At 40.3% G+C, this 115,343-nt stretch carries 84 protein-coding genes (2 of these 84 cut by a window edge); 29 read left to right on the top strand and 55 right to left on the bottom strand.

The window, feature by feature from the left end; translation table 11 throughout:
• A protein-coding gene (locus PL_RS17105) for a hypothetical protein (protein WP_235324419.1) crosses the window boundary here: on the bottom strand, positions 1-369 show its 5' portion. The gene continues 306 nt to the left of window position 1, outside the view; 369 of the gene's 675 nt are visible here — the first part of the coding sequence; the start codon lies at positions 367-369; its stop codon lies off the left edge, out of view.
• A gap of 1,021 nt (positions 370-1,390) precedes the next feature.
• Here PL_RS17105 and PL_RS17100 point away from each other — a divergent pair.
• On the top strand, positions 1,391-1,729 hold the full coding sequence (locus PL_RS17100; protein ID WP_041878036.1) for a helix-turn-helix domain-containing protein: 339 nt from the start codon (positions 1,391-1,393) through the stop codon (positions 1,727-1,729).
• 200 nt (positions 1,730-1,929) lie between these two features.
• Here the strand turns inward: PL_RS17100 and PL_RS17095 are convergent, their stop codons facing one another.
• The 8 genes from PL_RS17095 to PL_RS17060 all read right to left on the bottom strand — a co-directional run bounded on the left by PL_RS17095 (position 1,930) and on the right by PL_RS17060 (position 15,984).
• A complete protein-coding gene (locus PL_RS17095) occupies positions 1,930-3,246 on the bottom strand; it encodes a DUF4302 domain-containing protein (protein WP_160292056.1) in 1,317 nt (438 codons plus the stop codon).
• Between the two features lie 16 nt (positions 3,247-3,262).
• Positions 3,263-4,609: a zinc-binding metallopeptidase gene (locus tag PL_RS17090; RefSeq protein WP_082035789.1), complete on the bottom strand. Its 1,347-nt coding sequence runs from the start codon at positions 4,607-4,609 to the stop codon at positions 3,263-3,265.
• A 6-nt stretch (positions 4,610-4,615) separates the two neighbouring features.
• Entirely contained in the window at positions 4,616-6,079 is a 1,464-nt protein-coding gene (locus PL_RS17085) for a RagB/SusD family nutrient uptake outer membrane protein (protein ID WP_041878034.1), read from the bottom strand.
• A 10-nt stretch (positions 6,080-6,089) separates the two neighbouring features.
• Positions 6,090-9,725: a SusC/RagA family TonB-linked outer membrane protein gene (locus PL_RS17080; RefSeq protein ID WP_041878032.1), complete on the bottom strand. Its 3,636-nt coding sequence runs from the start codon at positions 9,723-9,725 to the stop codon at positions 6,090-6,092.
• Between the two features lie 35 nt (positions 9,726-9,760).
• Complete coding sequence (locus PL_RS17075; RefSeq protein ID WP_052496019.1) at positions 9,761-10,726, bottom strand: FecR family protein; 966 nt, start codon at positions 10,724-10,726, stop codon at positions 9,761-9,763.
• A gap of 99 nt (positions 10,727-10,825) precedes the next feature.
• Complete coding sequence (locus tag PL_RS17070; protein WP_348619968.1) at positions 10,826-11,401, bottom strand: RNA polymerase sigma-70 factor; 576 nt, start codon at positions 11,399-11,401, stop codon at positions 10,826-10,828.
• Between the two features lie 466 nt (positions 11,402-11,867).
• Positions 11,868-12,758, bottom strand: a complete 891-nt coding sequence (locus PL_RS17065; RefSeq protein ID WP_041878031.1) for a glycerophosphodiester phosphodiesterase family protein — start codon at positions 12,756-12,758, stop codon at positions 11,868-11,870.
• Positions 12,759-12,768: 10 nt separating this feature from the next.
• On the bottom strand, positions 12,769-15,984 hold the full coding sequence (locus tag PL_RS17060; protein ID WP_041878127.1) for a TonB-dependent receptor: 3,216 nt from the start codon (positions 15,982-15,984) through the stop codon (positions 12,769-12,771).
• Positions 15,985-16,210: 226 nt separating this feature from the next.
• On the opposite strand from PL_RS17060, the gene PL_RS17055 reads away from it, so the two are divergent.
• Both PL_RS17055 and PL_RS17050 read left to right on the top strand, forming a co-directional pair.
• The gene (locus tag PL_RS17055; protein WP_052496017.1) at positions 16,211-17,995 is read left to right on the top strand and encodes an ATP-binding protein; all 1,785 of its coding nucleotides are present in this window, start codon (positions 16,211-16,213) and stop codon (positions 17,993-17,995) included.
• A gap of 41 nt (positions 17,996-18,036) precedes the next feature.
• On the top strand, positions 18,037-19,470 hold the full coding sequence (locus PL_RS17050) for a sensor histidine kinase (protein WP_041878030.1): 1,434 nt from the start codon (positions 18,037-18,039) through the stop codon (positions 19,468-19,470).
• A gap of 1 nt (position 19,471) precedes the next feature.
• Here the strand turns inward: PL_RS17050 and PL_RS17045 are convergent, their stop codons facing one another.
• From PL_RS17045 to PL_RS17005, 9 genes are all read right to left on the bottom strand, one after another.
• The gene (locus PL_RS17045; protein WP_082035788.1) at positions 19,472-20,383 is read right to left on the bottom strand and encodes a PorP/SprF family type IX secretion system membrane protein; all 912 of its coding nucleotides are present in this window, start codon (positions 20,381-20,383) and stop codon (positions 19,472-19,474) included.
• A gap of 19 nt (positions 20,384-20,402) precedes the next feature.
• A complete protein-coding gene (locus tag PL_RS17040; RefSeq protein WP_160292055.1) occupies positions 20,403-21,161 on the bottom strand; it encodes a gliding motility-associated C-terminal domain-containing protein in 759 nt (252 codons plus the stop codon).
• Between the two features lie 15 nt (positions 21,162-21,176).
• Positions 21,177-22,616 (bottom strand): redoxin domain-containing protein, encoded by a 1,440-nt coding sequence (locus tag PL_RS17035; RefSeq protein ID WP_052496016.1) that lies wholly within the window; start codon positions 22,614-22,616, stop codon positions 21,177-21,179.
• Positions 22,617-22,673: 57 nt separating this feature from the next.
• Positions 22,674-34,793 (bottom strand): hypothetical protein, encoded by a 12,120-nt coding sequence (locus PL_RS17030; protein WP_152620252.1) that lies wholly within the window; start codon positions 34,791-34,793, stop codon positions 22,674-22,676.
• 35 nt (positions 34,794-34,828) lie between these two features.
• Positions 34,829-38,407, bottom strand: coding sequence for a tail fiber domain-containing protein (locus PL_RS17025; protein ID WP_052496015.1), 3,579 nt, complete (start codon positions 38,405-38,407; stop codon positions 34,829-34,831).
• 3 nt (positions 38,408-38,410) lie between these two features.
• The gene (locus PL_RS17020; protein ID WP_041878025.1) at positions 38,411-43,852 is read right to left on the bottom strand and encodes a beta strand repeat-containing protein; all 5,442 of its coding nucleotides are present in this window, start codon (positions 43,850-43,852) and stop codon (positions 38,411-38,413) included.
• Positions 43,853-44,411: 559 nt separating this feature from the next.
• Positions 44,412-45,152, bottom strand: coding sequence for a hypothetical protein (locus PL_RS17015; RefSeq protein WP_041878024.1), 741 nt, complete (start codon positions 45,150-45,152; stop codon positions 44,412-44,414).
• A gap of 21 nt (positions 45,153-45,173) precedes the next feature.
• The gene (locus tag PL_RS17010; RefSeq protein ID WP_041878022.1) at positions 45,174-45,914 is read right to left on the bottom strand and encodes a LytR/AlgR family response regulator transcription factor; all 741 of its coding nucleotides are present in this window, start codon (positions 45,912-45,914) and stop codon (positions 45,174-45,176) included.
• Entirely contained in the window at positions 45,883-46,980 is a 1,098-nt protein-coding gene (locus tag PL_RS17005) for a sensor histidine kinase (RefSeq protein ID WP_041878021.1), read from the bottom strand. Before PL_RS17005 ends, PL_RS17010 begins: the two co-directional genes overlap by 32 nt.
• 185 nt (positions 46,981-47,165) lie before the next feature.
• On the opposite strand from PL_RS17005, the gene PL_RS17000 reads away from it, so the two are divergent.
• The 4 genes from PL_RS17000 to PL_RS16985 are packed head-to-tail and all read left to right on the top strand — an operon-like array spanning position 47,166 to position 51,729.
• A complete protein-coding gene (locus tag PL_RS17000) occupies positions 47,166-48,500 on the top strand; it encodes a TolC family protein (protein ID WP_041878019.1) in 1,335 nt (444 codons plus the stop codon).
• 3 nt (positions 48,501-48,503) lie between these two features.
• The gene (locus tag PL_RS16995) at positions 48,504-49,757 is read left to right on the top strand and encodes an efflux RND transporter periplasmic adaptor subunit (protein ID WP_041878018.1); all 1,254 of its coding nucleotides are present in this window, start codon (positions 48,504-48,506) and stop codon (positions 49,755-49,757) included.
• Positions 49,754-50,500 carry an ABC transporter ATP-binding protein gene (locus tag PL_RS16990; protein ID WP_041878017.1) on the top strand — a complete coding sequence of 249 codons (747 nt, stop codon included), beginning with the start codon at positions 49,754-49,756 and terminating at the stop codon, positions 50,498-50,500. Before PL_RS16995 ends, PL_RS16990 begins: the two co-directional genes overlap by 4 nt.
• A gap of 8 nt (positions 50,501-50,508) precedes the next feature.
• The gene (locus PL_RS16985) at positions 50,509-51,729 is read left to right on the top strand and encodes an ABC transporter permease (RefSeq protein WP_041878015.1); all 1,221 of its coding nucleotides are present in this window, start codon (positions 50,509-50,511) and stop codon (positions 51,727-51,729) included.
• Between the two features lie 5 nt (positions 51,730-51,734).
• Here the strand turns inward: PL_RS16985 and moaCB are convergent, their stop codons facing one another.
• The 7 genes from moaCB to PL_RS16950 form a co-directional block, all read right to left on the bottom strand.
• On the bottom strand, positions 51,735-52,646 hold the full coding sequence (gene moaCB, locus PL_RS16980) for a bifunctional molybdenum cofactor biosynthesis protein MoaC/MoaB (RefSeq protein ID WP_348619963.1): 912 nt from the start codon (positions 52,644-52,646) through the stop codon (positions 51,735-51,737).
• Positions 52,647-53,090, bottom strand: a complete 444-nt coding sequence (locus PL_RS16975; RefSeq protein ID WP_348619962.1) for a molybdenum cofactor biosynthesis protein MoaE — start codon at positions 53,088-53,090, stop codon at positions 52,647-52,649.
• Positions 53,091-53,094: 4 nt separating this feature from the next.
• The gene (locus tag PL_RS16970) at positions 53,095-54,204 is read right to left on the bottom strand and encodes a HesA/MoeB/ThiF family protein (RefSeq protein ID WP_041878012.1); all 1,110 of its coding nucleotides are present in this window, start codon (positions 54,202-54,204) and stop codon (positions 53,095-53,097) included.
• 1 nt (position 54,205) lies between these two features.
• A complete protein-coding gene (locus PL_RS16965) occupies positions 54,206-54,439 on the bottom strand; it encodes a MoaD/ThiS family protein (protein ID WP_041878010.1) in 234 nt (77 codons plus the stop codon).
• A gap of 27 nt (positions 54,440-54,466) precedes the next feature.
• Positions 54,467-55,666: a molybdopterin molybdotransferase MoeA gene (locus PL_RS16960; RefSeq protein WP_041878008.1), complete on the bottom strand. Its 1,200-nt coding sequence runs from the start codon at positions 55,664-55,666 to the stop codon at positions 54,467-54,469.
• A 17-nt stretch (positions 55,667-55,683) separates the two neighbouring features.
• Entirely contained in the window at positions 55,684-56,664 is a 981-nt protein-coding gene (gene moaA, locus PL_RS16955) for a GTP 3',8-cyclase MoaA (protein ID WP_041878006.1), read from the bottom strand.
• A gap of 174 nt (positions 56,665-56,838) precedes the next feature.
• Complete coding sequence (locus PL_RS16950; RefSeq protein WP_235324418.1) at positions 56,839-57,060, bottom strand: hypothetical protein; 222 nt, start codon at positions 57,058-57,060, stop codon at positions 56,839-56,841.
• Between the two features lie 229 nt (positions 57,061-57,289).
• Here PL_RS16950 and PL_RS16945 point away from each other — a divergent pair, with 229 nt between their 5' ends.
• The gene (locus PL_RS16945; protein WP_041878004.1) at positions 57,290-59,065 is read left to right on the top strand and encodes an aminopeptidase P family protein; all 1,776 of its coding nucleotides are present in this window, start codon (positions 57,290-57,292) and stop codon (positions 59,063-59,065) included.
• Between the two features lie 89 nt (positions 59,066-59,154).
• On the opposite strand, the gene PL_RS16940 is transcribed toward PL_RS16945, so the two are convergent.
• The 19 genes from PL_RS16940 to uvrB all read right to left on the bottom strand — a co-directional run bounded on the left by PL_RS16940 (position 59,155) and on the right by uvrB (position 84,700).
• Positions 59,155-60,027, bottom strand: a complete 873-nt coding sequence (locus tag PL_RS16940) for an ROK family protein (RefSeq protein ID WP_348619958.1) — start codon at positions 60,025-60,027, stop codon at positions 59,155-59,157.
• A gap of 25 nt (positions 60,028-60,052) precedes the next feature.
• Complete coding sequence (gene rfbA, locus PL_RS16935) at positions 60,053-60,913, bottom strand: glucose-1-phosphate thymidylyltransferase RfbA (protein ID WP_041882268.1); 861 nt, start codon at positions 60,911-60,913, stop codon at positions 60,053-60,055.
• An 18-nt stretch (positions 60,914-60,931) separates the two neighbouring features.
• A complete protein-coding gene (locus tag PL_RS16930; RefSeq protein ID WP_041882265.1) occupies positions 60,932-61,498 on the bottom strand; it encodes a DUF3109 family protein in 567 nt (188 codons plus the stop codon).
• A 4-nt stretch (positions 61,499-61,502) separates the two neighbouring features.
• Positions 61,503-62,279, bottom strand: a complete 777-nt coding sequence (locus PL_RS16925; protein ID WP_041882264.1) for a DUF3108 domain-containing protein — start codon at positions 62,277-62,279, stop codon at positions 61,503-61,505.
• A gap of 31 nt (positions 62,280-62,310) precedes the next feature.
• Positions 62,311-62,826 carry a DUF2480 family protein gene (locus tag PL_RS16920; RefSeq protein ID WP_041882260.1) on the bottom strand — a complete coding sequence of 172 codons (516 nt, stop codon included), beginning with the start codon at positions 62,824-62,826 and terminating at the stop codon, positions 62,311-62,313.
• A gap of 64 nt (positions 62,827-62,890) precedes the next feature.
• Positions 62,891-64,978: a peptidylprolyl isomerase gene (locus PL_RS16915; RefSeq protein ID WP_316933267.1), complete on the bottom strand. Its 2,088-nt coding sequence runs from the start codon at positions 64,976-64,978 to the stop codon at positions 62,891-62,893.
• A 160-nt stretch (positions 64,979-65,138) separates the two neighbouring features.
• On the bottom strand, positions 65,139-67,907 hold the full coding sequence (locus tag PL_RS16910; protein ID WP_041882255.1) for a TonB-dependent receptor: 2,769 nt from the start codon (positions 67,905-67,907) through the stop codon (positions 65,139-65,141).
• 291 nt (positions 67,908-68,198) lie between these two features.
• Positions 68,199-69,626 carry a SusD/RagB family nutrient-binding outer membrane lipoprotein gene (locus PL_RS16905; RefSeq protein WP_348619955.1) on the bottom strand — a complete coding sequence of 476 codons (1,428 nt, stop codon included), beginning with the start codon at positions 69,624-69,626 and terminating at the stop codon, positions 68,199-68,201.
• A 17-nt stretch (positions 69,627-69,643) separates the two neighbouring features.
• Positions 69,644-72,859, bottom strand: a complete 3,216-nt coding sequence (locus tag PL_RS16900) for a SusC/RagA family TonB-linked outer membrane protein (RefSeq protein WP_041882253.1) — start codon at positions 72,857-72,859, stop codon at positions 69,644-69,646.
• A gap of 558 nt (positions 72,860-73,417) precedes the next feature.
• Positions 73,418-73,990, bottom strand: a complete 573-nt coding sequence (locus PL_RS16895) for a hypothetical protein (RefSeq protein WP_052496281.1) — start codon at positions 73,988-73,990, stop codon at positions 73,418-73,420.
• A complete protein-coding gene (locus PL_RS16890) occupies positions 73,990-75,330 on the bottom strand; it encodes a hypothetical protein (protein ID WP_348619952.1) in 1,341 nt (446 codons plus the stop codon). Before PL_RS16890 ends, PL_RS16895 begins: the two co-directional genes overlap by 1 nt.
• A complete protein-coding gene (locus PL_RS16885; RefSeq protein WP_041882250.1) occupies positions 75,293-76,048 on the bottom strand; it encodes a type III pantothenate kinase in 756 nt (251 codons plus the stop codon). The genes PL_RS16890 and PL_RS16885 overlap by 38 nt, the downstream gene beginning before the upstream one ends.
• Before the next feature lie 74 nt (positions 76,049-76,122).
• A complete protein-coding gene (locus PL_RS16880; protein WP_041882248.1) occupies positions 76,123-77,103 on the bottom strand; it encodes a DUF6427 family protein in 981 nt (326 codons plus the stop codon).
• Between the two features lie 30 nt (positions 77,104-77,133).
• Positions 77,134-78,120, bottom strand: coding sequence for a glycosyltransferase family protein (locus tag PL_RS16875; protein ID WP_348619950.1), 987 nt, complete (start codon positions 78,118-78,120; stop codon positions 77,134-77,136).
• A gap of 28 nt (positions 78,121-78,148) precedes the next feature.
• Positions 78,149-79,000 (bottom strand): UDP-2,3-diacylglucosamine diphosphatase, encoded by an 852-nt coding sequence (locus PL_RS16870; protein ID WP_041882245.1) that lies wholly within the window; start codon positions 78,998-79,000, stop codon positions 78,149-78,151.
• A 495-nt stretch (positions 79,001-79,495) separates the two neighbouring features.
• Complete coding sequence (locus PL_RS16865) at positions 79,496-81,961, bottom strand: hypothetical protein (RefSeq protein WP_041882243.1); 2,466 nt, start codon at positions 81,959-81,961, stop codon at positions 79,496-79,498.
• Positions 81,962-82,045: 84 nt separating this feature from the next.
• Positions 82,046-82,315, bottom strand: a complete 270-nt coding sequence (locus tag PL_RS16860; protein ID WP_041882240.1) for a DUF4834 family protein — start codon at positions 82,313-82,315, stop codon at positions 82,046-82,048.
• Between the two features lie 136 nt (positions 82,316-82,451).
• Positions 82,452-82,652 carry a YwbE family protein gene (locus tag PL_RS16855; RefSeq protein WP_041882238.1) on the bottom strand — a complete coding sequence of 67 codons (201 nt, stop codon included), beginning with the start codon at positions 82,650-82,652 and terminating at the stop codon, positions 82,452-82,454.
• Positions 82,652-84,700 (bottom strand): excinuclease ABC subunit UvrB, encoded by a 2,049-nt coding sequence (gene uvrB, locus PL_RS16850; RefSeq protein WP_041882235.1) that lies wholly within the window; start codon positions 84,698-84,700, stop codon positions 82,652-82,654. Before uvrB ends, PL_RS16855 begins: the two co-directional genes overlap by 1 nt.
• A gap of 68 nt (positions 84,701-84,768) precedes the next feature.
• On the opposite strand from uvrB, the gene PL_RS16845 reads away from it, so the two are divergent.
• The 7 genes from PL_RS16845 to PL_RS16815 all read left to right on the top strand — a co-directional run bounded on the left by PL_RS16845 (position 84,769) and on the right by PL_RS16815 (position 90,901).
• Positions 84,769-85,890, top strand: coding sequence for a DUF7033 domain-containing protein (locus PL_RS16845; RefSeq protein WP_041882234.1), 1,122 nt, complete (start codon positions 84,769-84,771; stop codon positions 85,888-85,890).
• Positions 85,880-86,524, top strand: coding sequence for a uracil phosphoribosyltransferase (gene upp, locus PL_RS16840; protein ID WP_041882233.1), 645 nt, complete (start codon positions 85,880-85,882; stop codon positions 86,522-86,524). The genes PL_RS16845 and upp overlap by 11 nt, the downstream gene beginning before the upstream one ends.
• 7 nt (positions 86,525-86,531) lie before the next feature.
• Entirely contained in the window at positions 86,532-87,221 is a 690-nt protein-coding gene (locus PL_RS16835; protein WP_348619948.1) for a YjjG family noncanonical pyrimidine nucleotidase, read from the top strand.
• 80 nt (positions 87,222-87,301) lie between these two features.
• Positions 87,302-87,814 (top strand): DinB family protein, encoded by a 513-nt coding sequence (locus PL_RS16830; RefSeq protein WP_041887205.1) that lies wholly within the window; start codon positions 87,302-87,304, stop codon positions 87,812-87,814.
• A gap of 18 nt (positions 87,815-87,832) precedes the next feature.
• Complete coding sequence (locus PL_RS16825) at positions 87,833-89,173, top strand: flippase (protein ID WP_041887206.1); 1,341 nt, start codon at positions 87,833-87,835, stop codon at positions 89,171-89,173.
• Between the two features lie 57 nt (positions 89,174-89,230).
• Complete coding sequence (locus PL_RS16820) at positions 89,231-89,992, top strand: class I SAM-dependent methyltransferase (RefSeq protein ID WP_041887207.1); 762 nt, start codon at positions 89,231-89,233, stop codon at positions 89,990-89,992.
• 3 nt (positions 89,993-89,995) lie between these two features.
• Positions 89,996-90,901, top strand: coding sequence for a glycosyltransferase (locus tag PL_RS16815; protein ID WP_041887209.1), 906 nt, complete (start codon positions 89,996-89,998; stop codon positions 90,899-90,901).
• A 613-nt stretch (positions 90,902-91,514) separates the two neighbouring features.
• Here the strand turns inward: PL_RS16815 and PL_RS16810 are convergent.
• Complete coding sequence (locus PL_RS16810) at positions 91,515-92,267, bottom strand: class I SAM-dependent methyltransferase (RefSeq protein WP_041883820.1); 753 nt, start codon at positions 92,265-92,267, stop codon at positions 91,515-91,517.
• A gap of 244 nt (positions 92,268-92,511) precedes the next feature.
• Here PL_RS16810 and PL_RS16805 point away from each other — a divergent pair, with 244 nt between their 5' ends.
• Genes PL_RS16805 through PL_RS16795 form a run of 3 tightly spaced genes read left to right on the top strand, consistent with a single transcriptional unit; the run spans position 92,512 to position 95,314 of the window.
• Positions 92,512-93,783 carry a glycosyltransferase gene (locus PL_RS16805; RefSeq protein WP_041883821.1) on the top strand — a complete coding sequence of 424 codons (1,272 nt, stop codon included), beginning with the start codon at positions 92,512-92,514 and terminating at the stop codon, positions 93,781-93,783.
• Between the two features lie 19 nt (positions 93,784-93,802).
• Positions 93,803-94,555 (top strand): glycosyltransferase family 2 protein, encoded by a 753-nt coding sequence (locus tag PL_RS16800; RefSeq protein WP_041883823.1) that lies wholly within the window; start codon positions 93,803-93,805, stop codon positions 94,553-94,555.
• A gap of 27 nt (positions 94,556-94,582) precedes the next feature.
• Entirely contained in the window at positions 94,583-95,314 is a 732-nt protein-coding gene (locus PL_RS16795) for an AAA family ATPase (protein WP_041883825.1), read from the top strand.
• 62 nt (positions 95,315-95,376) lie between these two features.
• Here the strand turns inward: PL_RS16795 and PL_RS16790 are convergent, their stop codons facing one another.
• From PL_RS16790 to typA, 3 genes are all read right to left on the bottom strand, one after another.
• A complete protein-coding gene (locus tag PL_RS16790) occupies positions 95,377-96,594 on the bottom strand; it encodes a serine hydrolase domain-containing protein (protein WP_041883828.1) in 1,218 nt (405 codons plus the stop codon).
• Between the two features lies 1 nt (position 96,595).
• The gene (locus PL_RS16785; protein ID WP_041883831.1) at positions 96,596-97,312 is read right to left on the bottom strand and encodes a 3-ketoacyl-ACP reductase; all 717 of its coding nucleotides are present in this window, start codon (positions 97,310-97,312) and stop codon (positions 96,596-96,598) included.
• A 226-nt stretch (positions 97,313-97,538) separates the two neighbouring features.
• Positions 97,539-99,341 (bottom strand): translational GTPase TypA, encoded by a 1,803-nt coding sequence (typA, locus tag PL_RS16780; RefSeq protein WP_041883833.1) that lies wholly within the window; start codon positions 99,339-99,341, stop codon positions 97,539-97,541.
• Positions 99,342-99,583: 242 nt separating this feature from the next.
• On the opposite strand from typA, the gene PL_RS16775 reads away from it, so the two are divergent.
• On the top strand, positions 99,584-100,264 hold the full coding sequence (locus PL_RS16775) for an oxidoreductase (protein ID WP_041883836.1): 681 nt from the start codon (positions 99,584-99,586) through the stop codon (positions 100,262-100,264).
• A 15-nt stretch (positions 100,265-100,279) separates the two neighbouring features.
• Here the strand turns inward: PL_RS16775 and PL_RS16770 are convergent, their stop codons facing one another.
• Entirely contained in the window at positions 100,280-101,101 is an 822-nt protein-coding gene (locus PL_RS16770) for an alpha/beta hydrolase (protein ID WP_348619944.1), read from the bottom strand.
• Between the two features lie 226 nt (positions 101,102-101,327).
• On the opposite strand from PL_RS16770, the gene PL_RS16765 reads away from it, so the two are divergent.
• The 9 genes from PL_RS16765 (at position 101,328) to PL_RS16725 (ending at position 108,636) form a co-directional block, all read left to right on the top strand.
• Positions 101,328-102,032 (top strand): esterase family protein, encoded by a 705-nt coding sequence (locus tag PL_RS16765; RefSeq protein ID WP_041883839.1) that lies wholly within the window; start codon positions 101,328-101,330, stop codon positions 102,030-102,032.
• A 40-nt stretch (positions 102,033-102,072) separates the two neighbouring features.
• Positions 102,073-103,158, top strand: coding sequence for an ATP-grasp domain-containing protein (locus PL_RS16760; RefSeq protein WP_041883842.1), 1,086 nt, complete (start codon positions 102,073-102,075; stop codon positions 103,156-103,158).
• A 21-nt stretch (positions 103,159-103,179) separates the two neighbouring features.
• Positions 103,180-104,286, top strand: a complete 1,107-nt coding sequence (locus PL_RS16755) for a carboxylate-amine ligase (protein WP_041883846.1) — start codon at positions 103,180-103,182, stop codon at positions 104,284-104,286.
• Positions 104,283-105,113, top strand: a complete 831-nt coding sequence (locus tag PL_RS16750; protein WP_348619942.1) for a type 1 glutamine amidotransferase — start codon at positions 104,283-104,285, stop codon at positions 105,111-105,113. Before PL_RS16755 ends, PL_RS16750 begins: the two co-directional genes overlap by 4 nt.
• Before the next feature lies 1 nt (position 105,114).
• Positions 105,115-106,320 (top strand): hypothetical protein, encoded by a 1,206-nt coding sequence (locus tag PL_RS16745; RefSeq protein WP_041883855.1) that lies wholly within the window; start codon positions 105,115-105,117, stop codon positions 106,318-106,320.
• A 38-nt stretch (positions 106,321-106,358) separates the two neighbouring features.
• Positions 106,359-106,517 (top strand): FeoB-associated Cys-rich membrane protein, encoded by a 159-nt coding sequence (locus PL_RS16740; protein WP_082035986.1) that lies wholly within the window; start codon positions 106,359-106,361, stop codon positions 106,515-106,517.
• 17 nt (positions 106,518-106,534) lie between these two features.
• Positions 106,535-107,122 (top strand): Crp/Fnr family transcriptional regulator, encoded by a 588-nt coding sequence (locus tag PL_RS16735; protein ID WP_041883858.1) that lies wholly within the window; start codon positions 106,535-106,537, stop codon positions 107,120-107,122.
• Between the two features lie 84 nt (positions 107,123-107,206).
• Complete coding sequence (locus tag PL_RS16730; RefSeq protein WP_041883860.1) at positions 107,207-107,737, top strand: YceI family protein; 531 nt, start codon at positions 107,207-107,209, stop codon at positions 107,735-107,737.
• A 26-nt stretch (positions 107,738-107,763) separates the two neighbouring features.
• Complete coding sequence (locus tag PL_RS16725) at positions 107,764-108,636, top strand: pirin family protein (protein WP_041883861.1); 873 nt, start codon at positions 107,764-107,766, stop codon at positions 108,634-108,636.
• Positions 108,637-108,709: 73 nt separating this feature from the next.
• Here the strand turns inward: PL_RS16725 and ispF are convergent, their stop codons facing one another.
• Positions 108,710-109,186, bottom strand: a complete 477-nt coding sequence (gene ispF, locus PL_RS16720; RefSeq protein ID WP_041883865.1) for a 2-C-methyl-D-erythritol 2,4-cyclodiphosphate synthase — start codon at positions 109,184-109,186, stop codon at positions 108,710-108,712.
• Positions 109,187-109,238: 52 nt separating this feature from the next.
• Positions 109,239-110,429, bottom strand: a complete 1,191-nt coding sequence (gene porV, locus PL_RS16715) for a type IX secretion system outer membrane channel protein PorV (protein WP_152620348.1) — start codon at positions 110,427-110,429, stop codon at positions 109,239-109,241.
• A 221-nt stretch (positions 110,430-110,650) separates the two neighbouring features.
• Here porV and PL_RS16710 point away from each other — a divergent pair, with 221 nt between their 5' ends.
• The gene (locus PL_RS16710) at positions 110,651-112,255 is read left to right on the top strand and encodes an SUMF1/EgtB/PvdO family nonheme iron enzyme (protein ID WP_041883868.1); all 1,605 of its coding nucleotides are present in this window, start codon (positions 110,651-110,653) and stop codon (positions 112,253-112,255) included.
• Positions 112,256-112,302: 47 nt separating this feature from the next.
• Here PL_RS16710 and PL_RS16705 read toward each other — a convergent pair whose 3' ends face one another.
• The 4 genes in view from PL_RS16705 to PL_RS16690 are tightly spaced (at most 11 nt apart) and all read right to left on the bottom strand, a layout consistent with a single transcriptional unit that may run on beyond the window.
• Positions 112,303-112,806, bottom strand: a complete 504-nt coding sequence (locus PL_RS16705; RefSeq protein ID WP_041883871.1) for a biotin/lipoyl-containing protein — start codon at positions 112,804-112,806, stop codon at positions 112,303-112,305.
• A 1-nt stretch (position 112,807) separates the two neighbouring features.
• Positions 112,808-113,467: a DUF4159 domain-containing protein gene (locus tag PL_RS16700; protein ID WP_041883876.1), complete on the bottom strand. Its 660-nt coding sequence runs from the start codon at positions 113,465-113,467 to the stop codon at positions 112,808-112,810.
• On the bottom strand, positions 113,464-114,168 hold the full coding sequence (locus tag PL_RS16695) for a 16S rRNA (uracil(1498)-N(3))-methyltransferase (RefSeq protein ID WP_041883879.1): 705 nt from the start codon (positions 114,166-114,168) through the stop codon (positions 113,464-113,466). The genes PL_RS16700 and PL_RS16695 overlap by 4 nt, the downstream gene beginning before the upstream one ends.
• Before the next feature lie 11 nt (positions 114,169-114,179).
• Positions 114,180-115,343 carry the 3' portion of a hemolysin family protein gene (locus PL_RS16690; protein WP_348619937.1) on the bottom strand. 162 nt of this gene lie beyond the right edge of the window, so the window shows 1,164 of its 1,326 coding nt (coding positions 163-1,326); the start codon falls outside the window, past its right edge — the gene reads right to left on this strand; it ends in the stop codon at positions 114,180-114,182.

The following is a 115,343-nucleotide window of genomic DNA, read 5'->3' as shown; positions in this document are numbered from 1 at the left end:
TGAGGTTCCGTCAAACTTATTTGACCTGTATCCCAGATCTAAGGCAAAGTAAGGCTGAAATCTGGAATAAGTAAGGTTCTTTTCAAAACCGAGTTTAAAAGAATAATCGGTCATCTTACCAATAACCAGTTCACAATTATCACAATTATTTCGAAAGTTTTCATTTCTGCTCAAATAGCTTCCATTTAATCTGTAACTGAACAGATTATCATTAAATTTCAAAATAAAACTATTAAAATAACTATTCAGATAAGTATTTCCAGCCGTCTGATTCAGAATTTTCGGCATCTGCATATAACTGTAACCTCTGACACCAACACTATAGAGATAATCACCATTACTTTGTGAATATGCAAATGTTGAAAGCATTACAAAAAAAATAATCAAGTATGTTTTTACCATATGTATGTGGGATTTCAGTTAAAAGTACTTAATAAAATACATTTTAGCTTCAAATCATATAAAATGCACCATGTGCAATAACTCTACCAAAATGCATAATTTAAGTACTATCATTCTAAATTAACCTGACCAACACAACTCTAAATTTACAGACAATTTTTTTATACAATTCTTCTTATTATTCCCTGATCATGCAAATCAGACTAAGAGATATTATAAAAATATAAAGGACAAAAATTTAAGCTAAAACCAGTTTCCAGATGACCCGACATCTTTACAAAAACATGTAATTCAATATAAATACATCAGACTAAATCTGCGATATATGTCCGGCCTCTCCTCATTAAAAAAATCAATGAGCAAATCCTGATCAGGATCACAGCCGGATATATTTTTAAAAACAAAATCCATCAAAGGATTTATATATTTTGTGATTTATCATTTATATCCGAAAAGAAACCATTTCACTTCTTTCAGACAACTTAATCCAATTAATCTGATACCGGTAATAATTTTAACACGAAATTCAGAGCTATTCCGCAGAGAACCCAAAAGACAAATCAACAGGCAGCATACAACAAAATACCATAACCATACACAAAAGCTCCTTTTCTTCCCAAAATCTCCTGAATACAACCAGCGGCCCACAGCAACAATATCAGTTCGCAACCATCCGTTAAACTGCGTTCAACCCTCCAAATTATTCTTAAGGTTAATAAAATACCTGTTGCATCAATATTTCTCCTTCAAATCTGCCTATTTTAATTATGATTAACCAGAAATCAGCCCGCACGCCAAATCAGGAATAAACAATTTCCCAAATCTGTAATTCCCCCTAACTGTACTGCTTCGGGACAATCCGGCACCTTTCTTAACAAATTTGATACAAACAAAACTTCTCCTTGGCCTCCCTTTTGCAACATTTAACATAACAAAAATATTTTTTTGAAAAACATTATTTTCTTATCCCCGTTAAAATCTATAACACATGATTCAAAATATTGGAAAAAAGCTTAGAGCAATTCGTAACACACATTGCATTAGCCAGAAAATTGTAGCCGATCAGTTGGGTATATCTGTTACAGCCTACTCTAAAATAGAGACTGGAATAACAGACGTGTCTTTCTATAAAGTTCAGCAAATAGCTGATATATACGGTGTTTCAATAATTGATATGCTGCGTATCGGAGAAAAAGATGCCCAGGATGAACAATATCCGGATGTAAAAAAACAGCTGGATGAACTGAGTGAAAAATATAACGATCAGCAGAAAAAAATAATTCAGTTATATGAAATCATAAGGACTCAAAAGTCTGCTGCTCATTAAATCAAAGCGATATACCGATTTCCAGGTAGATCTAAATACATCGTATAAGGGGAAAAAAGTGCTCAATTGGGGAATTATTTTCCCCACTCATTAAATAAATCCCCAATAGTGTCGCGTAAAGTAAAGAGGTAAATAAAAAAGCTTCCCTTCTAATTAAAGAAGAGAAGCTTAGCTATTTGTTTTTCAAGGTGTGACAGAATTTATTGTAGCGTACCCGTAAATGCAAAATCAGGGTGTTCAACACTTTTAAACTGACCCAATACCTGTTTGTTAGTTAGATTCGTAAAGTAATCCAGGGTAAAGGTATCAGCACCTAATCTTTCACTGAGCAGCGGTGCCATCGCAGTAGCAATTACCGAAGCATTACCATTCATTGCCCCTAAAGTAAACTTATACACTCCTGCCGGAGTTTTGGTATAACTATAAGGATAGATAGCCAGAAATTTGTTTGCAGTCTGATATACGTCTGCGGTTAATGTCAGCATGCTTTGGTTCACATTAAATACTAAAGCCATCTTATCCAGTCTCAGGTTGTACCCACTCGTTAGCGTACCTGATGCTGCCTTAGCTCTTCTGGCTATAAAATCTGCAGACCATCCCGGATAAGTAGTTCCATTAGGGACTGTTACCGAAGTATAGTTGATCCCTATCAGTGCATTTAATGGTAATAATGGTGAAGGAGATGATTTCAGATCAAATCTTTTCCCATCAACAGTAGTATAAAATCCCTGCGTTGCTGCATCCCATATAAACTCCCTCAGCAGTTTACCTTTATAGGAAACAGGATCCTGCAGTAATATGCCGTTTAGTGTAAAAACAAAAGGGCTGATCGCAGAACTGATCGTTCCCTTATCATCCCATACCAGGGTCATTTTCTTCTGAAAATAATCAAAGATAGTCTGTAAGTTAACCGCCCCGTCAATATTGGTATACAATGTACTGTTCGCAGCGATATAATCTGTTGAAGTCACTAATGAAGTCAGCAGACCTTTATTGTTATAAGCATCCTGCTCAGCTTTGGTTGCTCTCACCATAACCAGTTTACTGTCCAGCAATTTACCGGTTAGCTTTAAAGTATCACCAGTCTGTACTCCAAAGTTAAATTCAAAATCAGAATACAAACCCCATCCCGGTGTTCCTCCAAATACCCTTGCATCCGGATCAGCGAGTATATGCATGTAATTATAAGTATCAAATACCAAAGAAGGATTCATACTTGCTCTTAAGCGATATGAGCTTTCTTTAGCAGTCGTTGCCGGGCCATTATCCAAATCTGAATACATCGTTACCCTGTTCTTTTTGGTAAAGTTCAGATAGAATGAAAACCCGCCGCCCCCTGCCGGGTATAAATAGGCCTTCCAACCGTAAGGGCTATCTGTTAATTGGTCACTGTATTTGGTGAGTGCCTCAGCTACTCTGTCTTCTGGTCTTTCTCCATCCACCAGTATCTCGTTGTTCTTTTTACAGCCAGAAAATACTCCTATGGATAGCAAAGCATATATGATGATTCTTTTCATTTGTTTATCTTTTAAATTATTGTCCCATAACACCATAGAAATACGACTTTGGGTCAGTCTGCTTATAAAACGCACCCAAAGACCCTAAACCACCAATATTACCCGGTATAATTGTATTGATCCAGTCAATTTTGAATTTATTATTTTTGAAATAGTTGTTAACTCCGGCCATTTGCGTAGCTACAAAAGTCATATTACCATAAGTAGTCGTCGTTGGCTGAGGAGTCACCAAAGCAAGGGTGGCTACACCCGCAGCATCTATCTTGATTGTATAATCAGCATCAGCAAAAAATACTGTAGTACCCCGGGTAAAACTATAAGTTAACGTCATCGTACCTGCTGCCTTGAAAGTCATCTTTACATCCTGCAAACTAAATCCGGCACCAGTCATATTTGTCGCAGCCGTTTTCCACAAGTCTGCAAATTCAGCTGACTGATTGGCGTCTTTACCCGGATTAGAATACATGGTAGTATAGCCAATACCCGGTCCGATCAGCTTAGCTAATACCGGAGTACTTATATTATATAATGCATTTTGCACCTCAGTCTGTAAAGCATAAAAATCAATATTAAAGGCAGACTTAAAGTAATCTACTACATATTGTTCTTTCTTTTTCAACTTTACCTGCGCATCAGCAGGAGCTGTACTTACAGCTGCATTATAAGCCACACGACCCATCATAAGCATATTGGACGACATTTCAGCATAATCTTCCTCAGGAGCCGCTCTTGCATACTGTGTAATAAAGCCCAGTGCTCTTGCTTCTGCCAGAGTTCCTAAAAGCCAGTTACCCATATATCCACCTTTCGAAATAGTCTGAAAATCTGTCTGATAATCTACAGTCTGATTCAAAATATGGGTGTATTCATGCTGGATAACCTGAATAGCTTGTTTTACAGAAGCCAGGTTAGTTTTATCAAAAGTATTAACTACATACAATACGATTTTACGACCACCTTCAGCAGTTCCCAGTGTGATACTTCCGTCCTGATTATAAGCAGCACTACCTGCCAGAACAAATTGTTTTGGAGAAATTCTTTTAATAAAATCAGCTCCTCCGATCTTCTCAAAAGGCTTAATCCATACATCCCTCACAGTTTCCATCATAGGAATAACCTGCGACTCATCCGGAGGAGTAATATTCTTTCCATTGTCCAGCTCAAAACGGTCAAATCTATATTTCGTTTCTATGTTATAAGGAATCAAATAATTGTTTTCCAGCCACAAATCCCGGGCGGTTTTATCAATAATATTTTTATCTATGATATTCAGATTCGCATTTAATTTTTCTTCCTTTTTGCAGGAAGCCAGTGCCATTAAAATGATGAGTGTAAAAACACCTGTATTAAATATATTTTTCATAATTAATTATCTAGGGTTCAGTGATATACCAGACAGTTCAACTTGTGATGGCATTTGGAACAGCCTGCGCGGATCGTCAGCTTTCAATTCTATAGTAGTAGAACTTCCATTCGCTGCTACAACATTATGCTTAACCGGCAGATTATATCTCAAAATATCAAACCACCTCAAACCTTCCATTACAAATTCGGCTTTCTTAAAGTCAAGCACAGTATAAATCAGTCCTTGTTTAACATCCGAAGTACCGTAATAACTGGCAATCTTAGTTAATGTAAGTCCATCAGACACTACATTATAATTAGCAAGTCTTGTGCTCGCAAAAGTATTCAGATCCTGAATGGCCAGTTCATTTTGTCCGGTAGCAGCATAAGCTTCCGCTCTGTTGATTAAGGCTTCATCAGTAGTCAATACCGGAACGATTGTATAAGGCTCCCCAATAGTTGCATTCTGACTTGTTTTAACAAAATACTCGTTCCATTTTAAAAGTGAATAATTTGGCACACTGTAATTATACACTGAATGCACCCATCGCTTACCGGTAACATTGGCAATGCCAAACATTGCATTATTCAGTGTCTGGCCAAATCCATAACGGTTAGTTCTTGTTCTTGCCCACGAAGAAGCTGTTTCTATCAGGAGCAAAGTAGAAGGCTCTGTTGCCATGGTGAAATTGGTATACATCTCAGCTCCTGAATAATTCAGGTAGCGGGTACTCCATGGTCTGATAATCCCTGCAAAGGCATTACCTGATGAAATTGCACTTACATGCTCTATTACTTTAGCATAATCTTTTTTGAACAAATAGAATCTTGCTGCAAAAGCATGTGCTGCTGCTATATTGAAATGATATTTTGGAGTTCCATAAGCACTGTTTTTAATTAATGGTAAGCCTTCAACCAGATCCTTTTCAATCTGCGCGTATACTGAAGCTACTGTTCCGCGGGTATACTGTCCGTTCACCACTTTTTCGGGCGTGGTAACATAAGGAATCCCCGGAGAAGTATTATCACCTCCCGGGTTATAAACTTTTGAATACAACGTAACCAGCATGAAATGTGCATAAGCACGCGCCAGTAAAGCTTCCCCTTTATAGGGCTGATATGCAGTTTTATCTTCAGCTTTTTCAATAGCCGCCAATGCTTCATTTGCAGCAGCAATAGCCGCATAACTTCCATTCCAGTAATCAGTAGGTGTATCCTGAGAATTATCCGGATTGTCCTGCCAGAAATAAGGCAGTGTAACAAATCTCTCCTGATTTGTTACCTGAGGTCCTTTATCTTCCATATTATCTGATGCTGCCTCAGCAAAAGCAATAAAGTTAGACTCCGGATAAGCACTGGTTAATAGTTGTGCAACTTTATCTACAGAATTTATTTGTGTTCTCTGATCTGGTGAATGTTCCAGAAATTTTTTACAGCCTCCGGTAGAGACCAGAGCCAATGCAAGAAACGGTATATATATTTTTTTCATGTTGTTCTCTTTAGAATCCTACTTTTAATGATAATGTAAACTGACGTGGGATTGGCAGGGCTACTCCTCCTGTGCCAAAAAACTCAGGATCCTGACCATTTAGCTTTTTATCTGAATAAATCAGGAATAAGTTGTTTCCAACAAAACTCAGCGACGAATTAGTAAAACCTAATTTTTTCGAGAATGCTGCCGGAACTGCATAACTTAATATGATTTGTTTCATTCTCACAAAACCACCATCTGCAACTCTTTCTGTAGAATAATTATAGTTACTATAAGCATATATTCTTTCAAAAGCCGCAGCCTGTTGTTTATCAAGAATAGAAGGCCAGTTCGTTTTCAATTCATCACCTGGTAATACCCATCTGTCTAAAAAGCCGCGGGGCATGGCATCCAGGTCACTGTATGAGGTTTTGAAAGCAGGGTTTAATCTTACTTTATTTCCTGCAGCAAACGTGATTAAAGTCGATAAGGTAAACTCTTTATATTTGAAAGTATTAGAGAAACCTCCTGTATAAGTAGGATCTACCGGACCTTCATATTTTAAATATTGAACCTGATTACTTTGTAAGTTAATATCATTTCCAACTTGTCCATATTCATTGATAAAACTTGGTGAACCATTTTTCGGATCCAGCCCTTTAAAATCCAGGGAGAATAATCCTCTTTGAGCATATCCCTCCAGAGCACCACCATCAGCACCAGTTAGCCCAAAAATCAGCGGCTGGCTTTTCAGGTTGGTAATTTTATTCGTGTTATGTGCAAAGATGATCTGTGTTTTCCAGTTAAAATCACCTGCTTTAAGAACTGTTCCGCCAAGTGCAACCTCAATACCCTGAGATTTCATATCAGCATAATTAGCTTTTTTCACTGCTTCACCACCAATTCCACCTGTTCTGAATTCACCGATCAGGTCAAAACTTTTTCTTTTGTAGGCATCTACAGTTAATGAAAGGCGTTCATCAAATAAACCCAGATCAAGACCTATGTTGAATTCATTCAATTTTTCAAAAGTCAGCTCAGAGTTTTCCAAACCTGAAATATAAAGTTTGGTTTCCTTTTCAGTCAGATAAGGACGTTTGGTCGCCATACTCTTTACGACAAGACTTGAGTTTGTCGCATCTCCCATACTTGCAACCAAACCATAAGTCGCACGTAAAGTCGCACGGTTAACTATCTTTTTAATCGCTGCATTCTGCATGAAGTTTTCAGTATCGATATTCCATGAACCCGACACATTCCATGTAGGCAACCATCTGGCAGTAGTAGATTCGCCTAAAAGGTTTGAACCATCATATCTTCCTGTCGCATTAAAAGCATACTTTCCTTTATAAGAATAGGCACCTCTTAACGAGTAGTTCAGATACCTTTCGTAACGGTATCCCATACTGTAATAATTGAAACCACCTTCAACATTTGATTTTACGATAGCAGGATCAATAAACGGTACTCCCCCCTTGTCATACTGATAACCATAACCATCAAAAGTTTTATTCTGACGATCGATATAGCGTAATTCCTGTGTACCAAAAATATTTACGGTATGATCTGTATTAAATACCTTATTATACTCTAAACTATTACGCACATAGTAATTGGTAATGTTATCATCATTGGTATTATAGAATCCACCAAAAGGCAATACAGAAACCGGCAATGCATTAGGATCATCCGGATTCTTGTACAAGAATCTGTTTCTCCTTTTAATGGTCGCATCCAGCGGACTAATACCTGCACGGTAAGCTTCAGCCATATTAGAATGTTCAGTTATCTTGTGCTCCTGACTGGTTCTGGCAAAACGATATGCCCCATCAAAAGAGTATTTCAGGTTATCAGTTATTTTATATTTTAACCCTCCCTGCACTTTTAAATCTAAAACATTAAGTTCTAATGTATTATTCTCCAGTTCATTGAGGATATTAAAAGGAGCAAAATTCTGGGTGAAATACTCACGGTTACCATTTTCATCATAAGGAGTCAGTGTACGACTGGTATTTAAAGCATAACTGAAAGGGTTAATATCAAAATCGCGGTCATATGTTCCATATACGGGATTTCCTTTTCTGCCTAAAGTACCCGGAGCTTTCTGATCACGGATAGATCCCTGGGTGATTAATTCAACGCTTAATCTGTCATTGATCTCAAAATTTCCACGGATATTACCTGTAAAACGTTTGACATTATCACCAATAGACCAGCCATTATCCTTTAGAAAACTGGTTGAAGCATAGATTTTTGAACGCTGAGTACCTGAAGAAATACTTACAGAATGCTCCTGCATAAATGATTGTTTGAATAATACATCAAACCAATCCGTATTTGCATTTGCATAACGCTGTAAAAACTGTTTCTGACTTGGTGCATCATTTCTCAATGCATAAGAATCCGTTGAAGGATTATAGATATACATCTGATTATACATTTTAGTAAAAACGCCACCATTTTCAGCGCGTGAAGCATCAGCATGATTTAACAACCCTTTGTTTTGCATTTCCAGATAAACATTCATCTGATCTGCAGAATTCAGGATATCAAAATTGTTATAAGAAGGCTTCATATAACTTGAAAAGTTACCTGTATAGGAAATAACAGGTTTACCATCTGTATTTTTACCTTTTTTGGTCGTAATAATAACCACACCGTTCATCGCTCTTGCACCATACTGAGCAGTTGCCGCAGCATCTTTCAGAATGTTGAAGCTTTCAATATCATCAGGGTTTAAACCTGCTACAGACGAACCCACCAAAGTAGAAGGATCTCCGGTAGAAAGCTGCTCGTTGGAAATATTTACCACATCTTCCAGGATAATCCCGTCAACAACCCATAATGGCTTGTTATCACCTGTAATAGAAGTTGCACCACGGACACGGATCTTAGGGGCAGCACCAAAGGTACCAGATACGTTTTGTACAGATACACCGGCAACCCGGCCTTCCAGCATTCTGCTCACATCAGTAATACCATCACGTTTTACATCAGAAGCCTTTAGCACAGTAGATGAGCCGGTAAACAGTTTTTTGTTAATATCCTGATATCCATTAGAAACAATGCTTACTTCATTTAGCTGGCCGGCATCCTCATCCATGGTAATATCAATCTTAGTTCTGCCATTTACTTCCGCAACTACAGTTTTATAACCGATAAAACTGAACGTAAGCACTGCATTATCCTGAACTTTAATCGCGTATTCACCCTGAGCACTACTGGAAACCGCATTTCTGGCCCCTTTTTCTCTGATACTTACTCCCGGAAGGTATCCGCCATCTTTTTTAGAGGTGATACGGCCGGTAACAGTAATCATTTGTTTTATAACCTGGAGCGGGACTTTTACTAGAATCACCTGTTTCCCTACAATGTTATAATTGATCCCTTTTTCCTTCAGGGGCTCCAGGTCAGCCCTAATTGAAACCAGCTTTGCCGGAACTTCAAGATTTGTGGCTTTATTAATCTGAGCAGCATCGTAAACGAAACTTACCTGGTAAGCCTGCTCAATTTTTTTCAGATAACTATCTAATCTTTCGATTTTAAGTGCTTCACGCTGCGCTTCTTCTGCCATTGCAGAAGAGGTGCAAAAAATAATGCACATCAGCATAGCCATGAGGCCATACTTTAGTTTACGCATTTTTTTTGAGTAGTTTTTCTCCATAATTGGTTGTTAGTTATTAGGTTTAAGTTGATTTGTTATAGGTTATTTATAGTAATTTGATGTTCATTGGAGTCGATTCTGATTTTATAGGTCTGTTTCAGTACGGTTAGAATTTCTTTAAGACTGCTGTCCTTAAAATTGGCGTTGAACTTTTTGGCACTGCGCATCTGATCATGAACTACCAGGTTCACGTTATAATAAGCGCTAACCTGCTTGCAAACTTCTTCAAGTGGCATATCCACAAAGACAAGCTCTTTCGTGATCCATGAAGTCGAATTCGAGCCGTTTTCCCATTCCATTCTATGCTGAGACTCACTGTAATTGATTGCCTGTCCCGCTATCAGAATAGCAGAAGAGCTAATCGCATTTGGGGTAAACATGACTTTACCTGTACTCACCGCCAGTTTGATAGAAGCATGATGATAGTTAATATTGAAGGATGTTCCCAGTACGGTAACTTTCGACTGCCCCACCCGGACATTAAAAGCCCGCTTTACTTCATGATGTACTTTGAAAAAAGCCTGACCTTTGACTAAAATCACCTCACGTGCAGTATCTGCTAATACTTTAGGATACTTAATCCGGCTGTTCTCAGCCAGAATGACTTTAGTACCGTCACTCAAAAAAACCGAATCTATCTGCTGTTTGGTTTCCCTGACTAAGAAAGGCACTTCCGGAGTTTTTTTGGGATAGAAGAAAATACCGGCACTGGCAGTTACTGCAATGACAGCCGCAATTTTAAGCCAGCCAAAAGACCTCGTCTTCTGATGACCTTTATCAGTTAAACGTGCATTGAAATTTCTGGCCGAGCTGACAGGATCTATTTCATACAGTCTTTTAGTTAAAACAGCAGATTCCCAAATAGTTCTGGTCTCCTGAAAAATTCTTTCATTTTCTTCTGACAGTTTTCTGAGGTCAGCAACCTGCCGGGCCAGAACTTCATCTTCAGGGGCATTAAAATGGTTCAGAATAATATTCTGAAAGGTTAAATTGTCTTTCAAGTTAGTTGGTTTTGTAAGGATGACAAATAACCACCCAAAAACCCCTAGTCTATTTTACAAAAAAATGATATTTATTTAAAACAATTAGAAAAACAGTCTTTAATACAGAAACAGCGACAGTAAAGAGAAATATTTAGCCTTACTTTTTGGATCTTCTTCATGTATATTATGAATCACGCGCAATCTGAGTAACCTCAGGGCATTACTCATATGATTTTCAACTGTTTTCTCAGAAATCGATAATTCAGCAGCTATATCCCTGTATTTTAGGCCTTCCAGGCGGCTTAATTTAAAAACCTTCTGACATTTTTCGGGTAATTGCTCTATTTCATTATAAAGAAGTACGATTAACTCATTTTGTTCATTAATGATGTCAATATCGTCATCTGTTAAATGCTCAGCTATTTTAAGATGATGTTTTTCTATGTTTTTTTGTCTGTTGATATAATTGATAGAAGCATTAACAACGCTTCTGTACAGATAAGCTTTAACGGAGTTCACATAAAGCAACAGCTCCTTATCTTCCCATATCTTTAGAAACATGTCCTGAACGATCTCTTCAGCAACATGCATATTTTTCACATACCTATCCGATACCAGTATTAGTTTTTGAAAATTATTAGAATAAAAAACAGTAAATGCACTCTTGTCATCATCTTCTATAAGATTAAGCAAATCCTCCCCTGTAGTTATATTTTCTGTTATCTCATTAAACGCCATTATACTCCTTAACCCCCTAAATATTCCCGGAAAATAATACCAGCTTACGCTTCTGAAATCTAAAATAGCATTTAGCAATCACTCTTGGGCAATAAATATTAATAATATGAGTTATTAAAAGCTTTTATTTAAAAAGACCGGCAAACCGGCAAAAAATTACAACCGTTCGGGTCCATATGACAACTGATCAACATTTGTATGAGTCCACCGCGAGTCCACAGTGAGTCCACGTTGAGTCCACCTTTTCCTGTAAAAACGTGGACTCATGGTGGACCTGCGACAGACCTGATGCAGACTCACAGAGATGTTGACCGCAGCTGAACAGATTCCACAAAAAAGCCATGCTGTTTTCAGAACCGGATTCTTCAGAGAAGAGATCAGGCAGAAAAACAGCATGGCCGTATTAAAAATTGTTTAAAATCTATCGCTGATAATTTCCGAACAGGGTAACAGCCAGATCCGGATAATCCGAAATGATACCGTCAACCTGCAGTTCGGCCATTTTTTTCAGTGAAGACTCCTCATTCACCGTCCAGGGCAATACCTTTACCTTTAGCTGATGTGCATCTTTTACAAATGCAGCATCTATCATTAAATAATAAGGGCTGATCGTATCAGGAGTAAAACCTAATTTGTTCAGATTAGTGCTGAAATTATCTTTATTGGCTACCAGATAAGAAAGTTTTTGCTTTGGATACTTTTGATGTAATACAACAAGCGGCCGGGTATCAAATGATTGTATAATCACCCTTTTAGTAATTCCTTTAGCTTTAAGTACGCCCATAACCAATCCTGAAAACAATTCAGGATCCGGATGCGCAGTGCCATCACCGTCTGCAGAACTTTTGATTTCAATATTATAAGACACAGGTTTCAACCGGTGAAGTTTAACATAAGATTCAACACTATCGATCAATACCGATAATAATGGTTTTACAGTTTTAATCTTCAGCTGTTTAGGGAACGCTGCATTTCCCTTTGTTCCGCCATCATAACTTTTAATCAGCTCGTAAGGCATCTTGTATAACAGCAATGATTTTTCTTCTGCTTTACTAATCTCCGTTCCATCTGGTTTAAGCATAAAATCAGCAGACATATACAGGTCATGGGAAACTACGACCTGCTGGTCCTGAGAAATCACACAATCCAGCTCCAGGGTTCTTACCCCCAGATCTATCGCATGCAGCATAGCTGCAATAGAATTTTCCGGCATAATTCCTCTTCCGCCGCGATGGGCTTCCACATCAATCTTTTGCTGAGCATTTGCTGCGGTAATAGCCAGGCAGCTGATGATTAAAAATATATATTTCATATCCAAATGATTAAAAACTATAACGAAGTCCGATCTGACACTGATAAGGATTACCTGAAGGTTTCACTACTCCGGCACCGTTTACACTGTAAACAAAGTTATTGGTTGTTTTATCAAATCCATCAACAGGAGGAGTTGTTGCAGTTTTAGGAATACCTAAAGAATACAATGCCTGGGTACCCAGCGATTCATTCACACCCCATTTCTTGTTCAGCAGGTTACCTACGTTAAAAATATCACCTGATAATTCTAAACTATGCGTTTTATAAATTTTAAACTTCTTGGTAATTCTTAAATCGAAGATGCCATAAAAACTATTAACACCACCATTTCTTTCCGCAATTTGTCCCGAGTATTTCAGAATATAATCTTTTACACTCTGACTTGCATTTGGATTATCTAAAACAGCCTGCAAACCAGCACGTACATTCTGAGGCACTGAAGGGTTGTTTCTGTCAAAGATATAGGCCAGGTCATTGCTACCCACAAAATCACCGTTGGTATTACCTCCGGATAATAGCGTATAACGCGTACCACCAATTCCCGAGTAACGGATACCAATACCAATACCATAAAAAGTAGGTAGTGTTCCATAAACTACAATCTTGTGGCGGAACTGGTTATCAGACGCAGTCATTTTACTTAAATCACGCGGATCATCTTTAACTGGTAAAGATAAAGTTGCACTGTTAGCCACGTTACCATTGTAAGAAGTATTATCTCTGGTATCATTCCAGGTATAGCTGAATGAAATCGCTCCATCCTTAAAATATTGATAACTACCATCAATAACCACTGCAAACTGGTTTACCTTACCTTTACTGTTCAGCTCCAGCACACGGCCCAGCTTATTGCTGATACGACCTTGCTGCCAGTCCGGAGAGCTGTTCTGGATACTTGCTGCAGGCACATAAACACCGCGGTCACCCTCATTTGATAAACGGAAGTAAGGATCTGCAACCATGTTACGGTCTACATACATATAGTTATGCCTTCCTAAAGTCATATAACCGGTAATACCAACTTTTAAACGATCCGTAATGAAACGGTTATAAGATACGTTTGCTTTATAAATTACAGGAACCTGCGCGTCACTTGCATTTGCATTGATTGTTGTTAATCTGTTCACACCCGGCAGACCAAAAAGTTCCTGTCCTGGTGCTGTTGCCGGATTTGCACGGTAACCAGGAAAATCCGGTGTAGGTACACTCGCACCCCTGACATCAATTGAAGCCAGATGGTTTCCATCAAACACCATATTGTTAATCGTTGCATAGTTATTAATGTCTGAAGCAAAAATACCCGCACCAAAACGAACAAAATCCTGATGTCTGTCATTAATATCCCAGTTAAACTGAACACGTGGCTGGATTTGAAGTGTGGAAAGAGAATTATCAGTTCTTAAACCCAGTTCATCAAAAACCAGCTGATTAAATTTCCCTTTAGGATAGCTGCTATAATCCAGACGTAAACCCGCAATTACATCAAGACCTAAAGCAAGTTTGGTCTGCATCTGACCATAGATTGCTGTATTGTAAATTCCCTGTCGCACACTTGGATCTGCAACCAGAGGTACCTCTCTGGTATAACGGTAAGGTTTTCTCGCTTCAAAATTATCCAGTGCACTGGTTTTGGTGGCCGCGTCATCTCTGAAATAGAAACGTCCGTTTAACTCACTTCCATAAGTGGAATGTGCATTGGTATACATGAAGTCAACACCAAAAGTATACTTCACCTTATCTGTGTTGAAATACAGGTTATCTACTAACTGGAATACATTATTGGTAAATCCTTCCTGGGCAAACCTGTGACCACCCATCTGAATATCAGTAGTCAGTGACTTGCCGCCAATTGTAGAGGCAACACCTTCCACAACTGACCGCGGAATATTTGCACCCGGCAACTGATTACCAGGACTGCTTAACTGATAAGTATATAAATGTTGTGCTTTTAATTCGTTGGTTAAACGCGGATTGATAGATGTACGTAAAGACGCCAGAAAACTATTATCCACATTCTTATCATTACCATATGACTCATATAAATTGATAGCCGTATTATCTTCCAGTCCCAGTGGATTTCTGTCATTGGTATAATTATCACGTACTGTCAGTAAATTTTTCTCATTGATCTGCCAGTCAATACGGGCAAATGCAGCATCAGATCCTCTTTTTTTATCAAATGATCCAAATTGCGGCGTATTGGCAACACCATATACCCTGCGGGCAATATCAACATACCTGTCCAGCGTAGGCTGGTTAACTTTTAATCTGGTTTCATCCGCAGGTGATAAAATATTGGCGATCTGTAAAGGGCGGGCTTCCTTCTGATGATCCCAAACCATGTAAAAGTGTAATTTATCTTTAATAATCGGGCCGCTCAATGAGAAACCATACTGATAAGTAGAGAAGTCTGATTTACGTTTGTTCCCATTGATATCATAAGGGCTGGATAACCAGTCAGCGCGTCCGTAAGTAAATGCACTACCACTTATGGTGTTGGTTCCTGATTTGGTTACAGCACTGATTGTACCTCCGCCATTTCTACCCTGAGTTACATCGTATTGATTGGTAACCACTTTAAACTCGCGGACTGCCTCTATCGAGATAGAATAAGGTGCACCGCTTCTGCTGGTTGTTGAACCCGCTGATGTAGGGTTTTTAGCCGTCATACCATCAATAGTAAATCCTGTGGAAGATCCTAGCTGGCCTGAAATATTATTGCCTTTACTTAATGGAGAAAGATCCATCAGTGTAGTAAAATTACGCCCCAGTACCGGCAGCCTGGTAATATCTCTGGCAGAAACAGTAGTAGCAGCTCCAAGAGTTTCCGTCTTGTTCTTCATCCCTGATCCTACAATTTCTACTACAGCAAGATCGTTCACCGCGTCCTGCATAGTTACATCAATTCTTAAGGCATCACCCTGATTCAGGGAATAACCAGTTCTTTTTTGTTCTCCAAAACCGATATAGGTTATCGTAACGGTATAAGGTGTACCCAAAGGAAGTTCTTTAAAAGTATACTCACCTTTTGCATTGGTTGTTGTTCTGGTTGTGAATCCTGTAGACTCATTCCGGATTTGTACGGATGCACCAGGTATAGTTTTTTTAAGATTGTCGGTTACGATTCCGGAAATAGATGCCTGTGTTGTCTGCGCTGCTAATTCGTTTTTATATAAAGAACAAAATAACAACAGCAATACTGTGCAGAGTAAATTTTTCATCATGTGGCTGAGGTTTATTTTTTCCGCAAATTTAAAGCCCCCCATATTAGCCACAGAATATGTTTGTATTAAGGAATTATACCTGCATCAGGAACAATCCTGAGCGTGCAATCCATATAACTATTGCAATCAGGCGGTTTAAGATTTATCCTCATAGCTAAACATATAATAGCTTTTACCCATAAAAACGAACTCTTTTTTTTGTAATATTGATGCTAAGATCAGGCATATGAATATTATTATCAGACTCAGAGAAAAATATGCGACCTTATTAAGTGATAAGCAAATTCCGTTAATTCATTCCAGAATCCGGATTTTAACCTTTGGATTACTGCTGATGCTTGCCCTGATCACTGTTATCACAATCAACTCTCTGGTAAAATCCGATTTTAAAACCGCCCTGAGATTAAGCATTTCCATTGCAGCTATGTCAGCAGGTCTGTATTTTCTGTTTGAAAAAAGCAGATGGAGGCTGGCCGGACACCTTTTTATGCTGTCTCTCTGCAGTATTATCTGGACTAATATTCTCTTTTATTCCTTTGGCATCAACCTGGTCACTTTACAGCTTTCGCTGATCATAATTTCTGCCAGTTTCTATATACTGGGAAAAAACTGGGGAATTGTTTATTCACTGATTAATGTACTCCCCATCATCCTGCATCTGCTGTTTACCCATAGTCAGAATGGAAAAATTACAGTAACACCATTACAGCTTAACAATAGTTCATTTATGCTGGCACTGGTAGTCAACTTCGGCATTTTGATTGCTATGCATCATGAGTTTTTCAAATCATTTTTCAAAAGCAACTCAAAAGAAAGGGAATTAAATATCAAATTGCAGTCAGCACTAAAAGAGGCCCAGGAAGCCACCAGACTAAGATCAGATTTTCTATCTTCCATGTCTCATGAATTACGCACTCCACTGCATGCAGTGATAGGCCTGATTAATGTCCTGAGTGTAGAAAACCCAAGAAAAGATCAGGAAGAGAATCTTGCCGTTTTACGCTTCTCGGCCGAAAATTTACTCGCTCTGATTAATGATACGCTTGATTTCAGCAAGATGAATGCAGAACAGATTGTGCTGAACAAGTCTCCTTTTAACCTGACTGTGCTCCTCAATAATATACTGGCATCTTTCAGACCAAAAGCTGAACAGAAAAATATTGACATCAGACTGAACCTGGATTTCGGAAATCTGCCACTGCATATTACCGGTGATCAGACCCGTCTGGCCCAGATTTTAAACAACCTGGTTTCCAACGCGGTAAAATTTACCGATAATGGTGGCAGAGTGGAAATTTCGGTGAGCATAAAAAACCGGTCACAAGACCATATCAGTTTACTTTTTGCAGTTAAAGATTCAGGAATAGGTATTCCCAGAAATAAACAGGAAATCATTTTTGAGCCATTTTTACAAGCCAATAATAATATTACCAAACGTTATGGCGGAACTGGTTTAGGCCTGGCAATTGTCAAAAGACTAATCGGATTACACCAGAGTGAACTTAACCTGGTTAGTGAAGAAAATACAGGATCTGTGTTCTCTTTTGAAATCAGCTATGAACTCGCAGCTCCCATCGTCTCCCAGGAGCCTGAACCGGTAAACAGTCCGGTCATTTCTACAATCAGTAATCTGAACATTCTGATTGCAGAAGATAATATTATCAATATCATGCTGCTTAAAAAGATACTGGATCAGTGGAACTGCAACTATTCTCTTTCCAAAGACGGAAAAGAAGCCCTCGACATGGTCAAGACCGGTGTCTTTGATGTAGTCCTGATGGATATTCATATGCCGGTAATGGATGGGTTTGAAGCCTCCAGACAAATCAGGGAATTACCTGATGTTAACATTTCTAAAATTAAGATAATTGCACTAACCGCTTCAAGCGACGTAGATATTCAACAGTCATTCAGCTACACCTATCTTGATGATTATCTGACCAAACCATTTTCTTCTCAATTGCTCAAAGAAAAGCTGGAAGGTGTGGTACAACAACTATCCGGAAAATGAAAACAGCTTATTGTTGATAACAAATAATAGTTTAAAATCATATGAAGTTTGACACCCGGCATCAACTCCAGCATATATATAGCAAAAGAACAGTACAGCTTTTGATCCTGGTTATTTTCAGTTCAGTGCTGATCAATGGTATATTCTTTTTTCATCTCATCCGCCAGAATAATGATAGTCTGATTAAAAGGGAGCAGAATGAAAAAGCAATGCTGCTTACCCGCAGAATTCTTGGCAACATGAAAGATGCTGAAATCGGGGAACGGGGTTATATTCTGACAGGCAGAAAAAAATATATGCTGCCTTATACCAGGGCAATTGAAGTTGTATATATAAATCAGCAAAGATTAACCAACCACATCCGGAGAAATTTCAATACGGATAGCATTGATGATATTAACCTGTTAAATAAAGCAATTGCGTCAAAACGCAAGGAGCTGGAAAGAACTATCGAATTGAAAAATCAGCATAAAGATGCTGAGGTTCTGGAAGAGATCAACTCTGATATCGGGGAAAATCAAATGAATAAAATCAGGGAGATCTGTAATGCCTTGTTAAAAGATTTTTATGATAATATAAAAACAGAAGATGATAAGGTAACCCGAACACTGACCAGAACAAAAATAAGTCTGCTCTTCTTTAGTACGATAGTGATCCTGGTTATCGGGATCATGAGTTTTAAACTGAGAAACCGCCAGAAAAGGATTACCAGTTTATTTGATGTGCTGGAACAACAGAATTCCAGATTGATTACCCATCAGCAGGAATTACGAAGTTTAAGTGAAAATTTTTCTTCCAGAAACTCTGAGCTGGAACATTTCACCCATATCATTTCACATGACCTCAGAGGTCCGCTGAACAACATTCTGGCATTGACAAGAATTCTGGAAGATCAGGATGACCCTAAGGCAAATGACCCCGCTTTCAAAATGTTAAAAAATGTCTCCTCCGGATTATTTCATAAACTGGATGACCTGATTATTTTATTAAAAGAGAAAAAAAACGGGTTCTTACTTAAAGAAACCATCGTATTTTCTGAATTGCTGGAAGAGGTTGAGATTAATCATAAAGTACAGATAGAAAATTCGGGGACAGTTATAGAAGCAGATTTCGGGGAGTCGGATCAGGTACCCTTTGTTAAAGTATACATGCAGAGTATTCTCCAGAACCTGATCACCAACGCCATCAAATACCGTGATCCGCAGCGCGAAAATCATATTAAACTGAAAACCTATAAAAAAGAAAACAATGTGGAACTGGTCATTTCAGATAATGGCAAGGGAATAGATCTGAATAAATATGGAACTGAAATCTTTGGTTTGTTCAAGACTTTTCATAGCGGGCATGACAGTCATGGAATTGGTCTGTATCTGGTAAAAAAACAGACTATAGAAATGGGAGGAGATATCCAGGTCAAAAGTGAACCCGGTGCGGGAACAACTTTTACGATTATTATTCCCACCAGGCCTGCTTAATTTATCTTCTCTGATCCTTTAACAGGTTTATCTTAAGATTGATTTCAAAATCACCTCCCGTGCGCTGACGTTCGCCGGCCAGCTGACTGGTATAAAAACCCTGTATAAAAAAGTTCTCATAATTTATCCCTACGCCAAAAGTAGAACTCTTGTCACTGTGGTACATTCCAAGAAAAGAAACCAGGTTATTTTCCAGTTTAAGATTTGTTCCGATATCCCAGATGTTGTCTATATCTTTCGCCCCTCTGAAACTGATCTTTGGTTCTATAGATACTACATCCAGTGTCGTTCCTATTTTATAAGACACCGCAGCGAGATAGGTTGACCCCATTACCGCGTTCATCTCATCTTTCTTAAAGAATTTTTTCAGGTTCGGTAAAGCTGCCTGTAAAGTCAGTCTGTCTGTAGTATAAGCAATCCCGAAATCTCCGTCTACATAACTCTTGCGCTGATTGTACCTGGCTGCTGCAATATCATCAGGAGTAGCAATAATGCTTTGTTCATCCAGTCTTTCTTTCATCATTCCCAGAGATATTCCAAAATGCAGCTCCCGGTTATCAATATTTAAAGGTAAATGATAAGCATAGGTTCCCATGACCCGGGTACGGCCTATCAGACCCGCCTTATCATTATATACATTAAACCCGACTCCTACTTTATCTACTACCCGGTAATCTCCGCTCACCGCCATAGTCACCGGTGAACCTGGTATTGATCTCCACTGATTCCGGTAACTTATATTAATATTCATCCCCTGGTCCATACCGGCAAAAGCAGGATTACTGATATACTGATTCTCGTAATACTGAGTTCCCAATGGTCTTATCTGTGCTGAAGCTTTTTGCAGACCAGCAAATAAGCTGATTGTCAATAATGCGGCAAACACAAATTGCTGGTGTAGAAATTTTATCATTATTATTTTATATTAAATATTATTCTTTCACTATAGTAATAAACCCTGTCTTTTTTGCTTTTCCTGAATCGATGTAAAGGATATAGTAATAGGTATCTTCTGGTAAAGGACTTCCGTTATACTGTCCGTCCCAGGTATTGTCATAGCCAATTTTGGAAAACACCACGCGCCCTTCTCTGTCAAAGATCTTCAGCTCGTTATTTGGATATTGGAGGATGTTTTTCACAATCCAGGTATCATTGACTCCATCTCCGTTAGGGGTAATCATATTATTGGCTTCCAAATCCTTATACAGCACAGCACTTGTAGAGATCATACTCACAGCGTTCAGATCTGAAAAGGTGATGGGTTTGGTAAACAACTGACCAACATAATGTTCCTTTTCAGAAGCAACACTCTCCTTAACCAGGGTATAATCCTTATAGTTGGTACTGGTTACTTTAGCATGAGCAAGTACCAGGTCTTTTGCTTCATTCCCGTTGAGCTCTATATCCTGGAAACTCAGCGCCATTTCTCCTTCAAAGGTGACTGGTCTGCTAAATCTGTACATCCGCTGAATACTGTTATATCTTGGCCAGATCACAACAGCGGGACTCATGATTACTTTCAGGTTATTCAGGCCCCAGTTATTAGTCGGGACCAGCGTTAATCCATCCGTACTGAATACTGTTCCATTTTGAATAAACAAACCATCAGAGCCTACGCTTAACTGCGCCTTTAAAGCCTGATTACTCAACAACAGCAGTCCTATGGCAATTGATACAATTATTCTTTTCATCTTATCTGTCATTTATTATTTCATAGCTGCCTGTAATTGCTCAACGGTTTCTGGCTGGGCAACAATTTTATTGGTTTTTGCATCTACCAGAATCAGGGTTGGAGTGGACAATACAAAATATGCATTAGCCTCAGGGCTTCTGATCCCCTGTTCTGCTCTTTTGTGCCTGAAAGCCGGCAGGTTAATTTTTGCTTTTTCCCATGCAGGAATTTCAGTTTCAGTTTCATCCAGACTAATCGCAAATACATCCATCAGCTCCCTGTTTGCTGCCTGCTGATACCAGGGATGAAGCTTATCCAGCAGTTCTTTGCAATGCTGGCACTCTGCCGACCAAAACAGGACTAATTTGTATTTAGCCTCAGTTTTGTACTGATGAAACGGCACAGACTTACCAGAACTCAGTGTCCAGCTAAAATCAGGCGCAACAGAACCGGTTACCAAAGTCTCCATCCCTTTGAGTCTTTGTTCAATAGCTTTTCTTTTAGCCGTTAAACAAAGTGGATCATTCAGGTAAGGCTCCAGCATTTTAATCCCGGCGGTCATATTGAAACTCTCGAAACCGTTATAGAAATAATCCACCATCCAGCCGTAAACCAGCGGGTGACCTTTACGTGCCTGCTCAATTGCTCTTTTTCCTGCCAGCGTAAAAAGGGAATCCCGGAGCTGAACGGTAGTAGACATTGCTCCATAAATATTTACGTATTTATCCATCCAGTCTTTGATATCGGTGGTTTTCAGTACCAGTGGGTTCTTAAAATCCATTCCATCAAAATAGTGCGCAATGACACTGTTCATTCTGTCAGTCTCTGTTCCTTTCCATAAAATGGGAGAGATATACTGGAAGGCAAAACTATTGCTGATGAAAGCAGATTTATGCTGTTCAATCTGTGTCTTTATCCACTGGTTATAACTCAGTCTTCTTTGTTCATATTCTTTGGTTCCCAAAGTGAAAAACTCAGACTCAGGACGGTCATAGTTCATCAAAAAATTCTGCAGTAAACCCAGCTGCGCTCTCCTGCTTCCATTATCTTTTGAAAAAGAGACAAACAAAGTATTCTCGGTTTCTCCCTTTTGAAAATAGGTGCTGTCCGGATGATTCAATGCTTTGGGACGCGCCCACAGTTCCAGGTTCTGCTGATTAATGAAAATATGTTTTTCTGCCGGATAAGGACTACTGGCTTCCTTTTCTTTGTAATCAAACCGGAGGATAAACTCTCCGGGTAATTGTGCTTTAGCAATTTGAAGTATTGCCGTTTCTCCATTTTTTATCCCCGGATTTTCGGCTATAGTTTTCAGGGAAGATCCTGCCGTGGATTGTAAAGTAATTTTACTTCCGGCTACTCCTGATAAATGTATTTTCAGACTAATCTCCTGTCCGTTCGCACGTATCCCCAGCAGGCATAAAAATGCAATGGATAATGGCCGCACTGCGTTTTTAAATTGGTTCTTGATCATTTCTGTATGTATTATTTAATTTGATTTCTATTCAATCTTTTTAATGGGTATTCCTGTTTAATCTTTCAGACAGCGGATAGTTAGTCCGGATGCCTTATATTCTCTGTTAACCTGTGACCCTCTGTACAAATCCTGTCCGAATTCTGAACTTGTGTTTTGCGTATTACTCCAGTAAAGGCCGAGGCTGCCACGGGAGCTGACACCTGATGCTGCACCATTATAAGGCACATATCCGGCGGCATGAATTTTTAGTTCTGATGCAAAAATATCCGCTTCGGTTTTCCAGTTTTGAGGAGGCAATACTGCCGTTGCCCACTCAGCAGGAGTTGGCAAACGCCAGCCACCACCCAGCAACTGGATGCAGGGATCGTTTGCGGCAGCCCAGCTGGTATTCTCACTGATACTTGTTACCCATACCGTATTGGGTGTGCGTGTTGTTCCCTCAACTTTATATCCCTGCAAGCGGTTAAATTGCCAGAACCAGCCCGAAGCTGCTTCAGCTATCTCATTATTAGCCACAGCTTGCCTGTCCGCACCCAGGTTCTGGGTAATCCAGCATTTAGCCGTACCGGTTACCGTACTGGTAATAGCCCCATAATTCACCGTTTTATCTACCGGTGCTCCATTTACTCCTGCTTTATGCACTACAGTAAAAGGATTGCAGATTTTAAAACTACTTACAGCAGGGCTATAGGCTGTACCTATTGCATTGGTCGCAAAAGCACGTACATAATAGGTTGGACCTTCTACCAGATCTGTTATGGTTCCGGTAATATTTCCTGTTCCGTTTCCAGACTTGATAACCTGATCTGCCAGTGTTGGCAGCCCGGTAGTATTCCAGACCAGACCCCGCGAGATTACCGGAGCACTTCCGTCTATGGCAATAGTAGCAGAAGCTTCTGCCGAATTCAGCGTCATAGCACTAACTGGTAAAACCACATTACTTACCGCAGGAACAGTTTTCACGATAGCATCACGCAGACATCTTACAGTTAATCCTGATGCTTTATATTCTCTGTTAACCTGGGATCCCCTGTACAAATCCTGTCCGAATTCTGAACTTGTGTTTTGCGTGTTACTCCAGTAAAGTCCGAGGCTGCCACGGGAGCTGACACCTGATGCTGCACCATTATACGGTACATATCCGGCGGCATGAATTTTTAGTTCTGATGCAAAAATATCCGCTTCGGTTTTCCAGTTTTGAGGAGGTGATGCTGCCGCAGCCCATTCTGCCGGAGTCGGTAAACGCCAGCCACCACCCAAAAGCTGAATACAAGGATCATTCGCTGCAAGCCAGTCAGAATTCTCACTTATAGAGGCAGCCCAGGGTGCCCAGGCCAGATTTGGGGTACGCGTTGTGCCTTCAAACTTATACCCCTGCAAACGGTTAAACTGCCAGAACCATCCTGAAGCTGCCTCTGTCACATCATTTACTGCGGCAGCTTCTTTATCAGCTCCAAGATTCTGGGTTATCCAGCATTTGGCAGAACCCGAAACATTACTGTTTACGGTTTTATAAATTACAGTCTTATCTACTGGGGCACCATTTAAACCTGCTTTATGAATTACGGTAAAAGGATTACAAATTTTAAAACTGGTGACTTCCGGACTGTAAGCGGTTCCTTCACTATTGGTTGCAAAAGCGCGCACATAATAAGTGGGGCCTTCTACCAGATTATTTAATGTACCGGTTATCTCTCCTGTACCTTTGCCAATTGCAATTACCTGATCAGCCGTTGTCGGTGCAAGCCCGGTAGTATTCCAGACCAGTCCTCTGATCGTGACAGGAACAATACCATCAGTGGTCACTGTAGCAGAACCGCTGGCCGTACTTGCTGTCATGCCTGCAACCGGAACAGCCACATTACTTACTGAAGGAATAGTTTTTATAACCTCATCACGCAGGCATCTTACAGTCAGACCCGATGCTTTATATTCTCTGTTAACCTGAGATCCTCTGTACAAATCCTGCCCGAATTCTGAACTTGTGTTTTGAGTGTTACTCCAGTAAAGTCCTAAAGCACCTCTGGAAGCCACACCTGAAGCTGATCCATTATAGGGAACGTAACCTGCTGCATGTAATTTGAGTTCCGAAGCAAAAGCATCAGCTTCGGTTTTCCAGTTTTGAGGAGGTGATGCTGCCGCAGCCCATTCTGCCGGAGTCGGTAAACGCCAGCCACCACCCAAAAGCTGAATACAAGGATCATTCGCTGCAAGCCAGTTAGAATTCTCACTTATAGAGGCTGCCCAGGGTTTCCATTCCAGATTTGGGGTACGGACGGTTCCTTCAAATTTATAGCCCTGTAAACGATTAAACTGCCAGAACCATCCTGAAGCTGCCTCAGCCACGTCATTTACTGCGGCAGCTTCTCTATCGGAACCCAGGTTCTGGGTAATCCAGCATTTAGCAGATCCTGAAATATTACTGCTTACTGTTTTATAGGTAACTGTTTTATCAACCGGTGCCCCGTTCAGACCTGCTTTATGGATAACAGTAAAAGGATTACAGATCTTGAAACTGCTGATCACCGGGCTGTATCCCGTTCCTTCACTATTGGTTGCAAAAGCGCGTACATAATAAGTTGGGCCTTCTGCAAGATTTTTAAGCACAGCTGTAAAATCACCTGTTCCTGTTCCTGATGAGCTCACTCCGTCATTCAGTACAGGAGCAGTACCGGTAGTATTCCAAACCAAACCTCTTGCAGTTACCGGCGCACCTCCATCACTAACCACTGTAGATAGTCCGTCCGCAGTATTAACCGTCATCGCTGCAACAGGAACAATCACCTTACTTACTGAAGGAACACTTTTAATCACCGCATCCCGCAGACAGCGAACAGGTAATGCAGAAGCTTTATATTCTCTGTTAACTGCGCCTTTATAAAGATCCTGACCATATTCTGTACTGACATTTTGCGTACTGCTCCAGTAAAAAGCAGCAGAGCCTTTATAGGTAACTCCTGTTTGCGGGGAATTATAAGCGATATAACCTGCCTGATGAAGTTTCAGTTCAGAAGCGTAGGCCATAGCTTCAGTTGTCCAGTTTTGCGGCGGACCGACAGCCTTTGTCCATTCGGCCAGGGTTGGTAAACGCCAGCCATTTCCCAGCAGCCGGGTACAGGGATCATTGGCAGCGGTCCAGTTAGAATTATCACTGATCGAAGCAGCCCAGGGGTTCCATTCCACATTTGGTGTACGTACTGTACCTGTAAAACTATATCCCTGTAAACGGTTAAACTGCCAGTACCAGCCTGCAGCTGCTTCATTAGTATCATTTATGGCTGCCGCCTGTTTATCCGCACCCAGATTCTGCGTAATCCAGCATTTCGGTTCTCCTGTTACACTCGAATTTACTGTACCATAAGTAATCGTTTTATCTGCAGGTGCCCCGTTAAAACCAGCTCTATGGATAATAGTAACTGGTTTACAGATGGTGAAAGAAGCGTCAGTCATACTGTAATTTGTTCCTGCACTATTTGTTCCGAATGCCCTTACATAATAGGTAAGTCCTTCTTCAAGATCAGTTAACACACCGTTGATGGCACCAATACCGGCACCATCCGGAATAACATGGTCATTTATTGTCGGGTTTCCTGTTGTATTCCATACCAGACCTTTTGCAGTAACCGGCGCACCTCCATCAATAATAATCTGTGCAGAACCCACGGCGGTCTCAGCAGTCATGGTAGCAGCGGGTATAGTGACATTGGTAACCGGAGGGGGCGAAATCACAATCTGGTCGCGAATACAACGGATCGGCATGGCATATGCCTTTAATGAAGAAAACATACCTGCTGCACCATTGATATAAGGGTAGCGGGCATTAGCTCCATCCTGAGCATTAGACCAGTAATTGATCTGTGTACCGGCAGCATATTTCTCTGCTGTATAATAGATCAGGTATCCGCCGGCATGAAGTTTTAATTCTGTAGCATATCCACTATTTAACGAAGCCAGTCCGTTAGCCGGTACAACCAGGTTAGTATATTCTGCTGCTGTTGGAATTCTCCAGCCCCCACCCAGCAGTAATACGCAAGGATCATTTGCCGGTGTCCAGTCTGAGTTTTCAGTAATAGATCCGATCCACGGTGTATTAGGGGTACGGACTCCTTTTACAGATTTAAATCCTTGCGTTTTATTGAATTGCCAGTACCAGCCTGAGGCACCATCGCTGGCATCAGCAGCCGAAGCCGCTTCATTATCCGCGCCTAAATCCTGGGTAAGCCAGCATCTGGCTGCACCTGAAAGCGTAGAATTCACAGCATGATAAGTTACTGTTTTAGTCTCTGGTGCACCATTGATTCCGGCTACGTGAGTAACGACAAATGATGGCGGGCAGATTCTAAAGTTCAGAGTTTCCTTACTATAACCAGTACCAACACTATTGGTTGCAAAAGCTCTGATATAATAAGACGGGGTTTCTGTTAAGCCTGTTAATTGTGCAGTTACAGCTCCTATTCCTGCTCCCGTATGAATCACCTGATCTGCAAAAGTCGGGTTGCCGGTAGTGTTCCAGACAAAACCTCTGTCGGTAACTTCCTTCCCTCCGTCAGTCGTGATGGTTGCCTGCGCAACGGCCGAACTGGCGGTCATCGTAGCAGCTGGTACCACAACCTTACTTACCGAAGGGACACTGAATATAATCTCATCCCGAAGACAACGCAGCGGAAATCCATAGGTTTTCTGGATGATGGTTGTTACAGGTGCTCCACCGGTAAAATAAGTAAAATTCACATAGTTTGCATCTTTCGAAGTACTGGAATAATAATTACCCTGGCTACCCGGATTGACCAATGCACCGGTACTTAAATTAAGTAATCCTGCAGCATGCAGTTTAAGTACCGAACCATAAATATCGGCCATGCTCTTCCAGCCCTTATAAGTGTTATTCCACTCCGTCTCTGTTGGTAATCTCCAGCCTGTTGACAATAACTGAACACAAGGGTCATTATCTGAACTCCAGTCAACCGTTTCGCTGGTCGCGACCGGCCATGATCCGGCAGGAGTACGGCCTGTAGCTGCATCAGATTTATAACCCTGCAAACGGTTAAACTGCCAGTACCAGCCAGCCGAGGGTTCTGTGCCATCTGTTGCTGATAATGCCTGCCTGTCGGCACCCAGATTCTGTGTGATCCAGCATCTTGCCGCACCGGAAATATCAGTACTTACGGAATGATAGGTTATGGTTTTTGTTACCGGCGCACCACCCAGACCTGCAGTATGTGTTACTGTAAATTCAGCCGGACAGATTTTAAAACTGGTTGGTTTTGGACTGTAGGCTGTTCCGACACTGTTTGTTGCATAGGCAGTGATATAATAAGTCGGTCCTTCAATCAGGTTTTTCAACAGATCGGTAAAACTGCCGGTTCCTGTTCCTTTGGGAATAACTGTTCCGTTTTCCAGGGTTGGATTACCGGTCGTATTCCAGACTAATCCACGGGCAGTAATTTCAGCCCCTCCGTCAAAAGTGATTTCGGCAGTTCCCTTTGTAGTGGTCTGCGTCATTTCTGAAAGCGTAACCACACTGACTACAGGAAGAACCTGCGGGGTCTTAAAAGTTTCCAGATTACCATAGCCTGTACCAATACTATTGGTTGCATAAGCTCTGACATAGTATTGAGTTGCTACGGTTAAAGGAGTCAGATTACTTGCAAAGACTCCGGTACCTGTACCGTTTGCGGTTTTACTGGTCAGACTCACTACCGGGTCAGTTTGTGTATCCCAGATCACTCCTCTGGCAGTTACCGGCGCACCATTATCCGCGGTAACCTCTCCTCCACTGACAGCCGAAGTGGTCAGGATAGCTGTTACAGCCATAGTTTTCAGTGAAGGTACATCAAAGGTGGTAAAGCTCTCCTGATTACCGTAACTGGTGCCTACGCTATTGGTTGCATAGGCTCTGACATAATATTTTGTGCCTTTGGTTAAACCGGTCATACTACTGGTAAAAGCACCACTGCCCTGTCCGTTGACTGTCTTTAACAAACCATCTGCAGTTGGATTTTCGGCAGTACTCCAGCATATCCCTCTTGCGGTTACCGGTACTCCGCCATCACTACTGATTGTACCTCCTGAATTCGCAGAATTCTGGGTAATTGTGCCCGGTTTAGTTGTGATCAGGGTAGCTAAGGCAGGTGTGGTGAAAACGGCTGATTTGGCACTGTATCCTGTTCCTATACTATTTTTACCATAAGCCCAGACAAAATATTTTGTTGCAGGCAGTAAATTGGTCAGCGTTCCTGAGATTGAAGTTCCCATAGCACCAACAGACAGGCTGTTGGTAAAATCTGCGGGGATCACATCTTCTGTATTCCAGATCAGCCCGAGATCAGTAACTGCCGCACCACCATCAGAAACCAGGTTCGCTACCCCGTCGGCACTATTCACTTTGGTATTGGAAAGCACCACTGTACTTAAAGCTGGTACAATGGCCGATGTGGTAAAAGTCAGCTCATTACCATAAGCTGTGCCAACACTGTTGGTTGCAAATGCGCGTATATAATAAGTTGTGCCCGGAATTAAACCTGCAAATACGTTATTGAATGTTCCGGTACCTGCAGTGCCATTGATAATCTTAGTTGGCAGGGCGATGGTTGGTGAACTGGTTAAGCTCCATACAATTCCTCTGGTTACCACCGGCATTCCTCCATCGTCTGTGACATTTCCACCGCCCATTGCAGAGAATCCTTCAATGGCAGTAACCGGCGCAGTAGTCAACGTAGGCAGGGCAACTGAATTCGTCGTTATCATGACCGGACTTCCGTAAGTAATTCCAACACTATTTGTCGCGTAAGCTCTTACATAATAAGTGGTCTTTGGTTTTAAACCGGAAAGATTTGCTGTGAAACTACCTATTCCTTCTGTAACCCGGTCTATAGTTTTGGTAGGCAGGTCTACGGTCGGATTATCATAAGTACTCCAAACAATTCCACGACTGGTTATTGGTGTTCGGCCGTCATCTGTAATTTTACCTCCGCTGACTGCTGTAGTAGCCAGAACATTTGTAGCCGGAGTAGTTGCAGTTAAAGTTGGAACGGTGAGTGTGGTAAATGATTTTTCCAAACCATAGGCCACACCTATCCCGTTAACGGCATAGGCTCTGACATAGTAAGTTGTATTTTGCTGCAAACCGGTCAGATAACTGGTAAAGTTTCCATCACCGTAATCCACATCACTGGTTTTGGTAGTTAAAGACAGGGTTGGATTTTGTGCAGTACTCCAGACTATACCCCGCCTGGTAATTAATGCTCCCCCATCTTTAACTATTTCTCCTCCACTTGCTGCCGACGAACCTGTTATTGCCGTTACGACTTTTGTATTCAGGACAGGTGAAGTAGGAAAAATAGAAACGGTAAGCTGGTTTCCGTAAGCTGTTCCCGCACTATTGGTTGCATAAGCACGAATATAATAAGTCGCACTTCTTTCCATCTGGTTAATGTCACTGATAAAATTTCCGATCCCACTTCCATTAACTGTCTTATTGTTAACTACAGTATCTGGTTTGAAATTGGCTCTTCTGCTCCACAACAGACCGCGGGCAGTAACCGGGTTTCCTCCATCTTTAGTGATAGTCCCCCCGCTACTGATCGAGTTCTCTGAAGTAATTACAGGATCGCTCGTGGTTATGCTGGCTAATAATGGTCCTGTAGTAAAACTGATTTCATTGCCGTAAGCTGTACCAATTTGGTTAGTTGCGTATGCGCGTACATAGTATTTGGTAACCGGTTTAAGGGCATTTAATGAGCTGGTAAAAACACCTGCCCCGGCATCACTTGTTCGGGTAGCCAGACCTATAGTCGGGCCGGAACTGGTACTCCAGCAAACTCCTTGTGCAGTTACTGGTGTGCCATTGGTTGCAGTTATAATACCACCGCTTAAGGCACTGGTTCCGGTTACTGATGAGGCTTCAATGGTGGTCAGCGTAGCAAGATTTGGCGTGGTAAAACTGATTTCATTACCATAAGCTGTACCAACCCTGTTGGAAGCATAGGCACGTATATAATAAGTGACACCCGGAGATAAACCGGTTATTTTAGTGATAAATTGTCCGTTGCCTGCCCCTGACTGAGCAGTTTTATTAACGGTTACTGTCGCCGGATTAAAACCAGACTGGGTACTCCAGACTACGCCGCGGGTATCTGCAACAACCCCACCTTCATCTGTAATACTTCCACCACTGGAAGCGGTTGTTCCTGTAATTTGTGAGGGATTAAGTGTAGTTAATAAACTCAGTCCCGGGGGATAGGTGGTAAAACTGACCTGCTGCCCGTAAGCCACACCAGCCAGCGTAACCGCATAAGCTCTGACATAGTATTTGGTATCTGGCTTAAGGTCTTTGAGTTTGCTGTCAAAACTTCCTGTGCCGGCTCCATTACTGGTCACATTTCCGGATGTCATATCAGGTATAAAGTTAGCTGTGGTACTCCACACTATTCCTCTTTCGGTAACCGGAGAGCCTCCGGAGCTGGTCACTGTTCCGCCGGTAGTTGCTGAAGTATTGGCAACCAGCGAAGGGGAATTAGTTGTCAGGCTTGCAAAATCGGGGGTGGTAAAGCTAATCACTTCTCCATAAGAGGTTCCTGCAATACTCACTGCATAGGCACGTACATAATAGGTAGTTCCGGGAACCAGTTTTTTCAGATAACTGATAAAAACCCCTTTCTCATAACCTGTATCTGCAGTTTTATTTTTAGAAACTGTATCTGGTTTAAAATCGGGATGTATACTCCAGACAACACCTCTGGTACTGACCAGCGCACCACCATTACTGGTAATTTCACCACCTGAAGTAGCAGTAGTTGCCGTGATATCAGTTCCTTTGGCCGTAATGATCGTAACCGGTACAGGTGGTCTGGTAGTCAGACTATCCAGATTTCCATAGCCTGTACCCGCAAAATTAGTTGCAAAAGCACGTACATAATATTTAGTCGATCCCATCAGATCTTTCAGCGCTGTGGTAAAATTACCGGAGCCCGAACCTGCAATTACATTTTGATCAGCTAATGTCGGATTTCTTGAAGTGCTCCAGCAAATTCCATTACTGGTGATATAATTACCACCATTGGTTATAATACTGCCACCACTGGTCGCAGAGGTACTGGTGATGGTTGCCGGAATTGGTGTAAGGGTCATCAAAGTGGGTACACTTGGTGTTCTGAGCACAATCTCGTTACCAAAAATCAGCCCCACAGAATTGACTGCATATGCCCGTACGTAATAGGTTGTACCAGGTAACAGTTCTTTGAGTTCACTGGCAAAATCACCAGCGCTTTTCTGAATCGTTTTTTGTTTTGTAGCCGTGTCGGGCCGGAAACCTGAAACTGTACTCCAGACAATTCCATTTACAGTAAATAATGCACCGCCATTGCTGATCACCTTCGCGCCACTGGAAGCACTGGTTCCGGTAATTTCTGTAGCTTCCAGAGTCCTGATCACCGGAATTACCGGAGGACCGGTGGTAAAACTGATTTCATTGCCATAGGCTGTACCGGCATTGTTAGTCGCATAGGCACGGACATAATAAGTGGTATTACCCATTAATTTAGGCAGGGTATGAATAAAGGTTCCCACACCTGTTCCGCTTTGGGTTTTGGTTGGTAAATCTGTTGCCGGATTAGGTGCTGTACTCCATACAATCCCGCTTTTAGTTACTTTATCACCTCCGTCACTAAAAATATCTCCCCCGCTAACTGCTTCTGTACTGGTAATACTGCTTGCTGCTGTAGTAATCAGTGAAGGGATAGTAAAGGTTTTAAAAACCTGCTGCTCTCCAAAAACCACTCCCACACTATTGACCGCATAAGCTCTGACATAATAGGTTTTATTAGGCACCAGACCTGTGATTGTACTGTTGAATTTTCCGGCTCCTCCGGCTTCCCGGGTCCTGGTTGACATAGACAGGCTGGGGCTAAAATCAGCTGTCAGACTCCAGACCAGACCTCTTGATGTAATTTCTGCTCCTCCGGTTTCAGTCACTTCTCCTCCGCCGGCAGCTGTAGCACCCAGGGTTGCCAGAACCGGTGAGGTTACCACAGCCGGTTTTTCTGGCAGACCGGTCACAAAGGAGCTCATATTTCCATAACTTATTCCAACATTATTGATTGCATAAGCTCTGATATAATAGGTGGTATTCCCCATTAATCCTTTAATATCACTGACAAAAGTTCCATTACCACTTCCGTTACTGGTATGCGGATCATCTATGGAAGGATTGTTTGTTGTACTCCAGCAAACACCGCGTGTGTTTACGGGTACGCGGCCATCATCTGTAATTTCTCCGCCACTGACAGCACTGGTATTTTTAATTAATGCGGCAGAGGTTGTTTTCAGCTGTGGAAGCTGAGGGGTTGTAAATAGCTGTTCTTCTCCATAAGCAGTTCCCATTGCATTAATCGCATAAGCCCTTACATAATAAGTTGTACCTGGTGTAAGCGAAGTCATATAATTACGGAATACTCCTTTAGCATTGCCTGTTATGTTTTGCTCTGCTTTGGTAGCCAGTGCTGTAGTCGGACCAGGAACTGTACTCCAGCAAATGCCCCTTTTGGTTATCGGTGCAACGCCATTACTGGTAATATCTCCGCCACCTGTGGCCACTCTTCCGTTATAACTTTCAAAGGACCCGTCAATATGACTAACTGCATCATAATTAAAAGGGATTAAGGTGGTCAGCGTAGGTAAAGAAGTGGTGATAAAACTGGATTCACTGCTAAAACTAGTTCCGACACTATTTTTTGCATAGGCTCTGACATAGTACAGCGTGCCGGGTTTAAGATCAGTGATATTACAAATAAATGTCCCGATATCTGTGGTATTGACCGTGGCTGACGGACCATAAACTATATTCACACGATCTGTGCTCCAGCTCATCCCGCGTTCGGTCACGACCTCTCCGCCATTATTAATAATCGTAACTTCACTGACTGCCGAAACATCTGTAATGTCCACAATTTTGATATTCGGAGAGCTTAATACAGGTGCTGTAGCTGCGGGTGTAGTAAACTGGAGCAGGTTGCCATAAGCTTTACCGATAATATTTACAGCATAGGCACGGACATAATAGGTTGTGTTTTTTAACAGGTTAACCAAACGGCTGGGAAAGGTTCCAACACCAGAACCGTCCAGGGTAATCTCTGCATGCTCATCATCTTTTGGATCGCCGGTTGTATTCCAGGTTACTCCGCGGGCAGTAACCGGTGCACCACCGTCACTACTAATTATCCCGCCGCTATTGGCCATAACCGGAAAAATATTATCGATTTCGAGTGTAATAATTGATGGCAGGGAAGCCATCGCTGAGGTAAAGGTTAAATCCTCTCCATATACTATACCTGAACTATTGACAGCATAGGCACGAACATGGTAAACTGTATTCGCCTGTAAACCGGATATAATACCTGGAAAAAGACCAGTATCAGCACCAAAAATAAAGTTCCTGGTTTTGGTATTCAACGTGGTATCGGGATAGATACTGGTCCCCCAGCAGATTCCCTGCAAGGTTACTGCAGACCCGCCGTTGTTCATTATATTTGCTCCGCTAAGGGCTGAGATATTGGTGATTTTTGTCGGTTGTATGGTCGAGATTACAGGTAAACAACTTATATCTCTCCATTTAGCCCCATCGTAAAAACGGATAGCTTTTGATACGGTATTGATGTAGACAGCACCAGCAGATAAACCTAAAGGTGCCGGGTTAACTGGCAGTACGGGTAATTTGGAGATCTTTAAGCCGCTGTTGGTGGAGAAACCATTGTGTGGTTTAAAATTTCCTTTTGCCAGTAATTCAGCTACGGCATACCATGAATTTCCATCATTGACCATCATGGTCTTTGCGGTTTTAGAGAAATAAACTCCTCCGGAAGATATGGTTCCTGCAGGCTCCTCATTCAAAGAAGGTAAATATGGAATTCCTGTTTTTACTTCGAGGTAATCTTTTACAGTAGCCGTATTGATATTACTGCTGCACAAAGTTTCCCAGGTTGCCCCGTTATAGATCATCGGTTGTTTATCGGGCGTACTGTAAATCAGCATTCCCGGTAAAGGCGAAGCAACGGTAACAGGATCTATTGCCGGAAGATGAGGAACACCACCAATGACCCTAAAAAATGTCTGTGCCGAAACTGAAACAGCTCCGGCAAGCAATAGGAAAAGAATAATAATATGTAGTAATTTCTTCAAAATGATTCGCTTCTCTTGGTTTCCTGACCTGGTTGTTATTGTATTTTTTTAAGGATACTGTTGATCTGTTCCTGCTGATTGTTCATCCGGATCTGCAGTTCAGCAATTTGTTTCTGCTGTTCTCTGACTGCCTGAATAAGCATTCCGGTTAACTGGGTATAGTCCACTTTCAGAAACCCGTCTTTCCCTTTGGTAACCATTTCAGGATATACTTTTTGCAATTCCTGGGCGATCACACCGATCTTATGCCCTGAGGCATATTTATGCTGATCTTTGTACTCAAACTTTACTCCTCTCAGCTGATCAATTTTTTGCAGCACATGACTTAAAGTTTCAATATTGATTTTCAATCTCCTGTCTGATGGGGTATAAAGGTTACCGTTGATAGTTACATCCTGGCCGAAACTCGCATTACCCTGTGTATCGAAAGTGAGCCCTTTACCATCTGCACCATCATTACTGATCGCATAAACAGAGAGCTTAATACTTTCTGTAGCTTTATGATTACCCAGATTATCTTTAGCATTGGCACCTGCAGTCAGTAAGCCTGCATCCACATATTTTTTTGTGGCGGCTTCCTGATCATTTTTCGGGTCATCAAGATTGGTGATTTTAAAATTCCCCATTGATACATCTCCTTCAGCAGAACCGAATCCACTTATAGGAACCGATTTTTTTGGTGTGGACACAGCAATACCTGCTGAGTTACCAACATATAGTTCTCTGTCTGCAAGTTTATTATCCAGTGGAACCCACTTAATACCATCATAAACATACAAACGGTTATCTGCGGTATTGTAATAGGTATCGCCGGCAACGGCTTTACCCGGAGCAGTCGGACCAGTCGGAGTTTTGGAAGATTTTGAATCCACGTACTTTTTGGTAGCAGCTTCCTGATCATTTTCGGGATCAGCAAGATTGATAAGCTTAAAGTTCGTCGTTCCGTCTCCAATAGAAATATTAGCTTTTGCATTATCGAAACCACTTAAAGGGATAGTGTTTTTTGGGGTAGAAACGGCTATTCCTTTGGCATCACCTACATATAATTCTGTTTCTTTTAATTTATTATCTACCGGAACCCAGTCTTTTCCGTTATAGACATAAAGACGGTTATCTGCGGTATTGTAATAGGTATCACCGGCTACCGGTTTATCCGGAGCAGTCGGGCCTACAGGAGTTTTTGAACTTTTAGCATCTACATATTTCTTAGTAGCTGCTTCCTGATCGGTCTGCGGATCGGCAAGGTTAGTAATTTTATAGTTTTTTGTTCCGTTACCCAGAGAAATATCAGCCGTGGCAATACCAAAATCACTCAATGGAACTGCATTTTTTGCTACTGGTACTGCTTTATTTGCAGCGTCCCCTACCAGGATATGATCTGTTGGCAGAATTAAGGAACCAGGCATAGCCAGCTGATCATCCACATAACCTTTGGTAGCCGCATCTGATGCAAGCATCGGATATTTCAAAAAGCTGATACCAAATTGTGTCGTGGCATCTCCCATATAGATATTATCGGTTGCTTTTGCAAAACCACTAACAGGAATTAACTTTTTTGCTGTTGCTTCTGCATTACCTGCTGCATTACCAACAAAGAAATTTCCGGTTGGCAAAGCGAGATGAGAAGCAGGTGTTTTAAAAAGATCATCTACATATTTTTTTGTAGACGCATCTCCGTCAACCAATGGAATACCCAGATTGCTTAACACGAATCCGCCCATCGAAACATCGGCCGATGCTGCTCCAAAACCACTCAGAGCTATAGTGTTTTTTGACACATCTGCTGCTTTTCCTGCTGCATCTCCTACAAAAAGGTTTCCTTTAGTCAGCGTGATACTGGCCGGACTGATCACTTTTTTATCTACATAGTTTTTCGTAGCCGCTTCCTGATCAGCTACTGGATCAGCCAGTGCTGTAATTTTGAAATTACCCATAGAAACATGGGCTGCTGCCGCTCCGAACTCACTCAAAGGAATGGTGTTTTTAGCTACTGCTTCTGCTGTGCTGATATCATTTCCAACAAACATATTCCCTTTTGGAAGACTTAAATTTCCAGGCGCAAGAACGCGGCTATCCACATAGTTTTTAGTGGCTGCATCCTGAGCTAAAGAGGGATCTGCCAGATTAATGATTTTGAAATTGGGACCAGTAGTTCCGGTTCCCATTGATATGTTCGCATATGCTCTGTCAAATCCACTAAGCGGGATCAGATTCTTTGCTGTCGGAACTGCTTTATTAGAAGAGTTTCCAATAAAAAAATAATTTAAGGGTAAAGCTAAAATACCTGGTTTTGTGATCAATGCATTGACATAACCCATCGTTGCAGCATCAGAATCTTTAGTCGGGTCTTTGAGGTTCGTGATTTTGAAGTTTGAAATCCCGTCACCTAAGGCAATATCATCGGTTGGAATAGCAAAACCACTTAAAGGAATATTTACTTTATCTAATTTTTCTTCTGTTACCGCATGGTCTTTAATAATCAATCTGCCTGCAGAGCTTAATGTGGCATCTCCTGAAACAGTAACTCCACTTGCAATATTGGAACTGTTCCCCATAAAGATCTGTCCACTGCGCAGCGTAAGATCAAGAGGCAACCAGGTGGTACCATTATAAACATAGAGCTTATGCTCTGAGGTATTATAAAACAGATTTCCTTCTTTCACATTAACAGCGGAAGGATCTGGATTAGTTGCACCGGAAGGTGTGGATCCGTTAGCAGAAATTTCCAGCCATTTTTTAGAGTTGTCTAAGACATAAAGTGCATTATTATCAGTATTGAAATAAAGATCTCCTGGTTTTGTATTGCCCGGAAACTCGGTACCGGGTCCACCTGGAATTGAAGCGCCGCTAATATTCGCCCACTTATTATTTGCATCAAACATGAAAAGTTTCTGCTGACTCGTATCATAGAATACGTCCCCATATTTAGACTGGGCAGGTAATGCGGCTAATACTTTAGGCAAGATCCATGCACTCCCGTCATAGGTGTAATTTTTGTCATCAAGGGCATTATAAACAACATCTCCTTTAACAGCATTTTCAGGAAGGGCAAATACAAAAGGAATATTAGTAACCATTTTCCAGCCACCTGATTCCATCTTATATATTTTTGAATTACCTGAAAGCAACACGACTTCTCCTAATTTTGCTGATGCTGCAGGAAGCGCAGTTCCAGAGCCATAGTTTGGTATACTGTAATCAATTGATAAGGTTGCTGTATTATTGGCACTGGTCAGAATTGCAGCACCTGCATTACTGGTAATCAATGGAAATCCTTTATTTGAAGGCCGATAGATCAACCCGTCTCCAATAGTTGGAGCAGCACCGTCCATTCCCTTTGATAAAGCATTGATGATAGAACCTTCAGTAGTGAGAGAAATGATTTGAAACATCTTTCCACCACCATCAATGATTCTGTCTGCCGGCAGTACATCGGTTGCCTGAAATACACTTGACTGATCGCTGAAAACCCCGCGAATCTGATATTCATCAGATCCCAGAGATTCAATTTTCTGAATAAGGAACTGACCGTTGAACTGTGATATGGATTGTGCTTTACTACTGCAGACTGAAAAAATCAGAATAATAAATATGCAGAACCTTGATATTTTCATCTGTTAAAAATTAATCATTACATAAAACCCGTTACTGCTTGTAAGATTGTTCACTCCGAATAACATAAGATTTACAGTTCCTCCGCTGTATCCTGCAGTCTGAACACTGACATTATTGGTACCTGCAGGTAAGTAACTGTCCATTGAGCTTAAACTTGCTGCAGGAGCTGTTCTCTGACCAAAACTTATAAATGGGATCACTGCATCGGTAGCATCATTGTTAACCAATCCTGACTCGTCTTTAATGGAAAGATTGATAAATGTTTTACTACCAATCTCCAGCAGAGTTGTATTGGCTCTGATATAATAAACCAATACTCCTGCAGGGATAGTAATATTCATCACATTACCCGTTAAAGTATAAGTAACGCCCGGACCAGATGCTTTAACAAGGACCTTTCCGCCATTCAGTTTATAAACCTGATAACCTGAACTGCCGCCACCTGCTGCCGGAGTAACCCATTTTGCAGTTTTACCATCGTCACTGACTGTCAGCACCTTTTTTGCATCGGTAGCGGTGACTATATCGTCAATTTTATCAAGCTTAATTTTATCAGTGTTTGGCATCAGACCTGCTGCTGCTGCTGTTGCAGCGGGAATAACTGCTGGTTTTCCCGGAGCAGTTGGTGTAATTGTTCCCTGAAGCGGAGCTGAAGTATAAGCTAAATCAGTTGTACCGCCGCCACCACCGGCTGCTGGCGTAGTCCAGGTAAAGCCACCACTTCCATTGGAAGAAAGGACTTGTCCTGTAGTTCCGTTGGCTGTAATATTATTTAGTTTTGTAGCTGTAATGGTTTGATTTGCAATATCTGCTGCGACAATTGTTCCATCCAGAATATGGGTAGAAGTCACTTTATTGGTACCGATAGCTGTTGTAATCGCCCCGGTACCACTACCGCTAACATCACCAGAAAGTATAATGGTCTGATCTCCGGTATTAATTCCGGTAAGATTGGTCCCGGTAATTGTTCCCGTGGCATTGACAGAATTTGGCCTGATATCGCCTAATGTCAGTGAAATGGCTGGGGTAGTAGTTGGATTTGAAACTAAACCACTGATCCCATTTGCAGTAACTACCGATACACTGCTTACTGATCCGCTGCCACCACCACTTGCTGCGTTGAGCGTATTACCGGTGAAGCTTAATCCTGTTCCTAAATTAATTTCACTTACTGCTGTTCCTGATGCACCGGACCCTAATAATTTATTAGGATTCATCGTTTGCATCTTTGCATAAGTAACTACATTGGGCTGAATAACTACGGTGTTTTTACTTGTGGTCTTAACATCTCCGGTTATAATCGCATTGGTTTCCACAGTCTGGGATTTACCTGGAATATCTGTCTGGTCACCAGTATTGATGCCGCTCAGATTACTTCCGGTTATAGTTCCGGTTGCATTAACTGATAATGGTGTAATAGCGCCCAGAGTCAGTGTAATGGCCGGTGTAGTCGTTGGTGTTGCCACTGTTCCACTAATACCGTTTGCAGAAACAACGGATGCGGAAGTTACGGTTCCGCTGCCACCACCGCCAGCGGCCGACCATAATGCTGCAGTGCCACCACTGTTTACGGTTAAGACTTTATTGGCATCGGCAGCAGTAAAGGCGGGCACTTTTTTATCAATGTATGTTTTTGTTGCTTTCTCTGATGGAAATTTAACATCTGAATTAGCAGCAAATGTCCCGTCGGTACTTTTATTAATCGCATCTTCCTTACCTGCTAACGCAGCTGTATGCCCCGCAACTGTAGGGTTTGCACTTACTCTTGCTTCTGTATAATATTTATTTCCCGCTTCTGTTACCTGATCAGTATTGTAATCACCAGGTGCCGCAGCGACTGCTCCGGTTCTGCCAAATACAGTTGAAATGGTGCTGCTGCTGCTCACTTTATCCCAGGCTGTACCATTTGAAATCACCCAGTCTCCTAAACCCAAAGTCAGCCCCTGCTGAGTTCCTGCAGCAGTCACCACAAAATAATATCCTTTATTCGCTGCTCCTGGGGCTGCAAGTGCCGGTGAATTGGTCACCGCATTATAAACTCCCTGATAAGTAACCGCTCCTGTTAAGGAATTGGGTAAATACTTACTGTCAATTTTTCCCGAACCATCTAATGGCGTAACTCCTGATGGCTGTCCTTTTTCGGTAAGATTGATCTTTCCGTCCAGGGCTGCTTTAGTCAGATCACTTATGATTTTATCTTTATCTGCTGTATTCTGAATATTACCCAATCCCAGATTTGTTCTTGCTCCCGCTGCATCTGTAGCTCCGGTACCTCCGTTGGCAATTGCCACAACTCCGGTTACATTTACTGCTGTAGTTGCCGATCCTGCTGTGGTTGCTGTAGCCGCATTTCCGATCAGGTCTGCTTTAATTTTACCAGCAGAAAAATCACCGTTGTTATCTCTTTTAACGATTGTATTCGGCGTATTATTCGGAGTAGCTGCGTTGGCAAGATTTACTCCGTCTTTAATGACATCAGCGGTTAAGCCTCCAACAGATTTCACCAATGGCAAGTCAGCTGTACCACCCAGATCTGAGGTTAACTTCAATTTACCTTTAGTAGTTGCATCTGCATCAGGTACTGCGCCAGCTCCTATTTCAGCTGCTTTTACTGCTGCCGCAACGGTTTTATCCACATAGGTTTTTGTCGCTTTTTCTGTTGGAAATTTATCGTCTGATGCACTGGCCAGGGTTACATCTGTACTTTTATTGGCTGCATCTTCTTTTAAACTCAAGCCAAGCTCTGTTTTAAGATCAGCTGGTGTAACTTCTATCAATGTAGTTGCATTACCTGATTTTATATAATTTCCAGGAGTATAAGAACCTATACCAGTTCCTCCATTCGCTACCGGAAGTATACCGGTTAAAGAACCTGCAGTGATCTGTCCCCATGTACCATCTCCATGAAGAACCTTTGTTCCGTCAGGAGTTCCTGTAGTTTTCAATGCACCTACGGGAATAGATCCATTGCCAAAAAGTTTTTCTTTGATCGTTCCGGTAGTCAGGTTATCCGCATTGGTCTGATCAACATTCTGAACTTTATCCAAAAGCAATACAGACTTTACTTCCAGTGCATTTAATGGAACTGGTACCGCAGTTACCGATCCGAGGTTCCCCAGAATTGTATTTGCAGGAACAGGAGCAAGTCCTAACGTAGCATTACCGCTGGTAGCACCACCTTCTAATCCTGTTCCGGCTGTTACTCCGGTTATTCCGCTACCGCCTGAAGCGCTTGCAGATAATACGCCATTATTATCAATACTCAGATTTGCACCAACTTTAATCCCTCCTAAAGCAGCTGCAGAAGCGATGGGTAAGGTATAATTGGTTAACCCATCCAGTTTTGTTTTATCTGAAGGATTCATCAAACCTGATTTGGATGCAGTAGCATCCGGTATATTAACCGATAATGTGCCGCCATTCAGAGAAATGCCAGAACCGGCAGTAATATATTCTGGTTTTCCTGCTGATGCGGAACTGTTTCCGATTAATGAATTCGGTACGGCATCAGCCATTTTAGCCAGCGTAACTGCTTTATCTGCCAAAGCCAGGTCTATCGTATTGCCGTCTCCGGTTAATGTTCCGTCATGTTTAACACCTGTCATTCCGCCGCCGGTAGAAGTCGTTATCTTTCCCTGCAATTCTTCCAGTGCAGCCTGCACATTAGTTGAAAGTAAAGCACCTTTTGGCGTAACCGGTACGGTAAGTGCAATCTGATCGCCACTATTGGTGTTGGTGATATTATTAATCAGTGTCAGCTGGGCATCGGTAACATATTTTTTATTTGTTGTTTCTGCAATATCAGCAGTTGTTGCATCCTCTCCTCTTATAATTAAGCCCTTTGTATCATAAGTGATCTTTGTTTTTGTAGCAGCAGTTACCGGAGCATTGCTATCAATCTTTTTTGCCAGTTCATTTTTAGTTGCATCACTTACCGGTTTATTGAGATCTGAAGTGTTGTCAACATTACCTAAACCCAGATTTGTTCTTGCCTCCGGTGCATTATTCGCGCCGGTTCCTCCATTGATTATAGCAACAATCCCGGTCACATTACGTGCGGTACCATCAATATTACCCGTTGCGTTTCCAATATTGGGCGTAGTTAATACCGGAGAATCGCCTAAAACAACCGGACCGGAACCTGTTGTAACAGCGGCAGTAACTGCACCACCCATCCCCTTCAGAAGTCCTTCAACAGAAGTACCCAGCGTAATATTTGGTGTCGTTGAAGGATTAACCACTGAACCTGTTAACCCGTTTGCTGAGGTTACAGATACAGAAGTTACAGTTCCCTGTCCTATATTACCGCCAGCGCCTGCTGTTGCAGCAGTAATTCTGCCTTTTGCATCTACTGTAATATTTGCAGATTTATATTCACCAGGAATAACACCGGTATTGGATAGTCCCAAAGGTTTGCTCAGGTTTCCAAGCCCGGTGAGGGTGGCATCATGAACTATCGGCCCGCCGCTACTCCCGTCACTTAACAGAGAATAAAGGTCTACCTGACTATTTCTTGGACCGGATATAGATAATACGGTCCCCACAAGACTCAGTGACTGGTTAAGATTTTCCAGACTTACTGTATTTCCTCCCTTGATAGATAAGTTACTGGCTCCGTCATAACTCAGCACAGGTGCCTGTCCGCCGCCAGGTATACCTGGTCCGGTACCTATCTTTTCATCCACATATTTTTTTGTTGCCGCATCCTGATCTTTCGTTGGTGCAGCCAGGTTAGTAATTCTGTATCCTCCAAAGGACACATTTTTATCAGGCACGCCAAAACCACTCAGCGGAATATTCTTTTTATCTAAATCAATATCACCAATTGCACCGTCAGCAATCTTGGCCGAGGTAACAGCATTATCTGCAAGATCCAACGTAAGGTCTTTTAAAACAGCCTCCTGACCATTTCCAATTGCTATTGTCCCTTTTGATGTGACGGTTTTCCCTACTCCGGGTAAAGAATTCCCCGGAATACCCGGATCCCCCTTAGGACCAACCAGCAAAATTCCATTTGCAGGCCAGTTTCCCGCTGTTTTAGGGCCATATAACGTATTATTGCTTGTATTCAGATAGAAATCCCCATTTGTACCTACGCTCTGGGCAGGAACAATATTTCCATTTAAGATAGTATTTCCATTGGATCCACTACCACCAGAAGTTAACTCTGAGTTATTTACCAGCCTCTGCCACTGACCGTTATTATAAAAATAAAAGCCGGGAGAACTATTAGTCTGATAAATTAACAAACCATTGGCAGGATTATTGATGTCATTACGTTGTAAAAGTGACATCCTTGGGATAAGAAGACCTTTTGAAGTAGAAAGTACTTCAAGCTGGGCACTTGCATCAGGAACATTTGTTCCTATTCCAACTTGAGCTTTAGCACCGAATGCAGAGAGCAGTCCGATAAGCACGGCGAAATGCTTAACTTTTTTATTCATGAGCGTATTGAATTTAAAATAGTAGATTATATTTTATACCAAAAGAGGGAAACAAGCATAAAAAAAAGCCACTCCAAACAGAGTTAAGCCGTTTTTATTCATTTCCTTATATTGGCTGGTTTCTTCTTTTAAAAAATTGAAAATCAGGAATCTTCTAATATTCCGTACCACTCAGATGGCATGAAGAGCATTGGAGAGAGACCGTTTTTGTTGTACTTTAGATAGTTTTTCATTTCTGGAAATATATTTACAGGAACAATCATTAAGCATCGAACATTTGCATTTCAGACCCATAGGTAAGCCTGCTTCTACAAAAATTTATCAATTTGGGAGCTAATCTACCAATCCGGAACGGAATTTTATTGCACAATAAGCAATTTCACAGACAAAACAAGCAACTTAATTAATTAATTATCTGAGTTTCAATTAATTAATTTTATTATTTGTTTCGATGCGTAAAATGAAAATGATCCCTAAAACAGAATAAACACCCTGTTTTTTAGACAAAAAAGCCGGTAAGTTGAATAGATTTCCCTAAAAGAGAATAAGAAACTACTGATTAATTTTTGCTTTTTAAGCCGCCAACATTGATAACGGCACCCACACTAAAAATAGAGTTTCCCGCTGTCATGTATTTCCGGTTTTTCAAGCCCAGATTATAACTGGTCGTATATTGAAGCTGCACCGCCCTGCTTAAACGCATTCGGGTAAAAAACACAGGTTCCAGGAAGATATTGTCTTCTTTAGGCTGTCCGGAACCGTTAATTAAAAAGGTACCCATACTTACATGGCTGATTCGTAATGCTGTACCATAATTTATTGGATAATTATTTCCGAAAAGATGGAAGTTTCTATTCTTCCTGGAGCTGTAGTTAACCTGTAAAAATGTTTTACTGTAATTTACCTCCTGAAGTTCTGTACTGATTAAGACATCTTTGTCATACACCCGGTAAGTACGGTGAGTAGAACCTGTACCTATTCCTGCATAGACTTCCAGAATTCTGGTATGATCAGGCCCGAAGGTATCAAAATACCCTATACCACCTTCCAGCTGCTTACGACGGATATCTCTGGTCCTCCGTTCATCTTTCATCAGCGCTCCGCCAAGCAAAAGACCGATATGATTGCTCACGGCATAAGCACCGTTAAAATTAGCATCGCCCTTCAGATTAATGTGTGCCCCACCACTAAATTCTCCCTGTGCACTTAACATTGGTGTATTCGGTACTGTTGGGACATATACTGAAGAGCAGGAAGCAAAAAAAAGAAGTACAAAAACTAACTTTAACAGTTTAAACATAGACGGATTAATTGGTTCACCTCACATCCACCTACTTAAATAGGTATTGAATGCTTCTTTATATTGTTCTCCTACAGTAATACTCAATGAGCCAATATTCAGACTATTTTTTGTTACCGAATTCACTTTTTCAAGGGATACTATATAGGAACGGTGAACCCGCATAAATATTTTAGGAGACAACTTCTGCTCCAGCACTTTAAGGCTGGTTAAGGTCAGTATTGCCTTATCCGCGTTCTCCAGATAGACCTTTACATAGTCCTTAAGACCTTCAATATACAGAATATCCTTAATTGCTACCCGGACCATATGATACTCAACCTTTAGGAATATATACTCTTCTTCCTGATCATTATTTTGGATTACTCCCTGCACGGATGGTTTCACCAGTTCTGCATAGGCCCTGCCTTTATTCGCTGCGATCAGAAATTCCTCATAATTGAAAGGCTTTAGCAAATAATCCAATGCATCAACTTTATAGCCCTCCAATGCAAAATTGTTAAAAGCAGTTGTAAATATTATTCTGGGGCCGCTGGTTCCCGGCTGCCTGTCTAAAATTCTGGCCAGCTGAATTCCGGTAAGATCAGGCATCTGTATGTCCAGAAAAACAAGATCAATCTGCTGTTCATGAAGTGCAGCCAATGCTGTTACTCCACTTGAAAAGCTCCCTGCAAGATGCAAAAACGGAGTTTGTTCAATAAAACTGCAAACCAGCCCTAAAGCCAATGGTTCATCGTCTACCGCTATGCAATTCAGTATCATCAAGTATTAAGGTTAAGTGAACAATAAATTCATTGGTGTCTTCAGTCTTACCCGCTGAAAAGGTATGTTTTCCAGGATATAACAAATCCAGTCGTCTTTTGGTATTACTCAGACCAATTCCCCTGTAATTATCAGCAATTGCTGCATTTTCGTTAAAAACCGTATTTCTTACATTCATTCCAAGAACGTTATCTGCCATACTCAGATCAATGGAAATTACAGAAGGTGAGGTAGAACTCACCCCATGTTTAAAGGCATTTTCAATGTATGGCAGAAACAACATAGGAGCAATCTGTATATCATTGTTTATCAGTGGTCCTTCAAAAGTTACCTGAGTTGTATCATTCAGACGAAGTTTCATCAGTTCAATATAGTCTACAATAAAAGAAACTTCTTTACTTAAAGGGGTACTTCCTGCCTGGGTATCATATAAAAGATAACGCATCATCCTGGATAATTTATGCAATGCATTACGTGACTTTTCGACGTCTACATGAGTTAATGCATAAATATTATTCAGTGTATTAAAAAAGAAATGCGGATTGATCTGTGCTTTTAAAAAAGACAACTCTGATCCGATTTTATCTTTTTCCAATGCCTCACGCAATTGCTTATCTGCCTGCCACTTCTGAATCAGCGTTACGCTGGTACTGATACCGGTAATCAGAAGAATCAGCATGATCATAAAAATATCCAGCTTATCGTTATGTTTTGGAAGCTTGTTAACTCCTATTTTCTGAAAAGCCTCTACAATGAGCAACGGCAGATTCAGCACGTCATCCAGATATCTGACCATAAAAGTCCCGACTATTGCAAAACCAACAATAGCCAGTAAATAACCCAGTGATTTATTCTTCAGTAATAATTTCGGCACCAGAATATGGCTGTTCAGATAAAATATAATAATCAGGAAAACCAGTTCACAGCTCTGCTTAATCCAAAGTTGATATGGAACCTCGATATTCCATGTCAGAGGCATATAAAAAAGCAATATAGAGGCAAAAAGCATCCATAATAAAATATGGAGCAGAACGGTGATATAGGAACGGCTTTTTACTGCATTCATCTATTCAAAATTTTAATTATATTTAGTTAGGCAAGGTAGTCAACCTACGTCAATAGGTGCAAATCTTTCCATCGTTTACAATCAGTTCTTTGTCGGTATGTTTAAGTCACCAGTCGATTATGCTTTTTTAACATCCTGAATAAGCGTTAATTAGATCTATTAATTTGGTTTTTGATCATCATTATATGTCACAACTAACCATAAAGAGCCTCCTCTTTCTATTTCTTGGACTATCCTGTATAAAGGGTTTTAGTCAGGACAAGACAAATGAGAATATTCCGGCAGTATGGGATCTGGCCACCTGTCTGCAATATGCCAGGAAAAACAATATCCAGCTAAAAACGCTGAGACTAACCACAGCAAGTACGAAACAAGATAAGTTACTGGCAAAATCAGCACTACTCCCCGACCTGTACGGATCTGCCTCCCAATCTTTTAATCATTATAATCTGAATACAAATGGCTCAACCAATGCTATTAATTCTTCAGGCGCCTATGGTTTAAGTTCAGCATGGACACTATACAAGGGAGGTTATCTGCAAACTGATATCAAACAAAAGGGTCTGGCCGTTCAGTCCGCAAACTATGCAGTACTAACCAGTGAAAATGATATTACTTTACAAATTACGCAGGCATATCTGAATATCCTGGTTGATAAAGAAAGTATTATTTATAACCAGGATCTCGTTAAAACTTCCATAGCACAACTTGGTCAGACACAAAACCGCTTTAACGCCGGCTCTGCAGCAAAAAAAGACGTTGCACAGTTCCAGGCTCAACTGGCAGGAGACCGGTATAATTTAACCGCAGCAGAAAATGCGGAACGCCAGGACAAAATAGCACTGAAACAATTGCTTCAATTACCTGCTACAAATGATTTTGATGTAGTTAAGCCAGATACTGTAATCTCTGATCAACCTATCCCGAACCTTCAGACTGTGCAGCAATACGCTTTACAGAACCGCCCTGAGATTAAAAATGCGGAACTGGGTGTACGTATTTCCGGTTACGACCTGGACAAAGCAAAGTCGGGTTACCTGCCTACATTAACACTGGGTGCGGGGATAGGAACAAGTTATGCGCATGATCCAACTTATAATGCTTTCAGACAATTTGATAATAACTTTTATCAGCAGGCAGGACTGACGCTTTCGGTTCCTGTGTTTACCAAGAGACAAAATAAAACCAATGTCGCAAAAGCAAAAATAGAAATTGAACAGGCTGAGCTGGCTCTGGAAAACAGTAAAACGACACTGGCACTCACTACTGAAAAAGCTTATATCACGGCTCAGAATTCACAGAATCAATTCATTTCTGCTATTGAACAGTTAAAATACAATACAGAAGTGTACCGTATAGCCAGCCAGGAACTCAAAATCGGCGCAGTCAATCTGGTTAATTTTTATCAGCAAAGAAATCTTTATGTACAGGCGATGCAGTCCTATATCCAGGCAAAATACAATGCTGCACTTGCTGCAAGAATCTACGAATTTTATCTGGGCATCCCCATTAAATTATAAATCATGAACTCCAAGAAAACTAGTTTAATTATAGCCTCAGTAATTGTTTTAGCAGGCCTGGTTTGGTTTTTATTTATGAGAAGCAAGGATAAACCTGTGGTTTTAACTACTGAAACTTTAAGCAAAGGGGCCATTTCTACCAGTGTTACAGCAACCGGAACAGTTCAGCCTGTTGATACAGTAACAGTAGGAACCCAGGTTTCCGGAACGGTATCAGCTTTATATGCAGACTTCAATTCTACAGTAAAGAAAGGACAACTGGTTGCAGAGCTCGATAAAACACTGATTATGGCTACAGTCGATCAGGCTAAGGCTGGCCTGGCACAGGCAAAGAGTAATGAAAGTTATCAGGCTGCCAACTTTAACCGCCAAAAACAGCTATTTGAAACAGGTTCAATCAGCAAGGCTGATTATGATATTGCACTCAATACCTATCAGGTAGCTAAAGCCAATGTAAATAGCGCTGCAGCACAGTTACGGGCCGCAGAAAGAAACTTATCTTTTACACAGATCTATTCCCCTATTGATGGAGTGGTATTAGGCAGAAGCGTAAATATAGGACAGACTCTGGCTGCCAGTTTCAACACACCTACAATTTTCACCATTGCAAAAGATATTACAAAAATGCAGGTGCAGGCCAAGGTAGACGAGGCCGATATCGGTAACGTAGTTAAAGGTCTCAGAGCAACTTTTACAGTAGATGCTTTTATTGACGATACTTTTAACGGCACAGTCAAAGAAGTTCGTCTGCAGCCATCCATATCAGCTAACGTGGTAACTTATTCTACCTTAATCGACGCACCTAATGATGACAAGAAGCTTAAACCTGGCATGACTGCCAATATTATCATTTATACCAAAGAAGTTAAAGACGCCTCTTTAATTTCAGTACAGGCATTAAAATTCAATCCGGATTCGACATTGAAAAAGCAATATGAGCTGATACCTGCAACCGGAAAAAGAAAAGGAGACAGACCAGGAGGCAGGAAAAGTTCAAATTCAGTTACTCCTGGTCCAAATCAGGCAAAATCTGAAACGATAACTATTCCTGACAGCTATGTCTGGATCTTACAGGACAATAAACTGATTCAGAAAAAGATTCAAACCGGTTTGAATGACAATACGCATGTACAGGTACTGAATGGGCTAAATGGAAATGAAGTTATAGTTACCGGTATGGAATCTACAGCCGCAGCCAGTGCTGCTGCAGTTAAAAGTCCATTTATGCCACAAAGACCAGGAGGACGAAAACGATGAGCAACAAGATTCTTGAAATCCAGCATGTGAAACGTGAGTTCACTATGGGTACTGAAATTGTAAGAGCTTTAAAAGGGGTTTCTTTCGAGGTAACTACCGGAGAGTTTGTAACTATTATGGGAAGTAGCGGGTCGGGAAAAACCACTTTACTCAATATGCTGGGTTGTCTGGATAAACCAACGGATGGAATTTATATGCTTGACAAGGTCAATGTTAAGGAACTCTCCAGAGATGAGCTGGCTAAACTTCGCAATACAAAAATTGGCTTCGTTTTCCAGGCTTATAACCTGCTGCCCCGCACTTCTGCTTTAGAGAACGTAGAATTACCATTGCTCTATAATCCTTCTATCGGAACAAAAGAGCGCAAAGAAAGAGCTATAGCGGCTCTTCAGGCTGTAAAATTAGATGGCAGATTTGATCATACACCAAACCAGCTTTCCGGCGGACAACAGCAACGTGTAGCTATCGCAAGGGCGTTGGTAAATGAACCGGTTATGATTCTAGCTGATGAAGCAACGGGAAATCTGGACACCCGAACTTCCTACGAAATTATGTCGCTCATGCAGGATCTGAATCAAAATGGCAAAACGATCGTATTTGTGACGCATGAACCAGATATAGCCGGATTTAGCAGCAGAACCATTATGTTAAGGGACGGAAAAGTTCAGAAGGATTCTATAAATGAAAATCGTCGTTCAGCAAGAGAGGCACTGGCTTCATTGCCCGAAGCGGATGACTATTAAAGATTATTATGAAACTCATCAATCTCATCAGACTAGCGATAAGAGCTCTTCAACGCAATAAACTACGTGCATTGCTGACTATGCTTGGTATTATTATAGGGGTAGCTTCTGTAATTACAATGATGTCTATAGGGGAAGGCTCAAAACAAAGCATTAATGCATCTTTAGCTAGTATGGGTTCCAATATGATCACTATTACGCCTTACAGTAATGAGCCTGGAGGGGCAAGGCTGGGAGGCAGCAGTTTTAAAACTTTAACGATTAAAGATGTAGATGCCATGCGGGAAAGTGCCCCGGATATCGCCATGATCTCACCTCTGGCTTCATCAGGCGGGCAAGCTATTAACGGGGCAAATAACTGGCCTACTACGATTCAGGGAGTAAGTCCGGAATATATGGATATCCGGAAACTGGTTATCAAAGAAGGGATCTTATTTTCAGCGCAGGACGTCAGAGCTTCTGCTAAAGTATGTTTACTGGGGAAAACTGTAGTAGATAATCTTTTTCCCAACGGAGAAAATCCAATAGGAAAGATTATACGCTTTGGAAAAATCCCCTTTCAGGTCATAGGTGTACTGGTACCCAAAGGATATAGTAATTTCGGGCAGGATCAGGATGACCTGATTATCGCTCCCTATACCACAATTCAAAAAAGAATAACATCTTCTATATACTTTGGCAGTATCTATGCTTCCGCTATTAACGAAGGAGCTTCTGATGCCGCAGTAACTGAAATCAGTTCCGTGCTAAGAGAAACCCACCGCCTGAGACAAAATCAGGATAACGATTTCCAGGTAAGAACACAGGCAGAGCTGATGACTATGATGAATTCTACCAGCAGTATGATGACTGCTTTGTTAACAGCTGTAGCAAGTATTTCTTTAGTGATCGGCGGGATTGGTATTATGAATATTATGTATGTTTCAGTAACTGAAAGAACCCGTGAAATAGGCCTGAGGATGTCCATAGGTGCAAGAGGGATTGACATTCTGCTTCAGTTTTTAATCGAAGCAGTCATGATCAGTATCACAGGTGGGGTAATCGGTGTAATTATTGGTGTTTCAGCAGCGATCATTGTCCCAAAAATGCTGAACTGGCCTACTGTGATCTCCGAATTTTCTATAGTAATTTCATTTCTTGTCTGCGCAGTAACCGGAATATTTTTCGGGTATTACCCAGCTTTAAAAGCTTCTCGTCTGGATCCTATTGAAGCACTCCGTTACGAATAAAAAAATTAGTCGTGACCTGCTCCTTTCTGAATTTTAAACACATGTAACACTGCAGGAAAAAGTGCGTCCATGCTCTCTTCAGCGCCACTTACTGAACCTGGCAGAGTAATAATCAGTGTAGCCCGGATAAAACCGGCTACGCCTCTGGAAAGCATGGCATACGGCATTCGTTCCTGCCCGTATTTCCTCACATTTTCCATTAGTCCCGGTATCTCTCTTTCCAGCAAAGGCGCAATCGCATCGGGTGTCACATCTCTTGGAGAAAGTCCCGTACCACCAGTAAAAATCAGCAGATCAAAATCCTGTTCTACCAGATCTGCTACTTTTTGCTGTATCTGTTTAAAATCATCCGCAATAACATCATAATGATTTGTTTCCAGTTGATAGGATGCTAATTTTCGGACAATCGCTTTACCTGATCTATCTTGTTTTTCACCTTTACTGATGCTGTCAGAACAAACTATCACCCCACATTTCAATTGCTCCTGATCAGCAAGCTGGTATTGACTTTTCCCCCCCGATTTATGCTCAAGGCGGATATTTTCAATTTCTATACCTTTATCAATCGGTTTCAGCATATCATAAATAGTGAGTGCCGTTACCGAGGCCCCATGCATAGCCTCCACTTCCACCCCTGTTTTATAAATGGTATGTACTTCTACACGAATGATAATATACATTCCTTCAATTTCATGTGTAATAGCGGTGTATTCTACAGGCAGCGGATGACAATCAGGAATAACATCACTCGTTTTTTTTACAGCAAACAGTCCGGCAGCTCTTGAAAACTCAAAAACATCTCCTTTAGGAACTTTACCCGCAAGAACAGTTTCAATAGTTTGCAGACTGGAAACTTTAAGTTTCGCCGTAGCCACTGCTTTTCTAAGCGTATTTGATTTATGTGTGATATCTACCATCTATATATTTTCTTTCCATTGATGAGCCGCATTAGTCAGAATCTCCTTCCCCCAGATTGGCAGTTCTGCTTTAATCCTTTCCACCAGCTCGTCACAGGCTTCCATTGCAGCTTTGCGATGGGCAGAAGAGCAAAATACAAAAAGACAAACTTCACCAGCTGGCACCAGACCTAAACTATGATGTACATGTAAACAGATTACCGGATATTTTTGAAAAATATCCTCTCTGATTTCATACATCTTTTCCAGGGCCATTTCCTCATAAGCAGTATAGTTAATCCCGACTACCTTTTCTTCACCAATTATATCTGCACGCACCTGGCCTAAAAAAATACTATGAGCACCTGTTGCAGGATTACTCTGATGCTGCTGAATACTATCTGCAATAAACTGAGCCGAAACAGCACCATTGATAAATATATTTTTAAGTTTTTTTTCTTTCATCTGTCTAACTGTCCAAACGTAAAACACCTCCTTTAAGACTATAAAATTCTTTATCAGGATAGGCTTCCAATAATAGCTCCCCCGCAATAATACTTCTGATTCCCGAATGGCAAAACAGGATTACTTTATTTCCTTCAACCTGCGGAATTTCTTCCCTTATGGCAGATAAAGGTAAACTAAGATAACTGAACCCCGATGCGGCAGGTAATTCCCCCGGTTCACGTACATCAATGATCGTAAAACTTTCATCTCCGGCAACAGCTCTGAATTCTCCCGGACTCATTTCTTTTACCTCACCTGTATTTTGCTTAATCCCGCAAAACCAATCATAATTCATTTTTGAAAACGACTCCAGGTTTCCAGGTAAATCTGTTTTTGTCTGGCCAGCCGGCGATAATCTGATTTTATAAGTCTGACTGGTATACAAATTATAAATCATCAGCTGACTGATGAGCGGCTCACCAATCCCTGAAATCAGTTTAATCGCTTCGTTTGCCTGCATAGTCCCAATAATACCAGGTAATACACCCAGCACCCCTGCTTCAGAACAATTTAGCACTTCCCCTGGACGCGGAGCTGCAGGAAACAGGTCTCTGTAATTCACTTTTACACCATCAGGTCCTGCCACATTAAAAACAGACACCTGTCCTTCTGACTCAGATAATGCCGCATAAATCAGCGGTTTATCCAATAAGACGCAAGCATCATTAATCATATAACGGGTAGGGAAATTATCAGATCCATCTATGACCATATCGTACTCCTGCAGAATGGCTATTGCGTTCTGATTATTCAATTGTACAGGGTAAGATTTAACTGTAATATCAGGGTTGAATTTTTTCAATCTTTCAGCAGCACAGTCTGCTTTAGAAAGCCCTACATCAGCGACTGTATACAATATCTGTCTGTGTAAATTACTCAGTTCAATTACATCGTTATCCACGATACCTAATGTACCAATGCCCGCAGCTGCCAGGTATTGTAATACCGGACAACCCAATCCACCTGCACCAATAACCAGTACCTTTGCCTTAAAGAGTTTCTCCTGACCAGCATAGCCAAAATCTTTAAGTAACATTTGCCGCTGATAACGTGCCTCACCTTTTATATTCATGTTAACCTCCCGAAAATGGCGGCATCAAAGCGACAGTCATTCCGTCTGTTAAACGCTTATTACCGTGAATTATCAATTGATCTACAGCCACCTTGTATTTAACCTGTTTAAGGTCAGGAAATTGTTCTTCCAGATGACAGCAAACCGCATTCGTATCTGCCAGTCCCTCTAACAGCAGATGTGTACTGCCCAGAATTTCAGTCAGCCGTCCGAATAATAAAATCTCTACTTTCACTCTTTTATATTATCTCTTTTAAAAAATTTATTCCGGAAGAATATGAATCTTCACCTTTGTACCAGCAGGAAATCCCGTTTCTTCTTCCGCCAGTTCAATCATACAATTTGCCTGTGCAAAAGAACTCATTCTAAAAGATTCCTGAGCATTTAAAGGTGTAACATTTCCATTTTCAAAATATGCCTTTAAAAAATGTGTCAGACCAGCTGCTTTTTTATATTCATGAGTTAAAACTGCTTCCCTTATCTGCAAGCCACCAGGCTGAGTTTTTTCTACACCAACGTGAGCATACATTTTTTGCAAAGCAGGTAATACATACTGATAAAAGCAACTCAGTACTGAAGATGGATTACCGGGTAAACCAAAAACCGCCTGCTGCCCTTTAAGACCAAAATACAAAGGTTTTCCAGGTTTTTGTTTGATCTTATGAAAAACCTGCGTAACCTTATTGAGTTCGGCTGCTTTGACTACAAAATCATAATCTCCCACACTCACTCCACCAGTGAGTAAAACCACATCGTTATTTTGCAACGCCTGCTCCATAACCAATCTGACCTCATCCAGCTGATCATCCGCCGTATAAAGTTTAATCTTTGTGATTTGTGCCTGCCGCAGAGCCGCAGTTAAAGCATAAGAATTAGATTCATAGACCTGACCAAAAGCCAGCTCTTTACCGGGCTGCAGTAATTCCTTCCCGGTAATCACCACACCAACTGATGGTATACCATAAACCGGCACCTCAGTTTCTCCGATTCCAGCCAGAAAACCTATTGCTGCGGGAGTTAACCTGCAACCTTTTTGAATAGCCAATTCCCCGGTTTTTGTTTCAGCACCTTTAGGTCTTACATTCATTCCTGAGATTAGTTGCTTGTCCAGAATCTTTAGAATTCCATCTGCCAGTTCAACTTTCTCCTGCATCACAACTGTGTCTGCATTTTCGGGTAAAGGGGCACCTGTAAATATACGGATTGCCTGACCTGGCAAAAGGGAATATTGAGTCTGTCCACCAGCCTGCATCTCTCCAACTGGAATTAAGTTAAGATTACGATCTTCATAACGGATCGCATAACCATCCATAGAAGACTGCTCAAAAGCAGGTATATCCATTTTTGCATAAATATCCATAGCCAGCGTATACCCTGCAGCCTCAGCTAAGGATACTACCTGAACAGGCATCATCTTAATATTTTCCTGTATTAATAATCGGGCCTTACTTACAGCTATCATAGATATGGATTATCATCTTAACCACCAATAGTGATCATACTTCTGTTATGAATATGATCAGGTTCTATATTTTCAAATAGTCCGGAGAACTGGCCACCCAGTGCTTCAGCTTTATTTCCTATACACTGATGAATTAATGGCAGTACTTCCTCACCTCTTCTGAGCGGGCCCAGTAAGTCAGTTTCGGTAACTGAAAAAAGACAGTTTTTCAATTTTCCGTCTGCTGTTAAACGCATCCGGTTACAGGTACCACAAAAAGGGGCAGTCATCGTACTGATAACAGCAAACGTTCCCGCATGTCCTGCAATATGAAAATGTTTTGCGGTATCATTCTTACCGGCCTTTAATGCTGTAAAATTATATTTTATTTGTACAGAATTTAGAATTTCTTCCAGAGAGACAACTTTATTGCTCGTCCAGCGGTTCCCCGCAAACGGCATAAACTCTATAAACCGGATTTCCAGCGGTAAATCTTTTGTCCACGCAATAAAGTCCGGAATTTCATTGTCATTAAACCCCTTCATCACCACAACATTGACTTTCACGCCAATATTATTCTTCAGCAAAAGGTCAATGTTATCCCTGACCTGCTGAAAAAGATCTCTTCTGGTAATAATCCGGAATTTATCGGGATCCAGTGTATCAAGACTGATATTAACGCTTTTAATTCCTGCCTCAAGCAGTACATCAATAAACTCATGTAACCTTACTCCATTGGTAGTAAAAGAAAGATCAACAGGTAATTTTGAAAGAGATAAGATAATCCTTGCCGCATCTTTACGAACTAATGGTTCCCCTCCTGTAAGACGGATTTTGCTGACTCCTTCATTTACAAAAATTTTAGCCAGGGACTCAATTTCTGAAGCATGCATCAGTTTTGAAGCCGGTGTAAATTCATACTCTTCTTCCGGCATACAATAGAAACAACGGAGATTACAGTTGTCAGTAAGTGATATCCGCAGATAATTATGCACACGATTAAAAGAATCCTTTATCATTTTAGCTTCCTGCTTTCTTCAATGTTCCTACAATTAAGTAAAGATAAACATTGAATAACTTTCACCAAATAAAACAGGGTATCCTAAACGTCATAAAAAGCGTATATCAGAATAGACAGATTTAAAAAGCTTTAATATAGCTTTGTACATCTGATAAAGGATATTGGAATTTTATTACATGCGGTAACGCAATGATACAGATCTTCCCAAAGCCTGAGCAAGATCAGGTTCAATAGTAAATTCACCTTCCTGTTGCATCCAGACCTGATTGACATTTTTCAATAAAGTTACCGGCTGCCCGTTTAAAATTATTTTCAATTCGGTAGTTTCTTTATTTATTGCAGCACCATTTACAATTTCGTACACATAATCTGTGTCTCTATACGTTATACGCATTTTCAATCCCATATTCTTCTCCTCGGCCCCAAAGATAAATTAAAACTCCTATAACAGAGCCTTTTTGTTGTTATTGATCAAGAATAATTTAAAATTCTTCAAATGATCCGTTTAAACCCATTTTGATTTTAACCCAATATAGCCAGACATTAACCAAAATCACCAATATCGCATGCGTCTAAATAAATTCGCTAAATTTGGGCATCAAATTCTATACAAATCTTTGCATATGACATACCAGGATAAACTGCGCGAAATACGTAAACAAATGAAGGCCGATAATGTACAGGCCTATATAATTCCCTCTGCTGATCCGCATATCAGTGAATACCTGCCGAAACATTATAAATGTATTCCATTTACCTCAGGTTTTACCGGGTCTGCCGGCACTTTAGTAATTACACACGATTTTGCCGGTTTATGGACGGATTTCAGATATTTTGAACAAGGGCCAGCACAATTACAGGGCAGCGGTTTTGAACTGGTGAAACAAAAAGTTCAGCATGCACCGGAATATATACAGTGGCTAAATGAAAAACTGGATAAAGGAGCCATAGTAGCTACCAATGAAAAACTTCTTTCAGTATTACTGGGCGATTTACTTACGCAACAGCTATCTGTCAGAGATATTAAATTAGTGAATAAAGATTATCTGAGTCCGATTTGGGAAAACCGCCCGCCACTACCTGTTGAACCTGCATTTTTAATTGCAGATGAGCATATCGGACAAACTGTAAGCAGCAAACTTGCCGAAGTAAGAGCAGCACTAACCAAACATCAGGCAGATCATCACCTGGTTTCTTCACTGGACGATATCGCCTGGTTATTTAATATCAGAGGTAAAGATGTGAACTTTAATCCTGTTGTGCTGGCATTTGCACTGATCAATCAGGATCATGCAACTTTATTTATTAATTCAGGTAAACTGACAGAAGCAGAAAAACTGACCTTACTGAAAAGTGGTGTTGAAGTACTCCCTTATGAAGAAATAGAGCGTGCACTTAGTCAGCTACCGCAAAACAGTTCCATATTTATTGATCCCAAGCGTAACTGTTATGCTTATGCCAAATTAGTACCGTCATCAGTAAAAATTATCAAAGAAACCAACCCTTCTGCCAACCTGAAAGCGGTTAAGAATGATACAGAGTTAAAAAACACACGTGAAGCAATGCTTAAAGATGGTATTGCAATAACCAGATTTTTAAAATGGTTAGAAGAAACTATTGGAAAAACTAAGATTACAGAACTTTCAGCTGCTGCGCAATTACGTAAATACAGAGCAGAACAACCTGGTTTTATCGGAGATAGTTTTACAACCATCAGTGCATACAGAGCACATGGTGCCTTACCACATTATTCAGCCTCAGCAGAAAGTGATACAGAAGTAATTCCCGAAAGTCTGTTTCTTGTTGATTCAGGCGGGCAGTATTTTTATGGAACAACCGATATCACCCGTACTATTCCGATGGGCATTACTACCGAACAGGAAGAGACTGACTATACACTTGTACTTAAAGGAATGATTGATGGCTGTAAAGCAAAGTTCCCTAAAGGCACCTGTGGTTACCAGATTGATGCGATTACAAGAAAACCGTTATGGGACTATTCTATTAATTATGGGCACGGTACAGGGCACGGCGTAGGTTATTTTCTGAATGTACATGAAGGCCCTCAGGTATTCAATCCGACTAATACACCGGTAGCCATTGAACTGGGAATGATTACTTCTATTGAACCAGGTATATACCGCCCTGGAAGACATGGAATCCGTATTGAGAACCTTGTTCAGACTATTGCAATTGAAACGAATGAATTTAATGAGTTCTATGGTTTTGAAACGCTTACTATCGCGCCAATCAGCACTAAAATTGTAAAAAAGGAATTGCTGGATCAATCACAGATCGATTGGCTAAATAATTATAATGCAGAGGTATTTGAAAAACTAAGTCCGGGATTAACCCAGGATGAGAGTGCCTGGCTTAAAGAAGCTACGAAAGCTATATAAAAAAAATCCGGGTAGTATTATCTGCCCGGAAACCAAAAAACGCGGGTATCTGTAACAGGGGCCCGCGTTTTTTATGAATAGCATGTCAACTAGGATTGTTGCCAGCTGTAAGCGGCACCTACAAGCGCTGCATCTTCCCACATGACACTCTGCTTTAGTACCACATGTTTATCATTAAGATGCTTCTGTACTTCCGGGATAAAATAATCCCATGACTTGGCAATATTTCCACCAATCACAATGACATCAGGTTTCTCTTCTTCAATAAAATCATTAAGAAATGTAGCCAGGTTCCGACCAAATTCTTCAAAAATCTGATCCTTGATTTCCTGCTGACCAGAAGCCAGCAGAGATTCTACATTTTTAATTTCTTCGCCTGTCAGCTCTTTAAATCTTTTGGAGAACCATCTGGTTGAAATATATTCTTCAGCAATGCTATCCTTAAATGGAATAAACGCACGATCCGAATCAACAGTTTTGCCCTGGCAATTACTTGCAGAACCGAGTCCTGTACCTAAAGTTATTCCCAGTGCTCTTTTCTCTCCGGCAACCGCTCCAGAGGCTAATTCACCATGCAAAAACGATTCAGCATCATTCCGAAAAAGAATATGACTGGTAGGGATATTTAACTTTTCAGCCAGAATTTCCAATACATTGAGTCCGTATAAAGAATCATACTTTTTAGTTCCCTTCATTAAGGAAATACCTTTTTCATAATCAAAAGGCCCTGGCATAGCGATCCCCACATAAGTCGTCTGGTCTCCCTGATTTTCAATCAGTGGTGTCAGTGCATCAACCCAGGACTTAATAATCACATCTGCACCTTCCATCGAAGCTACACGTTCTCTGATAAGCGAACTTTTAATTACTTTCAAATCAGCAGCACCTACATGTGCGGCTGTAATATGAGAGCCTCCAATATCCACCCCTATATAGGGTAGTTTAGGCGAATTATAATTCATGTTTCTGGTTAAGATTATTTTAAATTTATTTGATCATTTTTAGCAGATAGGCACCATATCCGCTTTTAACTAGCGGAGTAGCTATTTTACGCAGTTGTTCACTATCGATATAACCCATCCGGTAAGCAACTTCTTCAATACATCCTATTTTCAGGCCCTGGCGTTCTTCGATAACCTGAACAAATTGTCCGGCCTGCATTAATGAAGCAAAAGTCCCTGTATCTAACCAGGCTGTTCCCCGGCTTAAAACACCAACCTTTAGTTTACCTTGCTCTAAATAAACTTTGTTAACATCAGTAATTTCATATTCTCCGCGTGGCGAAGGTTTGATATTTTTTGCAATCTCAACCACACTATTATCATAGAAATACAATCCCGGAACCGCATAATCAGATTTAGGTGTTACAGGTTTTTCTTCTATGGATATTGCTTTTTTATCTTCATCAAATTCAACTACACCATAGCGCTCCGGATCTGATACACGGTAGGCAAAAACAACTCCACCTTCAGGATCAGAACTCGCCTGTAAAAGCTTGGCCATACCATCACCATAGAAAATATTATCTCCTAATACAAGAGCAACTTTATCTGTTCCTATAAAATCTGCACCAATCACAAAAGCCTGGGCCAGACCATTGGGTTCATGCTGAACTGCATAAGAAAACTTACACCCTAAGCTACTGCCGTCACCTAAAAGCTTCTCAAAATTCGGAAGATCATGAGGGGTAGAAATAATCAGTATTTCATTGATTCCGGCCAGCATTAAGATGGACAACGGATAGTAAATCATTGGTTTATCATAAACAGGCATCATTTGTTTACTCATAACCAGAGTTAAGGGATGCAACCTGGTGCCGCTCCCCCCTGCTAAAATTATTCCTTTCAAGATTTTATATTTTTAAGGTTATAGATTTGAAGATACACTATTTTCTAATTCCTCATACCAGTCGGCTCCATATTTCCTGATCAGCGGACCTTTCAGAAAGCTATAAACCGGCACTTTAAGTTCTCTTCCAAATATACAGGCATCAGAACAGATATGCCATCTGTCATAGTTAAGCACATCGAATTCAGGATATTTTGTAATACGTATCGGATATAAATGGCAGGAGATTGGTTTTTGCCAGTCTACAATGCCCTGTTCATGTGCTTTCTCTATAGCACATTTAGTAATTCCATTCTCAAAAGTCACATAAGCACACTCTTTATTCCCGTCTACACATGGTGTAGTTAGATCTCCATCTGAATCTACCACCGAGGTACCGTATTCTTCAATGGCAGCTATCCCTTTCGGTGCAAGCAAATGTTTGATCTTAGGATAAATTTCTTCAAGAATAGCTGTTTCAGCTACCTCAAGTGGTGCACCCGCATCCCCCTCTACACAACAGATACCTTTACACTTATTCAGATTACACACAAAACTTTCGCGTATAACATCTTCGTGTATGAGTGTATTTTGTACTTCTATCATCTTATTAGTTTTCTTTAGCCAGCGGATATTTCAATCCATCCGCCGATTTAATTTCCATGGTGACTGCACCCACTATAATCTCTACCTGAGCCTTTACAGGCACTCTGTTTCCATCATCTGTTATCCAGAGATACAAAGCGCTGTCCTTTCTGAAAATCCTGCCAGGCTCAATGGAAGGACTGAATTTCAGACAGCGTATATTCCCCAGTTTACTTTTTATAACCTCTTTGCCAACATATTTAATTTCCAGCTGATGTATCCCATCTCCCAAAAAGTAATTCAGCTTAAACTTCTCACCAGGTTTGAGTTTGGAAATATCCAGACTCCTTGCAAAATAATAAGCCGAAACCAGATCAAAAGTCTGGTTAGTCGGAGCAGTGAAAGTACCCCGGTTGGAAACTACTTTTTTTGCTTCCTGGGTAAATCTCGCCTTATCTTTCCGTGTATAACTCGCTTCTCTGACATCCTCCTGATAAAAATAGGGAGTCAGTTTTGTTTTATCTATATAAGAATCGTAATGATCCCTTATTTTATAAAAAATATCAAAAGTACCTGATGTTTTTGCATCAACAACCAGTTTGTAGGTTTCATTATCTTCAAATCTGAGATCCGAATTCATGACTTTAATCGTCGCTTCTGCTGCTGTAATAAAGCCATATTTCAATTTATAGGACAAAACCTCACCCGCCTGAAAAATTGGTTCTTTCTTTAATGGTAATTCCTGAGCTTCTGCATTTACGATGGTAATCAAAAACACTAACAGCAAAAATAATTTTCTCATACCCTGTTTAAACAAAAACTCATCCAAAAAACTAGTCCTTTCGTTTAAAGATAGGAACTGTAGAGCAGGGCTCACCATACATAATACTTTTAACAACAGGTGTTAATAAAGTAGTAATTTCTACATAAGCCGATATCGGAACATCAATATCTGCACAGCCCTTAACCACAACCCTCGCATCCTGGTAAACCGAAAGGTCGACTTTAGCCAATGCTTTATTAAACAAAACAGCCTCCAGAGTCTCCAGACTTCCAAAAACAATTTCATTTGCATAAGGCTTCAGTTTATTGGCAAGCAGCATGTAGGCCCAGGTTGGAACTATCGCATCCGCACTGCAGGTTACGGCAATATTTTTACCGGCATAAGCAGCCCAGTCATGTGTCTTGATAAATTCCCTGAAATCTTTTTCCCTTAACATTAATCCATGAAAAAGATTGTCCTTAATATCATAGACTACCCTTTCGCCTTTATCATAATAGAGTTCCAGATTAAAAGTAACTAAACCACTGGCAGCAACCTTATTAACTATATTTTCCTGAATATCCATTTGCTTCTTAAATAAAAAAACCGGAAGTGATGTACTTCCGGTTTCAAAATTACGTAAAATAAGATTAATAGAATTTCACTCTATTGTCTTTTATATCACTTTTATCCTGTAATGCCTGGAATGCTGCTCCCAATGACTTCTGAGCTATTGCCTGACGCATGATTTCTTTTTGTTTGTAAGTATTTCCAATTGGAGCAGGATTACTGAATCCATTCACTGTAAATACATATACGCCGTGCTCACCGTCAACTGGTTTAGATAATTTACCTGGTGCAGAACCAAATACAGTACCTATCAGTTTATTCTCCTGTGCCGCTCCCGGAACAATCGGGTTTGAAAACACAATATTTGTAACAGGAGTAACTGTTTTACCAACTTTCTGAGCTATCTGTGCAAGATTACCTGCGCCTTTAGCAGCATTATTTAATTTTTCAGTCAGCATCTTAGCTTTAACAGCATTGATAACCATTGGCTCAATATCCTTTTTGATTGCATCCAGAGGTAAAATACCTTTTGCTTTGATGTCAGTCACATGCGCTACAACAAAAGCATTATCCATCTGATAAACTTCAGATAATACATCTCCTTTTTTAGCTGCAAAGCCATCACGGATCAACTGACGTGGATTATCCAATCCAGGTGCATAACCCTGGCTACCTGTAATTCTATCTGCGATAGCTACAGTATAACCTAGTTTTTTAGCTTCAGCACTGAAGTTATCACCTTTAACAGCATTCAGGAAGCTCGAAGCTTTTTTGTAAGCCTGATCTTTAGTTTTGCTGCTTGGTGTAAGATTTTTCTCAATATAAGCCAGTTTAGCTACTTTAGAAGAACCGATTTGTTTTTCTATTTTAATTAAGTGTACACCGAATTGTGAGCGTACTACCTTAAGATCACCAACCTGACCATTAAATGCTGCATTCTCAAATTCAGGAACCATCTGGCCTCTTGAAAAAGTACCCAGTTCACCACCTTTATCTTTCGATCCGTCAACACTGTAAGTTTTAGCCAGAGCTGCAAAACTTGCACCTTTCTGGATCAGGGATTTTAAAGAGTCAGCCATTTTCTCAGCCTTATCAACACCACCTAATTTAGTTGCGTCTAAAAGGATATGACTTGCTTTTACTGAATCCGGAGAGAAACGCGTATCGATAACTTTAACCAGTTTATAAGAATTTCCTGTGAACACTGGTCCGTAGAAGCTTCCTGCTGGCAAAGCAAATACTGCCGAATCAATTTTAGGATCTAATTTACCTTTATTGATATAAGCATATGGAACTTTAACATCAGAGTTAACTGCCGCAAATAATGAATCACTTTTTGAAGCTTTGAAATCAGAAGCTAATTTTTCTACCTGAGTTTTAACCGCAGCAGAATCTTCTTTAGTTGGATTAACACTGAAGGCAACATATTCAAATGAACGTGTCTCCGCAGGGTTATCAAATCTCTTTTTGTTGTTATTGTAATAATCTGAATAATCAGCGTCTGATGGCTTAACAGATGCATCAGGAATACTTGCATAATCCAGACTCACATAGTTAAAGCTAGCCAGTTTATTTCGGTTCTGATACTCATCATTAGCTTCCAGAGAAGTTACGTAAACAGAGTTTTTAATCAGGTTACCATATTTCTGTTGTAAAGCTTGTTTTTCAACTTCAGCTTCCAGCAGATCCCACTGTTGTTTCAACTGAGGGTTTGTTGCCTGTTGTTTCAACGAATTGATTACCGCAGCACGGTCAACCTGACCAGTTTGAGGATTACCAAAATACTGAACGATCAGCGGGCTGGGATTTTTACCCTGATATAAATCGAACAATTCTTCACTGGAGATACCTAAACCTAAACGGTGATATTCTTTAGCCAGTAGTAAAGTAGCTAATTCACCATTCCATGCATTGTCAACAGCCATAGCTGTCATTTGAGGATTAGCACTACCACCGTACTGCTGTTTGAACTGTTGTAAATTCTGATCTACTTTAGGACCAAATTCATCGATGTTGATGTCCTCACCATCCACTGACCCAACAACCTTTTGAGATGCTGCCCAGAAAGGCTTTCCTACGTTAATTGCATCACCGACTAAAAATGCAACAATTGCAAAACCGATGGCGCCCACTAAGATAATGCCCATGCGATTCCGCAAAAAAGTCATAAAACCCATAATATCTATTATTTATATTTTTAAAGAGGGCGCAAGATACAACTTTTGCTAAAAAAAGAAAACAATTTAATGTTTTTGAATAAGGGCTTGCAAAAACCCCATCAGCAAACCAAAAACAGCTGATGGGATTTTTCTTCAATAAACTCAAATGTTATAAGGTTAAACCCACACGAACAAAGAAACGTCTGCCGTTACTCCCCATTTGCACTGCGTCAAATGGCCCTGCAGGTTCATTGTTATAAGCATATCCTTTTGCTCCTTTAATATAACCCAGATCAGGGTGAACATTAAAAATATTGTCAGATCCTAAGGTAATACGTGCAATTTTATTCAACTTAAACGATAAGTAAACATCACTGACTACTTTACCGGTATAATTATACAAATCCGGCAAAGGTCCTGATCCGTTATCTGCAGGCACAGTAGGATAAATACCTGACCCATCCCCATATCCGTAGATATCTACTTTACCGAAATAGGTAAAACGCATTCCTGCAGTAAAATCTTTATGTCCGAACTCAGGATTTAAAGAGAACTTGGTAGCCGGAGCTGAGGCCAGAATGAACTTCCGCTCCCTTGAACTCAGAAAAGTTTCCTGTAAAGCTTCCGTTCTGCCCAGTATTGGCGGATAATTAATCTTATCAATAGTCATATGCTGGAAATTTCCGGTAAATAACATTCTGTACCGGTTATCTCCAATAGTTTTATTGTAATCCAGTACTACATCCAAACCACGGTTAGTTGTATTTACTGCATTAGCGAAAAACTGTGCAGAACCTACATGAAGTGCTTTCAGTGCATCGGTAAACGATGGATCAAGCGTCTTGTCTTCTGCGCTGAACTGCCCCGACAGTACCACACGGTCTGTCACCTTGATGATATAACCATCAACCGTAATACTGAATTCAGGAACAGGCTTAAAGGTAAACCCTAAACCGGCATTCCTGGATTTCTCCTGTTTAAGACTTTGTATCCCTGCTGCCTGGGTAATCGGGCTATGATTAGGCGCAATCTTAACCTCCGAGATGATAGCTCCCTGCACATTGGTAAATGTAGAACTGTAATTGATCTGCTGTAAAGATGGTGCACGGAAACCCGTACCCACCGAACCACGGACATTAAAGTTATCTGTGATTTTATAACGGGTAGCAAATTTAGTATTGAAATTATAACCAAAATCACTGTAGTGCTCCAGACGATTAGCAAAATCAATCAGCCATTTTTTAGTGATGTCGACTTCAAAATCAACAAATCCACCAAATACCGAGCGGTTCGCATTCGCAGCATCACCCGGCTGAAATCCCGGAAAGCCCTGCGATCCGGCCGCTTTCACCCCACTAGGATCATAGTTTTTATAGGAAGCTTCCTCCCCGGAAAAGATTTTGTACCGTTCATAACGATATTCAGCACCAAAACCCAGGTTAAATCCCGATAATACTTTGTCAAAATGTTTGCTGAAATTCAGGTTACTTGTATTCTGCAGAAAAGCAGAACCGCCGTCATCAAAATGAGTTTTTCCTGCGCCTAAAGAAGCATTAAAGGTCTTTTCCCCGTAAAAGCGAAAGTTGTTATTTCCTGTATTATTACTAAAATCCCATGACCACGCATCTCCAAAACTCCCTTTCAGACCAGCAGCAAATGCCAGATCACTATTATGCGTTTCAATTAACGGATTATAATAAGAATCTCCGTTTGGTGTATTAAAAATCACGCCATCCACAGGAATTAAGGTCCCGTCAGGCTTTGTTGGAAAACGATCCGGTCTGGCCAGAAAATTTCTCGAAAACGCATAAGCATCTGATGCTTTGTAGCTAAAACCACCAAAACTGTAAAACGTAGTTTTTGCACTCACTGGAATCTCATTATTGAAAAATATAGTTCCATTCTCTGAAGAGCCGTCACCATTAGCCCGTCTTGCTGTATTTACAGGCAGTGCTTTAGGGTTTGCTGTTGCTGTATCATGGACCTGTCTGTAAGTTTTTCCATTTTTTGAATAATCTGCTGTAATATTTAAAAATCCTTCTTTCCCTATTTTAAAGCCGTAATTCGCATCTATATTAACTGCATTTCCATCAATAGCTCCTCCATGAGGATACTGATTGGCAACAATACTCTTTCCACTGTTAAATGCCGGATCGTAATACCCCGAATAACCTGCGTTGATATTAAACTGGTTTACAGATTTTTTCAGCACAATGTTGATTACCCCCGCAATCGCATCAGAACCATACTGAGCAGAAGCTCCATCTCTCAGAATTTCGACTCTTTCAATTGAGGCAGTAGGTATCGAACTCAGATCCACTCCCGAATTCCCTCTGCCCCTTGTTCCAAATACAGAGACAAAAGCAGTAGAATGCCGGCGTTTACCATTAACCAGTACTAAAGTCTGATCAGGTCCCAGCCCCCTTAAAGTACCCAGCTCAACATGATCCGCTCCATCAGATCCGGACTGCTTGTTATAATTGAATGAAGGTGCCGCATAATTTAAAATATCGGTAAGCTCCATACGGCCCGTAGTAGCCGCAGATTTGCTGACATTGACAATATCAACCGGAACAGCTGTTTCCAGCTTTACCCTGCCGGCAGAACGTGTACCGATCAATACCACCTCATTTAACTGCGCAGTATTGCTCTCCATGGTTACGTCGATTTTTGCATTGGTTCCAACAGTCATAGTTACCGCTGTATAACCTGTATAACTAAAAATCAGCTGATCTGCCGGACCTGCCTGAATAGCAAATTGTCCATTTTGATTGGTACTTGTACTCAGGGTACCTCCCTTCACACGTACAGACACACCCGCAATAGTTTCTTTGCTGGCTCCATCGGTAACAGTCCCGCTAATTACTTTTTTTTGTGCAATTGCCATTTCTGCAAACAGAAACAGCAGTATAACAATACCTGATAATTGTTTTTTCATAGATTTTGGATGATAGTTTTGGTTTAGGTAATAATAATATTACATTAATATACAACATTATTTGACCCATACTACTAACTGCCAATATTTTAACCTTAAAACCCCGGGTTTACAATGCATTTTATCCCAAAGAGACCTGGATATGCAGTCTTTTTCATCATCAGGAAAAAAATCAAACTCGTTTGACAGAAAATAAACAAGAATTAACCTATTCCCACACTATTAAAAACCAGGAAGCCCGCGAAAAATTTCCGCGGGCTTCCTGGTATAAATACTTTCTGCATAAATCGATTAGAATTTATCCCAGAATAGCTTTGTTGTTACTTTATCACCACCAATTGCTGCAGCTGCAGCAGCATAATTAGTACCATTCAATTGTTGTTCATTATTTGGATAAGGGAATCTGGCAGGAAAAGTTGATCTCGCACTTACCGGCGGCGTAACCTTCGGATAATCCAGTCTTCTTAATTCAGTCCAGCCGTTAAATGGACGACTATACAGTGAAATCCATTTCTGCACACCGAGTTTCTCCTTCCAGCTACCTGAAGCAGTCGCATATGCGACATCCGGTCTGGCCAGATAAGCCGCAGCTTCGGCAGCTGTACCTCCCCAATAGAGAATTGAGGCTGTAACAGCATTATTATAATGTGTTTCGGCACTGCCAGACATAGCAAAACCTCTTTCAATAGCTTCAGCTCTGTAGAATTCAGTTTCCGCATAATCCATAAACAACGACGGTTCTTCTGCTGCGTAAACTTTTTCTGCTGGTAAAGACACTAAAGAAGGTGTATTTACTTTTCCAACAATACCACCAACATAATTACCTGCGTCATTTTTATTAAAAAACTGAGATAACCGGGGATCAGATAAAGCAATCAGCTTTTTAACCAGATCTTCAGCAGAAACATAATCCCCCCGTCCGCCAGTAACAATATCAACATACAAAGGATTCTGATTGGGTGCACCTGCTAAATAAGCAAATGAAGCATTATCTGCGGCAGATGAAATTGCTCCTGCATCCGAAGCCTCAACTGCTGTTTTAGCAATAGCATTTTCTGCATCTGCAATAATCAATCCCTGCTGCATACGCAGAGAATTGGCAAACCTGATCCATTTAGCCACACTCCCTTTATACAACAGGTCTTCTCCAGCCGAAAACCCAGGACTCCCTGCATTTAACTTACTGATATCATTATTCAAACGTTTTAATAAATCCAGCGAAATTGTTTTGGCATCATCATATTTAGGAAAAAAATTAGCCGAATTCAGCGCCTCTGTATAAGGCACATTTCCGAACGTATTGACCAGTGTGCTATAAGCAACCACTTGCATAACATCCAGAATAGCCAGTTTATTTGCTTTTTCACCAGCAGACAATGCAGGATCGGCAGCAACCTTCCCCATAGCATCATCCAGGTTTTTGAGGACTTCGTTATACATTTCAGACCACCATGCCAGAGGTATTCCTCTGGTTGAGAAATCATACTGTGCTTCTTCCTGATAACTCACCATAGCCCAATGACTGACGGTAAACCTGAACACATTAGTATTTACACTCGCATTGGTAATTGCATCAGCATATTTCTTAGTTGCATATGCAAATAAGGTTCCGGCGGGTACCGTAGTTGGTTGTTTTGTTTTGGTATTTAATGAGGCAATATCTTTCTTACAGCCTGCAAATATCAGCATACCAATAAAAAATATAATCGATTTTTTCATCTTAATTGAGTTAGATTTTAGAATGATATTTTAGCGTTAAATCCTATAATGCGGGTGGTAGGATAAGCACCACTTTGAAAACCCTGAACATTACCAGAAGATAAATTCTCTTCAGGATCTGCATCCGGAAGGTTTTTATGAATAATCCATAAATTTCTTCCAAACACCGAAAGATCTACACCTTTTACCGGTCCCCATTTAGCTATGAAAGATTTTGGCAAGGTATAAGTTAGTGTGGCTTCCCTTAATTTCACGTAGCCGGCATCATAAGTATATTCTGATTGCGGCAGTCTTTTTGAATTGGCATCTACCACTACCCTTTGCGTATTAGGCTTTCCGTCAGCAGTTACACCTGGATAAATAACACCACCGCTTTTGCCATCATTGGTAACGGGATTTCTGACTGGGTTTCCCAGGTCATTAAGCCCTGCTGTATTAGGTAAAATACCCGTATAAGTAGCATAAAACTGATCTAATGACCAAACATCACCACCTTTGCGGACATCAACTAAAAATCCCAGAGAAAGATTTTTATATCTGAATTTATTATAAATCCCGCCAGTCCAGTCCGGGTTGATATTACCGATTACATTACTTGTGCTTGTTGTAACTTCGTAGTAACCGTCTGCCCCAACAACCTTTTGTCCCTGAGCATTATACACATAGTCTGCTCCCTGAATGGTGCCATAAGGCTGACCCAGGGTTGCATTTACACTAATACCTGCATTAAAGCCCGCTAACTGCAGATTCTTACTATCATTATACAACTCCAGTACTTTACTGTTGTTCTTCGTCCAGTTTACATTAACATTCCAGCTGAAATTTTCCGTTTTAACCGGAGTGCCATACACAGATAGCTCAACTCCTTTATTTTGAATCACACCTGCGTTTACATAGGCACTTTCATATCCAACAGCTCTGGAAATTGCAACAGGAACAATCTGGTCTTTACTTTTTGCAGTGTAATAGGTGGCATCAAAACCCAGACGTCCTTTCAGAAAAGACATATCAAGACCTACTTCCGTACTTGCTGTTTGCTCAGGCTTCAGATTAGGATTATTTATCGTTATCGGGTTCCTGTACACGATACTGCCTCCGTATTTATTTTCCGGAACATAAGAGTTCACAATACTCCCCCAGGGCGCATCATTACCAACTGTAGCATGATTCACCCTGATTTTACCAGAAGACAACCAATCTGCAGCCAGATGTTTGGAGAACAGCCAGCTACCAGCCAGCGAGTAATAATTATAAGCGTTATTATTTACTGGCAAAGTTGATGATCTGTCTCTTCTGAATGTTCCGTCAAAAGTCAAAAACTCTTTATAAGTCAATGTTACACCACCAAAATAGCCATCGACTTCTTTTGGTTCATACTCTTCAATAGGGGGCGCAATAGTTCCGATAGAGTTTGATATGGTATATAATTTCGGGATAAATAAACCACCATTGGTTGTGTTAAAAACACTCTTCATTGTACTTGTTCTGATATTCGTACCCAACAACCCTTTAAGATTAAGATCTTTGGTCAGGTTTTTATCGAAGTTTGCAATCAGATCATAATTGGTTTCAATGAAAGAACGATCCTGGCGAGAATATTTAGCAGCACCATTACTACCTACAGCAATACGCTCTTCCTGGGCTTCATTATAAGTATCCAATGTTACTCTGCCCATTATATTTAACCAGTCAGCCACTTTATAATTCACCGATGCATTTCCGAAAGTCCTGCTTCTGGTATCATTTTGATAATTCTGATATCTTGTCCAGTAATAATTATCAGTGAACCTTGCAACCAGGCCTTCAGGTCTGGACGGGTCTTTCCAGTTCCATGAGATATTCTTCTCTTCTCTGAAATAAGCTTCTTTCTGAGCTTTTATATCAACATTGGTCTGATACCACTGCCGGAAATTCTGATTCACATTTAAACCATCATAACCAGTACCATATCTGCCGGTTCCGTCTACTTTTGAAAAATTGGCACTGGCCGAAGCAGTCAGACGTTCCGTAATCTTATAAGTAGCCCCAAAATTCACAATATTCTTTAAAATCCTGCTATTAGGTAAGGTACCTCTTTCATCATTTCTGCTATAACCAAGTTTGATTGTCCCTTTATCAGATGCCCCGTCCAGCATAATACTGTTACTGTTGGAAACAGCCGTCTGATAAAAAGATGCCGGACCATTGGCAGCTGCAACCCAGGGCGTTTGTTTATGATAATTGGGAGAAAGCGGATCAAAAGCATCCCATTGATAAACCAGTAAATTCGGATCAAATCTTGCCCCGTATGAAGCATCCTCTCCGGTTGGCGCAACCCTTTCCTTTATCCCTTTTCCCAAAACATCGATTAAAAGGAAACCATCGCCGCTTTCATAACCGCTTGAATAACCTGCTCCGTATTCTTTCTGATATTTGGGAAATGTCGTTTTATCAATCGCACCTATAGTCAGACCACTGTTGATGACTATCCCCATGCCGCCTTGCTTTCTGCTTTTGGTAGTAATCATAATTACACCATTTGCTCCTCTTGAACCATAAAGCGCACTTGCAGCAGCACCTTTTAACACGTTTACTGATTCAATATCATCAGGATTGATATCTGCTGCTGCATTACCATAATCGTACCCGCCACCACCAGCTTTCTGAGTAGTGGTATTATTATTTGAATTATCAATAGGCACGCCGTCCACTACGAACAGGGCCTGATTGTTACCTGTCAGCGATTTATTTCCTCTGATCACAACATTCGTGGATCCACCTATGGAGTTACCCTGAATAATCTGTAATCCGGAAACCTTACCAGAAAGTGCAGATGCTGCATTGGCTGTCCTGGTTTGCGTTAATTCATCCCCTTTAACCTGTTGCGCTGCAAAAGGCAGAGAGTTTTTTGTTCTGATTTGCCCCATGGCCGTTACGACAACTTCATTAAGCTGAGTATTATCAGCTATTAAAGACAAGTTAAGAGTTGAAGATGCCGCACTTACTGCTACTTCTTTGGGCCGATAACCGATAAAAGAAAATACCAATACCGCCTGGCCTCCCACACGAATAGTATATTTTCCAGCTCCGGATGTACTTGTTCCGATTGCTGTTCCTTTTACTTTAACACTTACGCCTGGAAGCGGCAGCCCATCTTCCTGGGCAGTAACCGTACCAGTAATTGTCCGTTCCTGAGCCATCGCAGACACTGCAAAAAACAAGAGCACGAACAAACTTTGGAGAAGTTTTTTCATAATTAGAAATAATTTAGTTAATAAATGTTAATTATAGTTACTTGTTAGTCGATTATTGGTATAAACTACCAGTACCTAATATAACATTTGCAAATCATTATCAAATTATTTGTTAATAACTAGAACCATTTGTGCACAAATAAAACAAATCTTCTATTATAAAGAACAATCACAACATTAAGCTATATTATTTTAACAAACATTAACCACATATTAACAAAAACACGAATAAAACACAAAAACAGTATAAATCTCAATAATCGGAACAAATGTTAACTTATATGCATAAAAACACAATAATGTGTCATTTGTCCCGGTTAAGAAACGAGTTTAACACAACCTTAAAAATAAATTATAAGTTATAAATGTAATTACTTACGAAAAAAAGAAAATAAAGCCAGTTATACAGAGAAATCAAAAGGCACAAAATCAAGAGACCAACCTATTATGACCAATACAATAGTATGCAGACCCTAAAAAAGAGGCACACCAGAAGGATTTACCGGGAAGAGAAGAGTTAAGATATCACATGGCCAGGAAGAGGCCAGATCTGTTTTTTTACTGTGTTAAATCACCTTTAACATAAGTCTCGCCAGAGCCCTGCTCAAAAGCGACTGAACTAAAATCTTCAGGAGCAGTAAAATTAATTGCATTTAAGACAGTCCCATCAGGCCTGGTTACAATCCCCTTTGGAGAAAAGTACATTTTCTTTTGCTGGTTCCAGGTCAGCTCTTCGGTATTAAAAGTCAGCTCATCTCTTACAACAACTACGTTTTTCCTAAAAATCGTAACCTGTTCGGTTTCTTTTCTGATTGCATAGTCTGAAGTAATTGTACCTGTAACTTTTTGAAGAGGATCAAAGAAGGTAATTTTCACACCTTTGGGCATTTCCTGATATTTACTGCCTGAAGATGGATTGACCTGATCCAGAACGGGAGCATATCCCTTTGCTTTAACTACAGCAGAGTCGCTGAAAACGATTTCTACCTTTAAAGACCTGTCCTTACTGAGCGTAACTTTTTTAGAAGAAATAGTAGCCGCTTTTTTTAAGTCATCCTCATTACAGGAGCTTAAAAAAAGCGGAATAAAGCACAGTATAACTATACGTGATAATATACCGGCACTGTTCATTAATCGAATTTAAATCTTTTGAACCATGTATCATTAAGCGTAAAGCCTAAATGAAAGCTGACATAGTTTTCCTGAAGCGCACCAGTCTGCATAGTTCCTCTGCGACCAAGTTCGGTAGTGAAATTCAGTTTGTAGAATGTCCCTCTGGTTTGTGCATTAGCCAATGGCAGACCAAGACCAAAAGATATAGCCATCTGCTTAACATCTTTATCAGAAATATTAATATATGTTTTATCGTAACTAAAGCCCAGACGATAATCAACTCTTTTGAAATAACTATTGATAGACGTAATATCTGGTGTAATCTGACCCCCAATTGATGCACCCTGACTATTCTGTAATCCCTGATTTACTCCGTTGATAGAATAAGAAGACCATTTACCTGTTCTGAAATCTGCTCCAATCAACCATTTATTGTCTTTTTGAAGGGCAATCCCAAAGTTATGCACTAAAGGAAGTTTCAGATTGGATTTACCGCTTGCAATAGAATCCACAGTTTCAACAGTTACATTGCTCTCTCCCGAAGCACCGTCATATAAGTACTTACTGGCCATGAACGTTCTTGTTGAATTGATCGTAGAGGCGGATGAACCAGAATAACCAAAAGTCAGTAATGTTTTTGTGTTCAGACGGATATCATATTGTGCACCATAAGAAAAGCTGATTCCGCCAATACTGTTTTTATTCTGCAGCCGCGTAGCAAAGGCACCCGGATCATTAACAAACTCGACACCTTTATTTTCCATCAGGTTCCCGAAAAGATATTCGATATTACCACCTACCCTGAAATGTTCTCCAAAGCGATAACCATAACCGATATAAGCTTTTGTCAAACCTCCCTCACCGGAATAAACGTTATTGACTACAGAACTTGAAGGATTTCCGGGAGTACTGGTAATCGTTTGCTGATTGGAAAAATTGTAGCCCAGCTCTGAATATGGCAGTATACCAAAACTCAATGCTGAATGCTGATTTACCGGAAAAGCAAGTGCCAGGTGACTTAATGTACCATTAAAACTGTTTTCAGTAGCACCATTCTTCTTTAAATTGGTAAAAGTACCTCCAATACCCACGTCAATGGTCGTTGAAGTAATCCCGGCATAAGATGCAGGATTCTGGATATTAATGTTATTGTAGCCTGTAGGTTTATTTACCGCTGTTGAAATACCACCCATTGCTCTGAACTGGGGAAGCAGAATTCCTTTTAGATTTCCGACTCCATACTTGGAATATGGCGATTGAGTAGTAACCTGTGCGTTCACAGAAATGCTGGCCAGCAGAACTAAAACTGCAGTTATATAGTTAATTTTTTTGTACATATTCAAATGCAATGACTTCATTTAATCCTTTTAATACTAAATAGGGATCGTGTATAATTTGAGGTGCAAAGATGCTGTTTTTTAATTGTTCCAGCAAAAAAGTAGCATCCCCTCCAGTTATAACTACCTTCAGTTCTTTATTATTCTTGGCATTGAGCGCAATAAAACCCTCAACTTCGTTGATTACACCCTGTAAAACGCCATTTATGATGGCTGTCTCCGTATCAGTACCCGGAGGAATAATTTCCATTTCCCTATCCCATTTTACCAGTGGCAGCTTACCCGTGTAGTGATTTAAGGCATTGAATCTCATCTTAAACCCCAAACTTATACTGCCTCCATAATAGGCTCCCTCCTTGTTTAACAAGTCATAAGTGATACAGGTTCCTGCATCTATGACCAAACAATTTTGCCGGGGATAAGCGTGATGAACAGCTATTATCTTAGCCCATCTGTCCTGCCCAAGGGTAGATACTGTTTTATAATAATTATTAATGCCAGTATTCAGACTGGTAGAAAAAGGCAAATAATTAGTTTTGGCTTTTAAAACAGCTATTAAATCAGCATCAGACTTCTTCACACTGGAAACAGTAGAATTTGCTATTTTATATGTTGCAATTAAAGCTGTCAGCACCTGCTGATCAAAATGCTCAAGGATTTGAAAAAATACCAGCACCTTATCCTTAAAAACAGCTATTTTACTGTTAGTATTGCCGATATCTATAACAAGATTATGCATTTACCAATCCACGCTTCATGTTACAAAGCTATTAATCTTTACCAAGTTTCAAGCCGTCAAATTGTTAAAAAAAGTTAAACAAACAAAAAGAACTGTATTGTCAGAACCAAAATAAGGAACAGGCTTTCATAAAACCAGCGTTTTGCAGCGTTTGAAAAATAGTAAGCCAGCAAAACTGCACCCGGCGGCACACACAGTAAAAAATGATAAAGTTTAAAGTTCGATTTGGTATAAACACTTAAGATGGCTATCAGAAACATAAAAAACAGCATCTGAAAGGCCTTTCTTGTACTGATAAAACTTCTGAAGAAGTTTTCCCTCAGCTGTATTGCTGCCAGAACCATGGTAATTGCCACCGGAACCAATACCAGGTAATCATCATACCTGATTTTAAACATTGACGGAAACTTATTCTTTAACGGAAGCCATATTTTATAAAACATCCCGAGGTTATCATTCCAGTAATAAAAAACAGCCAGAAAAAAGATAATAGAAAGAAAACCCACCAGCCCTGAGACCCATTCTCTCCAGTTAAATGACCGGTACAACAGCAAACTCAGCCAGATCAGCAGCAGCATCATGACAAAGGGAAAATAAATTAAAGTGCCCACTGCAATAAATATCCCGATATCAAACATGATCATAATTGCATTGGGCGATTTCCCTATTTTCAGCAATTTATCCATAATCAGGATCAGCATAAAATTACAGATCAGTACCGGACTCAGAATCAGAAAAGGTCCGAATAAACTTGCTCCTGTAATATAAAGCAATGCAGGCAGAAAGCTGGGTTTAGCCAGCAATGCATGATTATTAACGATTCTGTTAAAAATAATAGCCTGAATAAAAACCAAAACCCCTGCCAGCAGAATATTACTGATCACCGGCAGACTGTCTCCTATAGGAATCTGAACCATAAATTTGGTATAGGATTCCAGAAATTCAAAATTCAACCGCACTGGCGGATTAATAAGAATAGAGATCCGCATAAAAAAAGTATATGCGAACAGCAACAGCAGGTTGATAGGGTTTAACGTTTTGAATTGATTGATCATGCCATAAATAGAAGGGCAAAGTAAAGAAATTTATCTGGCAAAAGTCCTTACAACTTTTTCAATCACCGCAGCTGTTTCATCCGGAAAATTAAATTGATGTTCCTGTGGCTCATTTACCCATTTCTGAATTACTGGTAACCAGTTTTTATTAGAGCCCCAGATTACCGGCAGGCCCATCTGCTGTAAAGCATAGGCATTACACTGCTGCTCATACTGGAACTTCATAGGAACAACCAAAAGCTTTTTCCCTAAAAACAAGGCCTCTGCAGGTCCTTCGAAACCACCGCCGGTAAATAACCCTTCAGAACTGGCAAGACTGCTATTGAACTGCTCATTGTTAACCGGACGCACATAAACATTTCCATCAGTGAAGCTAGTCCGTGTATGTTTGGAAAACACTTCCCATTTTACCTGCGGAACCTGTTTCAGTACCGGAACCAGCAATTTATCGTCAATGGCGGGCAAGTATACTGTATAATGGCCAAGATTACTGGTCTGGAGATTTCTGATCTCTGAACGAATAACCGGGGTATGTATAAAATCGTCGTATTCTTTGAAATGAAAGCCCACGTAATGGGTGGATGGCGCGTAATATTTCATCACCAGCTGTGCCCAGTCTATACTTTTTGGCTTCGGGACTTTTTTTGACTGAAAGGAAGCCTGATGGCTCAATCCTACACTTTCCACACCTTTGAGTTTACAAGCCCAGGCCGTAACAGGCTCAAAGTCATTTAAAATAAGGTTATAGTTTTTCAGGGGCAGCATGCGCATATCCTTAACAAATCTTGGAAGATTCATCGATTTCCAGGTCTCGTAATGGTTTACCCCACCCTTTTTTCCAAAAATAAAGCTGAATCCATGAAGCTGATAAGCCACCTGCTGACTTAGTTTGACATCTGCCTGTGTACCACTAATCAGTAACTCTACATCACCATGCTGCTGTAATAAGGGAACAATTTCCCTGGCACGGCTGATATGGCCGTTTCCCGTACCCTGAATAGCATAAAGTATCTTCATCCCTGCCGAATATCTGTAATTTTATTTGCTAGACAATTTCTAATTTTATCTTTTGTAGCAACATATTGATATCCAGCTTACTATGTAAATCCTCACTATCTGATAGAATTCCTTCTTCTACCTCATCAGTTTGAAAATCTTTATGATCATATTTAAAAATAGTCCAGCTTTCCTGGTTATACTCCAGTGCAGTCAGGTTTTCTACCCAGTCTCCACTATTTAAATAAAGAACCTGCCCGTCTTCGGTAGTTACAGTTCTCATTTCCGGCTGGTGAATGTGTCCGCATACCACAAATGCATAACCATTTTTTGCTGCCAGTTCTGCAGCTGTGTCTTCAAATTTATTGATAAACTTAACTGCATCCTTAAACTGCGCTTTAACTTTTTTAGAGAAACTCATCTTTTCTCTGCCAAACAGTTTCAGACCCCAGTTTACAAAACTGTTAATCAGGATTAAACTATCGTATCCGACAGCTCCAAGTTTGGCAAGCCATTTGGAATGCTGCATGGTTACGTCAAAAATATCACCATGGAAAAACCATGCCTTTTTACCGTCAAGTTCTAAAACCAGTTTATTTTGAATATGGAAGGTTCCCAGGTGCATATCTGCGAATTTACGCAGCAGCTCATCATGATTACCGGTCAGATAATACACAGGCACACCTTCCACTACAAATTTCATCAGTTTCCTGACTACTTTCATATGCGTTTCCGGCCAGTATCTTTTACTAAACTGCCAGATATCAATGATATCTCCATTAAGGATCAGCATTTTAGGCTTAATACTTTTCAAATATTTAAGGAGTTCTTTTGCATGACAACCATAAGTGCCCAGATGGACATCAGAAATCACTACAATATCAACTTCTCTTTTACACATCGTCTTCATCAATGGTTAAATCATAAGGACTGAAAAAGAATGCTACAAGAGCGATAACACAGACAACCGTAATTACTTCTTGCATATCATTTCAGTTTATATACACAAATGTGCAAAACTCAGGTTAACAATGTGTTAAATGAATATTATGGTATAAACACCCTCCAATTTACCTGTTAAACTCAACACTGAATGCGGTTAAACTTTATCGTTACAGATAAAAACACTATACAGAAATACAGTTGTAGTTAGGTTGTAGTTATATTTGATACGGGTTTGAAACGGGGTTGATACGGGGTTGAAACGCTATGACCCGTATCAACCCCGTTTCAAACCCGCTTCAAACCCGTATCAAGGTTAAGCACAACATAGCCACAAACCTTCTTGTCTCTTGCTCAAACAGCTGTTTTAACCGTTCTCAAAGAAAATCAGCCAGCAAAAAAAAGGGTTGCTGCATTAAGCAACAACCCTCACAATTTTAATATTTATAAGTTCTTAACTATTCTTCTTGGTCTTTTTCTGATCGGTATAAACAGCAAATCCCAAACCTAACATTAACAGGACTGAACCCGCCAGAGAGATCTTCTCTCCTGTATAATAAGAAACAGGGTGAAAAATAAAGTCTATTTTATGATTACCCGCCGGAAGCTGTGCAGCACGTAACACGTAATCAGCTCTGAAATAAGGCTTTTCCACATCATCTACGTACATTTTCCATCCCTTGTCATAATAAATCTCTGAGAACACAGCAATCACGTCTCTTGGAGCACTGTAAGAGTAAACCATATGATCAGGATGATAACTATCCAGTTTAATCATTGCAGTCGGGCCACCCAGACCAGCTTTCGCAGTATCAATTAAATTTTTGTACTTAATATCCACAATGGCTTCATTTTTAGGATCAAAGCTACTGATTGCTTTCATTTCCTCATCTGAATTCTTCACAAACTGCACCTGATCAACGATCCATGCATTACCTGCCGCTGTTTCATTGCGCTGCATCTTATATGATCCTGTCTGCTGATCCTGCGTAATGATATATTTTGTATTCAGCATATCCAGCACATCATGATTTACACTTTTCGTAAACTGATGATCAACCAGTTCCTGAATACGTTTTAACCTCGCAGAATGTGCTCCCCCAACTGTCTTGTGGAAATACGAAGCATCCGCACTGGTAAAAGTAGGAATAGTCGTATCAAAAACCCTGAAATCAGGATCTTTATCTGCCAGGATAAAAGTATCTACATCTCTTGGCTGATAATGGCTGGTCAGAGTAGCTTTAGGCACAAAATTCTCGTTATTTAAATAACGACGGTCTACCTGCCACATATCAATCAGTGTAAACAAAGCCAGTAAACCAAAAGCGTACTCGGCTTTCATCTTTTTAGTGATAAATGCCCATGTTAATCCAAAACCGATAGCAATAAAGATCAACGTTCTCAAAGCATCGGCTCTTGCCAGCTCTGCTCTGTCTTGTATCAGCGCGTTCCCTACGGTAAGCGCAATATTTTTATCATTATTCATCGCCTGACTAAGCGTGCCTAAAAACGCTTCATGGTCAGAAGTTTTAAAGCTGAAAAACAGCGTTGGAATAACAGCAACGATCAAAGCGAAACCGCCTGTAATGCCTGCCGACCAGGTTAATTTTTTAACAAGGTATTTTTCATCGTATAGTCCTTCCTGAGCTTCTTTAACAGCAAGCACGGCTAAAATCGGGAACAACAGTCCAACTACAGCCAATATGGATTCAACTGCCCTGAATTTATTGTAAAGCGGTACATAGTCAAAGAAAATATCAGATATAAATGGCAGGTTTTTACCAAATGATAAGAAAAGGAATAAAATCGTAGTCGATAAAATCCACCATTTAATGCGGTTACGCACAATAAACAAGCCGAATACAAAGAGGAAGCAAATGATAGCGCCGAAATAGTAAGGCCCTGCAGTACCTGGTTTATCTCCCCAGTATACCGGCATCTGAGCGGCAAAACCTGCAGCCTGTTCTGGTGATGCACCTACCTTTTCAATAGCTTTAGCTACGTTTGATTTTCCATCCAGGCGGTTTGTTCCGCCACCATATAAATTCGGAATTAAGAATGTGAAGGATTCACTGACACCCTGACTCCACTGATAAGCATAGTCTTTTGGAAGACCGTTATCCGGTTCAGCTGCGTCAGCAGTTAAATTAGATTTACCACGAATGGTCTCTTTCCCATATTCATAGGTAGTCCATAAGTTACTGGCATTAACCATTACTGAAAGCAGTATGGCCGCGCCTAAAAATCCAAGAGACTTAGTCAGTTCTTTTGTTCGGTGAGCTTTAACCGCGTGGTATATTTCTATTCCGATATAGATTAACAGCGCAAGCAGAAAATAATAAGTCATCTGGATATGGTTAGCTCTGATATGCAGAGCCAGGAAAAGGGCCGTCAGACTGGCACCCATCCAGTATTTGCCACGAAGTGTCAGAATAATTCCTGCCAGGATCGGCGCAAAAAAGCCAATCGCAAGGGCTTTATTACTGTGTCCGGCACCGATAATAATAAAATTATAAGAAGTAAATGCAAAGGCGATTGCTCCCGCAGCAGCAAGCCACGGATTTACTTTTAACACGCAAAAAAGAAGGTAAGCACCAAGAAGATACATCAAGACTGTACCTACCGGATTAGGCAGAACATCTGTGATTACAGCTATCCCATAAGTAGTTAAGTTCAGTGGGTATTGAACCCAGATCTGATAGGCAGGCATACCGCCAAACATTTCATTTGTCCAGAGAGGGCCTTTACCATCTTTGGCTTTGTACTCCATGATCTCCCTTTGCATGGCTTTAGCCTGCATTACATCACCCTGAATCGGAACTTTACCCTGTAAAACAGGACTAAAATAGACGAAACATAAAATTACAAAAAACGCACTGATGGCTAAGTGTATGCCATTCCTTTTTAACCAATTGTTCATTAAGGTCTGTTTATATTAAACTAACCCCAAAAATATAAAATTGATACAGATTAGGAAGGAAATATCTCGATTAGCGGTATATTTTTATTTAACCTCTTCGTAATCAACGAAATCACCCAATTTATCGGCGTTCCCCTGCTTAGGCTGTGGTGGTACATAATCGATTGACAACGAGCCCTCGGGTCTGTTAGACTGACGTTGTTGTTGCTGCTGATGCTGTTGTCCGGCATAACCCGAAGACTGCTGCATTTTACCAAAGATATTTTTGACTATCATAGGAAAAACCAGTCTCAACAAAAGACGGATAATCCAGAGTATCAGTATAGTAAAAAAAAGAAATTTAATTAATCCCATTTATTTTCCAAGTTAATCTACAAATATAGACAGAATTCAAGTTGAATAATTACAAAGTCTGTCTGTTTGTTGCACAATAATTACAATCTGTACAGAAATACGGCCTTAGATAATGCTTAAGGCCATATTTAAAATCTTAATCTTCCTCAACGATCTCTGCAACCCTGCCTATTTGCCCATCTTCCAGCCTGACTTTAATTCCACGGGAGTGAAAAGCTGACGAAGTCAGCAGGTTAGCTACGATTCCTCTGGTCAGCTTCCCGCTGCGCTGATCTTTCTTCAAAATGATATCTACTTCTAGTCCGGGATAAATATCCGACCTGTTTTTTCCGTTCATTATTTAACTTTTTGTTTACCAAATCTTTCTTCAAATACAGTCTCCATAGCGAACATTTCGTCCCGCAATCTCGCTGCCATTAAGAAATCCATATCCTTGGCTGCTTTAGCCATTTCCTTACGGGTCTTATCAATTGATTTCTGCATCTCTGCCTGAGTCATATACTGTACAATCGGATCAGCAATAATGCTTGCCTGGTTAGTTTCCACATAAGCCTTTTTATGATCTGTTGTTGCCGAGAAGTCCAGTACCGATGTCTGTTCAAGGATCGCCTCTCTGCTTTTCCCTACTGTTTTAGGGGTAATACCATTTTCAGTATTATAAGCTATTTGTTTTTCTCTGCGACGGCTGGTTTCATCTATGGTTCTGGCCATAGAATCCGTAATCTTGTCTGCATAGAGAATTACCCGGCCCCTGTCATTTCTTGCCGCCCGTCCGACAGTCTGAATTAATGCCCGGTCAGATCTTAAAAACCCTTCCTTATCAGCATCCAGAATGGCCACAAATGACACTTCCGGTAAATCCAGTCCCTCTCTTAATAGGTTGATCCCGATCAATACGTCAAATTCTCCCAGACGCAGACCACGCAGAATCTCTACCCGTTCCAGGGTCTTCACTTCAGAGTGAATATAACGGCACTTAATATTCAGTCTGTCCATGTATTTGGTTAACTCTTCTGCCATACGTTTGGTCAGCGTGGTTACCAGCACACGGTCACCCATTTTAATAGTTTTATCTATTTCATCCAGTAAGTCATCTACCTGATTTACTGCCGGTCTTACTTCTATCAGCGGATCCAGCAACCCGGTAGGTCTGATTACCTGCTCAATAACTATACCTTCAGATTTCTGCAATTCATAATCTGCAGGTGTTGCACTTACATAAATTGTCTGGGGTGCAAGACTCTCAAATTCTTCAAAATTTAAAGGCCTGTTATCCAGTGCAGACGGCAAACGGAATCCATATTCAACCAATGAAAGTTTGCGGGATCTGTCTCCGCCATACATCGCCCTGATCTGTGGAACAGTCACATGACTTTCATCAATAACCATTAAATAATCATCAGGAAAATAATCTAGTAAACAGAAAGGACGCATACCGGGCTGACGGCCATCAAAGAACCTCGAATAGTTCTCGATACCTGAACAATAACCCAGTTCTTTCATCATTTCTATATCAAAATTCACTCTTTCTTCCAGTCTCTTGGCTTCCAGCAGCTGCCTGTCTCCTATCAGTTGATTTTTACGTACCTCCAGCTCTTCCTGTATTCCCCAGATCGACGAAGTAAATCTATCTTTTGGTGTTACAAACAGATTTGCCGGATAGACAGCCATATCTTCCACTTTCTCTATGGTTTTCCCTGTTACGGGATCAATAACACTCAGTTCTTCTATATCATCTCCAAAAAAAGAAATCCGGTAAGCAGTATCCAGATAAGCCGGAAAAATATCAACTGTATCACCTTTTACCCTGAAAGTTCCTCTTTTAAAATCGTTGATCGTACGGGCGTATAAAATTTCAACCAGGCTATGCAGAAATGAATTTCTGGAGACCCTGGTTCCAACCGAAAAACGAAATACTGAGCGGGAGAAATCTTCCGGATTTCCCATACCATAAATACAGGAAATAGAAGAAACTACAATTGTATCCCTGCGGCCGGACATTAATGCTGAAGTTGTTCTCAGTCTTAATTTTTCTATTTCTTCATTTATACTTAAATCCTTTTCGATATAAGTATTACTGCTGGGCATATAAGCCTCCGGCTGATAGTAATCATAGTAAGAGACAAAATAATTGACCTGGTTTTCAGGGAAAAAGTTTTTGAACTCTCCATATAATTGTGCTGCCAGCGTTTTATTGTGGCTCAGGATCAATGTAGGCTTCTGTGTCTGCTGTATTACATTGGCCACAGTAAATGTCTTCCCAGATCCGGTAACACCCAGTAAAGTCTGATAATTTTCATTATTGTTAACGCCTGTAACCAGTTGTTCAATGGCGGCTGGTTGATCACCCGTAGGTTTATAATCTGAAACAAGTTGAAATTTCATAGCTATTCAAAGATAACAATTATTGATGTATTGGATTGTCGTGATTATATCCTAAATTTATTGGCATCATGAAATTACTGGTATATGTTCCCATACTTTCACCAAGGATTAAGTATGTTTTCAACTTTATTTTCACCGATATCCTCAAAACACAGGCAGGGTTCAGCTCTAACGTGCAGGAATTCAAAGCTTCATCATTACCCAAAATAACTTATTCAGATCTTCCTGTCGGGGATGAGCCATTTTTTAAAAACTCAGATTTCCTGCTTGCACATACAATTACCCCGCCAAATATAAAGACCACCACTTTTGGGGATATGATTGTCCCTTTTGCTGTTGATAACAGCAGTTTACCATTTGATGTTTTTGCCGCAGCTTTTTATTTTGTGAGCAGGTATGAGGAATACCTGCCTTTTGATGCTGACCCTGATGGTAATTATCCGGTTGAAGCAAGTTTGCAGTTCAAACTGAAACTGCTGGAATTCCCTGTTATTGACGGCTGGGCGCTGATGCTCAAAAACATGCTGTTAAAGCGCTATCCCAAATTGCATTTCGGACAGAAAAAATTTGAGTTTATTCCATTGGTCTGTATGTACGATGCACCGGGAATGAGCTCATTTAATATATTCAGGCATGCGATTAACTTTTTAAGAAATATCCCTTTTGTTTCACGAAGCAGGAGCGCCGAACAAACAAAGGGCAGCGGATTGTCATTATTTCTGAATGCAGAGCATGAAAAACACAAACTGAACCCGGTTTATTTTTTTAAACCTTCTGCTGAAATTGACCTGATTTGTGACAGACAGATCAGTTTCCCCAAAAGCTATCTGCAACTATTAAAAAATGGAGTCAGTAAAGATTACAGAATGGGTTATCCGGCCTCTATCGGTTTCAGGGCCGGCACCTGTACTCCATTTTTCTGGTATGATCTTCAGCTGGAAAAAACCACTCACCTGCAGGTTTATCCGATTGCTGTAAATGATATTATTCTATTAAAAGACAGGACATTTAATATCGATGAAACCTTGTATAAATGGGGCAGACTCATAGAAAATGTAAAATTGCTAAATGGCCATTTTTATCTGTTATGGCATAAAGAATCGCTGCCGGAATTTGGCAAGGGGAAAGTGGGCAGAAGACTATACACACAATTGTTAAGCAATTTTTTATCTTTGCCAAATGATATTTGACCTGAGTAAAACAAATTCTATTGCTAATATTTTCGTGGCGGAGTTACGTGATGAAAATATACAGAAGGATTCCATGCGCTTCCGTAAAAACCTGGAAAGACTCGGTGAGTTTTTTGCATGGGAAATCAGCAGAAATCTGACTTATACAGATTCAGAAACGCAAACACCGCTGGGTATTGCTAAAACCAAAGCTCTGGGCGATCAGCCGGTGCTGGCTACTATTTTACGTGCGGGTTTACCTATGCAACAGGGACTATTGAATATTTTTGACCGTGCTGATGCCGCATTTGTAACTGCCTACAGGAAATCAAATCCGGCTGGAACGATAGAAATTCACGTAGATTATATCTCAGCTCCTGATTTAACAGACAGGATATTGATTATAGCAGATCCTATGCTGGCTACCGGCCTGAGCATGGTATTGTGCTGTAAGGAACTGATGGCAAGATATAAAATCAAAGAACTGCATATCATTGCTGCCATTGCAAGTGCAGAAGGTGTAAAACATGTACGCGCTAATTTACCTCATGCCAAATTATGGTTAGGTGCTATAGACGACGAAATGACCGTTAAATCATATATTGTACCTGGATTAGGTGACGCAGGAGATCTTGCTTACGGAACCAAAATCTAAGTATCAGATGATTAAACATATCTTTTTTGATTTAGATCATACCATCTGGGATTTTGATAAAAATGCCCGGGAAACCTTAACTGAATTATATCATCAGTACCAGTTAAATCTGCTTGGTCTTCCGGCCTGCGAAGTATTTATTGATGTCTATACTGAAAATAATCATGCGCTCTGGGCAGAATATCATTTGGGAAAAATCACCAAAGAAGAGTTAAGATCTGAAAGGTTCAGCAGAACTTTTGTTCAGTTGAACGTATCACCGGAGCTGGTTCCACATGGTTTTGAAGAAGATTATGTCAATCAGAGTCCGAGAAAAAAGAATCTCTTTGAAGGATCTGAAAAAGTCCTGGCCTATCTGCAGCAAAAGTACACGCTCCATATTATCTCGAACGGGTTTAAAGAAACGACCCTGACCAAAATGGAAACCTGTAAGCTGAATCCTTATTTCTCCAATGTAATTATTTCGGAAGATGTAGGGGTGAATAAACCTGATAGCGCAATTTTCGAATATGCCTTAAATAAAGCAGGTGCACAGAAACACGAAAGTATTATGATTGGTGACAGTCTTGAAGCTGATATCCGTGGTGCGCAGAGCTTTGGTATAAAAGCTATTTTTTTTAACCCGCTGAACATTGCCCGTCCAGCCGATGTAGACTGGCAGATTCTGCATCTCGAAGAATTGATGCAACATTTTTAGCTTTTTACTGTTTTACGTTAAGAGCCGGCTTAATCAGCTTACTGAATTTTGACCGGCACTGTTAATCTTTATCTGACTTTATGCGTAATTCTTCTGTATATTCTTCATTGAAAAAAATTGTGGCAGCCTATAATGCAACATTACAGGAAATTCCTGAAGATCAGTTTCAGTTAACACCTCCTATTGGTGGCTGGTCTTACAGTGAAGTCTACTCGCATATTTTTGATCTTAGTCTGCTTTCTCTTGGAGAAATTGAGAAATGTATTCAGGGAGAGGGAAAAATAAAACCTACTGCCTTTGTGGTAAAAATGATCTTATTTTTAGGCAGTTTTCCTCCTAAAGCCAAATATAAAGTCCCAAAAGCTTTACAGGGCAGGGAGCAGAAAATAACCAAAGCAGCCGCCGCAGATTTTATAGAAAAATTCCTTGAACAACTGAATATAGTCTATTCTCAGCTGCATCTGGCTGATTCTGCCATTAAAACACGGCATCCTCGTCTGGGCTATTTGAATGCCAGACAATGGTTCCGTTTTACTGAAATCCATTTAAATCATCATCTGAAACAATTAAAGCGGATTGAGAAGAGTTTTTAATTTCACATATTTGCGCGGATGAAACTACCCGGTTTAAAAGGTTTTGATGAGGAGGCGTTTAACAAGTATTTTAAAAATACCGGATGGCTGATGTTTGGAAAAATTCTGAGCATGGTTATTGGTTTTGTTATTGCGAGATATCTTAAAGCTTCTTCTTTTGGAGAACTCAGTTTTGCTGATGCCTTTACTGTAATCATTGCTGCAGTTGGTGCATTAGGTCTGGACACTTTCATCATCCGGGAGATTCTGAATGAACCACATAAAAAAGATGAGATTTTAGGTACTGCTTTATTGATGCGTTTAGCAGTAAATGCCTTACTGATCCCAATCACCGTAGGTATCTATCTGCTTTTTCATCATTATTCTGAAAAACCAGGAGACTCCCTGACCTGGATTATTTTAATTCTGTCCTTCGCTTCTTTTTTCAAATCCTTTAATGTGATTGATTCTTATTTTCAATCGCAGGTTGCTTCAAAATATGTGGTAAAAGTTCAGAATATTTGTGTCATTTTATCTGCTGCAGTCAAGATATTACTGGTCGTTTTCAAAATGCCGCTGATTTATTTTGCAGCTTCACTCACCTTTGACAGTTTTGCGCTTGCGGCTGGTCTGGTTTATATGTATCATAGCAGAGGTTATAGTCTGTTTACCTGGAGCTTTAACCGTATCAGAGCGATTAATCTGTTAAAACAGTCCTTCCCACTGATTCTTTCTGCGGTTATGGTTTCTATTTATATGAAGATTGACCAGGTCATGTTAAAGAGTGTTGGCAGTGTTGAAGTAGGAATTTACAGTGCCGCAGCCAAAATCAGCGAGGCCTGGTTTTTTATTCCTGTTGCGATAGTAACTTCGGTATTCCCGGCACTGATCCATGCGCGCAAAACGGATACCGGCAGATATACAAAAAGACTAAGAAATCTATACGACTTACTGGTATTTATCAGTTTACCGGTAGCTATCGTAATTAGTTTCCTGGGCCCTTTTATCATTCAGTTTCTTTATGGAGATACTTATAATGGTGCCGGGCAGATGTTATCCATACATATCTGGTCTGGCATATTCGTTTTCTTAGGCAGTGCGAGTTCACAGTACTTACTGGCAGAGGGTTATACGATGATTTCTTTTCAGCGGACCATGCTGGGAGCGATTGTGAATATCCTGCTGAACTTCTGGCTGATTCCTGCCTGTGGTGGTATTGGCGCATCCATTGCAACCCTGGTTGCCTGTGCGTCCAGCGCCTTTTATCTTTTATTTATTCCCAAAACCAGACAGCAGGGTATAATGATGTTAAAATCATTATTTTTGTTTACTGTGTTTCAAAAAATATTCAAACGCCAGGAAAATTCACCGCATGTATAACCTGCTACAATTTTTCATACATCCAACCTTATTTACACCTAAAAAAAGAAATTTGCTATGTTAAGCGATGAAGTAAAATCTGCATACGATAATTTTTATACGCAAACCGATACCACATGGCGCATGCTTGGAGCAGAAGCCAAAGCAAAAAACATAATGGATGTCTGTAAAAGTATCCGCCCTGACAAAGTACTGGAAGTTGGCGCCGGCGACGGCAGCATCCTGCATTTCTTAAATGAATGGGATTTTGGCAAAGAACTGTATGCACTGGAAATTGCTGATACTGGTGTTTCTCTGATCAAAAACCGTAATCTGAGTCGCCTTAAAGAGGTACAGAGTTTTGACGGCTATAAAATACCTTATGCAGACAATGAGTTTGACCTGGTCATTCTGGCGCACGTACTGGAACATGTGGAACATGAGCGTATACTGATCAGGGAATTGAAACGTGTGGCAAAAAATCTGGTCATCGAAGTTCCGCTGGATTATCGCTTTGGCGTGGATAAACGGATGAAACATTTTCTGGATTACGGCCATATCAATATGTACACGCCTACTGCAATACGCTTTTTATTACAGAGTGAAGGGCTGGAAATTATTGATGATAAAGTTTCAATGACCCCCACTGCAACAATTAAATTCAACCAGTTTGTCAATAATAAAACGCCTAAAACTTTTTCCAGGGTTTTAAGGATAGAACTGGAATATAGAATCAAAAAGACAATCGGAAATATCCTGGGAATAAAAAAACAGGAACAATATGGGAATGCATATACCGTTTTAACAAAAAAATCAAGTCAGACTCTCCAAATATTTTAATCCATGCAAAGTTTCGCTCCTATTGCCTTATTTGTTTATAACAGACCCAAGCATACTGAACGTACGCTTAAGTTTCTGAAACAGAATGAACTGGCAGCTGAAAGCCGCCTATTCATTTTCTCTGACGGCCCTAAAACACCAGCCGACGAGGAAAATGTACAGGAAGTAAGGGAGTTACTGAAACATGTGGAAGGATTCAAATCGGTAGAGATCATTGAAAGAAAACTAAATATGGGCCTCGCTGAATCTGTAATCGCTGGTGTAAGCAGATTAGTGAAAGATTATAAACAGGTTATTGTTTTTGAAGATGACCTGGTAACTTCGCCTTATACACTGACTTATTTTAATGACGCACTGAACCGCTACCGCCAGGAGGATAAGGTTATGCATATTGGTGCTTATATGTACCATCTTAAAGAGAATACTTTACCGGAATCTTTTTTCTACCGCGCTGCAACAAGCTGGGGATGGGCAACCTGGGAAAGAGCCTGGCAACATTTCGAACCGAACATCGATACACTGATGGGACAGTTTAACGCAAAGAAAAAAGCAGATTTTTCGATTGATCATCAAATGAACTTCTGGAAACAGATGAAGGATTTTAAAAATGGCAAAAATAATTCCTGGGCAATCAGATGGTACGCTTCAATCTTTTTAAAAGGTGGTCTTACTCTGAATCCAAGCCAGTCACTGGTCAATAATATTGGCCATGATGGTACTGGAGTACATTCAGGTATAAATGATATTTATAATGTAATTATTAACCCGAAACCGGTGAAGGTTTTTCCTGAGGTTATCGCAGAAAATGAAGAGGCTTACAGGATTATTAAGGGTTTTCTGAGTACGAGGAAGGGGAGTTTCTTCGAAAGAGTGAAGAGGTATCTGAAAGAGATGAAGCTTTTCAGGTGAAACGGAGGGGTGATTCTAAGGGGAAAATAAAACCATGTCTGTATTGCCGGCCCGCGTTGATTTCATCAACAATGGCCGGCAATACAGACATGGTTTTATTTTTTTACACTTAAAATCCTCCCGTTTTACTTTGGAAAAGAGCATCCGCTTTCAGATAGGAAGGGGAATTGGTTGGCTGGGAGCATAATTGAGTTATGCATGATGGTTAGCTTAGATGATGTATAATGATTAGCCTTTTACATGATAAAGATTACTGATTTACCTGCCGGATTAAACAAACTTCATGAGCAGCCTTAATACAGTACAATAATACACCACTGCTGATGATCTCAACTATCTACAGCACAAGGACTACTAATTTACCTGCCGGATTAAACAAACTTCATGAGCAGCCTTAATACAGTACAATAATACACCACTGCTGATGATCTCAACTATCTACAGCACAAGGACTACTAATTTACCTGCCGGATTGAACAAACTTCATGAGTAGTCTTAATACAGAACAATAATACACCACCGCTGATGCCCTCAACTGTTTACAGTACAAGGTCAGTTGATCGCCTGTTTTACAGGAACAACTATTTGAACGGACTCACTGAATAAGTTCTAACTATTTCTGTTTTCTAGCCTCCAGGATAATGTAAGGGGACAACTGACGGGAGTTGAAAGGGAATATTTTTGTGAATACTTTCCCGGCCAGCCAGATGGATTTCTTTAAGAGTTTTACACCAGCGGATCTTTGTTTTTCATTCTCAAGCCACACACTGAAATGCCCAAAGTATTTGGACTGGATTACCTCAAGGCCAGCTTTTCTGCAGATGGATGCCAGAAGTTCAGGGTCCATACAACTAATGTTGTGCTTGTCGTAATTGGCACGGTCAAAGGATTTTTGAAACCATCCGTTAACTGCATTGAAGTTAGGAAGCGTTATAAAAAGAGTCCCCCCAGGTTTTACGAAATCAATATGCCGCTGAATAATATCCGCAGTATCATTGAAATGCTCAATAAGACCACAGGATAAAACCAGGTCATACTGCCGGGTCTCCTGATGGTTGAAGAGATCGGTCTCAATAATATGAATATCACTCTCTGTCAGCTTATTTGCCTCAAGCAAAGAGTTCGTTACGGGCTGATGAACGAAATAATCCAGCAGCGTAACATCAAGCTTCAGATACTTTTTAAGAAAGACAGCGTAATAGCCGGGAAAACCTCCAAGCTCTATCGCAGTTTTTACCTTTTGGGTATTCACTATAGAACCAAGCTCCTGATGAAATAAATAATTTGCAGGGATATTAACCGACAATCCCGTTTTACTTTCCCAATAATTTACCCAAAATTGTCTGTCTGTTAAAAGGTTATCCATGCGCTGTTTTCTTTTCTGGTTTTCGTTTTTTTCTACTCTTCTGACAGATAACGTTAAACCGGGGTACTAGTATGCTGTAATCCTGCGTTATGAAAGAAAAATATATCTCAATTGCTTATTTTGGGAGGCGTAAAAATAATTATATTCAGCTGAAAACAATAGGTTTTTTAAGAAGGTGCCTAAATTTAGCGGATAAAATTGTTTATAAGCGCTAAGGATAACAATTATATGTAATTTTGAGCTGTTGAAAGTAATCCATTTAAATACATACGAAGGAAACGGAGGCGCCGGAAGGGCTTGCCTCAGGTTAAGTGACGCGCTGCAAACCAGTGGCGTCGAATCGCGTGTCATGGTTTATTATCAGTTTAAAGAAAGCTCAAAAGCTGATTCATTCAGCAAAAACCCCTTCCAGAAAGGAAAAGCTATTTTTAATATCCTCTCGGAAAGATACCTGGCCAAAGGCCTCACCAAAGCCCTTAAAACTCCTTTTTCTTTACAATGGTTTGGCAGATCTGTAATCTCCAGCAAAGCACTGCAGGAAGCCGATCTCATTCATATTCACTGGATCAATCATGGCTTTTTAAGACCTAAGGACCTGGCCGAACTGGAAGAACTGGACAAACCAATCGTATGGACTTTTCATGACAGCAACGCCTTTACCGGCGGATGCCATGTACGCTACTCCTGCGAGAATTTTCATAAGCAATGCGGCTTTTGTCCACTGCTGAAAATAAGCGGTAAAAACGACATCTCCCACTGGAACTGGGTAAGCAAAAAAAAGGGATACGCAAACCTCCCCTTTCATATCGTCGCTCCAAGCCACTGGATGGCCAGATCTGTAAAATTCAGCAGCCTCATGGGGGCAAGGGAAGTAACCGTTATCCCCAATACTATTGAAACAAATGTTTTTAAGCCTTATGTAAAAGCGGAGGCCAAAAAACTACTAAAGATATCCCCTGAGAAATTCGTCTTAATGAGTGGCTTTATGCCCTCTAAAAATGACAAACATAAAGGCACAACCTACCTGATTGAGGCCATGAACGACCTGGCAAACAGACCCGGCATTGTAAAAGAAAACATCGAACTGCTCATTTTCGGCAATAAGGATAATACAGACATGCCCGTTTTCCCATTTAAAACAACCTTTCTGGGCAAAATAGATAATGACGATCACCTGGCTAAATGTTATTCTGCTGCTGACGCGTTTATCACCCCCTCTCTGGAAGATAATCTTCCGAATACGGTTATGGAGAGTCTTTCTTGTGCAACTCCCGTAGTCGCGTTTAAAACAGGTGGAATTCCTGATATGGTAGAGCATCTGGTTAATGGTTATCTGGCAGACTATGAATCTTCAGAAGATCTGGCTACCGGAATGGAATGGCTATACCATGAGGAAAGTGCTGCCGAAATTCAAAAACAAGCCAGGCTAACTATACTTACTCATTTTTCGGAAGAAGTAATTGCTGAAAAACATATCAGTTTATACCAGTCTCTGATCAATTTACATCCTCATTAACTCATTATATTTATCCTTCATGCTGCAGCCAAAACTTAGTGTCATTACCATCGTATATAATAATGTAAGGGATATTGAACGGACTATGCGCTCTGTATTAAATCAGACGTACCCGAATATTGAGTATATTATTATTGACGGGGCTTCTACTGACGGGACAAAAGATATTATCTATAAATACAAATCCCGCCTCGGCCAGTTCATCTCTGAAAAAGACAAAGGAATTTATGATGCAATGAATAAGGGTCTGAAACTGGCAACAGGAGATTATGTCCTGTTTATGAATTCGGGAGATGAGATTTATGCACCTGAAACTGTGACTGAAATATTTGAAACTGCCCCCGGAGCAGATATTTATTATGGGGAAACGGAAATGTTTAATGATAACTGGCAGAGCCTGGGACAAAGAAGACACCGTGCTCCTGAATGTTTCAGCTGGCGCAGTTTTAAACATGGAATGAGCATCAGCCATCAGGCGATTTATGTTAAACGCAGCTTAACAGAACCCTATGACCTGCAATATAAATACAGTTCGGATATCGACTGGATCATTAAAGCAGCTAAAAAAGCTTCCAGCATTGTGAATACACAGCTTTATGTAGCTAAATATCTGGTTGGAGGTATTTCCAAACAAAAACATCTGGCCAGCTTAAAGGAACGCTTCCGCATATTTCAAAAGTACTACGGATTCCTCCCAAACCTGATTAATCACTTCTGGATAGCTGTTAATCTGACACAGTATTATGTAAAGCATAAAAGAACAAACGACTAATCTGTCTGATCTTCATCTCTGCTGCCTATGCCTTTCCTTTCTCATATATCACTACCTAAAATCGCAATAGACGAATACCCTTTTGCTATTCCGGCTTTTAAGGAAGGTATAAATCTGACGCTGAGAAATAACGTCACTTTCTTTGTCGGAGAAAACGGCTCGGGAAAATCAACTTTAATGGAGGCTATTGCTGAGCAATGCGGATTCAGTTTAAGAGGAGGAAACCGCAATCATAATTTAAACGCAGCACAGAATTTCGATGGTTACGAAACACCATTGAGCTCACATTTAACTTTAGGATGGACCCCCAAACGCATAAATCAGGGCTTTTTCATGCGCGCAGAGAGCTTTTTTAATTTCGCAGATTATATCGACGAAATAGCAGCTGAAGATGCACGTGTATTAGGGGCTTATGGCGGAAAATCACTTCATCAGCAATCTCACGGAGAGTCTTTTCTCTCTCTGTTCAGCAATCAGTTTCATAGTGGTATTTATATTCTGGATGAGCCCGAAGCCGCCCTTTCACCCAACAGGCTAATGACTTTTATGTCTATTATCAACAACCTGGAAAAATCAGGCAAAGCCCAGTTTCTGATTGCTACGCACTCGCCTATGCTGCTCTGTTATCCCAATGCCAGTATTTATAATTTTACTGAAAATGGTCCTGAAGAAACAAGTTATAAGGATACGGAGCATTATCAGCTGACCAAAAGTTTTCTGGACAATCCTGAATCCTATTTCCGTTTCTTATTTGAATAAAACAACCACCTGGTTATTATTATTTGATCCGGTTTCTTAATTTATTGAGACTACACAGCTTCTTATTGACTTATAGCAGATTCTGAGGGCAATTCAGCCGGATAGGTAAACGGCAAACCTGATAAATAACGGCTGATCTTTCTGAAAGGATATCCCCCTGCCCCTTTACCCGAAAACTGGACTATAATTGTACGGGTTAAAGGATCAATATATAATCTTTGTCCTCTCATACCTTCTGCTGCATAATCTCCGTTAATACCCTGCTGAGGCACCCACCATAAATAATGATGCGCTGACTTCTGCCAGCCTTTGGAGTTTGCCGGGATGTCATTCCCCAGATTAACAGATTGTATAACCCAATCGGCAGAAATGACCTGATTTCCATTATACTTTCCCTTATTTAAATACAGACGGCCCAGCTTGGCCAGATCAATCGCTGTAGACTGAAATCTGCTGGCAGTATTGGCCAACCCATTTTCATGATCCAGACCAAAACCCGCCGGATAAGCAGTACCTATTTTTTTCCAGATCTTATCCTGGAAATAAGCGGCGGCTTTTTTTCCGGTTGCATTTTCCAGAGCCCAGGTCAGCAGAAAGGCATCAATACTTTTATACTTCCAGACAGTACCGGGTGCGTTCGCTGCTTTGACATTAATCAGCTCTTTTTTAATATCATCTGTATAATAATATTTAGCTTCATCTGATAAAAATGCAGCTATCAAACCACCGTACACATCCTTAAATTCCAGACCAGACTTCATTTCCAGCAAATTCTTTAAAGTAATACCGTTAAATGCAGGATTCACTTTTAATTCAGGAACATAGTTAACCAGTTTATCATCCAGGCTTTTGATTTTCCCTTCTTCAAGAGCTTCACCAACCATTATGGAAACCATAGTTTTCGCTACAGAGAAAAGTGTAGTCAGCGTAGTATCACTATATCCGGGAGCAAATCTCTGATAGATAATGGTATCATTCCGGATCACCATAAAAAGATTAGCCTTCCCATCTTTAAGATAGGTAGTAAAAGGAACGGATTCATTTTTCCAGTTCAGCACATGAAGGGTATCCAGATCATCTCTGTTTACCGCAGCTTTTACAAAATGAAAAGCCGTATCTGACGGCTGAATCACAGCCTGCGGAAATATCTTATAGGTATTGGCATCCGGCGATTGATAACGCACAACCCGCACCAGTTCCGGGCGCCAGGTAAACAACATGGCAAAAAGCAGAACAACCAATAAAACAACTGCCGCAAGCAGGTATAGAATCCGTTTCATATTATGGGTTTGTAGACCAGAGTCCGGCTTCCTTCACAAAAACTCTCCGGCTTAATTTCAATTGACTAACTATTAATTCTGCCAGATCTTCGGGTTGCATAACTTTGTCAGGATTTCCATCGGTAAGTTTCAGCTCTTTTGCCAGATCAGTCGCTACTGTACTTGGCGTTAAAGTAGTTACTCTGATATTATGCTTGCGAACTTCCTGCATCAGGGATTCAGAAAGTCCGATTAAACCAAATTTAGATGCACTGTAAGCACTGGTTACCGGAGCTCCACGCTGACCTGCCGTCGAAGAGATATTCACGATATCACCTGTTTTTCTGTCGATCATTTCAGGCAAAACAGCACGCGTCACATAATAAACACCAAATAAATTTACTTTAACAATTTCTTCCCATCTGGCAGGCTCCAGTTCCATAAATGAACCAAAAGTACTTGTTCCGGCATTATTGATCAAAATATCAATTACACCTAAATCAGCTTTGATCTTTGTAACAGCTGTATTCACGGAATCAATGGAAGATACGTCTGCAGCAGCAATTGCAATCTGCACATTAAAAGCTTTCAGCTCTTCAGCCAGATTTTGCAGATCAGCTGCTGTTCTTGCAATCAGGCCCACATTCACACCTTCCTGTGCCAGTGCTATAGCCACAGCACGACCAATTCCTTTACCTGCACCTGTAATCAGCGCATTTTTTCCTCTTAAAGATTCCATAATATTATTTTATTGAAAGCAAAACTAAGAAATTTGAAAATTTAAATGATTTCTGCAGGAAAGATATGTTAGTATTACACAATTATCTATTACTAAATCTGATTATCATAGTTTTTATCTATAATATGAATCCCAGGAAAAACACTACCCAGTCAGCTCAAAATTTAGCTTAAAAACAAAAGCCCGTAAGCAAATGCTTACGGGCTTCATCTTATTTTATAAGGTATTATAAGTTTTTACCTTTGATTTTACGTTCGTTCTCAGTTAAATAGATTTTACGTAAACGCATACTTAACGGAGTGATTTCAATGTACTCATCAGCCTGGATATATTCCATCGCTTCTTCCAGAGAGAACTTAATTGCAGGAGCAATACGGTTACTATCATCTGTACCTGATGCACGCATGTTAGTTAAAGCTTTTCCTTTAACAATGTTTACTACTAAATCATTATCACGGATGTGCTCACCCATAATCTGACCTTCATAAACATCAACACCCGGATCAACGAAGAAACGACCACGATCCTGTAATTTATCAATTGAATAAGCTGTTGTGCTTCCTTTTTCCATAGAAACCAATACACCATTCAATCTTCCCGGAATAGTACCTTTCCAAGGCTCGTAAGCTTTGAAACGGTGAGCCATAATCGCTTCACCACCTGTAGCAGTTAACACGTTATTTCTCAATCCGATGATACCACGTGCAGGGATTTCAAACTCTAAATGCTGTAAATCTCCTTTTGGTTCCATGATCAGTAATTCACCTTTACGTTGAGTAACCAGCTCAATTACTTTACCAGCAACTTCACCAGGAACATCTACGATCAGCGTCTCAACCGGCTCACATTTTTTACCATCAATTTCTTTGATAATAACCTGTGGCTGTCCTACCTGAATTTCATATCCTTCGCGACGCATAGTCTCGATTAATACTGATAAATGCAGAATACCCCTTCCGTATACCAGATATGCATCAGGAGATTCAGTTTCAACAACTTTCAGTGCAAGATTTTTCTCCATCTCTTTGTACAAACGTTCTTTAATACGTTGAGATGTAACAAATTTACCTTCTTTACCAAAGAATGGTGAGTTATTGATCGTGAACAACATGTTCATTGTCGGCTCATCAATCTTGATTACAGGCAATTGCTCAGGAGCATCAAAATCAGCAATTGTATCACCGATATCAAATCCATCAATACCTACAACTGCACAGATATCACCTGAACTTACTTCAGTAGTACGAATTTTACCCAATCCTTCGAAAGTATATAATTCTTTTACTCTTGATTTTACCATTTTACCATCACGTTTAATTAAAGTAACCGGCTGGTTTTCTTTAATCGATCCGCGGTGAACACGCCCAACTGCGATACGACCTACGAAAGATGAATAATCTAACGAAGTGATCTGCATCTGAAGTGATCCCTCAAGTAATTTCGGCGCTGGAATATTAGCAACAACCGCATCTAATAAAGGGAAAATATCTGTAGTTGGTTTAGTGTAATCAGTACTCATCCATCCTTGTTTAGATGAACCATAGATTACAGGGAAATCCAATTGATCTTCTGTAGCTTCAAGGTTAAAGAACAATTCAAAAATCTGCTCATAAACCTCTTCAGGACGACAGTTTTCTTTATCTACTTTATTTACAACAACAATTGGTTTCAAACCTAAAGCCAAAGCTTTCTGAGTTACGAAACGAGTCTGAGGCATTGCACCTTCAAAAGCATCACATAACAACAATACACCATCAGCCATTTTTAATACACGTTCAACCTCACCACCAAAATCGGCGTGACCAGGTGTATCAATGATGTTAATTTTAACATCTTTATACATTACTGAAACGTTTTTAGATACGATGGTAATACCACGTTCTCTTTCCAGGTCGTTATTGTCAAGTATTAAGTCACCTGTCTGCTCGTTGTCACGAAAAATAGAACAAGTGTGTAAAATCTTATCAACCAATGTAGTTTTACCGTGGTCAACGTGTGCTATAATAGCTATGTTTCTTATTTTTTGCATAAAATGCGCCTAAATTTTGGCGCAAAGATAACGTAAATAATTGATATATCAGCCTATTAACTAGGGCAATGTCAATATATTTAGCATAAAAATGTTTGATATTGCCAATTTTCTTTTCGGCCGATAAACTTATTTCTGTCACAAAAACGTATAATCCGCAAAGAAAGAAAATGATAACACCCATTCTTTTAACAGAAAACGTGATATTTAAAATATTAATCTAAACTCACTGACTGTTTAAAATGGAGAAGAAGAGGAAAGCAATACTGGCTGGTGCCAGTGGATCAATAGGCAGTTGCCTGCTGCAGGACTTATTAAATGATAATAATTATACAGAAGTCCTTGTACTGGTCCGCAAAAATCTGAACATACAACATCCTAAATTAAATCAGCTGGTTATTGATTTTAACCGCCTTAGTGATTATTCAGCAGAAATTAAAGGAGATGCTGTTTTCTGCTGCCTGGGAACCACAAAAAGTCAGACCCCCGACCAGAAAGAATACCGTCGGATAGATTATCAGTACCCACTGGATATCGCCTGGATCGCACAAACCAATGGCGCAGAAAGTTATCATTTGGTTTCCGCAATGGGTGCAGATAAAAACTCTTCTTTTTTCTATAATAAAACTAAAGGAGAAGTAGAGAGGGATCTCAAAGATGTTCCTTTTAAAAGCATTCATATCTACCGTCCTTCTCTACTGGATAGTAAAAGATCTCAGCAACGTTTTGGAGAGGGCATGATGAACAGGCTGATGCATATTATCAATCCGTTACTGATTGGTAAATGGAAAAAATACAGAAGCATCAAAGTTGAGGCTGTTGCAAAAGTTATGCAGGCACAATCATTAAATGAACAAAAGGGTATATTTATCCATCAGTCAGATCAGATTCAGGCCCTAAGCGATGTCTTAACCCCGGCTTAAGATGAATATCTTCTTTTACAAAAACGTTTTTCTGGCAAAAGCCCAGCATAAAAATGATGGAATAGCTTTAGCCCAGGTAGCTACATTATGCTTACCTCCCACCATTTCATAATAAAAAATGTCATCCTGTCTTTTATAACCCTTTTTGGTTAGTTCCTTGATAATATCAATCGTATCATCAATGGAGTCAATGATGAAATTACGGTTGCGGTCAGCAGTTTCATCTTCTGTACCCGTCATCAGCCAGAACTTAACTGAGGGCTGGTTTTCAGTTTCCCTGATAACCTCATGCATAATCCGGTCATTATCTGTATAACCATCTTTCAGATCTTTTTTCCTCCACCAGAAAGAACCTGAAAAGACACCGGCAATATCAAAAAAACCATCATTCTTCCAGACAATATCAAATGCTGTAAGTCCACCAAGTGAACATCCGGCAAAGGCACGTTTACCAAGAAAAGGCATTCCGGCTTCTTTTTCTATAAAAGGCATTAATTCTGAAGTGATGAATCTGGTATAATCCGCAGCCTTTCCTCCTCTTCCTGCAAAGTCAGGAACTCCTGCAACTCCGTATTCCTGAAGCCGGTCTGCAGACGCTTTAATGGCAACCACAACTACAGGCTCAATTTTCTGATCTTCGTATAAATTATTCAGCGTCTCCTTCAAATCTAATCCATCAGCATCCTGACCGTCGTTCAACAGCAATAAATTTAGTTTTTCATTTCCAAGTAAGCCGGAAGGATAAAATATCTCTATTTCCACTACCCGCTGTAAATGAACGGATTCCAACTGACGGATTACGGGGTTTGCCCCAAGGACTGACACAGTATTATACATAATTCAACGAATTCCCTTTCTCACAAATTCGATGCAAATTTAACAATCTCTGTAATAAAGTATCTATATTTTTAACAGTAAGCAGGATTTAACCGTATTCGGTTGATGCTTTCAGACAAATATCTAAACAGAATAACTAATTATTGTTTAATAAGAATAAATCGGCAAAACCTTTTGGGGTTTGAACGGGTTTTGTCTATATTCAATACATCAAAAGAGGGAATCTGTGAAAGAAGAATATAAAAAATGGTACAGTCCTAATTTAAGCGGCGACATAGAATTTCTGATTTACGGACATAGCGGACATCCTGTTTTTCTTTTCCCAACCAGTAAGGGGCGTTATTATGAAACAAAAGACTTTGGTCTGATTGCTTCGGTACAACATCTGATTGAGGAAGGCAAAGTCAAAATATATTGTCCGGACAGTGTCGATGCGCTGAGCTGGTATAACAAATCTATTTCCCCGTCAGACCGGGCGCAAAATCATACCTGGTATGATAAAATGCTTGCTCAGGAGCTTTTTCCTCTTGCTGTCTGTGAAACCGGGTACCAAAAAGTAATTACGGCAGGCTGCAGTTTTGGAGGTTATCACGCTGCAAATTTCGCATTCAAACATCCTTCATTAGTCAGCCATCTGTTTAGCATGAGCGGAACTTTTGATATCAGTTCACAGGTTGATGGTTTCTATGACAGTGATATTTATTATAATAATCCTGTTGATTTCCTGCCAGGTGACCAGGATCCGGATCTCTGGAATATTGGAATTATACTGGGCACCGGTGACAGGGATATATGTAAACCATTTAACGAACGTTTATCAGGTATTCTTCATCAAAAAAACATAAATCACTGGCTGGATATCAGACCTGATGCTGACCATGACTGGCCCGTCTGGTTACAGCAGTTTCCGGAATACTTATCAAAAATATAAACAAGATCATATAAGCTTCATCACCTAATTAAAAAATTCTATGAAGAAAATAGGTATTTTATTCGGACAGGAACGATCATTTCCTGAGGCCTTCGTAAAGCGTGTAAATGAATTAGGGGGAAATGACTTCAAGGCAGAATTTGTGAATATTGATAAAATATTCCAGGCAGAACCTTTGGACTATGCTGTAATTATTGATCGTATTTCCCAGGATGTCCCTTTTTACAGAGCATCCTTAAAAAATGCTGCAATTACAGGTACAGCAGTTATCAATAACCCTTTCTGGTGGAGTGCTGATGAGAAATTTTTCAACAACGCACTGGCTGTTAAGCTGGGAATACCTGTTCCCAAAACAGCGTTGATCCCTTCGCATGCCAGGCCAGACGACACTACAGAAAATTCTTTCAGCAATCTGGCTTTTCCTTTTGACTGGGACAACATTTTCAGCTATACCGGATTCCCTGCATACATGAAACCCTTTGATGGAGGCGGATGGAAAGAAGTTTATAAGCTTAACAACAAAGAAGAGTTTTTCGATAAACATAGCCAGACACATCAATACGTGATGATGCTGCAGGAAGAAATTGAATTTGATGAATATTTCAGGTGTTATTGTATTGGCGGAAAATATGTACGTATTATGCAATATGAGCCACGTAATCCTGCTCATTTAAGATATGCAGTAGATCATAAACCTTCAAGTGAAAAACTAATCAAAACAATTCATGACTACGTTATCAAACTCAATCAGTATCTGGGTTATGATTTTAATACTGTAGAATTTGCCGTACGGGATGGCATTCCTTATGCAATTGATTTTTGTAATCCCGCCCCTGATGCTGATATAGCCAGTGTAGGACAGGAAAACTTTGACTGGGTGGTAGAAACCTCAGCCAAATATGCCATTGAAAGGGCTAAAGCACAGATCGACGGACAGGATAACCTGACCTGGGGAGAATATATTAAATCGGCCATTGCCGGAAAATCACTGACGGCTAAAAGTACGCCGGCAAAAACAGCATCTGTCAAAACTCCACCTGCAACTAAATCTGCAACAAAAAGTCCGGCATCTGCTCAAAAAACAAAACCTGCAGCGACAGGTAAAGCAGCAGCAAAGAAAAAATAAATTCGATAAGGAGGTTTCAAGATGATGAATGAATTTACGCTTGGTGTAGAAGAAGAGTATATGGTCATTGACCCGGTCACCCGTGAATTAACCTCACATGACCAGAAAATAGTAGAGGCTGCACAAAAGATCCATAAAGATCAGGTAAAAGCCGAGATGCATCAGGCCGTGGTGGAAGTAGGTACCGGTATCTGTAAAAACACAGAACAGGCAAGACTGGAAATCTCCCAGCTTCGTCATACAGTTTCAGTACTGGCCGGAGAACAGGGTTTACGTATCGGAGCGTCCGGAACACATCCTTTCTCGCATTGGGAAAAACAGCTGATTACAGAACATCCCAGATACAGTGAAATTGTCAATGAACTACAGGAAGCAGCACGTTCCAACCTGATTTTCGGACTGCATGTGCATGTGGGCTTTCAATCCAGAGAACTCGCAATTCATATTGCCAATCAGGTCCGTTATTTTTTACCCCACGTTTTTGCCTTATCAACCAACTCTCCCTTTTGGGAAGGAAGAAATACAGGTTATAAATCTTACCGGACCAAAATCTTTGATAAGTTTCCAAGAACTGGTATCCCGGATGTTTTTAACAGCATTGAAGACTATGATAACTATGTCAAGTTACTGATCAAAACCAACAGTATCGATAATGCAAAAAAAATCTGGTGGGATATTCGTGTACATCCGTTTTTTGAAACTATAGAATTCAGAATCTGCGACTGCCCGATGCTGATTGATGAAACGATGGCTTTTGTTGCCCTTTTCCAGTCTCTTTGCGCAAAACTGTACAAACTACGTCTGCAAAACATGAGTTTCATCAATTATTCCAGAGCCTTGATTAACGAAAACAAGTGGCGTGCTGCCCGTTATGGTATTGATGGAAATCTGATTGATTTTGGTAAAGAAATGGAAATCAACTGCCGTAATCTTGTATTAGAATTATTGGATTTTGTAGATGACGTAGTCGATGAACTGGGCTGCAGAGAAGATCTGAACTATATACACAAGATCCTGGAAAATGGTACCGGCGCAGACAGACAGCTGGCAATTTACTCACAGACAGGAAGCTTTGAATCTGTTGTGGACTACATTACATCGCAAACCTTAATAGGAGCACACGCATGACAGGAGAAAAAAAAGAAATTAAAGTTGCCGTTATAGACATGAATAAAGGAGTTCCTAACCAGGGACTAAGAGGTATTCTCGATATTGTAGCAACGTATAAGAAAGAGCATTCACTGGATTTATCCTGCGAAGTATTCGATTTAAGGGTAAAAGATGAAATACCGGGAATTGAATATGACATCTATATTTCGAGTGGCGGCCCTGGCAGCCCCTATGATGGTGAAGGCCAGGCCTGGGAGAACTCATTTTTTGCCCTGCTCGACCAGATCGAAGATTATAACAAAACTCATCCGGATAAAAAGTATATTTTCTTAATCTGTCACTCTTTCCAGATGGCATGCCGTAAATATGGCCTGGGTATGGTTACCAGAAGAAAATCAACTGCTTTCGGCATTTTCCCTGTTACCTTAACGCAGGAGGGTGAAAATGACATCATATATGCCGGCCTGACTAATCCCTTTTATGCCATTGACAGCAGGGACTGGCAGGTGGTAGATGCTGAGGATGAAACTTTTAATGAAACCGGTGCAGAAATTTTAGCACTGGAAAAAGAACGTCCGTATATTGACCTGGAACGCTGTATCATGTCTATTCGTTTCTCTAAAGAGTTTGTCGGCACACAATTTCATCCTGAAGCGGATCCGGATGGCATGAGGCTATATCTTCTGGAAGAAGAGAAGAAAAAGAGCATTATCGCCGCCCATGGAGAAGACAAATACCTGGACATGCTGGACAGTATTGATAACCCAGACAGAATTCTCCTGACTCAAAAATCTATCTTACCTAATTTTTTAACTGAAGCTATTCAAGCGCTTAAAGAAGCCTGATATGGTCCATACCTACAGAGAATATTTTAACCGGAATTTCACCAGAGAGAAGTATGCAAATTTTTTACATCTGCTGGAAAAAGACTATCCTCCGGTACCGATCAGGTTTGCTGAAACTCCCGTATTTATTCCCGAAGACCTGAAAAACCAGCTGATCGCAGCAGGTGAAGAGATCATCAGATTAATCAAACAGCCCGGTTTCAAAGAACTTACAGCCAGTGCAATCCCTAAAGACTGGATTGTCCCAAATGAAAATGATCACCCCCATTTTTTAGCTTTCGACTTTGGCATTTGTAAAGATGAGCAAGGCAGACTGGTTCCAAGATTGATAGAAATGCAGGGATTCCCGTCCTTGTTTGCTTTTCAGTTACACCTCGCTGACACCTATAAAGAAGCATTTGAACTGAATAAGCTCGCTGATTTCAGCCCGTTTTTTCATGGCATGGATCAGCAGACCTATATCAGCTTATTAAAAAAAGTAATCCTTGGGCCATTTGCTCCACAGGAAGTAGCCTTAATGGATATAGATGCTCCGAACCAGAAAACTGCTATTGACTTTTTTGTAACAGCAAAACATCTGGGGATTAAAATACTAAGCTTAACTGATATTTTTAGTGAAAATGGCCAGCTCTTTTATCAGGAACAGGACGAAAAAGTACGTTTGAGAAGAATTTATAACCGGCTGATTTTTGACGAGGTCAGTACACAGCAGGAACTGTTTAAAACAAGCTTTGACCCCCGCGAACCTTTAGATGTAGAATGGATTACCCATCCCAACTGGTTTTACCGGATCAGTAAATTCACCATGCCTTTTTTAAAGAATGAATTTGTACCGGAAACACAGTTTTTGAATGCGCTGGAAACTATTCCTGCTGACCTGGAAAATTACGTCCTTAAACCCTTATTTTCATTTGCCGGAATGGGTGTTATTATAGATGTAACCCAAGCCGATATTGCAAACATAACCGATCCTGAGAACTGGATATTACAACGAAAAGTAGATTATGAACCTGTTGTTAAATCCCCTGACGGATATGTAAAGACAGAGATCAGACTTTTATATATCTGGCCGGATGGCGAAGAGCCTCAGCTCTGCATTAACCTGGCCAGGTTAAGCAGGGGAAAGATGATAGGTGTTCGCTATAATGCTGATTTTGACTGGGTAGGAGGCACCGTTGGACTGATGGCAAGAGAAATTGACAATTAACAGACCCCTGACACCAATGAATTAATTATAATTGCATTATGGATATTCAGACTATTTTAGTTGGACTTTTATTTGTTGCTGCCCTTTTCTATATTGGCCGCATCATTTACCGTGCCGTGTCCCCAAAAAGTGGCGGATGCGCATCTAATTGCAAATGTGGTGTCGACTTTTCCAATATCGAACCCAAGAACAAATAGTTTTCATCTATATCAATATGTTTGAACAGCTCAAAGAATACTTACAGAAGAGGATTGCAGTCACCGATGAGCAGTTTGAAATGATCTCAAAAGATATAAAGGTTAAAACTTTTGAAAAAAACAAAGTCCTTGTTGCCCCGGGTGAAATTAGTCCGAAAGCTTATTTTATTACTGAAGGACTGATGCGCTGCTACTCCATTGATAGTAAAGCTAAAGTGAACATTATTCAGTTCGCTCCCGAAAACTGGTGGATCTCAGAAAGAAACAGTCTCTTTAATGAACCTTCAGATTTTTATATTGATACGGTAGAACCTACCACAGCTCTGCTGATTCCAAAAAACTATATTCAGGATGCAGCACAAACTATTCCCTGCTTTGCAGATCTCAATTATAAAATGCTGAATAATTCGATCCGTTTTATGCAAAAAAGGATCAATATGCTGTTAAGTGCTACCGCCGAAGAAAGGTATCTTGATTTTATCAAATTATATCCAAACCTGACACTTCGTGTACCACAATGGATGATCGCGTCTTATCTTGGCATTACCCCTGAATCTTTAAGCCGTGTTCGTAAAGACCTGGCACATAAACATTTCAAAGTTTAACTTTCTTATCATACATCAACACCCCTGTCTAACAATAGGCCTAATTTTGTGTTATAATATAAATCAATATTTAAAGCAAAAATTATGGCAACTACTAAATGGGTATTAGATCCCGCACACAGTGAACTTCAGTTTAAAGTAAAACATTTAATGATCTCTACTGTTACAGGTAGCTTCAATGAATTCTCTGCCGAATTAGAAACAGATAATGAAGATTTTGAGCATTCAATAGTTTCTTTTAAAGCAGGAGTTGATTCTATCGACACAGGAAATAAAGACAGAGATGGCCACTTAAAAAGCGGTGATTTCTTTAATGCAGCAGAATTCCCAGCTGTTTCATTTGCATCTACTTCATTTACCAAAGAAGGTGGAGATTATAAATTAAAAGGAAACCTGACTATCAAAGATGCAACCAAACCAGTTACTCTGGACGTTGAATTTGGCGGTACTGCACAGGATCCATGGGGTAATACCAAAGCTGGTTTTACGATCAAAGGAAAAATAAACAGAACAGATTTTGGTCTTACCTATAATGCTGCGCTGGAAACAGGTGGTGTAATGCTGGGTGAAGAGGTCCGCATTTTAGGTGAATTGCAATTTGCAAAACAAGCTTAAGACCATTTTGTAAACAATAAATTCTTATGGGATCCAATATAAAATCCATTTCGGCTGTACTCGACGCTCCGTCACCACATATGGTAGGTGATGGGTTCAAAGTAAGTAACTTTTTTCCCGGAGGTTATAAGATTAAAATGAGCCCATTTTATTTGCTCGATTTTAATGATAAAACTGAACTCCTTCCAACTAATCAGTTGCGCGGTGTCGGTGTGCATCCGCACCGTGGATTTGAAACAGTGACCATTGCTTATCATGGGGCAGTTGCCCATCATGACAGCTCAGGAAACAGCGGGGTAATCTACCCAGGTGACGTACAGTGGATGACTGCAGCAAGCGGTATCCTCCATAAGGAATATCATGAAAAAGAATTCAGCAGAAAAGGTGGTCTTTTTCAGATGGTTCAACTGTGGGTCAATCTGCCTGCGAAAGATAAAATGAGCAAACCTAAATATCAGGCAATTAAAAATGATAGTATAGGGAAATATGTCTTACAGGACAACGCCGGATTTGTAGAAGTCATCGCAGGAGCCTATGGCAACATCACAGGAGCAGCAAGTACCTTCAGCAACCTGAATGTATACAATGCACACCTAAACACTGGTGGAGAAGCTGAATTCAGCTTTCCTGCCTGCTTTAACACCGGGATACTGATTGTAGAAGGCAACCTGATTATCAATCAGGAAAAGGCATCAGGTAATCAGTTCGTATATTTTAAAAATGACGGAGAAGATATTCATGTTAGAGCTTCATCAGACAGCACTATCCTGATATTAAGCGGTGAACCGATTAATGAACCCATCGCACAATACGGGCCATTTTTAATGAACACACCAGAAGAGATCAGACTCGCAATCAGTGATTATAATGAGGGGCGGTTTGGTTATCTTGAAGACTAGAAATAAAAAGGAGAAAGCCGTTGATTTTAGATAATTCAACGGCTTTCTCCTTTTTATTTTTTAATCAGACAAATTACTTTTCAATCAGACAAACTGCATAAGCAACCACACCTTCTTCCCTGCCAATAAAGCCCATGGTTTCATTGGTCGTTGCTTTAATTGAAATATCTTCTACTGACATTCCTATAGCTGCTGCAATATTTTCCTGCATCTGCGGAATATGCGGATTAATCTTTGGTGCTTCCAGACAAAGCATTGCATCAATATTTCCAATTTGCCAGCCTTTCGCAGCAATCAGTTTCACCGTTTCCTGCAAAAGAATTACACTGCTGATCCCTTTCCACTGCGGGTCTGTATTTTTAAAGTGGAAACCAATATCCCGAAGATTTGCTGCCCCCAGCAACGCATCACAAATCGCATGTAACAAAACATCGGCATCAGAATGTCCAAATGCCCCTTTATGGTGTTCAAGATTCACTCCTCCAACTACAAATGGATGACCATCTTTTAACTGATGTACGTCAAACCCAAATCCTACTTTAATCTTCATTTTTAATTATATATTATTTACTACGGATATCCTCAAAGCCTTTACAGACAAATTATTTACTGGTACCTGTATCTCCGAAATTGAATAACAGCGTAAATCTTAATGTATTGGCCAGCGGACTTTTTCGGGCAGTCGCTGCCAGATAAGACACGTCGAGATTAAAATTTTCGTACTTAAAGCCTGTGCCCAGTGTGAAATATCTTCTGTCTCCTTTTTGCGGGCTTTCATAAAAATATCCCGCTCTTAAAGCAAACTTCTTATTGTACCAGTATTCCAGTCCGGATGCGATATTAATTTCCTTGACCTCTTCACTGAAACCTCCTGGTGCATCACTGAAAGATCCAAAGATACCAGAAGGGACCGAACGATCGGGATTTCTCCCGGACTGTATACTTCCATCCTGGTTGTAAATTGGTTGTGTTGGCACTAAAAGTTTATTAAAATCAAGCGCTATGGTAATTTCATTATAATCATCCAGAATAAAAGTCGAAGCACCCCCAATTTTCAGGTTTGTAGGCAGGAAATAACTCTCTCCCCCATCTATATAGCTCATTTTTGTCCCTATATTAGAAATATTCGCACCGGCGGATACAATAGCATCATACCCAAACAATATCGTTGGCTTTTTAAAATAGGCTGAAACATCCATCGCAAAAGACTTACCTGCTTTTGATTGTTGTCCGGTTGAAAACTGACCTGAAGCAAGATTTGAATAAATATATCTTGCTGAGGTACCCAGGGAGAAAGAATCCCCGAAACGGCGGGCAAAGGTCGCATCAATCGCAAACTCATTTGGATTATATGTCCCCAGATCCTGCTGATTGATATCCGTCATCTCAATTTTCCCAAGAGAGAAATAGCGAAGTGACGCACCCAGCGTAGTTCTTTCATCAATTTTATAGAATCCACTGAGGTATCCGAGATTAATATCTGATGCGATACTTCTGAGCCATGGACTGTAAGAAGCAGAGAACCCATATTTCTGATCCAGAAATGCCATTTTCGAAGGGTTTATGCTATTTGAATTCGCATCAGGCGCAATAGCTACGCCTGCTTCCCCCATACCTCCGACTCTTGCATCAGGAGTAATCTGCAAAAACGGCACTGCTGTCCTCAGACTGTTAAGCCTGCTGCCATTTGTTTGTGTTTCAGGTGTCTGTGCCTGCAGAGTGAATATTTCTGCAGCAAAAAAGAAGCAAATCAATAGAAACTTTGAAGAGCACTTAAAATTTATTATCCTCATTTAATTGATTTTCTTTTTTCAGGTTCATAGATAGGTTTGAATCAGTGTTGACTCGCTTCTTCAAATATAATTTAATTAAGCAATTTATTTAAGCTAAGCCTTAAGATTTACGCCTGTATATTTATGCAAGATGTTAATCTAAGATGATATTATTCAATTATTTTGTTGCTTCGATCTTTTTTTGTGTAATTTTAACAGTTAGAATAGCTCAATACGCACTTATGGAAAAAACATACCTATATTCATTTGCTTTTTTATTGTCTGTTTCCTCATTAATTTCGTGCACGTCTAAAAAAAGTGCAACTTCCGAAAAAACAGGATTAGCATACAATAGACCAGAAAACGGAGGGTTTCAGGTAAATAATAAATTTAAACGCGGACCTGGTCCGGGTTTGGTTGAAATTGAAGGCGGTGTATTTGTGATGAGCGGCAGCGCAACCAATGTTCCGGGACAGGAACTTAAAGATTATAACCATAAAAGAGAAACTACCGTATCCTCCTTTTATATGGATGAAACTGAAGTTTCCAATACCAACTGGTTAGAATATCTGAACTGGATCAGAAAAGTTGATCCTACAAACTACGAATACTATTATGATGAGCTGCCTGATACACTGGTTTGGCGCAGACCTCTTTCTTATAATGAACCTTACGTTGATAATTATTTAAGACATCCGGCCTATCAGGATTATCCTGTTGTAGGTGTAAGCTGGGAACAGGCACAAAGATACTGTGTCTGGAGAACCAATATCGTGAATGAGTCTCTTTTAAGGGAACAAAACTATATGACCAGTTATAAAGATCTGAACGGCACTGGCAAAAACGGCAAAAAGACCAATGCGGCAGCAACTGCGGCTAAACCTACAGGACCATTTAATACGGATATTTATCTGAATGGTCAGTATGATGATAAAGGAACTAAAGCGATGAAGGACTTTGGCCCTGCTGCTACTGCTGCAAACGCAAATGGTAAAGGACCAAAAGGCGGTGCAACAAGAAATGTGAGACTGGAAGACGGTATTGTTAAACAGCCTTACCGCCTGCCAACTGAGGCTGAATGGGAATATGCAGCTTTAGGTCTGATTGGAAATACGAGTTATGAGAACATCTCTAACAACAAAATCTATCCATGGGATGGTTTAGGTATCAGTTCTGCAAAAAACAAGACCCGCGGTTTAATTCTGGCCAACTTTAAAAGAACCAAAGGAGATTATATGGGTGTTGGTGGTATGCTGAATGATAAAGGAAGTATTACTGTCCCTGTACGTTCTTATGTACCTAACGATTTTGGTTTATATAATATGGCAGGTAACGTAAACGAATGGGTAGCCGATGTTTATCGTTCCAATACCTTTGCTGATGCTGATGCATTAAATCCATACAGAGGAAACTATTATCAGGATAAAAAAGTAGCAGATGCACTTACGGGCAGACTGGAGAAAGATGCCTATAACAGACCAATCATGACTGCTGCTGTATCTGGAAAAAAGCAAACCTGGGCAGAAAAACAGGCAGCTGCAGCTAAAGCCGATACTTTAAAAAATTCTTATGCTGACCAGAGAGGTTTCCGCGATGAAGAAAGCAAACTCTACGGAGAAATCACCCTGGTAAACAATAAATCAAGAGTTTATAAAGGTGGATCATGGAATGATCAGGCACTGTGGTTAAATCCTGCTACCAGACGTTTTATGCAACAGGATGAATCTACAGCTGATATAGGCTTCCGTTGTGCGATGACAATGCTGGGTGCTTCTGAGATCCGCTCTGTCGGTAAACCTCAGTTTAAGCCTAAACAACAAAAGCCATTTAATGCCAAGAAGAGATAAAACATAAAATATCATAAAAAAAGAGGAGCCTTTCAGCTCCTCTTTTTTTATGATACAAATTCTATTAAAACCTGATTCTTTTCTACTTTATCTCCCTTCACGATATGGATTTTCTTAACCGTACCATCCGTAGATGACTTGAGCATATTCTCCATTTTCATAGCCTCCAGCACCAGCAGGTTATCCCCCTTTTGAACTTCCTGCCCTTCGGTTACATTAATGCTCAGTACCAGACCAGGCATCGGTGCCTTAACTTCAGCTGCCCCTTTACCACTACCCGCACCCATTCCCATTGCTTTCAGCAAACTATCAAACTGATCTTCAATAGCCACTTCATATAATTTCCCGTTTATTTTAATTACTGAGGTCTTATCATCATGATTCTCTGAAACAACTTCTGCATTATAAGATTTGTTTCTGTAAAGAAAATGAATATGGCCATCTTTAAGTTCTCTGACGTCTACAGGAATCGCTTCACCATTCAGCTGTAAGGAGTCATTTGCAGCCGACAAATCAAAATCATAAGTATCATTTACTTTTATCTTATACATATCAATGGGTTAAAACATAACTAATTAAATTTGCGCCCATTTTAAGCGCATTATTCCTCTTTTCAGCTGTATCCTCAGGATAAGTACCAAAGTCTTCCCAGCCGTTCCCTAAATCGCTCTCATAAGAATAATAACAGACTACTCTTCCTTCCCAGATCAGGGCAAATCCCTGAGCTCTTTTCCCGTCATGCTCATGTATTTTAGGCAGTCCGTTCCCAAATTTAAACTTTTGGCTGTAAACAGGATGATTAACCGGCAATTCTACAAATGATAATTCCGGAAATACCTTTTTCATCTGCACCCTTACATACTTGTCCAGACCATAGTTATCATCAATATGCAAAAACCCGCCGCCTGTTAAATAGCGCCGGAGATTTTGTGCTTCCTGGGCATTGAATACTACATTGCCATGCCCGGTCATATAGATAAAAGGATAATTGAAGAGATCAGGACTACCAACTTCCGCGATTGCTTCGTCGGGAGCAAAATTGGTGTGAAGCTGCTGATTACAGAAAGCGACCAGATTAATCAGTGCAGTTCTGTTTCCATACCAGTCTCCGCCGCCATTATATTTAAGTCTTGCCAGCTGGTAAGCAGGTGTCCGAAAGCTGCTTGTCAGTAAAACCAATAAAGAAAAAAGGATTATAAGTCTGACTTTCATCGATTTAAGTAATTCACCTCAAAACATGCTGCCAAAGCAGCAGTTTCAGTCCTGAGACGTGTATTACCTAAAGTTAATGGTTTAAAGTCATTTTGCAAAGCCAGCTGAATTTCATTTGGTGTAAAATCACCTTCAGGGCCAATAAGAATCAGATAACGCTGTCCTGGTTTGGATACCTGACTGATAAAACCGCGCGGTTCATCATCTACACAGTGTGCTATCATTTTATAGTCAGCAGTTTCTTTACTGATAAATTCTTTGAAACCAACTGCATCATTTAACAAGGGATGATAAGCCTGCAAAGACTGCTTAACTGCCGAAGTTATCACTTTATTCAGACGTTCTTCTTTGACAATCTTCCGTTCTGAACGTTCACAGATCAGCGGCGTAATCGTATCTATACCGATCTCAGTAGCTTTTTCAAGGAACCACTCCAGCCTGTCTATATTTTTAGTGGGCGCTACAGCTATATGAAGACTGTGGTTCCTCTTCTGATATTCCCTGCTGGTTTTCAGTACGCGCAGTGTTACATTCCGTTTGGATTCTGCTATGATCTCTGCTTCAAACAGGCCACCCTGACCATCTATCAGATGAACAACATCGCCAATGACCAGCCGCAGTACTTTCATACAATGCCGGCTTTCTTCTTCATTCAGACTATAAGTTTCAGAAGTAATATCTGGCGTATAAAAAACGTGCATTGTATGAAATTTTAGTGATTATCTACCAGATCATTATTACCGATCACCAATTCAAGCTTGATGGTCTCAATATTTTGTTCTGTCTTTTTAAGAATAGTAAATAAATATCCATAACATTCCTCACTATCTCCTACATCAGGAATTTTTCCAAAAGCATGAGACACCAGACCACCTACAGTATCAAAATCCAGATCTTCAGGTAAATCATGAGGCAGATGTTCATTGACATCATAAACAGTTGCGTAGGCATTGATCACGAATTCTGTATCAGAGATCTTTTCTACAGTAGGTTTCTCTTCATCGTATTCATCCTGAATCTCTCCTACAATCTCTTCCACTATATCTTCAAGGGTAACCATACCGGCAGTACCACCAAATTCATCAATTACAATGGCAATCTGAATCCGTTTCTGCTGCAGCTCACTTAGCAGATCATTAATTTTTTTCGTCTCAGGGACAAAATAAGGCTTTCTGATAATATCTTTTAATGACCACTCTTTATTTCCTGCCAGCAGAGGTAATACATCTTTAGCATGGACAATACCTATGATCTTGTCAATGATATCATCATAGACAGGCATTCTTGAATAACCTTCAGCAATAATCAGCTTTACTACCTCTTCTTTAGGTGTAGACAGCTCGATACCCGAGATTTTAGTTCTCGGAACCATAATATTTTTAACCACACGTTCATTGAAATCAAAAACGTTGCGGATGAGTTCGTGCTCATTATTATCTAAGGCACCACTCTCTCTTCCCTGATCTAACAGGTAATAAAGTTCTTCAGTACTGTGAACCGCTTCATGCCCACCGGCTGTTGAAATACCAAACCCTTTTAAAATAAAAGTAGCAAATCCATTCAGTAACCAGATAAACGGTCTGAACACCATATAGAAAACCTGTAACGGAACAGAGATAAAAAGTGTGGTGGCAACAGGGCGCTGAATAGCTATTGATTTTGGTGCAAGTTCTCCGAATACAATATGCATGATAGTAATAAAACTAAATGCGATGATTGGAGAAGCAGTTTTGGAGAAGGAATCGATAAATTCCGGGGATTGATTTAATGCGGTTAATAAATTGTGTAACAGATGTTCCATTACAGATTCTCCAACCCAGCCTAATCCCAGTGATGCTAATGTAATACCCAGCTGCGTGGCAGCCAGGTATCCATC

This window comes from Pedobacter lusitanus, from assembly GCF_040026395.1.
GTDB classification, from domain to species: Bacteria; Bacteroidota; Bacteroidia; order Sphingobacteriales; family Sphingobacteriaceae; genus Pedobacter; species Pedobacter lusitanus.
Note: the sequence above shows the minus strand (reverse complement) of the source record. Positions and strands in the feature narration are given on the sequence as shown.

Coding starts and splice junctions, on each gene's coding strand:
- PL_RS16885 (WP_041882250.1), bottom strand. CDS start 76,048: ATGCATAATCTTGTTATAGATATCGGCAATACTAACAGTAAAATAGCT.
- PL_RS16995 (WP_041878018.1), top strand. CDS start 48,504: ATGAACTCCAAGAAAACTAGTTTAATTATAGCCTCAGTAATTGTTTTA.
- PL_RS17095 (WP_160292056.1), bottom strand. CDS start 3,246: ATGAAAAGAATCATCATATATGCTTTGCTATCCATAGGAGTATTTTCT.
- PL_RS16960 (WP_041878008.1), bottom strand. CDS start 55,666: ATGATAGCTGTAAGTAAGGCCCGATTATTAATACAGGAAAATATTAAG.
- PL_RS17000 (WP_041878019.1), top strand. CDS start 47,166: ATGTCACAACTAACCATAAAGAGCCTCCTCTTTCTATTTCTTGGACTA.
- PL_RS16725 (WP_041883861.1), top strand. CDS start 107,764: ATGGGATCCAATATAAAATCCATTTCGGCTGTACTCGACGCTCCGTCA.
- PL_RS17015 (WP_041878024.1), bottom strand. CDS start 45,152: ATGTTTAAACTGTTAAAGTTAGTTTTTGTACTTCTTTTTTTTGCTTCC.
- PL_RS16695 (WP_041883879.1), bottom strand. CDS start 114,168: ATGCACGTTTTTTATACGCCAGATATTACTTCTGAAACTTATAGTCTG.
- PL_RS16815 (WP_041887209.1), top strand. CDS start 89,996: ATGCAAAGTTTCGCTCCTATTGCCTTATTTGTTTATAACAGACCCAAG.
- PL_RS16950 (WP_235324418.1), bottom strand. CDS start 57,060: ATGCGTATAACGTATAGAGACACAGATTATGTGTACGAAATTGTAAAT.
- PL_RS16985 (WP_041878015.1), top strand. CDS start 50,509: ATGAAACTCATCAATCTCATCAGACTAGCGATAAGAGCTCTTCAACGC.
- PL_RS16860 (WP_041882240.1), bottom strand. CDS start 82,315: ATGGGATTAATTAAATTTCTTTTTTTTACTATACTGATACTCTGGATT.
- PL_RS17010 (WP_041878022.1), bottom strand. CDS start 45,914: ATGATACTGAATTGCATAGCGGTAGACGATGAACCATTGGCTTTAGGG.
- PL_RS16915 (WP_316933267.1), bottom strand. CDS start 64,978: ATGACTTTTTTGCGGAATCGCATGGGCATTATCTTAGTGGGCGCCATC.
- PL_RS16740 (WP_082035986.1), top strand. CDS start 106,359: ATGGATATTCAGACTATTTTAGTTGGACTTTTATTTGTTGCTGCCCTT.
- typA (WP_041883833.1), bottom strand. CDS start 99,341: ATGCAAAAAATAAGAAACATAGCTATTATAGCACACGTTGACCACGGT.
- PL_RS16770 (WP_348619944.1), bottom strand. CDS start 101,101: ATGTATAATACTGTGTCAGTCCTTGGGGCAAACCCCGTAATCCGTCAG.
- PL_RS16845 (WP_041882234.1), top strand. CDS start 84,769: ATGAAATTACTGGTATATGTTCCCATACTTTCACCAAGGATTAAGTAT.
- PL_RS16990 (WP_041878017.1), top strand. CDS start 49,754: ATGAGCAACAAGATTCTTGAAATCCAGCATGTGAAACGTGAGTTCACT.
- PL_RS16755 (WP_041883846.1), top strand. CDS start 103,180: ATGATGAATGAATTTACGCTTGGTGTAGAAGAAGAGTATATGGTCATT.
- PL_RS16925 (WP_041882264.1), bottom strand. CDS start 62,279: ATGAGAAAATTATTTTTGCTGTTAGTGTTTTTGATTACCATCGTAAAT.
- PL_RS16865 (WP_041882243.1), bottom strand. CDS start 81,961: ATGAACAATTGGTTAAAAAGGAATGGCATACACTTAGCCATCAGTGCG.
- PL_RS17025 (WP_052496015.1), bottom strand. CDS start 38,407: ATGAAAATATCAAGGTTCTGCATATTTATTATTCTGATTTTTTCAGTC.
- PL_RS16750 (WP_348619942.1), top strand. CDS start 104,283: ATGACAGGAGAAAAAAAAGAAATTAAAGTTGCCGTTATAGACATGAAT.
- PL_RS17020 (WP_041878025.1), bottom strand. CDS start 43,852: ATGAATAAAAAAGTTAAGCATTTCGCCGTGCTTATCGGACTGCTCTCT.
- PL_RS16910 (WP_041882255.1), bottom strand. CDS start 67,907: ATGAAAAAACAATTATCAGGTATTGTTATACTGCTGTTTCTGTTTGCA.
- PL_RS17065 (WP_041878031.1), bottom strand. CDS start 12,758: ATGAAATATATATTTTTAATCATCAGCTGCCTGGCTATTACCGCAGCA.
- PL_RS16745 (WP_041883855.1), top strand. CDS start 105,115: ATGGTCCATACCTACAGAGAATATTTTAACCGGAATTTCACCAGAGAG.
- PL_RS16890 (WP_348619952.1), bottom strand. CDS start 75,330: ATGAAGTCATTGCATTTGAATATGTACAAAAAAATTAACTATATAACT.
- PL_RS16875 (WP_348619950.1), bottom strand. CDS start 78,120: ATGAAGATACTTTATGCTATTCAGGGTACGGGAAACGGCCATATCAGC.
- PL_RS16835 (WP_348619948.1), top strand. CDS start 86,532: ATGATTAAACATATCTTTTTTGATTTAGATCATACCATCTGGGATTTT.
- PL_RS16830 (WP_041887205.1), top strand. CDS start 87,302: ATGCGTAATTCTTCTGTATATTCTTCATTGAAAAAAATTGTGGCAGCC.
- PL_RS16975 (WP_348619962.1), bottom strand. CDS start 53,090: ATGAAAGAAAAAAAACTTAAAAATATATTTATCAATGGTGCTGTTTCG.
- PL_RS17100 (WP_041878036.1), top strand. CDS start 1,391: ATGATTCAAAATATTGGAAAAAAGCTTAGAGCAATTCGTAACACACAT.
- PL_RS16905 (WP_348619955.1), bottom strand. CDS start 69,626: ATGAAAAAATCGATTATATTTTTTATTGGTATGCTGATATTTGCAGGC.
- PL_RS17090 (WP_082035789.1), bottom strand. CDS start 4,609: ATGAAAAATATATTTAATACAGGTGTTTTTACACTCATCATTTTAATG.
- PL_RS17060 (WP_041878127.1), bottom strand. CDS start 15,984: ATGATGAAAAATTTACTCTGCACAGTATTGCTGTTGTTATTTTGTTCT.
- PL_RS16825 (WP_041887206.1), top strand. CDS start 87,833: ATGAAACTACCCGGTTTAAAAGGTTTTGATGAGGAGGCGTTTAACAAG.
- uvrB (WP_041882235.1), bottom strand. CDS start 84,700: ATGAAATTTCAACTTGTTTCAGATTATAAACCTACGGGTGATCAACCA.
- PL_RS17055 (WP_052496017.1), top strand. CDS start 16,211: ATGAATATTATTATCAGACTCAGAGAAAAATATGCGACCTTATTAAGT.
- PL_RS16880 (WP_041882248.1), bottom strand. CDS start 77,103: ATGATCAATCAATTCAAAACGTTAAACCCTATCAACCTGCTGTTGCTG.
- PL_RS17085 (WP_041878034.1), bottom strand. CDS start 6,079: ATGAAAAAAATATATATACCGTTTCTTGCATTGGCTCTGGTCTCTACC.
- PL_RS16785 (WP_041883831.1), bottom strand. CDS start 97,312: ATGGAATCTTTAAGAGGAAAAAATGCGCTGATTACAGGTGCAGGTAAA.
- PL_RS17045 (WP_082035788.1), bottom strand. CDS start 20,383: ATGATAAAATTTCTACACCAGCAATTTGTGTTTGCCGCATTATTGACA.
- PL_RS16795 (WP_041883825.1), top strand. CDS start 94,583: ATGCCTTTCCTTTCTCATATATCACTACCTAAAATCGCAATAGACGAA.
- PL_RS16940 (WP_348619958.1), bottom strand. CDS start 60,027: ATGAATTATAATTCGCCTAAACTACCCTATATAGGGGTGGATATTGGA.
- PL_RS17040 (WP_160292055.1), bottom strand. CDS start 21,161: ATGAAAAGAATAATTGTATCAATTGCCATAGGACTGCTGTTGTTGAGT.
- PL_RS16700 (WP_041883876.1), bottom strand. CDS start 113,467: ATGAAAGTCAGACTTATAATCCTTTTTTCTTTATTGGTTTTACTGACA.
- PL_RS16810 (WP_041883820.1), bottom strand. CDS start 92,267: ATGGATAACCTTTTAACAGACAGACAATTTTGGGTAAATTATTGGGAA.
- PL_RS16775 (WP_041883836.1), top strand. CDS start 99,584: ATGGAGAAGAAGAGGAAAGCAATACTGGCTGGTGCCAGTGGATCAATA.
- PL_RS16945 (WP_041878004.1), top strand. CDS start 57,290: ATGACATACCAGGATAAACTGCGCGAAATACGTAAACAAATGAAGGCC.
- PL_RS16760 (WP_041883842.1), top strand. CDS start 102,073: ATGAAGAAAATAGGTATTTTATTCGGACAGGAACGATCATTTCCTGAG.
- PL_RS16820 (WP_041887207.1), top strand. CDS start 89,231: ATGTTAAGCGATGAAGTAAAATCTGCATACGATAATTTTTATACGCAA.
- PL_RS16735 (WP_041883858.1), top strand. CDS start 106,535: ATGTTTGAACAGCTCAAAGAATACTTACAGAAGAGGATTGCAGTCACC.
- PL_RS16855 (WP_041882238.1), bottom strand. CDS start 82,652: ATGAACGGAAAAAACAGGTCGGATATTTATCCCGGACTAGAAGTAGAT.
- PL_RS16800 (WP_041883823.1), top strand. CDS start 93,803: ATGCTGCAGCCAAAACTTAGTGTCATTACCATCGTATATAATAATGTA.
- PL_RS16930 (WP_041882265.1), bottom strand. CDS start 61,498: ATGATAGAAGTACAAAATACACTCATACACGAAGATGTTATACGCGAA.
- PL_RS16920 (WP_041882260.1), bottom strand. CDS start 62,826: ATGGATATTCAGGAAAATATAGTTAATAAGGTTGCTGCCAGTGGTTTA.
- PL_RS16900 (WP_041882253.1), bottom strand. CDS start 72,859: ATGAAAAAACTTCTCCAAAGTTTGTTCGTGCTCTTGTTTTTTGCAGTG.
- PL_RS17080 (WP_041878032.1), bottom strand. CDS start 9,725: ATGGAGAAAAACTACTCAAAAAAAATGCGTAAACTAAAGTATGGCCTC.
- PL_RS16730 (WP_041883860.1), top strand. CDS start 107,207: ATGGCAACTACTAAATGGGTATTAGATCCCGCACACAGTGAACTTCAG.
- PL_RS17005 (WP_041878021.1), bottom strand. CDS start 46,980: ATGAATGCAGTAAAAAGCCGTTCCTATATCACCGTTCTGCTCCATATT.
- PL_RS17050 (WP_041878030.1), top strand. CDS start 18,037: ATGAAGTTTGACACCCGGCATCAACTCCAGCATATATATAGCAAAAGA.
- PL_RS16705 (WP_041883871.1), bottom strand. CDS start 112,806: ATGTATAAGATAAAAGTAAATGATACTTATGATTTTGATTTGTCGGCT.
- PL_RS16895 (WP_052496281.1), bottom strand. CDS start 73,990: ATGAACAGTGCCGGTATATTATCACGTATAGTTATACTGTGCTTTATT.
- ispF (WP_041883865.1), bottom strand. CDS start 109,186: ATGAAGATTAAAGTAGGATTTGGGTTTGACGTACATCAGTTAAAAGAT.
- porV (WP_152620348.1), bottom strand. CDS start 110,429: ATGAGGATAATAAATTTTAAGTGCTCTTCAAAGTTTCTATTGATTTGC.
- PL_RS17035 (WP_052496016.1), bottom strand. CDS start 22,616: ATGATCAAGAACCAATTTAAAAACGCAGTGCGGCCATTATCCATTGCA.
- moaCB (WP_348619963.1), bottom strand. CDS start 52,646: ATGGTAGATATCACACATAAATCAAATACGCTTAGAAAAGCAGTGGCT.
- PL_RS16790 (WP_041883828.1), bottom strand. CDS start 96,594: ATGAAACGGATTCTATACCTGCTTGCGGCAGTTGTTTTATTGGTTGTT.
- PL_RS16710 (WP_041883868.1), top strand. CDS start 110,651: ATGGAAAAAACATACCTATATTCATTTGCTTTTTTATTGTCTGTTTCC.
- PL_RS16970 (WP_041878012.1), bottom strand. CDS start 54,204: ATGAATATAAAAGGTGAGGCACGTTATCAGCGGCAAATGTTACTTAAA.
- moaA (WP_041878006.1), bottom strand. CDS start 56,664: ATGATAAAGGATTCTTTTAATCGTGTGCATAATTATCTGCGGATATCA.
- upp (WP_041882233.1), top strand. CDS start 85,880: ATGATATTTGACCTGAGTAAAACAAATTCTATTGCTAATATTTTCGTG.
- PL_RS16870 (WP_041882245.1), bottom strand. CDS start 79,000: ATGTGTAAAAGAGAAGTTGATATTGTAGTGATTTCTGATGTCCATCTG.